Annotated in this window: 108 protein-coding genes and 7 tRNA genes (2 of these 115 running past the window's edge); 43 read left to right on the forward strand and 72 right to left on the reverse strand. The window is 60.4% G+C overall.

Annotated elements, in window-relative coordinates; translation table 11 throughout:
- A protein-coding gene (locus ACST81_RS15320) for a transcriptional regulator (protein ID WP_438748952.1) crosses the window boundary here: on the forward strand, positions 1–87 show its 3' portion. Its footprint begins 210 nt before the window's first position; 87 of the gene's 297 nt are visible here — the last part of the coding sequence; its start codon lies off the left edge, out of view; the stop codon is at positions 85–87.
- Between the two features lie 134 nt (positions 88–221).
- Positions 222–1,331 carry a helix-turn-helix transcriptional regulator gene (locus ACST81_RS15325; protein ID WP_438748954.1) on the forward strand — a complete coding sequence of 370 codons (1,110 nt, stop codon included), beginning with the start codon at positions 222–224 and terminating at the stop codon, positions 1,329–1,331.
- 125 nt (positions 1,332–1,456) lie between these two features.
- Here ACST81_RS15325 and rpoC read toward each other — a convergent pair whose 3' ends face one another.
- The 10 genes from rpoC to ACST81_RS15375 form a co-directional block, all read right to left on the reverse strand.
- Positions 1,457–5,665, reverse strand: a complete 4,209-nt coding sequence (gene rpoC, locus ACST81_RS15330) for a DNA-directed RNA polymerase subunit beta' (RefSeq protein WP_438748955.1) — start codon at positions 5,663–5,665, stop codon at positions 1,457–1,459.
- Positions 5,666–5,854: 189 nt separating this feature from the next.
- Positions 5,855–10,000 carry a DNA-directed RNA polymerase subunit beta gene (gene rpoB, locus ACST81_RS15335; protein WP_438748957.1) on the reverse strand — a complete coding sequence of 1,382 codons (4,146 nt, stop codon included), beginning with the start codon at positions 9,998–10,000 and terminating at the stop codon, positions 5,855–5,857.
- Positions 10,001–10,263: 263 nt separating this feature from the next.
- Positions 10,264–10,641 (reverse strand): 50S ribosomal protein L7/L12, encoded by a 378-nt coding sequence (gene rplL, locus ACST81_RS15340; RefSeq protein ID WP_438748959.1) that lies wholly within the window; start codon positions 10,639–10,641, stop codon positions 10,264–10,266.
- Between the two features lie 58 nt (positions 10,642–10,699).
- Entirely contained in the window at positions 10,700–11,221 is a 522-nt protein-coding gene (gene rplJ / locus ACST81_RS15345) for a 50S ribosomal protein L10 (protein WP_438748960.1), read from the reverse strand.
- A gap of 327 nt (positions 11,222–11,548) precedes the next feature.
- Positions 11,549–12,247: a 50S ribosomal protein L1 gene (gene rplA / locus ACST81_RS15350; RefSeq protein WP_062582613.1), complete on the reverse strand. Its 699-nt coding sequence runs from the start codon at positions 12,245–12,247 to the stop codon at positions 11,549–11,551.
- A 1-nt stretch (position 12,248) separates the two neighbouring features.
- Complete coding sequence (gene rplK, locus ACST81_RS15355) at positions 12,249–12,680, reverse strand: 50S ribosomal protein L11 (protein WP_037103352.1); 432 nt, start codon at positions 12,678–12,680, stop codon at positions 12,249–12,251.
- 256 nt (positions 12,681–12,936) lie between these two features.
- A complete protein-coding gene (gene nusG, locus ACST81_RS15360) occupies positions 12,937–13,467 on the reverse strand; it encodes a transcription termination/antitermination protein NusG (RefSeq protein ID WP_062582625.1) in 531 nt (176 codons plus the stop codon).
- 16 nt (positions 13,468–13,483) lie between these two features.
- Positions 13,484–13,684 (reverse strand): preprotein translocase subunit SecE, encoded by a 201-nt coding sequence (secE, locus tag ACST81_RS15365; RefSeq protein ID WP_438748963.1) that lies wholly within the window; start codon positions 13,682–13,684, stop codon positions 13,484–13,486.
- 197 nt (positions 13,685–13,881) lie between these two features.
- A tRNA-Trp gene (locus tag ACST81_RS15370) sits at positions 13,882–13,957 on the reverse strand.
- Positions 13,958–14,110: 153 nt separating this feature from the next.
- Positions 14,111–15,004 carry an NAD-dependent epimerase/dehydratase family protein gene (locus tag ACST81_RS15375; protein ID WP_438748964.1) on the reverse strand — a complete coding sequence of 298 codons (894 nt, stop codon included), beginning with the start codon at positions 15,002–15,004 and terminating at the stop codon, positions 14,111–14,113.
- 164 nt (positions 15,005–15,168) lie between these two features.
- Here ACST81_RS15375 and ACST81_RS15380 point away from each other — a divergent pair, with 164 nt between their 5' ends.
- Positions 15,169–15,975, forward strand: a complete 807-nt coding sequence (locus ACST81_RS15380) for a hypothetical protein (RefSeq protein ID WP_438748966.1) — start codon at positions 15,169–15,171, stop codon at positions 15,973–15,975.
- A 32-nt stretch (positions 15,976–16,007) separates the two neighbouring features.
- Here ACST81_RS15380 and ACST81_RS15385 read toward each other — a convergent pair whose 3' ends face one another.
- The 4 genes from ACST81_RS15385 to ACST81_RS15400 all read right to left on the reverse strand — a co-directional run bounded on the left by ACST81_RS15385 (position 16,008) and on the right by ACST81_RS15400 (position 18,710).
- Entirely contained in the window at positions 16,008–16,691 is a 684-nt protein-coding gene (locus ACST81_RS15385) for a glycosyltransferase (protein ID WP_438748967.1), read from the reverse strand.
- A 406-nt stretch (positions 16,692–17,097) separates the two neighbouring features.
- A complete protein-coding gene (tuf, locus tag ACST81_RS15390) occupies positions 17,098–18,273 on the reverse strand; it encodes an elongation factor Tu (RefSeq protein WP_062576534.1) in 1,176 nt (391 codons plus the stop codon).
- Between the two features lie 254 nt (positions 18,274–18,527).
- Positions 18,528–18,601: transfer RNA gene (locus tag ACST81_RS15395), tRNA-Gly, on the reverse strand.
- Positions 18,602–18,625: 24 nt separating this feature from the next.
- A tRNA-Tyr gene (locus ACST81_RS15400) sits at positions 18,626–18,710 on the reverse strand.
- Between the two features lie 216 nt (positions 18,711–18,926).
- Between ACST81_RS15400 and rlmB the strand changes: the two genes are divergently transcribed.
- Positions 18,927–19,808, forward strand: coding sequence for a 23S rRNA (guanosine(2251)-2'-O)-methyltransferase RlmB (rlmB, locus tag ACST81_RS15405; protein ID WP_438748968.1), 882 nt, complete (start codon positions 18,927–18,929; stop codon positions 19,806–19,808).
- Positions 19,809–19,816: 8 nt separating this feature from the next.
- Here rlmB and ACST81_RS15410 read toward each other — a convergent pair whose 3' ends face one another.
- The 3 genes from ACST81_RS15410 to ACST81_RS15420 form a co-directional block, all read right to left on the reverse strand.
- Positions 19,817–20,095: a hypothetical protein gene (locus ACST81_RS15410; protein ID WP_438748969.1), complete on the reverse strand. Its 279-nt coding sequence runs from the start codon at positions 20,093–20,095 to the stop codon at positions 19,817–19,819.
- Between the two features lie 48 nt (positions 20,096–20,143).
- Positions 20,144–20,884 carry a hypothetical protein gene (locus ACST81_RS15415; RefSeq protein ID WP_438748970.1) on the reverse strand — a complete coding sequence of 247 codons (741 nt, stop codon included), beginning with the start codon at positions 20,882–20,884 and terminating at the stop codon, positions 20,144–20,146.
- 331 nt (positions 20,885–21,215) lie between these two features.
- The gene (locus ACST81_RS15420; protein ID WP_438748972.1) at positions 21,216–21,842 is read right to left on the reverse strand and encodes an FMN-dependent NADH-azoreductase; all 627 of its coding nucleotides are present in this window, start codon (positions 21,840–21,842) and stop codon (positions 21,216–21,218) included.
- Positions 21,843–21,986: 144 nt separating this feature from the next.
- Here ACST81_RS15420 and ACST81_RS15425 point away from each other — a divergent pair, with 144 nt between their 5' ends.
- The 3 genes from ACST81_RS15425 to ACST81_RS15435 all read left to right on the forward strand — a co-directional run bounded on the left by ACST81_RS15425 (position 21,987) and on the right by ACST81_RS15435 (position 23,959).
- On the forward strand, positions 21,987–22,931 hold the full coding sequence (locus tag ACST81_RS15425) for a LysR family transcriptional regulator (protein ID WP_438748973.1): 945 nt from the start codon (positions 21,987–21,989) through the stop codon (positions 22,929–22,931).
- Between the two features lie 134 nt (positions 22,932–23,065).
- Positions 23,066–23,791 carry a YoaK family protein gene (locus ACST81_RS15430; protein ID WP_438748976.1) on the forward strand — a complete coding sequence of 242 codons (726 nt, stop codon included), beginning with the start codon at positions 23,066–23,068 and terminating at the stop codon, positions 23,789–23,791.
- A 92-nt stretch (positions 23,792–23,883) separates the two neighbouring features.
- A tRNA-Thr gene (locus ACST81_RS15435) sits at positions 23,884–23,959 on the forward strand.
- Positions 23,960–23,982: 23 nt separating this feature from the next.
- Here ACST81_RS15435 and ACST81_RS15440 read toward each other — a convergent pair.
- On the reverse strand, positions 23,983–24,186 hold the full coding sequence (locus ACST81_RS15440) for a hypothetical protein (RefSeq protein WP_438748979.1): 204 nt from the start codon (positions 24,184–24,186) through the stop codon (positions 23,983–23,985).
- A gap of 325 nt (positions 24,187–24,511) precedes the next feature.
- Here ACST81_RS15440 and ACST81_RS15445 point away from each other — a divergent pair, with 325 nt between their 5' ends.
- Both ACST81_RS15445 and ACST81_RS15450 read left to right on the forward strand, forming a co-directional pair.
- The gene (locus tag ACST81_RS15445) at positions 24,512–25,285 is read left to right on the forward strand and encodes an NAD kinase (protein WP_438748981.1); all 774 of its coding nucleotides are present in this window, start codon (positions 24,512–24,514) and stop codon (positions 25,283–25,285) included.
- 113 nt (positions 25,286–25,398) lie between these two features.
- Positions 25,399–25,965 carry a hypothetical protein gene (locus tag ACST81_RS15450; protein WP_438748982.1) on the forward strand — a complete coding sequence of 189 codons (567 nt, stop codon included), beginning with the start codon at positions 25,399–25,401 and terminating at the stop codon, positions 25,963–25,965.
- 75 nt (positions 25,966–26,040) lie between these two features.
- On the opposite strand, the gene prfB is transcribed toward ACST81_RS15450, so the two are convergent.
- The 3 genes from prfB to ACST81_RS15465 form a co-directional block, all read right to left on the reverse strand.
- Positions 26,041–27,172, reverse strand: a protein-coding gene (gene prfB, locus ACST81_RS15455) for a peptide chain release factor 2 (RefSeq protein WP_438748983.1) whose coding sequence is annotated in 2 segments (ribosomal slippage) — positions 26,041–27,102 and positions 27,104–27,172 — 1,131 coding nt in all. Because the reading frame shifts where the segments join, the coding sequence is not laid out codon by codon here.
- Positions 27,173–27,372: 200 nt separating this feature from the next.
- Positions 27,373–29,826 carry a penicillin-binding protein 1A gene (locus ACST81_RS15460; protein ID WP_438748986.1) on the reverse strand — a complete coding sequence of 818 codons (2,454 nt, stop codon included), beginning with the start codon at positions 29,824–29,826 and terminating at the stop codon, positions 27,373–27,375.
- Between the two features lie 376 nt (positions 29,827–30,202).
- Entirely contained in the window at positions 30,203–31,432 is a 1,230-nt protein-coding gene (locus ACST81_RS15465; protein WP_438748988.1) for an N-acetylmuramoyl-L-alanine amidase, read from the reverse strand.
- A gap of 750 nt (positions 31,433–32,182) precedes the next feature.
- Here ACST81_RS15465 and ACST81_RS15470 point away from each other — a divergent pair.
- Together ACST81_RS15470 and ACST81_RS15475 are read left to right on the forward strand one after the other, a co-directional pair.
- The gene (locus tag ACST81_RS15470; RefSeq protein ID WP_438748990.1) at positions 32,183–35,071 is read left to right on the forward strand and encodes an Rne/Rng family ribonuclease; all 2,889 of its coding nucleotides are present in this window, start codon (positions 32,183–32,185) and stop codon (positions 35,069–35,071) included.
- Between the two features lie 161 nt (positions 35,072–35,232).
- Positions 35,233–35,442, forward strand: coding sequence for a hypothetical protein (locus ACST81_RS15475; protein WP_438748992.1), 210 nt, complete (start codon positions 35,233–35,235; stop codon positions 35,440–35,442).
- 137 nt (positions 35,443–35,579) lie between these two features.
- On the opposite strand, the gene ACST81_RS15480 is transcribed toward ACST81_RS15475, so the two are convergent.
- Positions 35,580–36,692, reverse strand: coding sequence for a pyridoxal phosphate-dependent aminotransferase (locus ACST81_RS15480; protein WP_438753595.1), 1,113 nt, complete (start codon positions 36,690–36,692; stop codon positions 35,580–35,582).
- A gap of 263 nt (positions 36,693–36,955) precedes the next feature.
- On the opposite strand from ACST81_RS15480, the gene ACST81_RS15485 reads away from it, so the two are divergent.
- The 5 genes from ACST81_RS15485 to aat all read left to right on the forward strand — a co-directional run bounded on the left by ACST81_RS15485 (position 36,956) and on the right by aat (position 40,761).
- Positions 36,956–37,723: a DsbA family protein gene (locus tag ACST81_RS15485; protein ID WP_438748994.1), complete on the forward strand. Its 768-nt coding sequence runs from the start codon at positions 36,956–36,958 to the stop codon at positions 37,721–37,723.
- Between the two features lie 121 nt (positions 37,724–37,844).
- On the forward strand, positions 37,845–38,291 hold the full coding sequence (gene aroQ, locus ACST81_RS15490) for a type II 3-dehydroquinate dehydratase (RefSeq protein ID WP_438748996.1): 447 nt from the start codon (positions 37,845–37,847) through the stop codon (positions 38,289–38,291).
- Between the two features lie 23 nt (positions 38,292–38,314).
- The gene (accB, locus tag ACST81_RS15495) at positions 38,315–38,782 is read left to right on the forward strand and encodes an acetyl-CoA carboxylase biotin carboxyl carrier protein (protein WP_438748998.1); all 468 of its coding nucleotides are present in this window, start codon (positions 38,315–38,317) and stop codon (positions 38,780–38,782) included.
- 9 nt (positions 38,783–38,791) lie between these two features.
- Entirely contained in the window at positions 38,792–40,138 is a 1,347-nt protein-coding gene (gene accC / locus ACST81_RS15500; protein WP_438749000.1) for an acetyl-CoA carboxylase biotin carboxylase subunit, read from the forward strand.
- A gap of 8 nt (positions 40,139–40,146) precedes the next feature.
- Complete coding sequence (gene aat, locus ACST81_RS15505; RefSeq protein ID WP_438749002.1) at positions 40,147–40,761, forward strand: leucyl/phenylalanyl-tRNA--protein transferase; 615 nt, start codon at positions 40,147–40,149, stop codon at positions 40,759–40,761.
- An 18-nt stretch (positions 40,762–40,779) separates the two neighbouring features.
- Here aat and ACST81_RS15510 read toward each other — a convergent pair whose 3' ends face one another.
- The 4 genes from ACST81_RS15510 to gatB form a co-directional block, all read right to left on the reverse strand.
- Positions 40,780–41,223 (reverse strand): DUF2155 domain-containing protein, encoded by a 444-nt coding sequence (locus tag ACST81_RS15510; protein ID WP_438749004.1) that lies wholly within the window; start codon positions 41,221–41,223, stop codon positions 40,780–40,782.
- Between the two features lie 127 nt (positions 41,224–41,350).
- Positions 41,351–41,749 (reverse strand): NADH:ubiquinone oxidoreductase subunit NDUFA12, encoded by a 399-nt coding sequence (locus ACST81_RS15515; RefSeq protein WP_438753597.1) that lies wholly within the window; start codon positions 41,747–41,749, stop codon positions 41,351–41,353.
- A 156-nt stretch (positions 41,750–41,905) separates the two neighbouring features.
- Positions 41,906–42,391 carry a GNAT family N-acetyltransferase gene (locus ACST81_RS15520; RefSeq protein ID WP_438749006.1) on the reverse strand — a complete coding sequence of 162 codons (486 nt, stop codon included), beginning with the start codon at positions 42,389–42,391 and terminating at the stop codon, positions 41,906–41,908.
- A gap of 62 nt (positions 42,392–42,453) precedes the next feature.
- Complete coding sequence (gatB, locus tag ACST81_RS15525) at positions 42,454–43,956, reverse strand: Asp-tRNA(Asn)/Glu-tRNA(Gln) amidotransferase subunit GatB (RefSeq protein WP_438749008.1); 1,503 nt, start codon at positions 43,954–43,956, stop codon at positions 42,454–42,456.
- Between the two features lie 148 nt (positions 43,957–44,104).
- On the opposite strand from gatB, the gene ACST81_RS15530 reads away from it, so the two are divergent.
- The 4 genes from ACST81_RS15530 (at position 44,105) to ACST81_RS15545 (ending at position 46,365) form a co-directional block, all read left to right on the forward strand.
- The gene (locus ACST81_RS15530; RefSeq protein ID WP_438749010.1) at positions 44,105–44,407 is read left to right on the forward strand and encodes a DUF1294 domain-containing protein; all 303 of its coding nucleotides are present in this window, start codon (positions 44,105–44,107) and stop codon (positions 44,405–44,407) included.
- A gap of 65 nt (positions 44,408–44,472) precedes the next feature.
- Positions 44,473–44,925: an Rrf2 family transcriptional regulator gene (locus tag ACST81_RS15535; protein WP_438749012.1), complete on the forward strand. Its 453-nt coding sequence runs from the start codon at positions 44,473–44,475 to the stop codon at positions 44,923–44,925.
- A gap of 82 nt (positions 44,926–45,007) precedes the next feature.
- On the forward strand, positions 45,008–45,916 hold the full coding sequence (locus ACST81_RS15540) for an NAD(P)/FAD-dependent oxidoreductase (RefSeq protein ID WP_438749015.1): 909 nt from the start codon (positions 45,008–45,010) through the stop codon (positions 45,914–45,916).
- 194 nt (positions 45,917–46,110) lie between these two features.
- Positions 46,111–46,365, forward strand: coding sequence for a YjhX family toxin (locus ACST81_RS15545; RefSeq protein ID WP_438749016.1), 255 nt, complete (start codon positions 46,111–46,113; stop codon positions 46,363–46,365).
- 90 nt (positions 46,366–46,455) lie between these two features.
- Here the strand turns inward: ACST81_RS15545 and ACST81_RS15550 are convergent, their stop codons facing one another.
- The 4 genes from ACST81_RS15550 to ACST81_RS15565 form a co-directional block, all read right to left on the reverse strand.
- The gene (locus ACST81_RS15550; protein WP_438749018.1) at positions 46,456–46,965 is read right to left on the reverse strand and encodes a GNAT family N-acetyltransferase; all 510 of its coding nucleotides are present in this window, start codon (positions 46,963–46,965) and stop codon (positions 46,456–46,458) included.
- Positions 46,966–47,031: 66 nt separating this feature from the next.
- Positions 47,032–48,513, reverse strand: coding sequence for an Asp-tRNA(Asn)/Glu-tRNA(Gln) amidotransferase subunit GatA (gatA, locus tag ACST81_RS15555; RefSeq protein ID WP_438749020.1), 1,482 nt, complete (start codon positions 48,511–48,513; stop codon positions 47,032–47,034).
- Between the two features lie 45 nt (positions 48,514–48,558).
- Positions 48,559–48,846: an Asp-tRNA(Asn)/Glu-tRNA(Gln) amidotransferase subunit GatC gene (gene gatC / locus ACST81_RS15560; protein WP_438749022.1), complete on the reverse strand. Its 288-nt coding sequence runs from the start codon at positions 48,844–48,846 to the stop codon at positions 48,559–48,561.
- 103 nt (positions 48,847–48,949) lie between these two features.
- Entirely contained in the window at positions 48,950–49,654 is a 705-nt protein-coding gene (locus tag ACST81_RS15565; RefSeq protein WP_438749024.1) for a metal-dependent hydrolase, read from the reverse strand.
- A gap of 83 nt (positions 49,655–49,737) precedes the next feature.
- Between ACST81_RS15565 and ACST81_RS15570 the strand changes: the two genes are divergently transcribed.
- Both ACST81_RS15570 and ruvX read left to right on the forward strand, forming a co-directional pair.
- Complete coding sequence (locus tag ACST81_RS15570) at positions 49,738–50,040, forward strand: alkylphosphonate utilization protein (protein WP_438749026.1); 303 nt, start codon at positions 49,738–49,740, stop codon at positions 50,038–50,040.
- A gap of 7 nt (positions 50,041–50,047) precedes the next feature.
- Positions 50,048–50,542: a Holliday junction resolvase RuvX gene (gene ruvX, locus ACST81_RS15575; protein ID WP_438749028.1), complete on the forward strand. Its 495-nt coding sequence runs from the start codon at positions 50,048–50,050 to the stop codon at positions 50,540–50,542.
- Here ruvX and ACST81_RS15580 read toward each other — a convergent pair.
- Positions 50,479–50,823: a DUF6105 family protein gene (locus ACST81_RS15580; RefSeq protein ID WP_438749031.1), complete on the reverse strand. Its 345-nt coding sequence runs from the start codon at positions 50,821–50,823 to the stop codon at positions 50,479–50,481. The genes ruvX and ACST81_RS15580 overlap by 64 nt on opposite strands.
- Positions 50,820–50,963 carry a hypothetical protein gene (locus tag ACST81_RS15585; RefSeq protein WP_438749033.1) on the reverse strand — a complete coding sequence of 48 codons (144 nt, stop codon included), beginning with the start codon at positions 50,961–50,963 and terminating at the stop codon, positions 50,820–50,822. Before ACST81_RS15585 ends, ACST81_RS15580 begins: the two co-directional genes overlap by 4 nt.
- Before the next feature lie 182 nt (positions 50,964–51,145).
- Between ACST81_RS15585 and ACST81_RS15590 the strand changes: the two genes are divergently transcribed.
- Positions 51,146–52,081 carry an AEC family transporter gene (locus ACST81_RS15590; RefSeq protein WP_438749034.1) on the forward strand — a complete coding sequence of 312 codons (936 nt, stop codon included), beginning with the start codon at positions 51,146–51,148 and terminating at the stop codon, positions 52,079–52,081.
- Here the strand turns inward: ACST81_RS15590 and ACST81_RS15595 are convergent.
- Positions 52,063–53,712, reverse strand: a complete 1,650-nt coding sequence (locus ACST81_RS15595; protein ID WP_438749036.1) for an acyl-CoA dehydrogenase family protein — start codon at positions 53,710–53,712, stop codon at positions 52,063–52,065. The genes ACST81_RS15590 and ACST81_RS15595 overlap by 19 nt on opposite strands.
- A gap of 201 nt (positions 53,713–53,913) precedes the next feature.
- Here ACST81_RS15595 and ACST81_RS15600 point away from each other — a divergent pair, with 201 nt between their 5' ends.
- The 4 genes from ACST81_RS15600 (at position 53,914) to dprA (ending at position 58,070) form a co-directional block, all read left to right on the forward strand.
- Positions 53,914–54,855, forward strand: a complete 942-nt coding sequence (locus tag ACST81_RS15600) for an aspartate carbamoyltransferase catalytic subunit (protein WP_037121922.1) — start codon at positions 53,914–53,916, stop codon at positions 54,853–54,855.
- Positions 54,852–56,135 carry a dihydroorotase gene (locus ACST81_RS15605; protein WP_438749038.1) on the forward strand — a complete coding sequence of 428 codons (1,284 nt, stop codon included), beginning with the start codon at positions 54,852–54,854 and terminating at the stop codon, positions 56,133–56,135. Before ACST81_RS15600 ends, ACST81_RS15605 begins: the two co-directional genes overlap by 4 nt.
- Before the next feature lie 171 nt (positions 56,136–56,306).
- Positions 56,307–56,912, forward strand: a complete 606-nt coding sequence (plsY, locus tag ACST81_RS15610) for a glycerol-3-phosphate 1-O-acyltransferase PlsY (protein ID WP_438753599.1) — start codon at positions 56,307–56,309, stop codon at positions 56,910–56,912.
- A gap of 6 nt (positions 56,913–56,918) precedes the next feature.
- Positions 56,919–58,070, forward strand: coding sequence for a DNA-processing protein DprA (gene dprA, locus ACST81_RS15615; RefSeq protein ID WP_438749040.1), 1,152 nt, complete (start codon positions 56,919–56,921; stop codon positions 58,068–58,070).
- On the opposite strand, the gene ACST81_RS15620 is transcribed toward dprA, so the two are convergent.
- Complete coding sequence (locus tag ACST81_RS15620) at positions 57,999–58,547, reverse strand: hypothetical protein (RefSeq protein ID WP_438749042.1); 549 nt, start codon at positions 58,545–58,547, stop codon at positions 57,999–58,001. The genes dprA and ACST81_RS15620 overlap by 72 nt on opposite strands.
- A 57-nt stretch (positions 58,548–58,604) precedes the next feature.
- Here ACST81_RS15620 and topA point away from each other — a divergent pair, with 57 nt between their 5' ends.
- From topA to rpmG, 6 genes are all read left to right on the forward strand, one after another.
- Positions 58,605–61,295 (forward strand): type I DNA topoisomerase, encoded by a 2,691-nt coding sequence (gene topA / locus ACST81_RS15625; RefSeq protein WP_438749044.1) that lies wholly within the window; start codon positions 58,605–58,607, stop codon positions 61,293–61,295.
- Positions 61,296–61,297: 2 nt separating this feature from the next.
- The gene (rnr, locus tag ACST81_RS15630) at positions 61,298–63,661 is read left to right on the forward strand and encodes a ribonuclease R (RefSeq protein WP_438749046.1); all 2,364 of its coding nucleotides are present in this window, start codon (positions 61,298–61,300) and stop codon (positions 63,659–63,661) included.
- A 44-nt stretch (positions 63,662–63,705) separates the two neighbouring features.
- Positions 63,706–64,167, forward strand: coding sequence for a DUF983 domain-containing protein (locus tag ACST81_RS15635; protein WP_438749048.1), 462 nt, complete (start codon positions 63,706–63,708; stop codon positions 64,165–64,167).
- Positions 64,168–64,175: 8 nt separating this feature from the next.
- Positions 64,176–64,880, forward strand: a complete 705-nt coding sequence (locus ACST81_RS15640; protein ID WP_438753601.1) for an NUDIX hydrolase — start codon at positions 64,176–64,178, stop codon at positions 64,878–64,880.
- 13 nt (positions 64,881–64,893) lie between these two features.
- On the forward strand, positions 64,894–66,078 hold the full coding sequence (locus ACST81_RS15645) for an MFS transporter (RefSeq protein ID WP_438749050.1): 1,185 nt from the start codon (positions 64,894–64,896) through the stop codon (positions 66,076–66,078).
- A gap of 93 nt (positions 66,079–66,171) precedes the next feature.
- The gene (gene rpmG, locus ACST81_RS15650; RefSeq protein ID WP_060502112.1) at positions 66,172–66,339 is read left to right on the forward strand and encodes a 50S ribosomal protein L33; all 168 of its coding nucleotides are present in this window, start codon (positions 66,172–66,174) and stop codon (positions 66,337–66,339) included.
- A gap of 701 nt (positions 66,340–67,040) precedes the next feature.
- Here rpmG and ACST81_RS15655 read toward each other — a convergent pair.
- Positions 67,041–68,408: a PleD family two-component system response regulator gene (locus ACST81_RS15655; RefSeq protein ID WP_438749052.1), complete on the reverse strand. Its 1,368-nt coding sequence runs from the start codon at positions 68,406–68,408 to the stop codon at positions 67,041–67,043.
- Positions 68,409–68,517: 109 nt separating this feature from the next.
- Positions 68,518–68,889 carry a response regulator gene (locus ACST81_RS15660; protein ID WP_003547430.1) on the reverse strand — a complete coding sequence of 124 codons (372 nt, stop codon included), beginning with the start codon at positions 68,887–68,889 and terminating at the stop codon, positions 68,518–68,520.
- A 166-nt stretch (positions 68,890–69,055) separates the two neighbouring features.
- On the opposite strand from ACST81_RS15660, the gene ACST81_RS15665 reads away from it, so the two are divergent.
- The 4 genes from ACST81_RS15665 (at position 69,056) to ACST81_RS15680 (ending at position 72,793) form a co-directional block, all read left to right on the forward strand.
- Positions 69,056–69,328, forward strand: a complete 273-nt coding sequence (locus tag ACST81_RS15665; RefSeq protein WP_438749055.1) for a DUF3572 domain-containing protein — start codon at positions 69,056–69,058, stop codon at positions 69,326–69,328.
- 2 nt (positions 69,329–69,330) lie between these two features.
- Positions 69,331–69,972, forward strand: coding sequence for a hypothetical protein (locus ACST81_RS15670; RefSeq protein WP_438749056.1), 642 nt, complete (start codon positions 69,331–69,333; stop codon positions 69,970–69,972).
- A 143-nt stretch (positions 69,973–70,115) separates the two neighbouring features.
- Positions 70,116–71,405 carry a DNA polymerase IV gene (locus ACST81_RS15675; RefSeq protein WP_438749058.1) on the forward strand — a complete coding sequence of 430 codons (1,290 nt, stop codon included), beginning with the start codon at positions 70,116–70,118 and terminating at the stop codon, positions 71,403–71,405.
- A gap of 164 nt (positions 71,406–71,569) precedes the next feature.
- The gene (locus ACST81_RS15680; protein ID WP_438753603.1) at positions 71,570–72,793 is read left to right on the forward strand and encodes a L,D-transpeptidase family protein; all 1,224 of its coding nucleotides are present in this window, start codon (positions 71,570–71,572) and stop codon (positions 72,791–72,793) included.
- 19 nt (positions 72,794–72,812) lie between these two features.
- Here the strand turns inward: ACST81_RS15680 and dnaE are convergent, their stop codons facing one another.
- On the reverse strand, positions 72,813–76,319 hold the full coding sequence (gene dnaE, locus ACST81_RS15685; RefSeq protein ID WP_438749060.1) for a DNA polymerase III subunit alpha: 3,507 nt from the start codon (positions 76,317–76,319) through the stop codon (positions 72,813–72,815).
- 458 nt (positions 76,320–76,777) lie between these two features.
- Here dnaE and ACST81_RS15690 point away from each other — a divergent pair, with 458 nt between their 5' ends.
- Complete coding sequence (locus tag ACST81_RS15690) at positions 76,778–77,356, forward strand: hypothetical protein (RefSeq protein ID WP_438749062.1); 579 nt, start codon at positions 76,778–76,780, stop codon at positions 77,354–77,356.
- 19 nt (positions 77,357–77,375) lie between these two features.
- Here ACST81_RS15690 and ACST81_RS15695 read toward each other — a convergent pair whose 3' ends face one another.
- The 25 genes from ACST81_RS15695 to ACST81_RS15815 form a co-directional block, all read right to left on the reverse strand.
- Entirely contained in the window at positions 77,376–78,059 is a 684-nt protein-coding gene (locus ACST81_RS15695; RefSeq protein ID WP_438749064.1) for an ABC transporter ATP-binding protein, read from the reverse strand.
- 18 nt (positions 78,060–78,077) lie between these two features.
- The gene (locus ACST81_RS15700; protein ID WP_438749066.1) at positions 78,078–79,385 is read right to left on the reverse strand and encodes a lipoprotein-releasing ABC transporter permease subunit; all 1,308 of its coding nucleotides are present in this window, start codon (positions 79,383–79,385) and stop codon (positions 78,078–78,080) included.
- 11 nt (positions 79,386–79,396) lie between these two features.
- A complete protein-coding gene (gene proS / locus ACST81_RS15705; RefSeq protein WP_438749067.1) occupies positions 79,397–80,725 on the reverse strand; it encodes a proline--tRNA ligase in 1,329 nt (442 codons plus the stop codon).
- A gap of 697 nt (positions 80,726–81,422) precedes the next feature.
- Positions 81,423–81,692, reverse strand: coding sequence for a DUF1467 family protein (locus ACST81_RS15710; protein ID WP_438749069.1), 270 nt, complete (start codon positions 81,690–81,692; stop codon positions 81,423–81,425).
- 94 nt (positions 81,693–81,786) lie between these two features.
- Positions 81,787–82,191, reverse strand: coding sequence for a methylmalonyl-CoA epimerase (gene mce, locus ACST81_RS15715; RefSeq protein ID WP_438749071.1), 405 nt, complete (start codon positions 82,189–82,191; stop codon positions 81,787–81,789).
- A 56-nt stretch (positions 82,192–82,247) separates the two neighbouring features.
- Complete coding sequence (locus ACST81_RS15720) at positions 82,248–83,915, reverse strand: ribonuclease J (protein WP_438749073.1); 1,668 nt, start codon at positions 83,913–83,915, stop codon at positions 82,248–82,250.
- A 17-nt stretch (positions 83,916–83,932) separates the two neighbouring features.
- A complete protein-coding gene (locus ACST81_RS15725) occupies positions 83,933–84,700 on the reverse strand; it encodes a biotin--[acetyl-CoA-carboxylase] ligase (RefSeq protein ID WP_438749075.1) in 768 nt (255 codons plus the stop codon).
- Positions 84,697–86,136 carry an NADH-quinone oxidoreductase subunit NuoN gene (gene nuoN, locus ACST81_RS15730; protein WP_438749076.1) on the reverse strand — a complete coding sequence of 480 codons (1,440 nt, stop codon included), beginning with the start codon at positions 86,134–86,136 and terminating at the stop codon, positions 84,697–84,699. The genes ACST81_RS15725 and nuoN overlap by 4 nt, the downstream gene beginning before the upstream one ends.
- Positions 86,137–86,154: 18 nt before the next feature.
- Positions 86,155–87,666 (reverse strand): NADH-quinone oxidoreductase subunit M, encoded by a 1,512-nt coding sequence (locus tag ACST81_RS15735; RefSeq protein WP_438749077.1) that lies wholly within the window; start codon positions 87,664–87,666, stop codon positions 86,155–86,157.
- Positions 87,666–89,663: an NADH-quinone oxidoreductase subunit L gene (gene nuoL, locus ACST81_RS15740; RefSeq protein ID WP_438749079.1), complete on the reverse strand. Its 1,998-nt coding sequence runs from the start codon at positions 89,661–89,663 to the stop codon at positions 87,666–87,668. Before nuoL ends, ACST81_RS15735 begins: the two co-directional genes overlap by 1 nt.
- Positions 89,664–89,670: 7 nt before the next feature.
- Positions 89,671–89,979, reverse strand: coding sequence for an NADH-quinone oxidoreductase subunit NuoK (gene nuoK / locus ACST81_RS15745; protein ID WP_209601116.1), 309 nt, complete (start codon positions 89,977–89,979; stop codon positions 89,671–89,673).
- 26 nt (positions 89,980–90,005) lie between these two features.
- The gene (locus ACST81_RS15750) at positions 90,006–90,620 is read right to left on the reverse strand and encodes an NADH-quinone oxidoreductase subunit J (protein ID WP_438749081.1); all 615 of its coding nucleotides are present in this window, start codon (positions 90,618–90,620) and stop codon (positions 90,006–90,008) included.
- Between the two features lie 137 nt (positions 90,621–90,757).
- Positions 90,758–91,249 carry an NADH-quinone oxidoreductase subunit NuoI gene (gene nuoI, locus ACST81_RS15755; RefSeq protein ID WP_325462653.1) on the reverse strand — a complete coding sequence of 164 codons (492 nt, stop codon included), beginning with the start codon at positions 91,247–91,249 and terminating at the stop codon, positions 90,758–90,760.
- A gap of 64 nt (positions 91,250–91,313) precedes the next feature.
- A complete protein-coding gene (nuoH, locus tag ACST81_RS15760) occupies positions 91,314–92,357 on the reverse strand; it encodes an NADH-quinone oxidoreductase subunit NuoH (protein WP_438749082.1) in 1,044 nt (347 codons plus the stop codon).
- A 21-nt stretch (positions 92,358–92,378) separates the two neighbouring features.
- On the reverse strand, positions 92,379–94,460 hold the full coding sequence (gene nuoG / locus ACST81_RS15765) for an NADH-quinone oxidoreductase subunit NuoG (protein WP_438749084.1): 2,082 nt from the start codon (positions 94,458–94,460) through the stop codon (positions 92,379–92,381).
- A 109-nt stretch (positions 94,461–94,569) separates the two neighbouring features.
- Positions 94,570–95,166: an NADH:ubiquinone oxidoreductase gene (locus tag ACST81_RS15770; protein WP_438749086.1), complete on the reverse strand. Its 597-nt coding sequence runs from the start codon at positions 95,164–95,166 to the stop codon at positions 94,570–94,572.
- Positions 95,167–95,174: 8 nt separating this feature from the next.
- Positions 95,175–96,479 (reverse strand): NADH-quinone oxidoreductase subunit NuoF, encoded by a 1,305-nt coding sequence (nuoF, locus tag ACST81_RS15775; RefSeq protein ID WP_438749087.1) that lies wholly within the window; start codon positions 96,477–96,479, stop codon positions 95,175–95,177.
- A gap of 3 nt (positions 96,480–96,482) precedes the next feature.
- Positions 96,483–96,737: a hypothetical protein gene (locus ACST81_RS15780; protein WP_438749088.1), complete on the reverse strand. Its 255-nt coding sequence runs from the start codon at positions 96,735–96,737 to the stop codon at positions 96,483–96,485.
- Between the two features lie 9 nt (positions 96,738–96,746).
- Positions 96,747–97,910 carry an NADH-quinone oxidoreductase subunit E gene (locus ACST81_RS15785; RefSeq protein WP_438749089.1) on the reverse strand — a complete coding sequence of 388 codons (1,164 nt, stop codon included), beginning with the start codon at positions 97,908–97,910 and terminating at the stop codon, positions 96,747–96,749.
- 15 nt (positions 97,911–97,925) lie between these two features.
- A complete protein-coding gene (locus ACST81_RS15790; RefSeq protein ID WP_438749090.1) occupies positions 97,926–98,192 on the reverse strand; it encodes a hypothetical protein in 267 nt (88 codons plus the stop codon).
- Positions 98,192–99,382, reverse strand: coding sequence for an NADH-quinone oxidoreductase subunit D (locus ACST81_RS15795; RefSeq protein WP_438749091.1), 1,191 nt, complete (start codon positions 99,380–99,382; stop codon positions 98,192–98,194). Before ACST81_RS15795 ends, ACST81_RS15790 begins: the two co-directional genes overlap by 1 nt.
- A 55-nt stretch (positions 99,383–99,437) precedes the next feature.
- Positions 99,438–99,827 (reverse strand): four helix bundle protein, encoded by a 390-nt coding sequence (locus ACST81_RS15800; RefSeq protein ID WP_438753605.1) that lies wholly within the window; start codon positions 99,825–99,827, stop codon positions 99,438–99,440.
- Between the two features lie 42 nt (positions 99,828–99,869).
- The gene (locus ACST81_RS15805) at positions 99,870–100,472 is read right to left on the reverse strand and encodes an NADH-quinone oxidoreductase subunit C (protein WP_438749093.1); all 603 of its coding nucleotides are present in this window, start codon (positions 100,470–100,472) and stop codon (positions 99,870–99,872) included.
- Positions 100,473–100,490: 18 nt separating this feature from the next.
- On the reverse strand, positions 100,491–101,069 hold the full coding sequence (locus tag ACST81_RS15810) for a NuoB/complex I 20 kDa subunit family protein (protein WP_438749094.1): 579 nt from the start codon (positions 101,067–101,069) through the stop codon (positions 100,491–100,493).
- Complete coding sequence (locus tag ACST81_RS15815; protein WP_056331826.1) at positions 101,060–101,425, reverse strand: NADH-quinone oxidoreductase subunit A; 366 nt, start codon at positions 101,423–101,425, stop codon at positions 101,060–101,062. The genes ACST81_RS15810 and ACST81_RS15815 overlap by 10 nt, the downstream gene beginning before the upstream one ends.
- 443 nt (positions 101,426–101,868) lie before the next feature.
- Between ACST81_RS15815 and ACST81_RS15820 the strand changes: the two genes are divergently transcribed.
- Together ACST81_RS15820 and ACST81_RS15825 are read left to right on the forward strand one after the other, a co-directional pair.
- On the forward strand, positions 101,869–102,132 hold the full coding sequence (locus ACST81_RS15820; protein ID WP_438749096.1) for a DUF982 domain-containing protein: 264 nt from the start codon (positions 101,869–101,871) through the stop codon (positions 102,130–102,132).
- 36 nt (positions 102,133–102,168) lie between these two features.
- Positions 102,169–102,585 (forward strand): hypothetical protein, encoded by a 417-nt coding sequence (locus ACST81_RS15825; protein ID WP_438749098.1) that lies wholly within the window; start codon positions 102,169–102,171, stop codon positions 102,583–102,585.
- Positions 102,586–102,730: 145 nt separating this feature from the next.
- Here ACST81_RS15825 and ACST81_RS15830 read toward each other — a convergent pair.
- Positions 102,731–102,807: transfer RNA gene (locus ACST81_RS15830), tRNA-Asp, on the reverse strand.
- A 48-nt stretch (positions 102,808–102,855) separates the two neighbouring features.
- Positions 102,856–102,932, reverse strand: a tRNA-Asp gene (locus ACST81_RS15835).
- A 403-nt stretch (positions 102,933–103,335) separates the two neighbouring features.
- On the opposite strand from ACST81_RS15835, the gene ACST81_RS15840 reads away from it, so the two are divergent.
- Positions 103,336–103,411 (forward strand) — tRNA-Val (locus ACST81_RS15840).
- A 212-nt stretch (positions 103,412–103,623) separates the two neighbouring features.
- On the opposite strand, the gene ACST81_RS15845 is transcribed toward ACST81_RS15840, so the two are convergent.
- The 5 genes from ACST81_RS15845 to ACST81_RS15865 form a co-directional block, all read right to left on the reverse strand.
- A complete protein-coding gene (locus ACST81_RS15845; RefSeq protein WP_438749100.1) occupies positions 103,624–106,392 on the reverse strand; it encodes a glycoside hydrolase family 2 protein in 2,769 nt (922 codons plus the stop codon).
- Between the two features lie 117 nt (positions 106,393–106,509).
- Positions 106,510–107,838 (reverse strand): extracellular solute-binding protein, encoded by a 1,329-nt coding sequence (locus ACST81_RS15850; RefSeq protein WP_438749102.1) that lies wholly within the window; start codon positions 107,836–107,838, stop codon positions 106,510–106,512.
- Positions 107,839–107,899: 61 nt separating this feature from the next.
- Positions 107,900–108,745: a carbohydrate ABC transporter permease gene (locus ACST81_RS15855; RefSeq protein WP_438749103.1), complete on the reverse strand. Its 846-nt coding sequence runs from the start codon at positions 108,743–108,745 to the stop codon at positions 107,900–107,902.
- Positions 108,745–109,635, reverse strand: a complete 891-nt coding sequence (locus ACST81_RS15860; RefSeq protein ID WP_438749105.1) for a carbohydrate ABC transporter permease — start codon at positions 109,633–109,635, stop codon at positions 108,745–108,747. The genes ACST81_RS15855 and ACST81_RS15860 overlap by 1 nt, the downstream gene beginning before the upstream one ends.
- A complete protein-coding gene (locus ACST81_RS15865; RefSeq protein ID WP_438749107.1) occupies positions 109,632–110,729 on the reverse strand; it encodes an ABC transporter ATP-binding protein in 1,098 nt (365 codons plus the stop codon). The genes ACST81_RS15860 and ACST81_RS15865 overlap by 4 nt, the downstream gene beginning before the upstream one ends.
- 131 nt (positions 110,730–110,860) lie before the next feature.
- Here ACST81_RS15865 and ACST81_RS15870 point away from each other — a divergent pair, with 131 nt between their 5' ends.
- Entirely contained in the window at positions 110,861–111,886 is a 1,026-nt protein-coding gene (locus ACST81_RS15870) for a LacI family DNA-binding transcriptional regulator (RefSeq protein WP_438749109.1), read from the forward strand.
- Positions 111,887–112,012: 126 nt separating this feature from the next.
- Positions 112,013–112,267: a hypothetical protein gene (locus ACST81_RS15875; protein ID WP_438749111.1), complete on the forward strand. Its 255-nt coding sequence runs from the start codon at positions 112,013–112,015 to the stop codon at positions 112,265–112,267.
- 42 nt (positions 112,268–112,309) lie between these two features.
- On the opposite strand, the gene ACST81_RS15880 is transcribed toward ACST81_RS15875, so the two are convergent.
- The 3 genes from ACST81_RS15880 to ACST81_RS15890 all read right to left on the reverse strand — a co-directional run.
- On the reverse strand, positions 112,310–112,687 hold the full coding sequence (locus tag ACST81_RS15880; protein WP_438753606.1) for a CAP-Gly domain protein: 378 nt from the start codon (positions 112,685–112,687) through the stop codon (positions 112,310–112,312).
- A gap of 118 nt (positions 112,688–112,805) precedes the next feature.
- Positions 112,806–113,204 carry a (R)-mandelonitrile lyase gene (locus ACST81_RS15885; protein WP_438749113.1) on the reverse strand — a complete coding sequence of 133 codons (399 nt, stop codon included), beginning with the start codon at positions 113,202–113,204 and terminating at the stop codon, positions 112,806–112,808.
- Positions 113,205–113,336: 132 nt separating this feature from the next.
- A protein-coding gene (locus ACST81_RS15890) for an AAA family ATPase (RefSeq protein ID WP_438749115.1) crosses the window boundary here: on the reverse strand, positions 113,337–114,321 show its end. 2,486 nt of this gene lie beyond the right edge of the window; the window shows 985 of its 3,471 coding nt (coding positions 2,487–3,471); its start codon lies off the right edge, out of view; its stop codon occupies positions 113,337–113,339.

A 114,321-nucleotide genomic window follows, 5' to 3' on the forward strand; every position in this document is an offset into this window, starting at 1 on the left:
CTGACGGACGCGCCCGACGAAGAACCGCATGCATCCGCCTACCAGGGTGCTCTCACCGGCGAAGTGGCGATTATCCGTTTCTCGTGACGAACCAGAATTGCGGCCGTTCTTTCCTCTCGGCGAACCGATAACGGCCGCAAACCGCGGTATTTGCGTTTGCGTCGGAGACGCTTCATCATAGTCCAGTAGCCTCAGGCGTTTTAATGCGATCGTGAAATACAATGGAAACAGTCCAGTCCGACATCATCGGCAAAATTTATGAAGCTGCTGTGTTTCCAGATAGATGGCCGGGCGTTATCTCGCATATCGGCAAGCATTGCGACCTATGGGGTGGCGCCATCACCTGGGACGGAACCGGTGATCGCACATGGATCGCGACGGATAACTTCCAGGAATTGTTTGTCGAATTCGCGGCTCAAGGCTGGGCGCAGGACAATACGCGATTGGACCGGGCCAATCGTGAAGGCCAGTTTTCCTTTGTGCATGACTACGAAATCTTCTCGAAGGAAGAACGGGATCGCATGCCGGTCTACCGGGAATTCCTTCACCCACGCGGCTTTGGACACGGTATAGCAACACAGATCAGCGGCCCGGAGAATCTCAATATCAGCGTCTGCTTCGAGCGCCAGCTGGTCCACGGCGAGATCAACTCCGAGGTGACCGGCTTTCTCAATGGTTTGAGACCGCACATCGCCCGCAGCCTCGTGCTGTCGGCTCAGCTGGAACAGCAGAAGGCTGACATGATGGTCGCCGGGCTCGACGCCATTGGAGCGCCTGCCGCCGTTGTTCAGCACAATGGACGTGTTCTGTCGGCGAACACGAAATTCGAGGCGGCACAGCGGCGCATTTCGATCGTTGCGCGGGACCGCATTTTCGTGAGTGACGAAGGCGCGAACCGACTTCTCCGTGATTCCCTTTCCAAAATCCACGCTGACCAGGTTGGCTCGATTCCCCTTCCCGCGACAGAAATCGATCCCGCCTGCATCGTGCACATCATACCGCTACGCGGAAACGCGCTGGATTTCTCCTCGAACGGTGTCGCCATCCTGCTGATCGCTCATCCTACCGATGTCAACGACGGAGACCTGCGGGTTTTGAAAGGCCTTTATGATCTGACGAAGGGCGAAGCGAGGATTGCCATCGAGATTCAGAAAGGCTTTGCCTTACCCGAAATCGCTGAACGGATGGGGGTTTCCTACCATACGGTGCGCAGCGTGGCGCGCACCATTTATGCCAAGACAGGTAGCTCCGGCCAGAGCGACCTCGTCCGCCGCCTGTCCGCATTCTCACGCTATGCGATATCACCCTTTCAGTCAGGCTCTCCAACCTGATCAATCCTGCCGCCGCTCGGTGGCCGACAGGCATATCTAAAATACAAAAAGCCGCCCGGATCGCTCCGGGCGGCTTTTCAAATGGTGCCGGAAGGACGGTGAACCGCCCTCCCCAGCCTTCGGCTTTATTCGGCCGCGGCTTCTTCCTTGGCCAGATCAGCAAGCATCGGCGTTGCGATGTCCGCACCCGTACCCTTGCGGCGCTCTTCGAGGATCATCTCGTCGCGCGCGGTGGCGATACGGCGGATCTGGGTCATGGTGCCGCCGGTACCGGCCGGGATCAGGCGGCCGACGATGACGTTTTCCTTCAGCCCCTGCAGACCGTCGGTCTTGCCGGCGATCGCAGCTTCCGTCAGCACCTTGGTCGTTTCCTGGAAGGACGCGGCCGAGATGAAGGACGGCGTCTGCAGCGACGCCTTGGTGATGCCGAGCAGGACCGGATCGCCGTAGGCCGGCTTCTTGCCCTGTTCGATCAGCTGGTCGTTGACATCTTCCAGCTCGATGCGGTCGACGCTGTCGCCAACGATATAGGTACTGTCACCGGCATCGGTCACTTCCACCTTTTGCAGCATCTGGCGAACGATCACCTCGATGTGCTTGTCGTTGATCACAACGCCCTGCAGACGGTAGACTTCCTGGATTTCGTTCACGAGGTAGGAAGCGAGTGCTTCCACGCCCTTGATCGCCAGGATGTCATGCGGTGCCGGGTTACCGTCGAGGATGTAGTCACCCTTTTCGATATAGTCGCCGTCCTGAAGATGGAAGGGCTTGCCCTTCGGGATCAGGTATTCGACCGGCTCGACACCGTCTTCCGCAGGCTCGATCAGCACGCGGCGCTTGTTCTTGTAGTCGCGGCCGAAGCGGATCGTACCATCGATTTCGGCGATGATCGCGTGATCCTTCGGACGGCGCGCTTCGAAGAGTTCGGCAACGCGCGGCAGACCACCGGTGATGTCCTTCGTCTTGGCGCTTTCCAGCGGCGAACGTGCAAGTACGTCACCCTGGCTGACCTTGGTGCCCGGCTCGACCGACAGGATGGCGTCGACCGAAAGCATGAAGCGGGCGTCACCACCACGCGACAGCTTCATCACTGCGCCGTTCTTGTCCTTGATGACGATGGCCGGCTTCAGGTCGATACCGCGCGGCGTCGAACGCCAATCGATAACCTGACGCTTGGTGATGCCGGTTGCTTCGTCGGTCGCTTCCAGAACGGAGATACCGTCGACGATATCCTCGAAATGAACCGTGCCTTCGACTTCGGTCATCATCGGGCGCGTGTAAGGATCCCATTCGGCCAGACGCTGGCCGCGCTTCACCTTGTCGCCGTCATCGACATAGATTTTCGAACCGTAGGCGACGCGCTGCGAGGAGCGCTCGACACCGCGCTCATCGAGGATCTGGACCGCCATGTTGCGGCCCATGGCAACGAGAATGTTGTCCGAGTTGCGCAGCATGTTGCGGTTCTTGATCTGAACCGTACCCTCGTACGATGCTTCCAGGAACGACTGGTCGACCACGTTTGCCGTACCACCAAGGTGGAACGTACGCATGGTCAGCTGCGTGCCCGGCTCGCCGATCGACTGGGCGGCGATGACGCCGACCGCTTCACCCATGTTGACAGGGGTACCGCGGGCAAGGTCGCGACCGTAGCAGACGCCGCAGACACCGGTCTGGATTTCGCAGGTCAGGGCCGAACGGATGCGGATCGACTGGATGCCGGCCTTCTCGATCTCGACGACATCGGCTTCAAGGATCATGCGGCCGGCATCGACGATGCGCTCGCCGGTGACCGGGTGATCGATGTTGTCGAGTGCCGTACGACCGAGAACGCGGGCGCCGATGGAGGCAACGACCTGACCGGCATCGACGATGGCGGTCATGGTGAGGCCGGTTTCGGTACCGCAATCGACGGAATTGACGATGCAATCCTGCGCGACGTCGACGAGACGGCGTGTCAGGTAACCGGAGTTCGCGGTCTTCAGAGCGGTGTCTGCGAGACCCTTACGGGCACCGTGGGTCGAGTTGAAGTACTCGTTAACGGTCAGACCTTCCTTGAAGTTCGAGATGATCGGCGTCTCGATGATTTCGCCCGACGGCTTGGCCATGAGGCCGCGCATGCCACCCAACTGGCGCATCTGGTTCGGAGAACCGCGGGCACCCGAGTGCGACATCATGTAGATGGCGTTCATCGGCTTCTGGCGACCGGTCTTGTCGTCGAACTCGACGGCCTTGATGCGGGCCATCATGTCTTCGGCGACCTTCTCGGTGGCCTTGCCCCAGGCATCGACGACCTTGTTGTACTTTTCGCCCTGGGTGATCAGGCCGTCATTGTACTGCTGCTCGTATTCCTTGACCAGATTTTCGGTATCGCCGACGATCTTGGCCTTGGTGACCGGAATGACCATGTCGTCCTTGCCGAAAGAAATGCCGGCGCGGCAGGCATGGGCAAAGCCGAGCTGCATGATGCGGTCGCAGAAGATGACCGTGTCCTTCTGGCCGCAATGACGGTAGACCGTGTCGATCATCTTGGAGATGTTCTTCTTGGTCAGTTCCTGGTTGCAGACGTCGAACGGCACGTTGACGTTCTTCGGCAGGAGTTCGCCGATGAGCATACGGCCAGGCGTCGTCTCATAGATCTTCGAAACGGGCTTGCCTTCGGCATCGATGGTTTTGAAGCGGCCACGAATCTTGGCGTGCAGCGTCACCGACTTGGTTTCAAGCGCGTGATGCAGTTCGCCGAGATCGGAGAAGGCCATGCCTTCGCCCGGCTCGTTCTGGTTCATGATCGAGAGATAGTAGAGACCGAGAACCATGTCCTGCGACGGAACGATGATCGGTGCGCCGTTTGCCGGATGCAGGATGTTGTTGGTCGACATCATCAGCACGCGGGCTTCCAGCTGGGCTTCCAGCGAGAGCGGCACGTGAACAGCCATCTGGTCACCGTCGAAGTCAGCGTTGAAGGCGGTGCAGACGAGCGGATGCAGTTGGATGGCCTTGCCTTCGACCAGGGTCGGTTCGAAGGCCTGGATGCCCAGGCGGTGCAGCGTCGGCGCGCGGTTCAGGAGAACCGGATGCTCGCGGATGACCTCGTCGAGGATATCCCAGACTTCCGGCTTTTCCTTTTCAACCAGCTTCTTGGCCTGCTTGACGGTCGAGGAATAACCCTTGGCGTCTAGGCGGGCGTAGATGAACGGCTTGAACAGTTCGAGCGCCATCTTCTTCGGCAGGCCGCACTGGTGCAGTTTCAGTTCCGGACCGGTCACGATGACCGAACGGCCGGAATAGTCGACGCGCTTGCCGAGCAGGTTCTGGCGGAAGCGGCCCTGCTTGCCCTTGAGCATGTCGGACAGCGACTTCAGCGGACGCTTGTTGGCACCGGTGATGACGCGGCCACGGCGACCGTTGTCGAACAGCGCGTCCACGGATTCCTGCAGCATGCGCTTTTCGTTGCGGATGATGATGCCCGGAGCGCGCAGTTCGATCAGGCGCTTCAGACGGTTGTTACGGTTGATGACGCGACGATAGAGATCGTTCAGGTCGGACGTCGCGAAACGGCCGCCATCGAGCGGGACCAGCGGGCGCAGGTCCGGCGGGATGACCGGAACGACCTTCATGATCATCCATTCCGGACGGTTGCCGGATTCCATGAAGTTCTCGACGATCTTCAGGCGCTTCATCAGCTTTTTCTGCTTCAGTTCCGACGTGGTGTCCGCCAGATCCGAGCGCAGGTCACCTGCGATCTTGTCGAGATTCATCGATGCCAGCATCTCGTAGATGGCTTCAGCACCGATCATCGCCGTGAACTGATCTTCGCCGAACTCGTCGACGGCGATCATGTATTCTTCTTCCGAGAGAAGCTGGTTTTCCTTGAGGGACGTCAGGCCCGGCTCGGTGACGATGTAGTTTTCGAAATACAGGACGCGCTCGATATCCTTCAGCGTCATGTCGAGCAGCGTCGCGATGCGGCTCGGCAGGGACTTCAGGAACCAGATATGGGCAACCGGGGCGGCGAGCTCGATATGGCCCATGCGCTCACGGCGAACGCGCGACAGCGTCACTTCGACGCCGCACTTTTCGCAGATGATACCCTTGTACTTCATGCGCTTGTACTTGCCGCACAGGCATTCGTAATCCTTGATCGGGCCAAAGATGCGCGCGCAGAACAGACCGTCGCGCTCCGGCTTGAAGGTACGGTAGTTGATGGTTTCCGGCTTCTTGATCTCGCCGTAGGACCAGGAGAGAATCTTCTCCGGCGACGCAATCGAAATCCGGATGGAATCGAAGGTCTGCGCAGGCACCTGCGGATTGAAAAGGTTCATGACCTCTTGGTTCATGCCTATCTCCTTTATGGGCTATCGCCCTGAGCTTGGCAGAAAGCGCGGCAAATCCCGGGCGCCGGCTTCTGCACGAAACGGATAAAACCGCATGAAATGCGGCCGCATTTCCTACCCCGTCCCATCAACGCGAGATTGGGGTGGAAACGGTGCGCGCCGCTCTGGAAAGCGGCACGCACCCTGATGTTTTTACTCGGCCGCGTCCGGCAGTTGCTGGTTTGCCGCATTGAGTTCGTCGAGCTTGGAATTCTCCAATTCGACGCTGAGACCCAGAGAGCGCATTTCCTTGACGAGAACGTTGAAGCTTTCCGGAATACCCGCCTCGAACGTGTCGTCGCCACGGACGATCGCTTCGTAGACCTTGGTACGGCCGGCCACGTCGTCGGACTTCACCGTCAGCATTTCCTGCAGGGTGTAGGCGGCGCCGTAGGCTTCGAGCGCCCAGACTTCCATTTCCCCGAAACGCTGACCGCCGAACTGCGCCTTACCACCGAGCGGCTGCTGGGTGACAAGCGAGTAAGGACCGATCGAACGAGCATGGATCTTGTCGTCGACAAGGTGGTTCAGCTTCAGCATGTAGATGTAGCCGACGGTTACCTGACGGTCGAACTGATCGCCGGTACGGCCATCATAGAGCGTCGACTGACCGGTGACCTTCAAGCCTGCCTGTTCCAGCATCTCGTTGACGTCGGCTTCGACAGCACCGTCGAAGACCGGCGTTGCGATCGACACGCCGCGGCGGGTCTGCTCGGCCAGACGGACGATCGATTCGTCGTCGTACTGCTTGATCGGCTCGCCCTTCGGACCGGACCCGATGACGCTGTCGATGGTATCGCGCAGCGGCTGGATGTCGGCACCTGCCTTGTAGGCATCGAGCATCGCCCCAATCTTCTTGCCCATGCCGGCACAGGCCCAACCCAGATGGGTTTCAAGGATCTGGCCGACGTTCATGCGCGAAGGCACGCCGAGCGGGTTCAAGACGACGTCAACATGCGTACCGTCTTCCAGGAACGGCATGTCCTCGATCGGCACGATGCGGGAAACCACACCCTTGTTGCCGTGACGGCCGGCCATCTTGTCGCCTGGCTGGATCTTGCGCTTCACAGCGACGAAGACCTTGACCATCTTCATGACGCCCGGAGGCATTTCGTCGCCGCGCTGGACCTTTTCGACCTTGTCCATGAAGCGATGCTCGAGCAGCGACTTCGACTCGTCGTACTGGCCACGCAGAGCTTCGACTTCGCCCTGAGCCTTCTCGTCTTCAACCGCGAACATCCACCACTGCGAGCGGGGATATTCGGAGATGACGGCGTTCGAAAGCTCGGTGCCCTTCTTGAAGCCCTTCGGACCGGCGACGGCGACGTGGCCGCGCAGCATGTCGAGGAGACGCGCATAGACGTTGCGATCGAGGATCGCCTGTTCGTCGTCGCGGTCCTTGGCCAGACGCTCGATCTCTTCCCGCTCGATCGCCATGGCGCGCTCGTCTTTTTCAACGCCGTGGCGATTAAAGACGCGGACTTCGACGATCGTGCCGAAAGTGCCCGGAGGCATGCGCATGGAGGTGTCACGGACGTCGGACGCCTTTTCACCGAAGATGGCGCGCAGAAGCTTTTCTTCCGGCGTCATCGGGCTTTCGCCCTTCGGGGTGATCTTGCCGACGAGAATGTCGCCAGGAGCGACTTCCGCACCGATATAGACGATACCGGCTTCGTCGAGATTCTTCAGCGCTTCTTCCGAAACGTTCGGAATGTCGCGCGTGATTTCTTCCGGACCAAGCTTGGTGTCACGCGCCATCACTTCGAATTCCTCGATGTGGATGGAGGTGAACACGTCGTCGCGAACGATCCGCTCGGAAAGCAGGATCGAGTCCTCGTAGTTGTAGCCATTCCACGGCATGAACGCGACGAGCGCGTTGCGGCCGAGGGCCAGGTCGCCGAGGTCGGTCGACGGACCGTCCGCGATGATGTCGCCCTTGTTCAGGATGTCACCGACGGTGACCAGCGGGCGCTGGTTGACGCAGGTGTTCTGGTTGGAACGCTGGAACTTCTGCAGGCGGTAGATATCGACGCCGGACTTGCCGGCTTCGAGGTCTTCGGTCGCACGGATAACGATACGCGTTGCGTCGACCTGGTCGACCACGCCGGCGCGACGAGCACCGATGGCAGCACCGGAATCGCGAGCAACAACCGGCTCCATGCCGGTGCCGACGAACGGGGCTTCGGCACGCAGCAGCGGCACGGCCTGACGCTGCATGTTGGAGCCCATGAGCGCGCGGTTGGCGTCATCGTTTTCAAGGAACGGGATGAGCGCCGCCGCGACAGACACGAGCTGCTTCGGCGAAACGTCCATCAGGTTCACGATGTCGCGCGGTGCGAGCATGACGTCGCCAGCATGACGGCAGACAACGAACTCTTCGACGAACGACTGGTCGGCGTTCAGTTCGGAGTTGGCCTGGGCCACGTGGTACTTGGCTTCTTCCATCGCCGAGAGATAGACGACGTCCTTCGTCACCTTGCCGTCGACGATCTTGCGGTACGGCGATTCAATGAAGCCGTACTTGTTGACGCGGGCGAAGGTTGCAAGCGAGTTGATCAGACCGATGTTCGGGCCTTCCGGCGTTTCGATCGGGCAGATACGGCCATAGTGGGTCGGATGAACGTCGCGGACTTCGAAGCCTGCGCGTTCGCGCGTCAGACCACCCGGGCCCAGAGCCGAGAGACGGCGCTTGTGGGTGATTTCCGACAGCGGATTGACCTGGTCCATGAACTGCGACAGCTGCGAGGAACCGAAGAACTCGCGAACGGCGGCAGCAGCCGGCTTGGCGTTGATCAGGTCCTGCGGCATGACGGTGTCGATCTCGATCGACGACATGCGTTCCTTGATCGCACGCTCCATGCGCAGCAGGCCGAGACGATACTGGTTTTCCATCAGTTCGCCGACGGAGCGGACACGACGGTTGCCGAGGTTGTCGATATCGTCGATTTCGCCCTTGCCGTCGCGCAGGTCGACCAGCATCTTGACCACGGCCAGAATGTCTTCCTTGCGCAGGATGCGGACGGTGTCGGCGGCGTCGAGATCGAGGCGCATGTTCATCTTCACACGGCCGACGGCGGAGAGGTCGTAACGCTCCGCATCGAAGAACAGCGTGTTGAACATGGCTTCGGCCGAATCCATGGTCGGCGGCTCACCCGGACGCATGACGCGGTAGATATCAAACAGAGCATCCTGACGGTTCTCGTTCTTGTCCACCGCCAGCGTGTTGCGGATGTAGGCACCGACATTGATATGGTCGATGTCGAGGACCGGGATCTCGTCAAAGCCGGCACCGAGGATGACGCCGAGCGTCTTCTCGTCGATTTCGTCACCGGCTTCGAGGAAGATTTCGCCCGTTGCCATGTTGACGAGATCTTCGGCGAGGAAGTTGCCGTAGAGATCGTCGTCGGAAGCCTTGATCGCCTTGAGGCCCTTTTCCGAAAGGGTCTTCAAGAGACGCGGCGTCAGCTTCTTGCCGGATTCGACCACGACTTCGCCGGTGTCGGCATCGATCAGGTCGGAAAGCGCCTTCTGGCCCTTCAGCCGGTCAGGCTGGAACGGAATCCGCCAACCCTTCCCGTCGCGCTGATAATCGGACTTGGTGTAGAAGGTCTCGAGGATTTCCTCGCCGTCCATGCCAAGCGCCATGAGCAGCGACGTAACCGGAATCTTGCGGCGACGGTCGATACGCGCGTGGACAACGTCCTTGGCATCGAATTCGATGTCGAGCCAGGAACCGCGATACGGGATGACGCGGGCAGCAAACAGCAGCTTGCCCGAGGAATGGCTCTTGCCCTTGTCATGGTCGAAGAACACGCCCGGCGAACGGTGCATCTGGGAGACGATGACGCGCTCGGTACCGTTGACGATGAACGTACCATTGTTGGTCATGAGCGGCATGTCGCCCATGTAGACGTTCTGTTCCTTGATGTCCTTGATGGACTTCGCACCCGTATCCTCGTCGATATCGAACACGATGAGGCGCAGCGTCACCTTGAGCGGCGCTGCGTAGGTCAGGTCGCGCTGACGGCATTCCTCGACGTCGAACTTCGGCTGTTCGAATTCGTAGGAGACGAACTCGAGCATCGAAGCGCCGGAGAAATCCGTGATCGGGAAAACGGACTTGAAAACGGACTGAAGCCCCTCGTCCGGACGACCGCCCTGCGGCTCGTCGACCATGAGGAACTGGTCGTAGGATGCCTTCTGAACCTCGATGAGGTTCGGCATTTCCGCGACTTCTGGAATTTTACCGAAAAACTTGCGTACGCGCCTGCGACCGTTAAACGAAAGGGTCTGAGCCATCGTCGCTCCTTTAAAAATTGCACCCGGGCCTGCAACAGACGGTGACCGCTGGCCAGTCGGCTCCGTCAATCAATGGATCACTCAATCTCGTCTACCCCCAAAACGCTGAGCCGGATTGCTGTGGCGTTCCTGGTTCGAGACCATCCTCTTGAGAACCCATTACCCAAAAGCCGTTTTCAGGTGGCTTTTGGGTAATACGTTCAGAAAGCGTTTAAAGAGAGGCGGCCATTTTCACGGCCGCCCCTCCTTTAAAGGAGGCAGGATTACTTGACGTCAACCTTGGCGCCAGCGTCTTCCAGCTTCTTCTTGAGGTCAGCGGCTTCAGCCTTGGAAACGGCTTCCTTGACAGCCTTCGGAGCGGCTTCAACGAGGTCCTTGGCTTCCTTGAGGCCGAGGCCGGTGATAGCGCGAACTTCCTTGATGACGTTGATCTTGTTAGCGCCGGCGTCAGCCAGGATAACGTCGAACTCGGTCTTTTCTTCTTCAGCCGGGCCAGCAGCAGCAGCGCCGCCAGCAGCAGCGACTGCTACCGGAGCAGCAGCGGAAACGCCCCACTTTTCTTCGAGAAGCTTCGACAGTTCTGCAGCTTCCAGAACGGTCAGCGAGGACAGGTCGTCTACGATCTTTGCGAGATCAGCCATTTTACAGTTCCTTTTGTTCGGTTCGAACTTGGTTAGATATAAACAACGAAAAACCGCCTTATGCGGCTTCTTCGTCCTTCTTGGCATAGGCTGCAAACACGCGGGCAAGCTGGCTTGCCGGTGCTGCTACAACGCCTGCGATGCGGGTAGCCGGAGTCTGGATCATGCCCAGCAGCTTCGCGCGCAGTTCGTCAAGCGAAGGCAGGGTCGCAAGCGACTTGACTGCATCCGCGTTGAGCGTCGTTGAACCCATGGCGCCACCGAGAACAACGATCTTGTCGTTGGTCTTGGCGAAATCCATGAGAACCTTAGGAGCCGTGATCGGGTCGGCGCTGAATGCTACCAGCGTCTGTCCCTTGAAGAGATTGGACATCCCTTCCGACTCTGTACCCTGAAGGGCGATCTTGGCCAGGCGGTTCTTCGCGACTTTGACGGTGCCGCCAGCAGCGCGCATCTTTGAACGGAAGTCGTTCATCTGTGCGACTGTGACACCAGCATAGTGGGCCACGACAACCGAACCGGCGCCCTTGAAGGCATCGTTCAGCTCCGTGACGAATTCGCGTTTTTCCGCTCTTTCCACTGCCTATCTCCAGTTGACGGGACTACAAACGCAGTCCCATCGGGTTTGCCTTTGCCGCGAGAGATCAGAAGTGATCCCAAGCAACGCTCGAGGATCCTGTCCCCTGCGCGTCCCCTTTCGGGTGCGACACAAGGCAAGCCGAGGTTCGAACCGAATTTCCACGCTTTCGCGCGTCAAATGAAATTCGGGACTCACCCGTCTCATGCAGGCTGAAGTGATTAAGGGATAACCACCTGCAATCTCGGACAGGAGTTCCGGGTTTGATCCCGGAATTTCCGGCCCAAAAGGGCCGGAAATTTGTGACCGGACCGAAGTCCGATGAATGATTTAGGCGACGGCGACCGTCGACGGCTCGATCTTGACGCCCGGACCCATGGTCGAGGAGATCGCGACGCGCTTGACGTAGTTGCCCTTGGCGCCAGCCGGCTTTGCCTTGATGACCGCATCGGCGAAAGCGCGGATATTTTCTTCAAGAGCAGAAGCGGTGAACGAGGCCTTGCCGATACCGGCATGGACGATACCAGCCTTTTCGACGCGGAACTCGACAGCACCACCCTTCGATGCCTTGACGGCACCGGCGACGTCCATGGTGACCGTTCCGACCTTCGGGTTCGGCATCATGCCACGTGGGCCGAGAACCTTACCGAGACGGCCGACGAGCGGCATCATGTCCGGGGTCGCGATGCAACGATCGAAATCGATCTTGCCGCCCTGGACGATCTCGACGAGATCTTCAGCGCCGACGATATCCGCGCCGGCAGCCTTGGCTTCGTCAGCCTTGGCGCCACGTGCGAACACGGCGACGCGAACGTCGCGGCCGGTGCCGTTCGGCAGGTTGACAACACCACGGACCATCTGGTCGGCGTGACGCGGGTCAACACCCAGGTTCATCGCGACTTCGATGGTTTCGTCGAACTTGGCGATGGCACGAGCCTTCACGAGAGCGATCGCTTCCGGCAGGGCAACGAGCTTCGTCGGATCGATGCCTTCGCGGGTCTTCTGTACACGCTTTGCAAGCTTTGCCATGTTACGCCACCACTTCCAGACCCATGGCGCGGGCGGAGCCCTCGATCATGGTCATTGCGCCTTCGATATCGGCTGCGTTCAGATCCTTCATCTTGGCTTCGGCGATCGACTTGATCTGAGCCTTGGTGAGCTTGCCTGCTGCCGCGCCCTTGCCCGGGGTCTTCGAACCCGAGGTGAGCTTTGCTTCCTTCTTCAGGAAGTAGCTGACCGGCGGCTGCTTCATGACGAAGGTGAAAGACTTGTCCTGGTAGTAGGTGATGACGACCGGGATCGGCATGCCCTTTTCCATTTCCTGCGTAGCCGCGTTGAACGACTTGCAGAATTCCATGATGTTAATACCACGCTGACCAAGCGCCGGGCCGATCGGCGGGGACGGGTTTGCCGATCCTGCCTTGACCTGAAGCTTGAGCTGGCCTGCAACTTTCTTAGCCATATCTCTCTGCCTTTATGGTTTTCCAGGTCCACTTTCCGCATGAGCGGTCGGAACCGGAAATGTTCCGGCCGGTTTCCCGGCCCTTCGTGCCACACCCGAAAAGCGCGGCGGCTGCGGTTGCGTGGTACGGATCAAGGTCCGGCTAAGACCATCATCCTTCCACGCGGGGTGCGGGGTGCCCCGCTTGACCGGATCGAAATCCGGAAACAAAAGAATGCCGCGCAGCCAGAAGATCTAGCGCTGCGACACCCTGAAATCAGACTTTTTCGACCTGAGCATATTCAAGGTCTACCGGCGTGGCGCGGCCGAAGATCGAAACCTCGACCTTGAGGCGCGAACGCTCTTCGTCCACGTCCTGGACGATACCGTTGAACGACGCGAACGGACCGTCGGAAACGCGAACCTGCTCGCCGATCTCGAACGAGATCGAAGGCTTCGGACGATCGACACCATCCTGAACCTGACCGAGAATGCGCTCAGCCTCGAAATCAGGGATCGGAACCGGCTTGTTGTCGGAACCGAGGAAACCGGTGACCTTCGGCGTGTTCTTGATAAGGTGATAGGCTTCATCCGTCAGGTTGGCCCGCACCAGCACATAGCCGGGGAAAAACTTGCGCTCTGCATCGACCTTGCGGCCGCGACGAACCTCAACAACCTTCTCGGTCGGAACGAGAATCTTTTCAAACAGGTGCTCAAGCCCTTTCTGGCGAGCCTTGTTCTCGATGTCCTCGGCGACCTTCTTCTCGAAATTCGAGTAGGCGTGAACGATGTACCAACGCGCTGCCATATTCATCCTCAATCGTTCAAACGCCAGCGTTCAGGACCAGGCCAATCAGCCAGCCCATCAGTTGGTCCGCAGCAAAAAAGAACGCAGCCGCAAAGAAGACCATGACGAAAACCATCAACGTCGAGATCATCGTCTCGCGCCGGGTCGGCCATGTCACTTTCGCCGTCTCAGCGCGTACCTGCTGCAGAAACGTAAATGGATTTGTCTTGGATGCCATTGAATGCTCACGCCTTAACGGCCCGTAAAGCTGACGATCAGCCCCACGCGCCGCGTGTCTGTTTGAACCCTACATAAAGACCGATTCTCGAAATCACAAGAGGTCAACGGTCCTTTTTGCGAAATTAGCCAGAAGGAACCAGCCCTTCCATGTGTAGCCCGCCCGATCACCGCAGCATATTTCTACGCGGTTTCGAATGGCAGGGGCAGCAGGGCTCGAACCTGCGACCTGCGGTTTTGGAGACCGCCGCTCTACCAACTGAGCTATACCCCTAGACCTGCTGCGCCAGCGTTTGAAAAGCCGAGCGCTGCAAGAAGTCTGCGGCTTATTATTCAAGTTGCCGCAGGATGACAAGCGTCTTGGCCCGAAAAAATGAAAAGAATCCGGCGATGTCAGCACTCTTTTCGAGAGCTTAGTTCCGCTCGATCATCCCTTCACGTATTTCCGCCAGTCGTGCTCCTCCTTGAAGCCGAGCACCTCGCGAATCTTGCGGTTCGACAACAAGCCATCGAATTCGCCGATTTCGCGGGTGAACGGGACATTCGGGAAATAGCGGGCGGCGAGCTCGCGCGACGGCGTGTTGGCCGAGACGGTATCGTTGGCGGCGTTGAAGACCTCGTAACCGAGCCCATCCTTTTCGATGCAGAGCTTGACGATCTGGCCGAGGTCGCGGGCGTCGATATAACTCCAGGCGATTCGCTTGCGGATATCCGGATTGGCGAAATAGGCCGGGAAGCGGTCATATTCATGCGGCTCGATCACATTGCCGATGCGCAACGCATAGATGTCAAAGCCGGAGCGCTCTGCAAAGGCCCGCGCCGTCTTCTCATTGACCACCTTGGAGAGGCCATAGCTGTCCATCGGATTGACGTCGTAGTCCTCCTCCAGCGGAAACTGGTGGAAATCACGATGGCCTTCGGCGAAGCAGACGCCGTAGGTGGTTTCGCTCGAGGCGACGATGATCTTGCGGATGCCCATCTTCACCGCCGCTTCGATGACGTTATAGGTCCCCATCGTGTTGATGCGGAACGTCTCGTTGTCGGGCTTGATCAGGATGCGCGGCACGGCGGCGAAATGCACGACTGCATCGAAGGGCCGCGGGCCCTGCCCGCCTTCCATGTCGGGAAAGTCGCGGTGCATGGACATGACGTTGAACATCTGGCCGCTGTCGGTGATATCGGCGATCAGGTTGGTGACGCCCGGACTGTCGAGTGGCACAAGATCGACATTGTGAACCTCGTAGCCGGCCTCCACGAGATAGGGCACCGCGTGACGCCCCGCCTTGCCCGCGCCGCCCGTGAACAGAATTCGCTTGCCCATGACCATCCTCCATCTTTGCCGCATCGCCATGCGGTCTCCTCGCCCATCGATATGCCCTGCCCTCCCGATAGCCGCAATAGCATTTCTGACGAACAAGGGATGACGGCGGTGCTTGCGTCCTCTATGCGGTACATATACCGACAACACATTGGACGACCGAGAACATGTCACTGCAAGCCGAAGATTTCGAGACGCTTCTTTCCGGATACGAGATGGTGGCGCTGATCGCCAACAGCGAGAGCGTCGATATCGATGCGATCACGCAGTCTCTTCCGGAAAAAACCCTCTATGTCTTCTTCACCGGTTGCGCCAAGGTTCTGAACACGCCGTTCGAGAAGGATGCCATGCTCTGCCACCGCCTTGTTGCCGGCGGGGAACGGTTCCTGAAATCGCAAAAGCACTTCGACAAGGCCTACAGCCTGTTTGCCAACGGCCTCAAGGCGGAAGTCGGCGTCCTCGCCGAACGCGGGGTTCCCAGCGACACGCCGCCACTCACCGCGCCGCGACAAAGCGCCCTGGTGCCCTACACCCTGGATTTCGACCATACGTTCGGGCCGCTGTATCCGGTCGGCCGGATGCCGACCACCGGTTTTGCCATCGCCGTCTGGCTGGTCGAGAAAATGCCGCATGCCAATGTCTGCCTGTGTGGTTTCACGGGTGTCGCGGGCCTCCAGTTCGCAATGTATACGGAACATGACTGGACATTCGAGCAGATCATGCTGCAGCTCTTCGTCAAGAACGGGCGGATCCGCCGCTTCGAGGACAATCTGAGCGAGCCGACAGGCATGTTCGCCCGCATTCATGACCGCTTTCCTGAATTCAGCGAGGGAACGATCGCGCTGGTGGCGACCAACGTGCTTGCCAATCGCTTCACCGGCATGGAGCGCCAGGTGGCCAAGCTCTGGTCGAAGACCAAGATTCAGCGCAAGATCGGCGGCTTCTTGAAGCGCTTCAAGACCTTCGGCCACTGAGGTCTTCCTCAGCGGCCGTCAGGCGATCATATTTAACGCTGAGCGACGGAGAGAACGCGCTCGCGGGCCGCGAACCATTCCTCGGCATAGTCGTCGTTCTTGTATTCTTCGAAATACGGACCGCCATCGGTGAAATGCACGAGGTCGGCCGCTTCGTTGTAGTCGTATTCGTTGACCAGCCAGTTCCAGGTCTGCGGCAACGCGCCGATCATGTCCTCGGATTCCAGCCACTTGAACTGGTGAAGCTGCAGCCCCGTCGCCGTATTGACGAAATCCGGCGTCAGCGCCTTGCATTTCGCGTTGTTGAACAGGATGACGCTCGACCAGTTCTTCTTCTCGTATTTGGTCTGGGTCTGGCCGAGGAACTTTGTCTCGACCTTCGGCGTGTAGTCGTGCTTGACGCACATGGCGGCATAGCGGTCGTCGCGCAATTCCCACAGCTTGGCGATATCCGTGCGCATCAGCATGTCGCAATCGGCAAACAGGCTCCAGCCCTCGTAATTGCTCAGATACGGAACAAGGAAGCGCGAGAAGGAAAATTCGGTGGACTGCAGTTGGTTGCGTTCACGCGTGAAAACGCCGCCGAGATTGTTCAGGTAGATTGGCAGGAACTCCACCGGGATCGAGCTCTTTTCAAGAATGCTCTGGCAAAAGACATGATAGGCCACGACTTCCTTGCTGTCGAAACCGATGTAAACCCGTGCTTTATCAGCCATTTCCCCTCCTATAGAATAACCCGATGCATCCCCTGCATCCGTAACAACAACTCGAATATATCGCTTAAGTTCCGCTCCCGTGAACGGGAATGTAGACTCGGCGCAAGACTAAACGCCGCACCGGCCGACCGCAATCTCCTGCAAGCCATGTTTCGCCGTACACGGGCCGATTGAACGGAAACCTGACTTTCTCCACATCTTTGTGACGATCGCCCAAAACGTAAAGGCCCCGCCGTTTCCGGCGAGGCCTTCAAAAGGATCAGCGAACCGTAACCGGATCGCCTAACGTCGAGATTACTCGACGATCGAAGCGACGATGCCGGCGCCGCGTGCAAATCGCGCTTGCGCGCCATTTGCACATTTCCCGCTGCCGTCGGCAGCTTTCGGCATCGTCAGATCGTCGAGATTACTCGACGATCGAAGCGACGATGCCGGCGCCGACGGTGCGGCCGCCTTCGCGGATCGCGAAGCGCAGCTTTTCTTCCATCGCGATCGGTACGATCAGCTCGACCGAAACCGTGACGTTATCGCCAGGCATGACCATTTCCGTGCCTTCCGGCAGCGACACGATGCCGGTCACGTCCGTCGTGCGGAAGTAGAACTGCGGACGGTAGTTGGTGAAGAACGGCGTATGACGGCCACCTTCTTCCTTCGTCAGGATGTAGGCTTCGGCCATGAACTTCTTGTGCGGCTTGACCGAACCCGGCTTGCACAGGATCTGGCCACGCTCGACGCCGTCACGGGTGACGCCGCGGATCAGCGCGCCGATGTTGTCGCCGGCCTGACCCTGGTCGAGAAGCTTGCGGAACATTTCAACGCCGGTAACGGTGGTCTTGGTGGTGGCGCGGATGCCGACGATCTCGACTTCTTCACCGACCTTGACGATGCCACGCTCGACGCGGCCGGTCACGACCGTACCACGACCCGAGATCGAGAACACGTCTTCGATCGGCAGCAGGAACGGCAGGTTGATCGGACGCTCAGGTGTCGGGATATAGGCGTCGACGGCAGCCATCAGCTCGCGGATCGCGTCTTCGCCGATCTTCTTGTCCGAATCTTCAAGAGCAGCCAGAGCCGAACCCTTGACGATCGGGATATCGTCGCCCGGGAAGTCGTAGGACGACAGAAGTTCGCGCACTTCCAGTTCGACGAGCTCGAGCAGCTCGGCGTCGTCAACCTGGTCGACCTTGTTCAAAAACACGACGATCGCCGGAACGCCGACCTGACGGGCGAGCAGGATGTGCTCGCGGGTCTGCGGCATCGGGCCGTCGGCAGCCGAGCAAACCAGGATCGCGCCGTCCATCTGGGCGGCACCGGTGATCATGTTCTTGACATAGTCGGCGTGGCCGGGGCAGTCGACATGGGCGTAGTGACGGGCAGCCGTCTCATATTCGACGTGTGCCGTCGAGATGGTGATGCCGCGGGCCTTTTCTTCCGGAGCGGCGTCGATCTGGTCATACGCCTTGAACTCGCCGAAATACTTCGTGATCGCCGCCGTCAGCGACGTCTTGCCATGGTCAACGTGGCCGATCGTGCCGATGTTGACGTGCGGCTTGTTGCGCTCAAATTTGCTCTTTGCCATGGGGTCAAGTTTCCTGTGATCAATGAGAATGCACCATACCGGCGGCGCCGGTTTGGGGAGGCGTTTAAGGGTTTCGGAAGAATTGCGCAAGACTTAATTGTTTTGCGCGCTTCGAGACCTTTGGCCTCGGGATACGCCATATATGGGAAGGACCGAATCCGATCCCAATGGCAGGAGAAAGCAATCCGGAAAGCGACGCAAATCAACGATTTGCCACGACATATTAAAGCAATGAATGATATTCGGGGTGCTTTTGGAGCGGGTAGCGGGAATCGAACCCGCGTATTCAGCTTGGAAGGCTGCTGCTCTACCATTGAGCTATACCCGCGGGGTCATGATCCGTGCAACAGAATGGTGGAGGGAGTTGGATTTGAACCAACGTAGGCTGAGCCAACGGATTTACAGTCCGTCCCCTTTAACCACTCGGGCATCCCTCCATTATTCTGTCGGGATCAAGCGACCAAGTCTCAGATCGAAGCGCCGTGTGCCGGGGCAAGTCAGCCCTTCAATCTGCGCCGGGTATATGACGGGCCAGTCTCATCCTGTCAACACGGCTCTCCAGAAAAATTTGGGAAATTCGCGATAAAGATGGACGGCACCCGATTTCGCGAAAAACGGTTCCACGCGCGCCCCATCCCCAGTATAAGACGCGCATGAGCAAAGATAATCCCGGCGACAAGAGCCCCAAAGACACCCATTACGCAACTCTCCGGCGCGCCCACCGCGACGCCAAGCGCGAGCGCGGCGAAATCCCGACACCCGTGCCGGACAAGCGCCGCAAGACGGCTGCCGCGGACTGGAAGGCACCGCAGCTCGCGCCTGATCAGGTCCTGCTTTATGGCATCCACACGGTGCGCGCCGCTCTCGACAATCCCGACCGCAAGATCACCAAGCTTTCCGTCACGCAGAACGCATTGGTGCGGCTTGAAATCGGCGCTGTCGATACGCTCGGCTTTCCCGTCGAGATCGTCACGCCGCAGGATCTGGACAAGATTCTCGGACCCGACGCGATCCACCAGGGGGTCATGCTGGAAACGGCGCCCCTGCCCGTTCGCCGCCTGTCGGCGCTGCAGGACAGCCCGCTCGTCCTGGTGCTCGACCAGGTGACCGACCCGCACAATGTCGGCGCCATCATGCGCTCGGCCGTCGCCTTCAATGCCGGCGCGCTGATCACGACGCAGCGCCACAGCCCGACCGAATCCGGCGTCATGGCGAAATCTGCCTCCGGTGCCCTTGAGATGATCCCCTATATCCAGATCACCAATCTCGCCGATGCGCTCGACGAGTTGCACAAGCTCGGCTTCGTTTCGATCGGGCTTGATTCGGAAGGACCGGCGACGCTGGAGGAGACGCTGTCGGGCCAGAAGATCGCCCTCGTGCTCGGCGCCGAGGGCAAGGGATTGCGGCAGAAGACCCGCCAGACCGTCACGGCACTGGCGCGCCTCGACATGCCCGGCGCGATCAAGTCGCTGAACGTCTCCAACGCGGCTGCGATCGCGATGTATGCCGCGCGCGGCTATCTGGCCAAATCCTGACGGGCATATCAGCGAATCGCGGAAATCACTCTGAGAGACATTCGGGCTTCGGGACAGCCATCCCGGAGCCTGCGCCAGGTGGTAACGTTAAGCGCCATCTCGCAGCGCGCCAGATAGACATCGTCGCCGACACGGATGCAGGTCGTCTGGCCGAGTTCGGCCTTGGTGCCATCGCGTTTGCGGCAGGTGCAGCGGGCGTCAGGCGGCGCGGCAGTGGACACGCCGGCGGACAGTCCGGCAAGAGCCAGAGCCAGCGTAGCCATCAGGGTTGCCCGAACGCTTTTCATCAGCGAAGTATAATATGGAAAGCCCCGGCCTCCAACCGGGCAACGGAATCAGGACGGCAAGAGGCAGCGCGTCGCTCCATCCCTCGGCGTGATCGTCACTGCATTCGCCGCCCAGCGCAGCGCCACCGGATATTCGATCACGCTCGGCAGCGCCTTGATCGCGTCGGCATAATCCGGTGTGCGCTTCATCTCGGCCTCGTAGACATCCCTGCAGTCCGGAACGCGGCTGACATCGAGCCCGATCTCCTCGCCGATTCGTCTCGCACAGTCGTCCGTGTCCGCATAGAGCGAGCAGGATGTCGTCAGGTTGCGGACAAACTGCAGCGACAGACCGTGTTCATCGCCTTCGATTGCCGAGAGGCTGTCGATCGCCATCGCAGTGTCGAAAAGTCGCGTAGCGGTCCCGGAGTCATAAACCACGAAGGACAGACCGCCGTTCCAGCCATCGGCCGCTTGGAAGAAGACGTAGGATGCGGAAACTCCGAGGAAATATCCGGCGATGTCATCGCGGATCACTTGTTCGCCGGCACCATCCCGCTCGCATGGCGCGTCCGCCGCCTGCAAGACCAGCTTTTCCGCGCCGACTTCACCGAGATCCACCTGCTTGACCATGAAATCGGTGTAGCGACTGCAGGTGACCTTCGGTTCGGCGGAGGGATTTTGCGGATCGGCAGCGAGTTTAATCGTCTCGGTGGCAACCGGCTTGTCGAACGGATCGACGGGGGCGGCGAGCGCGGACGACGACAGAAGCGCCAGCGCAATCCCGATAGAAACGTAGCCATGCCGCATGATGATCCCTCCCCGTTTTCGAAGAGAAACTATCGAATGCCGCGCCTGAATCAACGGCCTTTCGAACAATCCTGCATGCAACAGGAAAGCCGGACACGATGTGCCCAGCTCAGACTGCTGACAACCTCACAAGCCGATTGTTTGAGAATGCGGTAACCGCACACTCCCTCATCCTCGCCTTGTGGCGGGGATCCAGCGACCCGACGTCCGTCGGGTCAAAAGGCTCTTTCAGCCCAAGGACTTGGGCTGACTGGATTCCTGTGACGAGCACAGGATGACGAAGAGGATGGTGGCTTCATACCTTCCACATTACCGACGATATACCGGCTGATCAGGCGGCGATATCGAAATGGCCGCGATCGGCGATGGTCTTTTCGGCGGCGCTGATCGCCGCGTCCTTCGAATCGGGGCTGATCGCCAGGCCCTCGGCGCGGACGAACTCGACATCGGTGATGCCGATGAAGCCGAATACAGTGCTCAGATAGGTTTCCTGATGATCCATGGCGCTGATCGGAGAGGCGCCGGAATAATGGCCGCCACGGGTCGAGGCGACAATCACCTTCTTGCCCTTGGCAAGACCTTCGACACCATTTGCGGTGTAGCGGAAGGTCGTGCCGGCAACGAGGATTCGGTCGATCCAGGTCTTCAGCTGGCTCGGAATGGTGAAATTGTACATCGGCGCACCGACGACGATGACATCGGCGGCGAGGAATTCGTTGAGCGATGCGCGGGCGGCGTCGAGTTCGGCAATAAGCGTAGCATCGAGGCCTTCCGGATTGGCGGAAGCGTTCATCAGGTGCGAGCCGTTGAGGTGGGCGAGCGGATCGGCGGCGAGATCCCGGTAGGTAACGCTGTCGCCCGGACGCTCCGCCTTGATACGCGCGACGATCGATGCCGTCAGGCGGCGCGACACGGAATGATCGCCGAGAATACCGGAGTCGATATGGAGAATTTTCATCTTGCACCTTCGAGTGAAATTGCGTGGTGTTTGGGTGCTTCAGATATGAATTTAAAACAATCGATCGATAAGCGGGCTCTTTTTCGACACGCCGTTTCCTGATAGAAACGATGATGACCTGTTATTGATGGAACGAGGTGTGAAATGCAGGACCTGAACGATCTCGCGCTGTTTGCCGCTGTCGTCAAACACAAGGGTTTTTCCTCCGCCGCGCGCGTCCTCAACATTCCGAAATCGAAGCTCAGCAAGCATGTCGCCCGGCTGGAGCAACAACTTGACGTCCGGCTGCTCGAGCGCTCGACCCGCAAGCTGCGCGTTACCGAAATCGGCCAGGCCTTCTATGAGCGCTGCGAAACCATTCTGTCCGGCATCCAGGCGGCCGAGGCCGTGGTCGCCGCCGCCAAGAGCGAACCGGTCGGCGTCGTGCGACTTTCCTGCCCGATCGGCTTCACGCCGATGGTCGGTCATCTCGTTCCGATGTTCCACCGTCTCTATCCGGGCGTACGATTGCTCATCACCGCCACCAATCGGCGGATCGATCTGGTCGAGGAACGCATCGATGTTGCTTTGCGCGCCCGCGACCAGTTGGACACCGACAACAATCTCATCGTGCGCAAGCTGGGCGAAGCCCGGCAGTATCTGGCGGCAAGCCCAGCCCTGATGGCGCGGCTCGGCAATGTGACCATCGACACGCTCGGCAAGATGCCGACACTGTCGATGAACGAGCAGCACCTGACCGATAGCTGGCAGTTGAATCACATGGACGGAACAAGGCGCGAGATTTCGCACCAGCCGGTGATCGGCTGTGGCGATTTCGGCATTCTTGAGCGGGCCGCGATCGAAGGCATCGGCATTGCGCTTCTGCCCAACCACCTGTGCCTTCGCGGCTTCCGCACCGGCGTGCTGGCGCCGGTCCTGCCGGAATGGTCCTCGAACAGCACGATCGCCCATCTGGTCTTCACCTCGCGCCACGGCATGCTGCCCTCGGTGCGCGCACTGATCGACTTCCTTGCCGACAACCTGCCCGGAGCGATGACACGCTGCAACGAAATCGATCCCGCGCCCGCCATGCTGGACGCGGCGGAATAGATATAGCCTCGCCAAATAAAGTGTGCAGCAACTCAATGGCGTCGTCATGATACGCAGCCTGTTTGTCATGCGGCGCGATATGATCGGCCGCGCTCGACACCGAATCACCGCTGGCGAGCGCGAGGGGCGCGATCATGACACGGGAACGACGGCGGCGAATCATCCGGACGCGGCGAACCGCGATCGGGATGTCCCTTGTCGTGACGATCTCGTTTCTGGCCGGCATGACCGATGCCGCGGGCCTTCTCGTCGCCGGCAGCTTCGTCTCCTTCATGAGCGGCAACACGACGCGCGCCGCCGTTTCGCTGGCTGACGGAGAAATGTCCTATGCCGCCGTGCTGTTCGGTGCGCTCGCCATCTTCGTTGCCGGCAATGCACTGGGGATCATCATCGCCCACAACGCCGCCCGCCGCGCCTTTCGCGTGTTGACCGCCGTCACGCTTGCGTTGACCTGTGCCGCAGCCATCACGGATCCTGCCTTCGTCACTTTGCGCTTCTATGCACTGGTGCTGGCCATGGGACTGGTCAATACCGCTGTCGAGCATATCGAAGGCCTGCCGATCGGGCTGACCTACGTGACCGGAGCGCTCTCCCGCTTCGGCCGGGGCATCGGCCACTGGGTGGTCGGCAACCCGCGCCGCGACTGGATCATCCAGATTGCCCCCTGGATCGGCATGGCCACCGGCGGCATTTGCGGTGCCTTTCTCGAACGAATGCTGGGCGCCGGTGTCCTCTGGCTGATCTGTGTCCTCGCCGCCGTCCTCGCGGTCCTCGCCTTCCTGATACCGCCCCGTTTGCAGAAAAGACTCGCGCAGCATCCGCAACTCCCGGCCAAACCTCGCAAGCACCCAACGTCCTGATTCGTTTCACAAGCAAAGGGATGCGAAAGTGATGAAATTCGCATTTCCCCTTTACATGGCCCGAGAATATGCTAACTCCCTGCCGCATAGCTGCCCTTATAGCTCAGTTGGTAGAGCACCTGATTTGTAATCAGGGGGTCCCGGGTTCGAGTCCTGGTGGGGGCACCATTTTCATTTTCCTTTTGCTGACTTCATTCCCCCGCGCCGCCAAGGCCCTGGGGTCCGTCAAGCTTGTTGACCTTCTCTTCAAGTGACCGGACCGCTTCCATCGTCACGGCCATGGCCGACATCAGGGTTGCGGTATCGTCATCCTGCTTTGTCTGGGAGATTTTTTCTGCCCGGGCGTGCAGTTTATCGCTGATCATGTTCAGTTGGCTGATGGTATCGTTGTTCATTGGTTCCTCACAAAGCTACATTTTTCCTCAAGGCAACGCGTCGGGGCGCGGGTTCGTTCCGGAAACTCTGAGGCCAGGCTGTTGAACCCGTCGCCGGCTTCATTAGCCCCACGGACCCACAAATCCATAAACCGCTGTCGAATCAGACGCCTGCGCCAATCATTGCCAGGTGGACGACCATTCTTTTCCTTCCACACGCCGATCTTTTATGCATGATACCGGTGGTTTTGCTGGCTGCGGCGAATGTCGTCGCGCACCCCGCCTGACCGGTATTTTTCCGGGTCTTTTCCAGTCGGACCCAACCTATTCAAAGCACAGGCATTTCATGGCGCGCACATTCAAAACCATCGCTTTTGCCGCTTCCGCAACGGAGGAAGCGCAGAAGGCCGCGGAGGAATTGATCGCGCTTTACGGCCAGGAAGATCCCGAGCATGCCGATGTCATCGTGGCGCTCGGCGGAGACGGCTTCATGCTGCAGACGCTGCACAAGACGATGAATTCCGGCAAGCTCGTCTATGGCATGAACCGTGGCTCGATCGGCTTCCTGATGAACCGCTACAGCACCGAAAACCTGCATGAGCGGCTGGTCGAGGCCGTTGAGAATACCTTCCGGCCGCTGGAAATGCAGACCATCGATACCGATGGCAACCGGTTCAAGGCGCTGGCGATCAACGAGGTCTATCTCTTCCGCCAATCGTACCAGGCGGCCAAGCTCAAGGTCGTCGTCGATGGCCGGGTGCGGCTGGAAGAACTGATCTGCGATGGCGTGCTGCTGTCGACGCCGGCCGGCTCGACCGCCTACAATCTCTCCGCCCACGGCCCGATCCTGCCGCTGGAAGCGCCGCTGCTGGCGCTCACGCCGGTCAGTCCCTTCCGCCCCCGGCGCTGGCGCGGCGCGCTGCTTCCCAACAAGGTCACCGTCGATATCGCCATCCTTGAGCCCGACAAGCGGCCGGTCAACGCGGTGGCGGATCATATCGAGGTCAAATCGGTGGTGACGGTGCGCATCGCCGAGTCGGAGAATATAACGGCCCATATCCTGTCGGATCCCGACTATTCCTGGTCGGACCGTATTCTGGCTGAACAATTCTCGAATTAGCACAGTCTGAAAGAGGCCGAAAAGCAGGGCCTTGAAACAGAATCGGTTTCGACCGAAAATCGGTAAACAGCTGGGGAAGCCTCAGCGTGTCAACGGGAATCAAAGGCGAAACGATGTTGCAGAAAGAACGTTCGCGCGCACATCGAAGCCTCCGATGGCTTGGCGGCCCTTCGCTCGCCCTCGCCGGCTTGCTGTTCGCTAGTGCCCTGCCCTCCGTATCCTTTGCCGAAGAACCGACCCTGATACCCGACAACATCATCTTCGTGACCAGCACCGGATATTGGGAGGAAAGCGGCAATCCGCTGAGCGTTCTGGATCCGGAAGCCGGCAAGACTGCTGACAAGCAGCAGCCCGGGGCCACTGCGGCTCCCACCCAGCGCGGCTACTACAAGCTGATTGCGGTTCGCCAGCCGGAGGGAAACACACACATATTCCTGCAGCAGATCGCGCTCGACGCCACCGGCCCCAGGATGATTTCATCGGCCGAGCTCGACGAATTTTCCGCCATGAAAGTCTACGTCACCGATATCAGGCCGGAAACATCAAGCGGCATCGTCCGCCAGCCGGGGCTGTTCGCCACCGTCTACCTGAAGACCGATCCGACCGCGACGGAGCCGGAAACCTGGACCGTGCTGATCGACGATATCGGCGACATCAAGGTTGAGCGCGAGACGAACTGACCGAGAGAGAAACAGACAACAAAAAAGCCGGATGCGCAGGCATCCGGCTTTTTCTGTGTTTGCTTGCAGCCGAGTTCAGGACAGGTCGTCGACCACGGCATCGCTGCCGCCGTTGACGCGGTGCGCCAGCGCGGCTTCCATGAACTGATTGAGGTCGCCATCCAGAACATCGTCCGGCGCGGTGCTGGAGACGCCGGTGCGCAGGTCCTTGACTAACTGATAAGGCTGCATCACGTAGGAACGGATCTGGTGGCCCCAGCCGATGTCGCTCTTGGACGCGGCTTCGGCATTGGCGGCATCTTCGCGCTTCTTCAGTTCCGCTTCGTAGAGACGGGCACGCAGCATGTCCCAGGCCTTGGCCCGGTTCTTGTGCTGTGAGCGTTCCTGCTGGCACTGCACGACGATACCGGACGGCATATGGGTGATGCGGACGGCCGAGTCGGTCGTGTTGACGTGCTGGCCGCCGGCGCCCGACGAACGATAGGTATCGATGCGGCAATCGCTCTCGTTGATGTCGATCTGGATCGAGTCGTCGATGACCGGATAGACCCAGATGGACGAGAACGATGTGTGGCGACGCGCATTGCTGTCGAACGGCGAAATGCGCACCAGACGATGCACGCCCGATTCGGTCTTCAGCCAGCCATAGGCATTGTGTCCCTTGACGAGAAGTGTCGCCGACTTGATGCCGGCTTCTTCCCCGTCATGGACTTCCATCAGTTCCACCTTGTAGCCCTGGCGTTCGGACCAGCGGGTATACATGCGCAGGAGGATGTTCGCCCAGTCCTGGCTCTCGGTGCCACCGGCACCGGAATGGACTTCCAAATAGGTGTCGTTGCCGTCGGCTTCGCCGGACAGCATGGCCTCCACCTGGCGGCGGGCCGCTTCCGTGTTGAGGGTACGCAGCGTCTCTTCCGCATCCTTGATGATGTCGGCATCGCCTTCTTCCTCGCCCAGTTCGATGAGGTCGATGGCATCCTGCATCTGCTGCTCGAAGGAACGAACGCCGTTGACGCCATCATCGAGTTGCTGGCGCTCACGCATCAGCTTCTGCGCCTCGGTGGCATCGTTCCAGAGATTCGGATCTTCCGCCTTGTTGTTCAACCAGTCCAGTCGTCTTACCGCCTGGTCCCAGTCAAAGATGCCTCCTCAGCAGGCTTATCGCCTGCTTGATTTCGTCGACAATATTCTCGATTTCGGTCCGCATGGTCCTGCTTCTTGATCCCAAGCGTATCGCGACCTTTCAGATTCGCTCCACGCTTTTGCTTCTTGTTTTATTCGCATGTCGTTGGCGCAAAACCGCTGCACAATTTTGCGCGACATGCTCAAGGGTGAATGTGCGCCGTGAATAGCGACGCCCGCCGCTGATGTAAAGCGGCGGGCGTCGCGAAAACGGACTGGAGTGACTTAGAACAGACCACCACCGCCATTGGTGATGGCTTCGTTTGCCTGCGGCGAAGCCTTCAGGATTTCTTCCGGCGGGATATATTGATCCATGCCGCCGATGACCGAAAATGTGTCGGCCGGGCCGGTGCCGGGTTTGAAGGCCTCGATAATCGTGTCCGGATCGCCTTCGACCGCCGCCATGCCGGTCTTGCGGTTGACGGGGACCAGGCTCATGCCTTCCGGAACAACGAACTTGACCGGGCGCGTGCCCTGCATCGCCGCCTGCATGAAGTCGTTGAATACCGGTGCCGCAAGGCCACCGCCGGTCGCGCCACGACCAAGCGGTGCCGGATTGTCGAAGCCGAGATAGAGGCCAGCGACCATGTCCGGCGTATAACCGACGAACCAGGCGTCCTTTTCGTCGTTGGTCGTTCCGGTCTTGCCGGCGACAGGACGATCGAGCTTGATCTTGCCGGCGGCTGTGCCGCGTTTCACGACACCTTCCATCATGGACGTGATCTGATACGCCGTCATCGGATCGAGCACCTGCTCACGATTGTCGGTCAGGACCGGCTCTTCCTGGTCCTGCCAGTCGGCGACATTGCAGCTATCGCAGGTACGCTCCTCGTGACGGAAGATCGTCTTGCCGTAGCGATCCTGGATGCGGTCGATCATCGACGGCTTGATCTGCTTGCCGCCGTTCGCGAGCACGGCATAGGCCGAAACCATGCGCAGAACCGTCGTTTCGCCTGAACCAAGCGACATGGCCAGGACCGGCAGCATCTTGTCGTAGATGCCGAAGCGTTCGGCATATTCAGCGACCAGGTTCATGCCCATGTCGTTGGCCAGACGAACCGTCATCAGGTTTCGCGATTTTTCGATGCCGAGACGCAACGTCGAGGGACCGGCCGAGCCGCCGCCGTAGTTTTCCGGACGCCAGACTTGGCCGCCGGTGACGAGTTCGAACGGCGCGTCCAAAATGACGGAGGCCGGGGTGTAACCGTTGTCCAGCGCGGCGGCATAAACGAACGGCTTGAACGAGGAACCCGGCTGGCGCATGGCCTGCGTCGCGCGATTGAATTCAGATTGGCCATAGGAGAAGCCGCCCGCCATGGCGAGCACGCGGCCGGTCTGCGGGTCCATGGCGACGAGACCACCCTGCACTTTCGGCGGCTGGCGCAGGCGATATTCGCCGGCTTCGTCGGTTTCCTCGACATAGACGACATCGCCCGGACCGACGACGCCTTCCGGCGACTTGGTCGACTTGCGATCCGGAGAGGACGAACGGAACGCCCACTGCATGTTCTTGGCGGAGATATTGCCCTTCACGCGGTCCTTGCCGATCTTGCCGGAACCGTCCTTGGCCGGCTGGATGCCGATTTCAGCGCCCTTATCATCCACGGAGAGGACAACGGCCAGCTTCCATTCCGGAACGTCGGAGAGGGCTTCGAGCTTGCCGAGCGGCTCACCCCAGTCCCCGCCGATCTCGATCGTCTTCAGCGCGCCATGGAAACCGCGGCGCTCGTCATAGCTGACCAGCGCGTTCTGCAGCGCCCTGCGCGCTTCCACCTGCAACCTGGGGTCCAGCGAGGTGCGCACCGAAAGGCCGCCTTCGTAAAGCGCGTTGTCACCGTAGCGCTGGATGATCTGGCGGCGCACTTCCTCGGCGAAATAGTCGGAAGCAAACAGATGCGAACCGCCGCGTCGCACGGTCACGCCGAGCGGTTGCTTCTTGGCTTCTTCGCCATCTGCCTTGGTGACGTAACCGTTCTCGACCATGCGGTCGATGACCCAATTGCGGCGTTCAAGCGCTGCTTCAACCTTGCGGAAGGGATGATAATTGGCCGGCCCCTTGGGGAGAGCGGCGAGATAGGCGGTTTCGGCGATCGTCAGTTCGGTGACCGATTTGTCGAAATAGGTCAGCGCCGCGCCGGCAATGCCGTAGGAGTTCAGGCCGAAGAAAATCTCGTTGAGGTAGAGTTCGAGAATGCGGTCCTTGCTGTAGGCCTGCTCGATGCGGAACGACAGGATCGCTTCCTTGACCTTGCGGTCGATGGTCTGGTCCGACGACAGAAGGAAGTTCTTGGCGACCTGCTGGGTGATCGTCGAGGCGCCGACCGGACGGCGGCCGGATCCAAAATTCTGCAGGTTGACGAAAATGGCGCGTCCCAGACCGGTGATATCGACGCCGGGATGCTGGTAGAAATTCTTGTCTTCGGCCGAGATGAAGGCAGCCTTGACGCGATCCGGAATGGCCTGGATCGGCAGATAGAGGCGCCGTTCGCGGGCATATTCGGCCATCAGTTCGCCATTGCCGGCGTGAACGCGCGTCGTTACCGGCGGCGCATAGCTGTTCAGCACCTCATAGTCCGGCAAGTCCTTGGTGACATGTCCGAGATAAATGGCCGCCGCCGCCGCCACGCCGAGCACCAGAAAAGCCCCAATGCCGAAGAAATATCCAATCAGTCTGATCATCAGCCAGATACCGGTACCTTGTTGTCGTTCTGTGCGGGATTGCCTCGTTCGTCGGCCTAACCCGCACCATGCCCGATTGCAATCACGCCAAACAAATTAACATCGCGAAAGGAACTGCGGCCCGTTAACCGGTCACACCCGCCCGCTTTTCGCATGTCCAGACCGCCCCTCTCAAACCGGGCATGTCCTGGGCCGTGCATTTCAAGCTTCCGGATAGCGACCGGATTGTGAGCAAAATAGGGCTCGTGGCGCATTAAACATATGCCATCCCCTTGAAAAGGATATCGCTGTTACTTCCGCGACACAAATCACAAGAAACGTTATTGCCCTTGAAAATCACCAGCTGATGACAGGAAACCGGATGATAAAGCCCGGCTCAACCACCATTTGTCACGGAGCCGGCGCGATAGCTCCGCACGGCGGCGGTCAAACGACTTGCCAGTTTCTTGCGCCAGACGGGATCGACCAGCAATTTTTCATCCTGCTTGTTCGACAGGAAGCCCATTTCAAGCAGAATCGACGGCACGTCCGGCGCCTGCAGAACCCGGAAACCGGCATGACGATGCGGGTTGTTGATTAGATTGATCTGCCCTTCGAACGAAGACACGACCGAGCGCGCGAGATTGACCGAGAAGGCCTGGGTTTCACGTCGCGTCAGATCGATCAGAATGTCGGCTACCTCCGCCGGCTCACTCTGAAGGGCGACGCCGGCGATCTCGTCCGACAGGTTTTCGCGCTCGGCGAGGTTGGCCGCGAGATGGTCGGATGCCTTGTCAGAAATGGTATAGACGGTCGCGCCACGGATATCGCGCTGCTTCAACGTATCCGCATGCAAGGAAATGAACAGGTTTGCGCTACGCTGTCGAGCGATCTGCACCCGCTGCGGCAAGGACAGGAATTCATCCTTTTCGCGGGTCAGGAAGGCATTGATCCCCGGCTCCTTGTTGAGTTCCGCGACCAGTTCACTGGCAAAGGCAAGCGTCACGCTTTTTTCTTCCATCTTGGTCTCGGTGCCGATCGCGCCGGTATCGATCCCGCCATGTCCGGCATCGACGGCGACAACAAAGGCGCCGGGATCCTGCTCGACCACACGGCCGGTTTTTGCGGCGGCGACGCTGCCCGTCCATTTCTGGTCCTCGATAAGAGCATCGAAGCGCTCGCCGGTGACCTTTTCCGCGTCGAGCACCAGACGAAACCCCCTGCCATCCTCATCGGCCATAACGTCGGCGACGGTGACCGCGACCGGATTTTTTGCCGTCAGCACCACGCGGGAACTTCCCGCGCCCATGGCGCCGTAACGGATTTTGGTGAAGAGGCCCCTCGCTTTCAGGTCCTCGGGCTTCAGGCCGAACGAGGTTTCCGGCAGATCGACGATGACCCGGGTTGGATTGGCGACGTAGTGGACGAAAAAGACAGGCTTGCGGTCGAAGTCGATCACCACGCGGGTGCGGGCGTCATCGCCGGCGACGCGGGCGCCGAAGGCAAGCAGCGGAGCGTCGTCGGCACCGGCCATGGATATCGAACTCACGGACGCCGAGCAGAAGATCAACAGCCCGAGCACGCATCGCCATATCGTTGCAGACAGGATCAAAACCGCTTTCCTCATCGCCAACGCGTCACCAGGCTTTCCGGCCTTCGCATCATTGAATATCGCAGGGCATCGTTGGAACACCCCCTCGCCGGCCGGTTGCAGCCATATGCATCCATGCCGCAATATGGTTAACCGAACCTTGCCAACCCCAACGGGGACTGTTGCCGAAGGCCGAAACTCCGCTTCCCGGCACGACATACCCCGACCAGCGAATCAATCAATATTATGGCCGTTCCGGCTTTTCCCTTGCCATTGTGACATAGAAAACATAAAAGCTTCACAGGGAGAAAGTGTTGACGGGATAGAATCGACGACCGGCAGCCAACGGGTTTTCTCAGCCCCGGCGCCAGAGCGTGATCGAGACGGCTAAAACCGCTTCAAAGAAGATCATGTCTCGGACAAGCAGTCGCGCTTCATCCGCCGTCGCCCCACTTTTTCCTTGCATGCAGAATCGTGAAATTCCGGCGGTGGCCGGATCGCTTATGGTGACGATCACCGAAAGCCCGTGACCGGGCACATTCATCGGGCCTTAAGGGCCTAGTACATTGGCATTCTTGTTTGGTCATCGACGTTGTCTCAGCAGTATCGGTCAGAAGTAAACAGGCCCCGGAACACACTGTTTCCGGCTGCCGTCTGGCTGTTGGACCGTCTCCTCGACCCTGCAGGAACATTCACATCCGGCGAAACACCTGATCTGCAAGGAAAGTCTCCTCCGGGACTCGACCTTCCTGCGGCTTCACGGGTGCGCCGAGGAGCACCACTTACATGGCAGAGAAAATGCTTATCGACGCGTCTCACGCTGAAGAGACGCGCGTCGTTGTCGTACGCGGAAACCGCATAGAAGAATTCGACTTCGAATCCGAACACAAGAAGCAAATCCGCGGCAACATCTATCTCGCGAAAGTCACGCGCGTCGAGCCGTCGTTGCAGGCGGCTTTCGTCGATTACGGCGGCAACCGCCACGGCTTCCTGGCCTTCGCGGAAATCCATCCGGACTATTACCAGATCCCGCTGGCCGACCGTCAGGCCCTGCTGAGGCAGGAAGCCGAGGAAGCCCGCCGCGACGATGACATCGAGCATGTCGAAACGGGCACCGATCTTGGCCCCGACAGCGAAGAAGAGACTGCGGAAGCCCCGGCGGACAACATCACTGAAGTCGTCGAGGCTGCCGCTGATACGGTCGAAACGATCGAAACAGCGGAGCCCGTCGCCGAGGTCGAAGAAAAGCCGAAGACCAAGCCAAAGCGCCCGCGTCGGACCAAAAAGGCCGCTGCGGAGGCAGGGGCCACCGTTGCGGAAGCGTCCGAGGCCGATGGCGAAGAAGGCACCGGCGGCGAAATGGCCGCAATGGTCGATACCGACAGCATCTCGGAAGAAGCCCGCGGCGGCCGGCGCAACGATGATGACGATGATGATGACGACGGTCATCACGAGGAAAAGGAAGTCATCGAATCCGTCGGCGCCGAAGACGCGATGGAGGAAGTTCCGGATCGCCAGGTCAACCGCCGTCCGCGCAAGCAGTACCGCATCCAGGAAGTCATCAAGCGCCGGCAGATTCTGCTGGTGCAGGTGGCCAAGGAAGAGCGCGGCAACAAGGGCGCCGCTCTCACCACCTATCTGTCGCTCGCCGGCCGCTATTCGGTCCTGATGCCGAACACGGCGCGTGGCGGCGGCATTTCCCGCAAGATCACCAACCTGCCGGACCGCAAGCGTCTGAAGGAAATCGCCCGCGCGCTCGACGTGCCGCAGGGCATGGGCGTCATCCTGCGCACTGCCGGTGCCAACCGCACCAAGGTCGAGGTCAAGCGTGACTTCGAATACCTGATGCGCCTGTGGGAAAACGTCCGCACGCTGACGCTCTCCTCGACCGCGCCATGCCTCGTCTATGAAGAGGGATCGCTGATCAAGCGCTCGATCCGCGACCTCTACAACAAGGATATCAGCGAGATCATCGTCGCCGGCGAGGAAGGCTACAAGGAAGCCAAGGGCTTCATGAAGATGCTGATGCCGAGCCACGCCAAGGTGGTTCAGCCCTATCGCGACGTGCATCCGATCTTCTCGCGCTCAGGCATCGAAGCCCAGCTCGACCGCATGTTGGTGCCGCAGGTAACGCTGAAGTCCGGCGGGTACATCATCATCAACCAGACCGAAGCGCTGGTGGCGATCGACGTCAACTCCGGCCGTTCGACCCGCGAGCACTCGATCGAGGACACCGCGCTCCAGACCAATCTGGAAGCCGCCGAGGAAGTTGCCCGCCAGCTGCGCCTGCGCGACCTTGCCGGTCTCGTGGTTGTCGACTTCATCGACATGGAAGAAAAGCGCAACAATCGCTCGGTCGAAAAGCGCTTGAAGGATCATCTGAAGAACGACCGCGCCCGCATCCAGGTCGGCCGCATCTCGCATTTCGGCCTGCTCGAAATGTCGCGCCAGCGTATCCGTGCATCCGTTCTCGAATCGACCATGCAGGTCTGCTCGCATTGCAACGGCACGGGCCATGTTCGCTCGCAGTCCTCTGTCGCCCTGCACGTGCTACGCGGCGTCGAGGAATATCTGCTGAAGAACACCACGCACAATATCGCCGTGCGCACCACGCCGGATATCGCGCTCTACCTGCTGAACCACAAGCGCGGCACGATCGTCGATTATGAAGAGCGTTTCGGCGTTCAGATCATCATCGAGGCGGACGCCCATGTCGGCGCGCAGCATTTCGCCATCGATCGCGGCGAAGCGGTCGAAAATCCTGTCAAGATCGACCAGATCATCCACTTCGAACCCGAAATCGATGAAGACGATGACATCGTCATCGAAGAGGACATCGAGGACGATGAAGATGTCGTGGCCGAAGCCAAGCCAGAGCGTACGGAACGCGCGGAGCGCAGCGAACGTGCACCGGGTGAGCAGAGCGACGACCAGGGCAATCGCAAGCGCAAGCGCCGTCGTCGGCGTCGCGGTGGCCGCACCAATGGCGATCAGGCCAATGAGGCCGGTGTTCGCGCCGACGATGCATCCGATGAGGATGGCGACGAGGATGAGGGCGATGATACCGCCGTTCAGTCCGGTATCGACGACACATCAGATGCAGGCCTGAGCGAAGAAGAACGCCAGAAGCGCAAGCGCCGCCGTCGTGGCAAGCGTGGTGGTCGCCGCAACCGTCCCGAGGAATCCGAGGGCGAGAACCTGGCTGCTGACGGCGAAACGGTCGATGGTGATGAAGCGCGGAACGAGCCCGAAACATCGGAAGTTGTTGCCGAAGAAGCGACAGCGCCGGTCGTGACGGCGGAAGAGGTTGTGGAAGCTCCGGCCGTCGTCGAGGAAGACGCAAAGCCCGCCGCCAAGCCGAAGCGCAGCCGCAAGAAGGCCGTTGCCGCGGTCGAGGAAGCCGCCGTCGCCGAAGCGCCCGCCGCCACCGTCGATGCTGACGCCCAGGCTGCCGTGGAAGCGACACCGGAAGCAGTTGCCGTTGTCGAGGAACCCGTAGTCGAAGACGCCGCAGCCTCGCTTGAGGAAACCAGGCCGGTCCGCGCCAACCGCGATCTCGATACGATCGCCAGCGAACCGGTCGTCAAGTCCTCCACCCCGAAGGATGTGGATGGTGACGGCGACGCACCGAAGCCCAAGAAGGGCGGCTGGTGGCAGAAGCGCGGCTTCTTCTGAGCCAAGCCTGACTGCTGAACGACAAAACCGGTCAAGAAATTGGCCGGTTTTTTTCATTTGGGCGGTTGTTTCGCGCGTAACAGAGCGGGATCCATGCTTGTGGCAAACTGCTTGCGACTGGATGGGATAGGCTTGTTCGGTCTCAACCGCAGGAGACAATCATGCGTCGTCTTATTGTCGCCGCAGCCCTTGCCACCATCGCGCTGACGTCCTTTTCCAACGCCTCCCAGGCCACGGAGCGCCAGCACTATAACGACTATTATTACAAGAGCTATGACACGGCCTATGAGCCGGTCTGCGTCACCCGCAAGGTCCGCTCGACAGACGACTGGGGCAATCCGGTCGTCAAGAAGGTCCGCGTCTGTCGCTGACCGATCGCCTCGGATGAAACTGCAAACACTGCGCGTCCGCCGGGCGCGCATTCGTCGCGTGCCCCGTTCACGATCTGATTCAAGTGCGTCAGAGTTCGATTCCGGAAAATCCCTCAAGAGATTGAAAGACTGGCAGATTATGCCAGCCAGCGGGCGATGCGATCCATCGCCTCGATCATGTCGGCCTCCGCACCCGCATAGGAAAACCGCATGGCGCGATATCCTTCTACAGGATCGAAATCGAGCCCCGGCGTTGCCGCGACGTTGATCTCCGCCAGCATCTTGCGGGCAAAATCCATGCTGTCATTGGTAAACCGGCTGACATCGGCATAGGCGTAGAAGGCGCCGTCCATCGGCGAAGCGATGGAAAAGCCGATCTCCGGCAGGCGCTTCAACAGCAGGTCCCGATTGGCGCCATAGGACGCCTTGTAGACATCAAGCTCGGCCTCGCAGCCGAGCGCTGCTTCCGCGGCGATCTGCGACAATTCCGGCGGCGAGATGTAAAGGCTCTGGGCGATGCGCTCGAACGCCCGGACATGTGTTTCCGGCAGGATCATCCAACCGATCCGCCAGCCGGTCATGCAATAATATTTGGAGAAGGAATTGATGATGACGGCCTCGTCGGTGACGCTGAGCGCCGTGGTCTCTTCGCCGGCGAAGGTCAGGCCGTGATAGATCTCGTCGGAAATGAACGCGATGTCGCGGTCACGGCAATAATCGGCGAGAACCTTGAGGCCGGCGCGGCCGGTCACCGTGCCCGTCGGGTTGGCGGGGCTTGCCAGGAGCACGCCGTCAATCGCCCTGCCCGCCTGTCTGGCGGCCGCATCGAGACCTTCCGGCGTCAGGGTGAAGCCGTTTTCAGCCCCCGCCTCCACCTCGATCACCGTCAGGCCGAGGGCGGCAAGGATGTTGCGATAGGCGGGATAACCGGGGCGCGCGATCGCGACGCAATCGCCGGGATCGAACAGCGCCAGGAAAGCCAGGTTGAAGCCGGCGGAGGATCCAGTCGTCACGGCGACGCGTTGCGGATCGATATCGACACCGTAACGGCTGCGATAGTGACGGGCAATGGCAGCACGGAGCGACGAAGTTCCCAAGGCGTCGGTATAACCGAGCCGGCCGTGGCCGAGCGCCATACGCGCCGCTTCGAGCGCCGCCGTGGGCGCCGGGTGGCTCGGCTGGCCAACCGCCATCGAAATCACTGGATAACCAGCTTCACGTCGCTTGGTGGCCTCGGCCAGAACGTCCATGGCATGGAAGGGTTCAACGGAACTGCGGGCGGAAAGCGGCTTCAACAGCACATCCTCAATGTTTTCGACGTGATTTAGGCATGTGCCTCATCGCAAAGAGCTTCACAAGTGCGCGAGCGCCGCACTTCCGCCGATTTTGCAGTTTCGTTTGGCGCCGCGCCGCCCTATGCTGACGCGAAAATTCTGTTGTCTTTCAAACAAGCTGTTGACCGGCCCTAAACCTTGAACGACAGACACGCACTGAAAGAGACAACGAGGACTCCATGGCATTCAACGCTCGAAAGATCATCGCCACGACGCTCATCCTGCTTTCGGCGGGCACCGTGCTTCCACAGGCGTCCTATGCCTTGGACGACACGCAGAAACAGGAGATCGGCGATTTCATCAAGGAATACCTCGTCGCAAACCCGGAGATCCTGCTGGAAGCGCAAAAAGCGCTGAAACAGAAGCAGGCCGATGAACAGGTGGCGCAGGCGCAGGCGGCGATCACCAAGAACGACAAGGACATCTTCCAGTCGCCCTATGACGTGACGCTCGGCAACCCCAATGGCGACGTCACCATCGTCGAGTTCTACGACTACAATTGCGGCTATTGCAAACGCGCCCTCTCCGACATGGAAACCATCCTCGAAAACGACAAGAACGTCCGTTTCGTGCTGAAGGAACTGCCGATTCTGGGTCCCGATTCGATGGCCGCGCACAAGGTGAGCACTGCGTTGCGCGCCATCGCGCCGGAAAAATATGGCGAGTTCCACCGCATCCTTCTGGGCGGCGAGGATCGCGCCAACGAGGAAACGGCGATGGCGGTCGCGACCAAGCTCGGCGTTTCTGAAGCCGATCTGCGCAAGAAAATGGCCGAGAATACGCAGGATGATGCCGTCAAGCTCGTCTATACGCTCGCCAACGATCTCGGCATCACCGGCACGCCATCCTATATCGTCGGCAAGGAAGCCGTCTACGGTGCCGTCGGCGCCGAGGAGATCGAAACCAAGGTCACCAATGTCCGCGCCTGCGGAAAGACCGTTTGCTGAGCCGATCTTTGGCGCGGCGATACCCCATCGCTTGTGGACAAATCCCGCGGGGAGCCAAAGGGCTTTTCCTTGGCAGGCCGCCGGTCTATAGGTAACGCTCGATTATCGGACCAGATCCCTTATGCCATCGACAATTTTCGTGCTGAACGGCCCCAACCTCAACGCGCTCGGCAAGCGCGAACCTGGTATTTACGGCGGCCGGACACTGGCCGATATCGAGGCGATGTGCATCGAGCATGGCAAGTCGTTGGGTCTCGACATTGTCTGCCGGCAGAGCAACCATGAAGGCGATCTTGTCGACTGGTTCCATGAAGCCGGCGAAGTGGCGGCCGGTATTGCCGTCAACGCCGGCGCCTACACCCATACCTCGATTGCCCTGCACGACGCCGCCAAGGCGATTGGCATTCCTGTCGTCGAACTGCATCTTTCCAACGTCCATGCGCGCGAGGAATTCCGGCACAAATCGATGCTTGCCCCGGCCGCCAAGGGCGTTATCTGCGGTTTCGGCGCCGACAGTTACATTCTCGCGCTCAATGCGCTAAAGACACTCACCCAAATCACGAAATAAAAAGAACACAGAGGCTCAAACCCATGGCTGACAAGAAACCCGCGATCGACCAGTCGCTGATCCGCGATCTCGCCAATATTCTCAACGAGACCGACCTCACCGAAATCGAGGTGGAGCAGGACGACCTGCGCATTCGCGTTTCGCGCGCCGGTACGCCGCACTATGTGTCGGCTCCGGTACCCGCCATGGCGGCACCGGTCCAGGTTGCCTCCGCTGGCGTCGCGGTCGCCGCAGCACCCGCAGAAGCCCGATCGTCGAAGAATGCGGTCACCGCCCCGATGGTCGGCACGGCCTACCTGTCGCCGGCACCAGGCTCGCGTCCCTTCATCGAGGTCGGCGCGGTGGTCAAGGAAGGCCAGACCATTCTGATCATCGAAGCGATGAAGACGATGAACCAGATTCCGGCGCCGCGCTCCGGCAAGGTCACCGAAATCTTCGTTGAAGACGGCGCGCCGGTCGAATACGGCGAAGCGCTCGTCATCATCGAATAGGCCGCACACATGATTTCCAAGGTCCTCATTGCCAATCGCGGCGAAATCGCCCTCCGGGTCCTGCGCGCCTGCAAGGAACTGGGTATCGCAACTGTCGCGGTTCACTCGACCGCCGACGCCAACGCGATGCACGTGCGTCTTGCCGACGAAAGTGTGTGCATCGGCCCGCCGCCGTCGCGCGACAGCTATCTGAACATTCACCAGATCGTCGCGGCCTGCGAGATCACTGGCGCGGACGCCGTCCATCCGGGTTACGGCTTCCTGTCGGAAAATGCCAAGTTCGCCGATATTCTCGATGCCCATGGTATCACCTTCATCGGCCCGACCGCCGATCACATCCGCATCATGGGCGACAAGATAACCGCCAAGGAAACCGCCAAGGCGCTCGGCATTCCCGTCGTTCCCGGTTCCGCCGGTGAAGTGAAGCCCGAAAATGCGCTGGAAATCGCCCGCGAGATCGGCTTCCCGGTCCTGATCAAGGCAACGGCCGGCGGTGGCGGACGCGGCATGAAGGTGGCAAGGACCGAGGACGAACTGTCCGAGGCCGTTTCCACCGCCCGTTCCGAGGCGCTGGCCGCGTTCGGCAACGATGCCGTCTACATGGAAAAATACCTCGGCAAGCCGCGCCATATCGAAATCCAGGTCGTCGGCGACGGCGAAGGCAATGCGATCCATCTGGGCGAACGCGACTGCTCGCTGCAGCGCCGCCACCAGAAGGTCTGGGAAGAAGCCAATTCGCCGGCACTCAACGTCGAGCAGCGGATGAAGATCGGCGAAATCTGCGCCGATGCCATGCGCAAGCTGAAATACCGCGGCGCCGGCACGATCGAGTTCCTTTACGAAAACGGCGAATTCTTCTTCATCGAGATGAACACACGCCTGCAGGTCGAGCATCCGATTACCGAAGCCATCACCGGCATCGACCTCGTGCACGAGCAGATCCGCGTCGCGTCCGGCGGTGGTCTCTCGGTGACGCAGGACGAGATCGTCTTTTCCGGCCATGCCATTGAATGCCGCATCAATGCCGAGGATCCACGCACCTTCGTACCCTCGCCCGGCACGATCACGACATTCCACACGCCGGGCGGCCTCGGCGTTCGCGTCGATTCCGGCGCCTATCAGGGCTACAAGATCCCGCCCTATTACGACAGCCTGATCGGCAAGCTGATCGTGCACGGACGCACCCGCGTCGAATGCATGATGCGCCTGCGCCGCGTGCTGGACGAATTCGTCATCGACGGTATCAAGACGACATTGCCGCTGTTCCAGGACCTGATCAACAATCAGGACATCGCCAACGGCGACTATGATATCCATTGGCTGGAAAACTATCTGGCCCAGTCGGCCGGCGAATGAGGCTTTAAATGAAGGGCACCCGCAGCAGGCAACCGGACATTACGCCGGATTTGCTGCTGCGGGCCTATTCCATCGGGCTTTTCCCGATGGCAGATAGCGCTGACGATCCTGAGATTTTCTGGGTCGAGCCCGAATTGCGCGGCATCATCCCGCTCGACGATTTCCATGTTTCCAAAAGCCTGGCGAAAACAATCCGCCGCGCGCCGTTCGACATTCGCTACGACACCGCTTTCGAGGCTGTGATGGAGGGCTGCGCCGCCCCTGCTCCGGACCGGCCGACCACCTGGATCAATAACAGGATCCGCTCGCTTTACACGGCGCTGCATGGCATGGGCCACGCCCATTCGGTCGAAGCCTGGGACGGCGGCGAACTGGTCGGCGGGCTCTACGGCGTGTCGCTCGGCGCGGCCTTCTTCGGCGAGAGCATGTTTTCGCGCCGGACCGACGCCTCGAAAATCTGCCTGGTACATCTGGTCGATCGCCTGCGCCGGCACGGATTCAAGCTGCTCGACACACAATTCACCACCGAGCATTTGAAAAGCTTCGGCGCCATCGATGTACCCAAGGCCCGCTACGCGAAGATGCTTGAGCGCGCGATTGCTTCGCCGCATCTGACGTTCTGAAATCCGGAAATATTCCGGCTACTGCTTGGCCGCATCATCCGGCGGCGGGAGGTCGGATTTCGCCTTGCAGCTGTTCAGCCAGACGTCATAGACGGGATGCTCGACGGCATTCAGACCAGGGCTGTCGGCAAACATCCAGCCGGTGAAGATGCGGCGGATCTTGCGGTCCAGCGTGATCTCATCGACTTCAACGAATGTATCCGTCTTCGGCGCCTCGGTGTCGTCACGGCTGTAGCAGACGCGCGGTGTGACCTGAAGGGCACCGAACTGGACGGTTTCACCGATATAGACATCGAAGGTGGTGATGCGTCCGGTGATCTTGTCGATACCGGAGAAGACGGCCACGGGGTTGTTGATACGGGCGGCCTCGGCCGTGGAAAGAGAGGATGTGCCGGCAATCGCGAATGCGGCAGCTGCGGCGAAAAAACGGCGCATCTGAATTCGCTGACCTGAAACTACCATGAACACCCGTCTCCCGCGCGATACCCGGCCTAACCACCGGATATCAGGCGCTAAACATCAAATGTGGCCGAGGCATGATGCCAACGGAGCAATCAACAAATTCAGCAAGGACCTGTTTTCAATCAGCTTAGGAACGCGGCGTCCAGGCGTCGTAGTCGCCCGTCACACGCGGACGCTCACCCGTATTGTTGATCGAGCCCGGGGGGCGATAGGCTTCAGAAGATCCCGTTCCGTTAGCCCGGTGCGGCTTCTGCCACTCGCGCGGCTTGTAGTTCTCGTCGGCCGGCGAAACGTCCGTGCGGTGATGCATCCAGCCATGCCAGCCGGGAGGAATGGCGGAGGCATCGGCATAGCCGTTGTAGATCACCCAGCGGCGCGTGCGGCCCTCTGAATCCTTGCCGCCCTGATAATAGACATTGCCGGCCTCGTCCGAACCGACGCGCGCGCCGAAGCGCCAGGTATGAAAGCGCGTTCCAATTGTCTGTCCGTTCCACCAGGTAAATATCTGCAGCAGAGACTTCATGATTGCCGTCCTTGACCGCGCCGTTCGATGACGGGCGGATATACACCGTTTCTGTCCCGCTTATGCCGCGCAGGCTGTCGATTGTCCAGTGATTCCGTTGCGCTGCAGCTATTTCAACCGGACCTTGAAGCCGGGATGAGACGGCCGAAGCCATGTTGCTCAGTCGAGTGTCTTTTCCATCGCAATCGTCGGGATACCCCAGGTCGCAGCCCCTGTTCCTGCCAGGACGAAGCCATGCGCCTCGTAGAAAGCGATTGCTTTCGCATTGTTTTCCTCGACCTCGACCCGCATCGTGCCGGCATAGGGAAAACAGGTCTCGAGCTCGGCGAAAATATCGCGGGCGATGCCCTGCCGCTGGAATTGCGGCAGGACGTAGAGTTGATGCAGGACCGCCGTCTCGTGCAGCGTCTCGGACATGGAGGCAAAGCCCATTCCGCCGATCGTCTTGCCATCATCGGCAACCAAAAACTCGCCGTTCTTGCGCTGAAGATTGGCCTTCAGCGCCGCAACCGAATGCCATTTGGCCGTCATCTCATCAATCTTTTCGGCATCGTACAACGGATCATAGGTCGCGTGCGCGGTCTCGCCGAGAAGCGCCGAGACTTTCGCCAGATCGCGCTCCGTGGCCGTGCGGACGAAGAACATTTTTTGTGCCTTTCAATCGCAATTCCGGATGGAAAACCGCGTAACACTTTTCCTGGAATTGCTTAGTCCTCGATGCCGAGCTTGGCCTTGACCAGCGCCTGCACGGCCTGCGGGTTGGCCTTGCCGCCGGTCGATTTCATCACCTGGCCGACGAACCAGCCGGCGAGCGACGGCTTGGCCTTGACCTTTTCGACCTGATCCGGATTGGCGGCGATGATCTCGTCCACGGCCTTTTCGATGGCGCCGGTATCGGTCACCTGCTTCATGCCGCGGCTCTCGACCAGCTCGGCCGGGTCTCCGCCCTCGGTCCAGACGATCTCGAACAGGTCCTTGGCGATCTTGCCGGAGATCACCTCGGACTTGATGAGATCGAGGATGGCGCCGAGTTGGGCGGGCGAAACCGGAGTCTCTTCAATGGCTTTGCCGGCTTTGTTCAAGGCACCGAGCAGGTCGTTGATGACCCAGTTGGCGGCGATCTTGCCGTCGCGGCCGGCAGCCACCGCCTCGTAATAATCGGCGATCGCCTTTTCCGACACGAGCACGGAGGCGTCATAGACCGACAGTCCGAGTTCGCGCACGAACCGCGCCTTCTTGTCGTCGGGGAGTTCAGGCAGATCCGCCTTCAGCGCCTCGACGAAGGCGTCGTCGAATTCCAGCGGCAAAAGATCGGGATCCGGGAAATAGCGATAGTCATGCGCGTCTTCCTTGGAGCGCATCGATCGGGTCTCGCCCTTGTTCGGATCGAACAGGCGCGTTTCCTGGTCGATCGTACCGCCCTCTTCCAGGATCGCGATCTGCCGGCGGGCTTCATATTCGATCGCTTGGCCGATGAAGCGGATCGAATTGACGTTCTTGATCTCGCAACGCGTGCCGAAATCGGCGCCGGGCTTGCGCACGGAGACGTTGACGTCGGCGCGCATCGAGCCTTCATCCATGTTGCCGTCGCAGGTGCCGAGATAGCGCACGATCGAGCGCAGCTTGGTCATATAGGCCTTGGCTTCGTCGGACGAGCGCATGTCCGGCTTGGAGACGATCTCCATCAGCGCCACGCCCGAGCGGTTCAGATCGACATAGGACATGGTCGGGCTCTGGTCGTGCATCGACTTGCCGGCATCCTGCTCCAGGTGCAGCCGCTCGATACCGATCTCGACATCCTCGAACTGCCCCTGACGGTCTGGACCGACGGAGATGACGATCTGGCCCTCTCCGACGATCGGATCCTTGAACTGCGAAATCTGGTAGCCCTGCGGCAGGTCGGGATAGAAATAATTCTTGCGGTCGAAGATCGAGCGCTTGTTGATCTGCGCCTTCAGGCCGAGACCGGTGCGCACCGCTTGCCGGACGCATTCCTCGTTGATCACGGGCAGCATGCCGGGCATGGCCGCATCGACCAGCGACACGTTGGAATTCGGCGCATTGCCGAAGGTCGTCGATGCGCCGGAAAACAACTTCGAATTGCTCAGCACCTGCGCATGGACTTCCATGCCGATGATCACTTCCCAATCGCCTGTGGTGCCGGGAATATAGCGTTTCGGTTCGGAGATGCGGACGTCGACGAGGGTCATGGAATGCTCTTCTGTAAGCTCGAATTCGTGGTTCTCTCGGTAGAACAATTGGCTGGGGCGTGCAAGGCTTGTCGCGCCCGCGATGCACGCAAACAGGCTTGAGTGCCGTGTTTGCGGTCCGTTCAGACCTACCGGCTATTATACCGGCATGACAACCGCCCTGACCATTGTCGCGATCATTCTACTGATCAACATCGTCACCTTCTGCGTCTTCTGGTGGGACAAGGATGCTGCTCGGGCGGGCGATTGGCGGGTGCCGGAAAGCCGGCTGCTCGGCCTTGCCCTGATCGGTGGCAGCCTGGGCGCGGTTGCGGCGCAGAAAATCCTGCGCCACAAGACGCGGAAGGAACCGTTCCGTACCCAACTTTTGCTTATCGTCGCCCTTCATGCCATCGGACTTCTGGGCTGGCTGTCGGCGCCTCTCTGGCTTTCTTACGCCCTCGCCCGATAGGCCCCGTCTACAGCAAAAATCGATTGCGGTTGACATGCCGCAAGATTCGTAACTATTATTATTACATGAAAAGAAACAGCCGACTTTCCGCGGTGCTGCACGCGCTGCTGCACATGGCCGAACGCGAGCGTCCGATGACCTCGGATGAACTCGCGGTCTGCCTCAGCACCAATCCCGTCGTGGTCCGGCGCACCATGGCCGGGCTGCGTGAAGCTGGTCTCGTCGCCTCCGGCCGAGGCCATGGCGGCGGCTGGACGCTGGCGCGTGCGCTCAAGGACGTGACGATGCGTGACATCTACGCAGCCCTTGGCGAGCCCATGCTGTTCCAGATGGGCAATGTCAGCGAAAGTCCCGGCTGCCTCGTCGAACAGGCCGTCAACCACGCCCTGGACGACGCTTTCCGCGATGCCGAAGCCATGCTGATCGCCCGCCTCGGCGAAGTGACGCTGGCAGCGCTTGCCGACGACTTCAAGCGACGCTTTGCCGAACACCGAGCCGCGCTCAAACCGCACGGCTGACCAACGAAACACCTCTCGCTCTCGCCTCTCCGGCTTCCTCGTGTGGAAGCCGGCCGGCCAAGCCATGACAAAAGGAAAGATCATGCAACAGGATGCCATCATCATCGGCGGCGGCTTCGCCGGCCTGTCCGCCGCCTATATCCTGGCCCGCGCGCGCCGCCATGTTACGATCATCGACAGCGGCACGCCGCGCAATCGCTTTGCAGCACGTGCCCATGGCGTGCTCGGCCACGACGGAAAATCCGGCGCCGAAATCCTCGCCGAGGCGCGGGCGCAGTTGGCTGCCTATCCCACCGTGACCTTCATCGAGGGTGAGGCTGACTCCGCGGAAGGCGTCATCGACGATTTTGCCGTTCGTATTGAAGGTCATGGCAGCATCGCAACCCGGCGCGTCCTGCTCGCGAGCGGGGTCGAAGATCGCTTGCCTGATATTCCGGGCCTTCGCGAGCGCTGGGGCAAGACGGTGCTGCATTGCCCCTATTGCCATGGTTACGAAATCGGCGGCGGTCCGATCGGCGTCATCGCCACCCAGCCAATGTCATCCCACCAGGCAGTCGTGGTGGCCGACTGGGGCGATGTCACGCTCTTCACCAACGGCATGTCGGAACCGGACGTAGCAACGCTCGACCTGCTGGCACGACGCGGGGTGACCTTGCAGCCGGGTGCGGTCGTCTCGGTTGACGGGGCGCTGGACGGTCCGGCGCAGGTACGTCTTTCCAACGGCAGAAGCATCGCGGTGAAGGCCCTGTTCATCACACCCGACCTGCATATACGCGGCAGTCTGGCACACAATCTCGGCTGCACGCTGGAAGACTCCCCGGCTGGGAAGATCATCGCAACCAACGCCATGAAGGCGACCAGCACCGCCGGCGTTTTCGCGGCCGGAGATAATGCCCGTGCTTTCGGAAACATCACGCTGTCCTCCGCCGACGGCGTCATGGCCGGGCTCGGCGTCCATCAGTCACTGATGTTCCCGGCCACGCATTCTTGACGACGGGGCTATTCCTGCCTTAGAACTCGGCCGTCCTTTGGAGTTTTTATGTTTACTTCGTCTGAGATTGCCTGAGGGCCCTGCCCGCAAATCTGCTTTGCGCGCACGGGCCGGAAAACGAAGCCCTGACGTTCGACAGAACGCCAGAACCGTTTTCATGCGTTCTTCGGAACGCTTTTCGGATCTCACCATCAATGGACATTTCACGCGACGAACAGCGTATTCTTCACCTCATGGCTCAAGGCGGCCGCATCGAAGTCATTCGGGCGGGCAATGCCATCAACCAGGCACAATGCTTCACGCGAGACGGCTGGCTCTATCCCGATTTCGGGCTGGAGCTCTTCCGCAAGCTCAAACGCAAGAAGGCCATCGCCTCTTCCGGTGGCAGGCCTTACCGCATCACGCAGCGCGGCCTCGTCCTAGTCCGCTCGCAACTGAACAATCGGTAGACATGGGCCGGCGGGCGCAGCAAGCGCCTGCCGATTCTTTGCAATCGGGATGACTGCTGAGGCCGGTCCAACTCTCCAAACAAGCGGTTCTCAGAACCACTCTTGCCCCTTATGGAACACAGGCTCCTCCAGAATCTTGGTCATGCCGATCGATTCCACGTCGCGGTCGAGTTTCGGCGCATAGGCGGTCGAGAGCGAGCTTACGGAATATCCATGCTTGCGAAAGAAGCCGATCGCCTGGCTGTTCTGGGCATGCGTCTTGACCATGGCCGCCTCGAAGCCTTCTTCCTTGATCGCACGTTCGAGGTCGGCCAGCAGCAGCGAGCCCAACCCGCTACGCTGCAGGGCGGGCGCGATCCAGAGATCGGAAATGCTGCCGTCATTGTCTTCGCGCGCCGCCCAGCCGGCGACAACGCCGCCGGTCTCTATGAGACTGACGGCAAACCATTGGGATCGGAGGAAGGAGAGAAACGAAAGCTCGGCGATCCGCCGCATGGCCCCGGCATCGGCGAGACCGGAAACGGCCCGCTCCCAGGCATCGAGCCCCACGGCCGTCAGGGCAAGAATTTCATTTTCACGCGCGACGCGAACCGTGATCATGCGGTGGACCCCTTCCACCGCGAATAGAGCATCGGCGCTGCCGTTTGGCCAGCAGCGCCGATCAGATTACCACCATTTTGCGGGGGAGAACTTGCCGGCTGCCTGTTCGATGACGTGGGCCGTCTTGAAAAGCGTTTCTTCCTCGAACGGCTTGCCGATCAATTGCAGGCCGAGCGGCAGACCCTTGTGGTCGAGACCCGCGGGTACGGCGATGCCCGGCAGGCCGGCCATGTTGACCGTCACCGTGAAGATGTCGTTCAGGTACATCTTGACCGGATCGGACGCCAGGTCCTCGTCGGCGATGCCGAAGGCGGACGACGGCGTGGCCGGCGTTAGGATCGCATCGACACCCGCATGGAAAGCGAGTTCGAAATCGCGCTTGATCAGCGTGCGGACCTTCTGCGCCTGCAGGTAATAAGCATCGTAATAGCCGGCCGACAGAACATAGGTGCCGATCATGATACGGCGCTTGACCTCGGTGCCGAAGCCGGCGGCGCGGGTCTTCTCATACATGTCGGCAATGTCCTTGCCATCGACGCGCAGACCGTAGCGGACGCCGTCATAGCGGGCAAGGTTGGACGAGGCTTCGGCCGGAGCGACGATATAATAGGCCGGCAGCGCATATTTGGTGTGCGGCAGGCTGATATCGACGATCTCGGCACCGGCATCCTTCAGCCAGGCGATGCCCTGTTGCCAGAGGGTTTCGATCTCTTCCGGCATGCCATCGACGCGATATTCCTTCGGAATGCCGATCTTCATGCCCTTCAACGACTGGCCGAGCGAGGCTTCGTAATCCGGCACGGGTAGATCGACGGAGGTCGTGTCCTTGGCATCGACGGATGCCATCGATTTCAGCAGGATAGCCGCGTCGCGCACGTCGCGGGCGATCGGGCCGGCCTGGTCGAGCGAGGATGCAAACGCGACGATGCCCCAGCGTGAGCAACGGCCATAGGTCGGCTTGATGCCGACGGTGCCGGTGAAGGCGGCCGGCTGGCGAATCGAACCGCCGGTATCGGTGGCGGTGGCGCCGGCGCAAAGGAAGGCGGCAACGGCTGCGGCCGAACCGCCGGACGAGCCGCCCGGAACGAGATCGAGGTTGGAGCCCTTGGCGCGCCAGGGGTTCTTCACCGGACCGTAATAGGAACTCTCGTTCGACGAGCCCATGGCGAATTCGTCCATGTTCAGCTTGCCGAGCATGACCGCGCCGTCGTTCCAGAGGTTCTGGGTCACGGTCGATTCGTATTTCGGCTTGAAGCCGTCGAGAATGTGGCTGCAGGCCTGGGTGTGGATGCTCTCGGTGCCGAACAGGTCCTTGATCCCGAGCGGAATGCCCTCGAGCGCACCGGCCTTGCCGGCGGCGATGCGGGCGTCGGAAGCTTTGGCCATGTCACGCGCCTTGTCCGGCGTCGTAACGACATAGGCGTTGAGCGCGCCATTGGCCGCGTCGATCGCGCCGATATAGGCTTCCGTCAGTTCGACGGCGGTGATGTCCTTGGCGCTAAGCTTGGTGCGCGCTTCAGCAATGGTCAGGCGGGTCAGGTCGGTCATGGCAGGCTTTCAAAAATCAGGTGCGTTCGGGCGGCGCGGCAAGGTTTATTCGACAACCTTCGGGACGAGGAAGAAATTCCGGTCCTCGTTCGGCGCATTGGCAACGATATCGTCCGCCTTGTTTCCATCGGTGACGGCATCGGTGCGCTTCTTCATCGCCATCGGCGTAACCGACGTCATCGGCTCGACGCCTTCGACATTCACTTCCGACAGTTGCTCGACGAAACCGAGAATGCCATTCAACTCGCCGGTCATGCGCTGCGCATCCTCTTCGGTGACGGCAATGCGGGCAAGACGCGCGACGCGCTTCACGGTGGCGAGGTCAACTGACATGGATAGTCTCCGAGTACGAAATTTCCTACCCGCTATAATGACCAAGCCCCGGGCACGCAACGGGGGAATCGCCGCGTCGCGTGCTGCTCGGGCATTTCGGCGGCTATAGCGAGACAATACCGCCGGCGGCAGGGGTCTCCACTTTCGTCGCGGCACCGTCCATGGCGGCGACGAACAGTTCCGGCGTCTGGTCGATAATGCCGAACGAGCCGTAATGGCAGGGGAGCACGGAGCCGAACTTGAAGAAGCGCTGGCAGGCGAGCGCCGCCACGGCACCGCCCATGGTGAAACGGTCACCGATCGGCACGAGGCCGATGTCCGGCTGGTGTAGTTCCTGGATCAACGCCATGTCGGAGAAGATGTCGGTATCGCCCATATGATAGAGCGTCGGCTCATCCTCGAAATGCAGAACGAGGCCGTTGGCATTGCCGAGCGAATGCGACACGCCGTCCTCGGTCAGTTGCGCCGAGGAATGGAGCGCATTGACGAAGGTGGTGGAGAAGCCGTCGAGATGAATGGTGCCGCCGGTATTGCCCATCTCCAGCGCCTGAACACCTTTCGAGCCGAGCCAAGCGGCAAGATCGGCATTGGCAACCACCGTAGCGCCGGTTTCCTTCGCCAGCGCGATCGTATCGCCGACATGGTCTCCGTGGCCATGCGTCAGCAGGATATGCGTGATGCCAGAGGCTGCGTCCTTGGCGGAAAGCCCGCTGAATCCCGGATTGCCGGTGAAGAACGGGTCGATGAGGATATTCGCCTTGGCAATATCGAGGCGGAAGGCGGAATGGCCGAGCCATGTGATCTTCATTGTGCACTCCTTTGGATTCTTGGGGAAGAGTATGACATAGGTCGATATACGCGAATGACATCGAGTGTGAATTGGAAATGACGATGACAAGTGCCGATGACGAATATGTATATGACGAGGCCACCGGTGAATGGCGCCCGGCGTCCGAAATGGCTTCGGCCGCGGCCGACGCAGCGATCGTGCGTGACGCCGCCGGCAACCAGCTTGCCGATGGCGACTCGGTGACGCTGATCAAGGATCTCAAGGTCAAGGGCACTGGGGTGACCTTGAAGCAGGGAACCGTGATCAAGTCGATTCGGCTGACCGACAACATGGACGAGATCGACTGCCGTCACGAGAGCATCAAGGGTCTCGTGCTGCGCACCGAATTCGTCCGCAAGCGCTGAGGCTGGGATGGCGACCCTTACGATTGAAGAACTGTCTGCTGCGCTTGCCCCCGGCCAGGCCGTCTGCGGGCTGGATCTCGGCACCAAGACGATCGGTATTTCCGTCTCTGATCTCGGCCGGCGTTTTGCAACACCACGGGATGTGATCAGGCGTGTGAAGTTCGGGCCTGATTCCGAGGCGCTGCTGGCTGTGGCCAACAAGGAAAAGATCGCCGCCTTCATCATCGGCCTGCCGATCAACATGGACGGATCGGCGGGTCCACGCGCGCAGGCGACCCGCGCATTCGTGCACAACATGGCCCAGAAGACCGATCTGCCCTTCGTCTACTGGGACGAACGGCTGTCGACGGTCGCGGCGGAACGGGTGCTGATCGAGATGGACGTCTCGCGCAAGAAGCGGGCCGACCGGATCGATTCGGCCGCCGCCTCCTTCATCCTTCAGGGCGCGCTCGACAGATTGGCATCGCTCGCGAAGGGCGCCGCGGCCGGCTCCGAAGGCTGATCGGCCGGGAACCGCCGCCGGTACCAGGCGCGGATTTCGCGGCGCTTGCGAAACGCGATGATCGCAAAGACGATCAGGCTGTCGAAGGCGATGGCGCGGGCGACCAACGGCGGAATGCTTTCCGGCGGCATGCCGAGCACATGGCCGTAGATTGCGAAGACGAGGTCATGCGCCTGGCGTGTCAGCATGAAGATGCCAAAATTCATGTCGTAGTAGGAAAGACCATACCAACTGGTGAGAAGCAGGACAGGGCAGGCCCAGAGAATGAGGAACCACTTCATGCCGCTCTCCCCTCGCCGATGAAGCCACGCTTGAACAGCGCCGACAGCCAATCCAGGGCAAGCAGGCCGACCAGAATGACCGCCGGGACCGCCAGGTCGAGCGTCAGCGTTGCAAAAAACATCATCATGATGATCGTCAAGCCAGTTCTCACCGAACCTGCCTCATGCTGGATATCGTTAATATTCTCGTCGGGTTTCACTCTTGCCCGTTAACCCTGCCTTCGCAACGTAAACCATTTGTTAAGGTTAATTTCCGGACGCGTGGTTGCCGACCTGTGGACAAGGGGCTATCGGTGAGCCCACCCTCTTCAGGCTTTTCCCCATGACAGTCATCTTCGAAAGCATTCTGCCGGTCTTCCTGCTCGTCTCGCTGGGCGTCTGGCTGAAGCGGTCGCCGCTGATCAACATCACGCTGTGGGACGGGCTGGAGCAGCTTGGCTACTACGTCCTCTTCCCTGCCCTCCTGTTTTCGACTCTGGCGACCGCCGATTTCGCCGGCATGAAGACGGATGCAACGGCCATTGCGACGATCGGCAGCATTTCCATGATGTCGGCAGCATTGCTGCTGCTATGGCCCTTTCTGCGCGCACGCCACATTTCATCGTCCGCTTTCACCTCCGTCTTCCAGACCTCGACGCGCTGGAACGGTTTCATGGCGCTTGCCATCGCGCAGAAACTCTACGGGCCGCTCGGCCTCAGCCTGACGGCTCTGGTGATGACGCTGCTGATCATTCCGATCAATCTCTACAATATCGGCGTGCTCATCGGCTTCAACGGCGGCCCCAAGGGCATGCGCGTCTTCGTCTTCAAGATCGCGACCAACCCGCTGATCGTCGCCTCCGTGTTGGGCATCCTGTTCAATTATTTCGGCGTCGCGGTCTACGGTCCTGTGCTGAATGCGGTGGAAATGCTGGCCAGCGCCTCGCTCAGCCTCGGCCTTGTCATGGTCGGAGCGGGATTGAAGGTTTCCGACGCACTGAAGCCGAGCCTGGTGGCCCTTCTCGCCGTCTTCCTGAAGCTGATCATCATGCCGGTCTTCATGGTCGGCGCCAGCTATCTGCTCGGCATTCGCGGCGATGCGCTGCTGGTGATCGCGCTCGGCGCCAGCGTGCCGACCGCGATGAACGGCTATATTCTCGCCAAGCAGATGGGTGGCGATGCGCCACTCTACGCAGCCGTCGCCACCATTCAGACCGCTTTGTCGTTCTTCACCATTCCGCTGGTGCTGATCGTGACCGGCTATATCGCGGCCGGATAGAGCAGATCGACGATATAGGCGGAGTCAAAGCGCGAATCCAGCATGCCGTAGGTCGAGCGCCAGCCGGCGGCAAGCCGTGATTCGAGGAAGGCATCGGCGACGCGCCCTGCCCCGAGCCTGTAGAGTTCGGCGGCGGCGGCGGCCAACGCCAGTTGCTCGACCAGCATGCGGGCAGCACCTTCGTCGCGCTCGCAGAGCGACATGGCGGCGCGCAGGACATCGACGGTCTTCTTTCCGGCCGGTCCGAGATCGCGGCTAATCACCTGGAACAGCAATTCGAACAAATCCTTGCCGCGCGTCAAAACCCGCAGCACATCAAGCGCCATGACGTTGCCGGAGCCTTCCCAGATCGCGTTGACCGGGGCTTCGCGGTAATGCCGGGCGATCGGGCGCTCCTCGACATAGCCGCTGCCGCCGATGCATTCCATTGCCTCATAGATCAGCGCGGGCGCGATCTTGCAGCTCCAGTATTTGGCGACCGGGGTCATGATGCGGGCATAGGCGGCATCCTCGGCGCTGTCGCGTGCCTTGTCGAAGGCTTCGGCAAGACGGAAGGACAAGGCGCTTGCAGCCGCCACATCCAGCGCCATGTCGGCGAGAACGCGCGTCATCATTGGCTGGGCGACGAGCGGCTTGCCGGAAACCTTGCGGCCGCGCACATGATGAACCGCCTCGGCGAGCGAGGCGCGCATCATGCCGGCGGAGGCCAGCGCGCAGTCAAGCCGCGTCAGCGTCACCATGTCGAGAATGGTGCGGATGCCGGCATCCGGCGTTCCCAGCAGAAAACCGAACGTCTCGGAAAACTCGACTTCCGACGAAGCGTTAGAGCGATTGCCGATCTTGTCCTTCAGCCGCTGGAAGCGCAGACCATTCGCCGACCCGTCCTCGAGTAGGCGCGGAACGAGGAAGCAACCGAGACCGTCGCGCGTCTGCGCCAGCATGACGAAGGCGTCGCTCATCGGCGCCGACATGAACCATTTGTGGCCTGTCAACCGGTAGATGCCTTCGCCCACCCGCTCGGCGGTCGAGGTATTTGCGCGCACATCCGTGCCGCCCTGCTTTTCCGTCATGCCCATGCCGATGGTGACGGCGGACTTCTGCATCCAGGGTTTGTTGGACGAATCGTACTTGCGCGACAGTATCTTCGGCGCCCATTCCTTCTGGACTGCCGACGACGTGGAGATCGCAGCGACGGACGCGCTGGTCATGGTCAGCGGGCAGAGATGGCCGGCCTCCAGCTGCGCCGTCAGATAGAAGCGGAGCGCGCGCGCCTTGTGCGACCGGCCGCGCTCGTCGGCAATGTTTTCCCAGGCCGAGGAATGCAGTCCCGAGGTCATCGAGCGGCGCATCAGCGCGTGCCAGGCGGGATGGAAGTCGACGACATCGAGGCGTTCGCCGCGCGGTCCATGGGTGCGCAGCTTCGGCAAGCCTTCGTTTGCCATGCGCGCCAGATCCTGCGCTTCCGGCGAGGTGACGTAGCGGCCGATCGATTCGAAGTCGTCACGCAGCGGTCTGGGCATTGAGGCGGCAACATCGACCAGCAATGGATCGGAGCGGAACGCATTGATCCCCGACCAGGGTTTCGGCTGGTTCAGATCGGCGAGTTTCTGTTCGGTTCGGTTCAGAGTCATGTCGCGTTTCTAGCTCAAGTCCGGATGCTTAGGAACAGCATCGGGATGGGATAAACGCCGCTTGCCGCAACAATTTGCCGGGGATGCCAAAACTGCCAGAAAAGCATGGGGATGCACCCGGTTTGCACCCCCTCAGCCTTGCCGGTTTACCGCACAGTCATTATAGACCCACGCAACTTCTAAAAAATGAGGCGGCTCCCCATGGATTTCTTTCCGCATCGCCACCTGCTGGGCATCAAGGGCCTGACGGAACAAGACATCACGCTGCTGCTCGACCGGGCAGACGAAGCCGTCAAGATTTCCCGGCAGAGAGAAAAGAAGACATCGACGCTGCGCGGCCTGACGCAGATCAACCTGTTCTTCGAAGCCTCGACCCGCACGCAATCCTCCTTCGAACTGGCCGGCAAGCGGCTGGGCGCCGACGTCATGAATATGTCGGTCAGCAATTCGTCGGTGAAGAAGGGCGAAACACTGATCGATACGGCGATGACGCTGAACGCCATGCATCCCGACGTGCTGGTGGTCCGGCATTCGTCCGCCGGCGCTGCCGCCCTGCTCGCGCAGAAGGTGTCCTGCTCCGTGGTCAATGCCGGCGATGGCCAGCATGAGCATCCGACCCAGGCGCTGCTCGACGCGCTGACCATCCGCCGCGCCAAGGGCAAGCTGTCGCGCATCATCGTCGCCATCTGCGGTGACGTGCTGCACTCGCGCGTCGCCCGCTCCAACATCCTGCTTCTCAACCAGATGGGTGCGCGCGTCCGCGTCGTCGCTCCCGCCACGCTCCTGCCCTCCGGCATCGCCGACATGGGCGCCGAGGTCTATCACTCGATGGAGGAAGGCCTGAAGGATGCCGACGTTGTGATGATGCTGCGCCTGCAGCGCGAACGCATGGCCGGCTCCTTCGTGCCGTCGGTGCGCGAGTATTTCCGCTATTACGGCCTTGATGCCGAAAAGCTGAAGGCGGCGAAGGACGACGCGCTCGTCATGCATCCCGGCCCGATGAACCGCGGCGTCGAGATCGCCTCTGAAATCGCCGATGGCCCGCAGAGCGTCATCGAGCAACAAGTTGAGATGGGGGTCGCCGTGCGCATGGCGGTGATGGAAACACTTCTTCTTTCGCAGAACCAGGGGCCGCGCGCATGACCAACTCCCTCGTCCTGAAAAACCTGCGCATCATCGACCCCTCGCGCAATCTCGATGAAACCGGCGATATCATCGTCGAAAACGGCGTCATCACCGCCGCCGGCAAGGACGCGCAGGGTGCGCCGGCCGGTGCCGAGATCCGCGATTGCAATGGCCTCATCGCCGTGCCCGGCCTTGTCGATGCGCGTGTCTTTGTCGGCGAACCCGGCGGCGAATATCGCGAGACGATCGAATCCGCCTCGCGCGCGGCCGCTGCCGGCGGCGTCACCTCGATCATCACCATGCCCGACACCGATCCGGTGATCGACGACATCGCGCTGGTCGAGTTCGTCCAGAAGACCGCCCGTGACAAGGCGCTGGTCAATGTCTATCCGGCAGCGGCACTGACCAAGCATCTCGGCGGCGAGGAAATGACCGAGTTCGGCCTGCTGCGGGAAGCCGGCGCCGTCTGCTTCACCAATGGCCGCCAGCCGGTCCACGATACGCTGATGTTGCGCCGGGCGATGACCTATGCGCGCGAATTCGGCGCGGTGATCTCGCTCGAAACCCGTGACAAGTATCTCGGCGCCGGTGGGGTCATGAACGAGGGCCTGCTGGCAAGCTGGCTCGGCCTTTCAGGCGTACCACGCGAAGCCGAGATCATCCCGCTGGAGCGCGACCTGCGCATCGCCGGCCTGACCAAGGCCGCCTATCACGCAGCAAAAATCTCGCTGCCGGAATCGGCCGAGGCCATCGCCACGGCCCGCAAGCGCGGCGCCAATGTTACCTGCGGCATCTCGATCAACCATCTGACGCTGAACGAAAACGACATCGGCGAATACCGTACCTTCTTCAAGCTGTCGCCGCCGCTGCGCGGCGAGGACGATCGCGTGGCGATGGTCGAGGCGCTGGCGAATGGTACGATCGATATCATCGTCTCCTCGCACGATCCGCAGGACGTCGATACCAAGCGTCTGCCCTTCGCCGATGCCGCTGACGGTGCAATCGGGCTGGAAACGCTTCTGCCGGCAGCCCTTCGGCTGTATCACAGCGGCGGCGTGCCGCTGATGCGCCTGATTGATGCGCTGTCCACCCGTCCGGCACAGATCTTCGGCCTCGATGCCGGCACGCTGAAGCCCGGCGCCAAGGCGGACATTACGCTGATCGACCTTGAGGAGCCCTGGCTGTTCGGCAAGGATTCGATCGTGTCGCGCTCGAAAAACACGCCGTTCGAAAATGCCCGCTTTACCGGCCGGGCCGTTCAAACCTATGTTGCGGGAAAACTGGTTCATTCGATTTGATGGAGCGCACCGCTCGCCCCTCATCCGGCCTGTCGGCCACCTTCTCCCCGTGAACGGGGAGAAGGGACAAGCGGCAAATTCCGTCGTCCCCTCGCCCCGCTTGCGGGGAGAGGGCTAGGGTGAGGGGCAAACGTCCGTTCGGACGGAATTGGGAGGCAGCACGTGTCCGAAATATTTTCCTGGCAGTTCGATGCCGTATCGACGGCCATCGCGGCGATCTTCGGCTATCTGCTCGGCACCATTCCCTTCGGCCTCCTCCTCACCCGCATGGCCGGACTGGGTGATGTCCGCAAGATCGGCTCCGGCAATATCGGCGCGACTAATGTGCTGCGGACCGGCAACAGGAAGCTTGCCGCCGCGACGCTGCTGCTTGACGCGCTGAAAGGCACGGCTGCAGCGTTCGTCGCCTCCTATTGGGGGATTGAGGCTGGCATCGCCGCCGGTTGCGCAGCCTTTCTCGGTCATCTCTTCCCCGTCTGGCTCGGGTTCAAGGGCGGCAAGGGCATTGCCACCTATATCGGCGTCCTGCTTGGCCTTGCCCCGCTGATTGTTCTCGTCTTCGCCGCCATCTGGCTCGGCATGGCCAAGCTCACCCGTTATTCCTCGCTCTCGGCACTGGTTGCAACCGTCGTCGTTCCGGTTGTACTGTTGGCGACGGGTTATGGGAAAATCGGCATTCTGTTCGTTGTGATGAGCATCATCACCTGGATCAAGCACAAGGCGAACATCCAGCGGCTTCTGGCCGGGACCGAGGGCCGGATCGGGGAAAAGGGATAAGACCGAATGTCGAACGGCAGCGCGGGACGAAACGGGATTGCGCTGACGGAGAGACAGAGAATTGCCTGGCTGAGGCTGATCCGCAGCGACAATGTCGGGCCGGCGACTTTCCGTGATCTGATCAATCATTTCGGTTCGGCCGAAACCGCGCTGGAGATGCTGCCGGAACTTTCGCGGCGCGGCGGCTCCACCCGTGCGATCCGTGTCGCCTCGGTGGCCGAAGCGGAAAAGGAACTGGCGATCGCGCATCGGCTGGGTGCCCGCTTCCTCGGCATCGGCGAGCCCGACTATCCGCCTGCTTTGCGCCAGATCGATGGCGCGCCGCCATTGCTTGCGGTCAAAGGCAATCCCGCCATCGGCACCATCCCTTCCCTCGGCATCGTCGGATCCCGCAACGCATCGATCAGCGGCACCAAGTTTGCCGCGATGATGGCGCGCGATGTCGGGCGTGCCGGTTATTCCATTATCTCGGGCCTGGCGCGCGGCATCGATACGGCGGCGCACCGCGCCAGCCTCGACACGGGAACGATCGCCGCGCTTGCCGGCGGCCTCGACCAGCCTTACCCGCCGGAAAATGTCGGCCTGCTCGACGAGGTCACCGCCGGTAATGGCCTCGCTATCAGCGAAATGCCGTTCGGCTGGGAGCCGCGCGCCCGTGACTTCCCCCGCCGCAACCGGCTGATCGCCGGCGTCAGCCTCGGGCTTCTCGTCGTGGAAGCCGCTTCACGCTCCGGTTCGCTGATCACCGCACGGTATGCCGGTGATTTCGGCCGGCTTGTCTTTGCAGTGCCGGGGTCGCCGCTTGACCCGCGCTGTCATGGGACGAATGGGCTCTTGAAGGACGGGGCGATCGTCACGACCGAGGCACAGGATATTCTCCAGGCGCTCGCGCCACTCAGCCGCATCGATCTCTTCACGCCGCCACGGGCGGAAGAACCGGGAGAACATGATCCCGGCCCAATGGCCCCACCGCCGGATGAGAACGATCGCGGCCGGATCACCGATGCGCTCGGCCCGACGCCCGTCGAGATCGATGACATCATCCGCCACACCGGGCTTTCGGCATCAGCCGTCTATCTCGTCCTGTTAGAACTTGATCTTGCCGGTCGGCTTCATCGGCATCCCGGCGGCCTGGTTTCCCTCAGCATTGGCGAATGACAACAGCCGCTTGCCGGACAGGATGTCGCCAGCCTCGACGAAGGCCATCTCGATCAGGTAGCAGAGCATATCGGCGCCTTCATTGCTGGCGACGCCGCGAAGCTCCCCGAGCATCTGCCGGATATAGGCGACCTTTTCATGCGCCTGCGTTTCCTTTTTTCCGGCCCCGCTTGAATTCGGAATCATCGGTTTTCCCTGTTGTGCATTCAACTTCACCCATCGGCAGGCCATCATGTGCGAGCGAAACCCAATACGACGCTCTTGCTGTGTCAGCCCGCTCCCCACCCAGCCGGATCGTTGTTCCGGCCTCGTTCTCATCGGGATCGAGTACACTTCAAGAACGATAACGCATTTATCTTTAATTGCAATAAAAACGTAATCTCTTATAGGTTGTATTGCGTTGTATGGGCTTATTTTCCGCCCGGCACTTGACCGCAGACGAATCCCTGTCCATGTCGGGGCATCGATATTTCCCAATGTGCCGCCCTTCCCCGGCCTGGCACAGCTTTGAACGGTTGCGTTGAGAATATGACCATGAATGTCGTCGTCGTGGAATCGCCTGCAAAGGCGAAGACCATCAACAAGTATCTGGGACCCGGCTACAAGGTTCTCGCCTCGTTCGGACACGTGCGCGACCTGCCAGCCAAGGATGGATCGGTCCTGCCGGACGACGACTTCGCCATGCTCTGGGAGGTGGACACCGCGTCGGCCAAGCGCATGAAGGATATCGGCGACGCCCTGAAATCCTCCGACGGGCTCATTCTCGCGACCGACCCGGATCGCGAGGGAGAAGCGATTTCGTGGCACGTGCTCGATCTCTTAAGAAAGAAGAAGCTGATCGGCGACAAGCCGGTCAGCCGCGTCGTCTTCAACGCCATCACCAAGAAGGCCGTGCTCGATGCCATGGCTAATCCGCGCGATATAGACGTGCCGCTGGTCGACGCCTATCTGGCGCGCCGCGCGCTCGACTATCTCGTCGGCTTCAATCTGTCGCCGGTGCTGTGGCGCAAGCTGCCCGGTGCCCGCTCCGCAGGTCGTGTGCAGTCGGTCGCCCTGCGCCTCGTCTGCGATCGCGAAGCCGAGATCGAGCGGTTCGTCTCGGAAGAATACTGGAACCTGTCAGCGCTCCTGAAGACACCGCGTGGCGACGAGTTCGAAGCAAGGCTGGTTTCGGCCGATGGAAAGCGGCTGCAGCCACGCGCCGTGACCAATGGCGAAGACGCCGGCAAGCTGAAAGCGTTGCTCGAAGGCGCAAGCTATGTGGTCGACAGCATTGAAGCCAAGCCCGTCAAGCGCAACCCGTCGCCGCCGTTTACGACGTCGACACTGCAGCAGGCCGCGTCCTCGAAGCTCGGATTCTCCGCCTCACGTACCATGCAGGTTGCACAGAAGCTTTACGAAGGCGTGGATCTTGGCGGCGAAACCGTCGGCCTGATCACTTATATGCGTACAGATGGCGTGCAGATGGCGCCTGAAGCCATCGATGCCGCCCGCAGTGCGATCGGTGATCAGTTCGGCGCTCGATACGTGCCCGACAAGGCCCGCCTCTATTCCACCAAGGCGAAGAACGCCCAGGAAGCGCACGAAGCCGTGCGGCCGACGGATTTCAACCGGACGCCTGACCAGGTAAAGCGCTTCCTCGACGCCGACCAGTTGCGTCTTTACGACCTGATCTGGAAGCGCGGCATCGCCAGCCAGATGGCGTCGGCCGAGATCGAACGCACGACCGCCGAGATCACCGCCGACAACAAGGGCGAAAAGGCCGGCCTGCGCGCCGTCGGTTCGGTCATCCGGTTCGACGGCTTCATCGCAGCCTATACCGACCAGAAGGAGGATGGCGAGCAGAGCGACGATGGCGACGAGGATGGCCGTCTGCCGGAGATCAATGCGCGCGAAAACCTCGCCAAGCAGAAGATCAATTCGACCCAGCATTTCACCGAACCACCGCCGCGCTATTCGGAAGCCTCGCTGATCAAGAAGATGGAAGAGCTCGGCATCGGCCGCCCTTCCACCTATGCCGCAACGCTGAAGACTCTGAGCGACCGCGAATATGTCGTCACCGACAAGCGCAAGCTCATCCCTGAAGCCAAGGGCCGTTTGGTCACGGCCTTCCTCGAAAGCTTCTTCGCACGTTATGTCGAGTATGATTTCACGGCATCGCTGGAAGAAAAGCTTGACCAGATTTCCGCTGGTGAACTGAACTACAAGGACGTGCTGCGCGATTTCTGGAAGGATTTCTTCGCCCAGATCGAAGACACCAAGGAACTGCGTGTTACCAACGTGCTCGACGCGCTGAACGAGGAACTGGCACCGCTGGTCTTCCCGAAGCGCGAGGACGGCAGCGATCCGCGTACCTGCCAGGTTTGCGGCACCGGCAAACTGTCGTTGAAGCTCGGCCGCAACGGCGCCTTCATCGGCTGCTCCAACTATCCGGAATGCAAATATACCCGTCCATTTGGCGCTGAGGCCGTGAATGGCGAGGCAAGCGCCAGCAACGAGCCGCTGTCGCTCGGCAAGGACCCGCACACGAACGAGGAAATCACCCTGCGCTCCGGCCGGTTCGGCCCCTATGTCCAGCGTGGCGACGGTAAGGAAGCCAAGCGCTCCAGCCTGCCCAAGGGATGGACGCCTGCCAGCATCGACCATGAAAAGGCGCTCGCCCTGCTTTCCCTGCCACGTGATATCGGCGCCCATCCGGAATCCGGCAAGATGATCTCGTCCGGCCTCGGCCGCTATGGACCATTCATCCTGCATGATGGAAAATATGCCAATGTCGAGAGCATCGAGGACGTATTTTCGATCGGCCTCAACCGTGCCGTCTCGGTGCTCGCCGACAAGGCAGCCAAGGGACCGGGCGGACGCGGTGCAACCGCTGCAGCGCTGAAAGAGGTCGGCGATCATCCGGACGGTGGCGCAATCACCGTGCGCGACGGCAAGTATGGTCCCTATGTCAACTGGGGCAAGGTCAACGCCACCTTGCCGAAGGGCAAGGATCCGTCCAGCGTGACGCTCGAAGAGTCACTCGTGCTGATTACTGAACGCATCGCCAAGGCCGGTCTCAAGCCGGCCAAGGGCAAGGCGACGAAGGCGGCCAAGCCGAAGGCTGAGAAGGCCGAGGGCGCGACCAAGGCTGCAAAACCGAAGGCGGCCGCGAAGCCGAAGGCCGCCGCGAAACCGAAAGCGGCCGCCAAGCCAAAGGCGGCAGCCAAAGCCAAGAAGGCCTGAACGTGACCAGAATCCCACGCGATCGAACCGAACGGCCCGGCAAACCCGCAGTCCGGATCGGACGCGCGGGCAAGAAGGCCGTGCTGCCGGCAGATGATGTCGTGATTATTCACGGTGCGGTGCCGCCGCGCGATGTCCTGATGCGCTTCATCTCGGAACATCCGGAAAAGGCATCCAAGCGCGAAATCTACAAGGCGTTCGGCCTGAAGGGGGAAGCGCGCACGGAGCTCAAAGCGCTGCTGCGGGAAATGGAGCAGGACGGGCTTCTGGAAAAGAAGCGCAATTCCCTAGTGCGCCCCGGTGCCCTGCCCCCGGTCACGGTGCTCGATATCACCACTCGCGACAAGGACGGCGAACTGATCGGCCGGCCAGCCGAATGGCCGGAGGATGAAGGCGTGGCGCCCGCCGTCCTGATCCGCCAGTCGAGCATCGGCAAGTCCAAGGGCAAGACACCCGTCGGCGGCATCGGCGATCGGGTTCTGGCCAAAATCTTCCCGGCGAAGGATCGCGGTGGCCCGGCCTATACGGCCCGTATCGTCAAGGTGCTGGACCGCAAGCGCAACAACAACGCCGCGATGGGTGTCTTCCGCGCCATGCCGGATGGCGGCGGCCGCATCATGCCGATCGAAAAGCGCGGCGAGGAAATGCAGGTCGACGCAGAGCATCAGGGCACGGCGAAGGACGGCGATCTGGTCGAGGTCGAAATCATTCGTGCCGGCCGGTTCGGCCTGCCGCGCGCCCAGGTGAAATCCGTTGTCGGCTCCGTCGCCACGGAAAAGGCGATCTCGATGATCGCGATTTACGCGCATGGCATTCCCTATATCTTTCCCGAAAACGTCTTGAAGGAAGCGGAGGCCGCAGGACCTGCGACGATGTCACATCGGGAGGACTGGCGTTCGCTGCCGTTGATCACGATCGACCCCGCCGACGCCAAGGACCACGACGACGCCGTCCATGCGGAGTCGGATCCATCCCCCGACAATCCCGGCGGCGTCATCGTCACCGTGGCAATCGCCGATGTCTCCTGGTATGTCCGGCCGAAATCGGCGCTCGACCATGAAGCGTTGAAGCGCGGCAATTCCGTCTATTTCCCGGATCGCGTCGTGCCGATGCTGCCCGAGCGGATTTCCAACGAACTCTGCTCGCTGAAGCAGGGCGTTGATCGTCCGGCGCTCGCCGTGCGCATGCGTTTCTCCAAGGAAGGCCGCAAGGCAGGTCACACTTTCCATCGCATCATGATGAAGAGTGCGGCAAAACTCTCCTACAATCAGGCGCAGACGGCAATCGACGGCAATCCGGACGACCAGACCGGCCCGCTGCTGGAACCGATCCTGAAGCCGCTTTGGGACGCCTACGCCATCTTGACGCGCGGGCGCGACCGGCGCCAGCCGCTCGAACTCAACATGCCTGAGCGCAAGATTGTGCTGAAGCCTGACGGCACTGTCGATCGCGTCTTCGTGCCGGATCGCCTTGATGCCCACAAGCTGATCGAGGAGATGATGATCCAGGCCAATGTGGCGGCGGCCGAGACGCTGGAGATCAAGAAGCAGCCACTGGTCTACCGCGTTCACGATGCGCCGTCGCTTGCCAAGCAGGAGACCCTGCGCGAATTCCTGGCGACGCTGGATCTGTCGCTGGTCAAGGGCGGCAACCTGCGCTCCAACCATTTCAACGGCATTCTGTCGAAGGCTGTCGACCAGCCCTACGAGACGATGGTCAACGAGATGGTGCTGCGCTCGCAGAGCCAGGCGATCTACAGCCCCGAAAATATCGGCCATTTCGGCCTCAACCTGATGAAATACGCCCATTTCACCTCACCCATCCGTCGTTACGCCGACTTGATCGTGCATCGCGCGCTGGTCGGGACGCTGGGGCTCGGCGAAGGCGGCATCACGCCGGCGGAAGAGGCAGCGCTCAACGACATTTCCGCCGAGATTTCCACCTTCGAGCGCCGCGCGATGGCGGCCGAACGCGACACCGTCGACCGGCTGATCGCCCATCACCTGAGCGGCCGCGTCAACGAGGAATTCGATGGCCGCATCTCCGGCGTCACCAAGGCGGGACTTTTTGTCACCCTTCCCTCCTATGGCGCCGACGGTTTCGTGCCTATATCTACGCTGGGCCGTGACTACTTCATCTATGACGAGGCCCATCAGGCACTCTCGGGCGAAAAGACCGGTCTCGGTTATCGCCTGGGCGATCAGATCAGGGTCAAGCTCGTGGAGGCCGTACCTCTGGCTGGTGCGCTCCGCTTCGAGATGATCAGCGAAGGACGCAAGATGCCGACGGCGACGCGCTCCTTCCACAAGTCCGGTCGCCGGGATCGCAAGATGCCGGGAACGCGACCGTCGCGCGGCAGGCGCTAGAGGACACGGGGCCTGCCTCGCGTCTACAGAATGAGGATTTGGCTATGCAGGCAACCGGCGGAAATCCGGAGACGATTCACTTCGAGCAGACCGAACGGGTTGAACGACCCGTCTGGCGCTCTATCAAGCGCGGGCTTCTCAACACATGCCCCGCCTGCGGCAGCGGTCGTCTTTTCGGCCGCTTCCTAAAGGCCGTACCCGCCTGTGCCTCCTGCGGCGAACGGCTTGACCGGCACGCCGCCGACGATTTCCCGCCCTATATCGTCGTGACAATCATGGGTCATATCGTGCTGGCCGGCTTCATGGCGACGGAGATGATCCTGCCGCTCTCCAACTGGGGACATCTGGCCATCTGGGTGCCCATCACCATTCTTGGTTCGCTGGCCCTGTTGCAACCCGTGAAAGGGGGCGTCATCGGCCTGCAATGGGCACTGAGGATGCACGGCTTCGGCGACCATGAAGACAAGCCGGCGGATATCCTGCCGGACAGGGATCCTGCTGCGTGACCGCTGCCATGCAGGTCCAGGCCCGCGCACCCATTCCTGGCACCGAGAAACCCAACCGTTCGCCACGACCGCGGGACGCCGCGTCGATCATGCTGCTCGACCGTTTCAATGACGGCGTGCGCGTACTGATGGGCAGACGCAACAAGGCGCATGTGTTCATGCCCGACCTGCACGTCTTTCCGGGCGGTCGGCGCGATGCGACCGACCATCGCCTTTCATGGGAGGGCGACATCCATCCGGCGGTCCTCGACCGACTGCGCGCCGCCTATGGCCAGAACGCCACGCAGAGCCGCCTGCGCGCGCTTGCGCTTGCCGCGATCAGGGAGCTTCACGAGGAAGCAAGCATTGCCATCGGCAGCCCGCAAGCCGACGGAAACACAGCGTTACCTTTTCTTCCCGATCTTACAAACTTGCGCTATATGGCACGAGCAATAACGCCGCCGGGGCATCCGCGCCGGTTCGATACCCATTTCTTTGCCGTGTTCACGGATGAAGCGGGCATCGAGCCGACGGATATCCGCGACAGCCGGGAACTCGAGGATTTGAGATGGATCGATGTCAATGATACTTCGACCGTGACCATGCCGGATATCACCGGAATCATTCTCGGTGACCTGAGGGCGAGCCTTCAGGCTGACGCGTCCTTGCCCTTCGGAAGGCCGGTGCCGTTCTACTACACCCGTCATGGACGGTTCGTCCGCGACCTTCTCTGAGGAATTTTGCCGCATGTCCCAGCCGCCGTCCGGCACGTCAGAGCCGGTTGAGGAAATTCACTGGCCGTCCCTGATCGCCGCCGTCGCCGCGATCACGGCCGTGGGTATAGCGATCGGCCTTGGCCTGCCGCTGCTCAGCATCATCATGGAGAAGCGGGGCATTTCCTCCACGCTGATCGGCCTCAATTCGGCGATGGCCGGGCTTGCCTCCATGGCGGCCGCAGCCGTCACGGCAAAGACCGCCCATCGATTCGGTGTCGCAACGACCATGCTCTGGGCGGTCCTGTTTGCAGCCATCAGCGCGCTCGGCTTCTACTATATCCAGAATTTCTGGTTGTGGTTTCCGCTGCGTGTCGTGTTCCACGGTGCCATTACCGTGCTCTTCGTGCTCTCCGAGTTCTGGATCAATGCGACGGCTCCGCCAAAACGTCGAGGGCTGGTGCTCGGTATCTACGGCACGGTGCTGTCGCTCGGCTTTGCCACCGGCCCCCTGCTCTTTTCCATTCTCGGCAGCGACGGCGTTCTGCCATTCGCTTTCGGTGCCACCGTCATCCTGCTCGCAGCCATTCCGATCTTCCTCGCCCGCAATGAAAGCCCGGTTCTGGACGAGAAGCCGGAACTGCATTTCATGCGCTATGTCTTCCTCGTTCCGACCGCGACAGCCGCGGTGTTCATTTTCGGCGCAGTCGAATCGGGTGGACTGTCCCTCTTTCCGATCTATGGCACGCGCAGCGGCTTTACCGAATCGCAGGCGGCGCTGCTTTTGACCGTTATGGGCATCGGCAATGTCATCTTCCAAATCCCGCTCGGCATGCTGTCGGACCGGATGAAGGATCGCCGCAATCTGCTCGCCATGATGACCGTCGTCGGGCTGATCGGCGCGCTGTGCCTGCCATTGATGCAGGGCAACTGGTGGCTGATGGCGATCGTGCTGCTCTTCTGGGGCGGTAGCGTCTCCGGCCTTTATACGGTCGGCCTTAGCCATCTGGGCTCGCGCCTCACAGGCGCAGACCTTGCCGCCGCCAACGCGGCTTTCATCTTCTCCTATGCGGTCGGAACGGTGGCAGGCCCGCAGGCCATCGGTGCTGCCATGGACATTGCCGGCAATGACGGTTTTGCCTGGGCGATTGCCGGCTTCTTCGGGCTTTATGTGGCCCTTTCGGTGGTCAGGATCGTTTTCAACCCAAAACGGACTTGACTTTTCGGGCGCGATTTGTAGTTTCGCGCCAAGTTTGCCGGGACGCTTTCACGGACGTCCGCGGCTTTGTTTTTTTATAAAGGCAGGACGACCATGGCGAAAGCTGCAAAAATCAAGATCAAGCTGCTGTCGACGGCCGACACAGGTACCTTCTACGTCACGACGAAGAACAGCCGCACCAAGACCGACAAGATGTCATTCACCAAGTACGACCCGGTGGTACGCAAGCACGTCGAATTCAAGGAAACCAAGATCAAGTAAGATCTGGTTCCGATTGGAATTTGAAAGGCGCCGGCTGAAAAGCTCGGCGCCTTTTTCATGCGTGGATGGAGGCGAAGGCCGATCAATTTTTTGAAGCCCAGAATCAAAAAACGTCGCCCCCTCGCAGGGACGACGTTTCAATGGGCGTCGGCTGACCGAAACCGCGGCACGAGGAACCGCATTGGTAACAAGTCAGCCGACAAACCCCACAACCCAGGAGATGCGGCGGACCTGAGCATCGTGGGGTAAATCGCGGGAGTTGAATTCTCCCTTACGGATGAGAATTGACCGAAAATAAAAAAAAATCAATGAATTCTTAACCAGCACGCATGCGAAGGCGGAGACATGGTTAATTTCACCATTGTCTTATACACCGTCGATGCTGATTTCGGCCGGCGCAGCCTCCCATATCACCGTTCCAAAAGTCATATGATTGTTCTGCAGAAATATCAAACAGAACGTAAGAAAACCGCGACACACCCGATTTTATTTTTTATGCAGTTGATTTCATTGTACTATTTTGAAAGCTATCAGCATGCTCGAAAGGTCGATTTGTATCAAGGAAACTCAGCGAATCTTACTTTTACAAGCTCTTTTATCCACACACTCCCTATGCGTGCATAAAATTCGCGTTGCGTGAATCAGATCCGGCTTTCCTGTGGAAAACTGAGAGACGACGGGCGCGGCTGTACCGAACCGGCTCAGGCGGCTGCGGCAACCACCTGATTCCTGCCGTTATTCTTAGCCTGATACAATGCCGTGTCGGCACGCTTCAGTAGTGCCTCGGGCGTATCGCCGTTGGGATTGAGCGTGGCAAGCCCTAGGGAAGCGGTAATCGACAGCGCCGTGTCCGAGTTCGGAAGTGCGAAGGGCCGGTCCTCGACAATGGTGCGAAGGCGCTCGGCAATCGCGGCAGCCGCATCCGCCGGCGTATCCGGCATGACGACGACAAACTCCTCGCCGCCGAACCGGCAGGCAAGATCGGCGCCGCGCACGGTCGAGCGGACGCGGTGGGCGAAGTCGCGCAGGACCTCGTCGCCGGCGTCGTGCCCATGGGTATCGTTCACGCTCTTGAAGCGATCGATATCGGTGATGCAGATCGACAGCGGCCGGCCGCGCGCCACGGCGCGATCGATGAGCAGCTTCAGATGATTGTCGAGGTAGCGACGGTTGTGCAGGCCCGTCAGGCCGTCGGTGACAGCGAGTTCGATGGTCTGCTTGACGCTGGCGCGCAGACGGTCGTTGCAATGCTTGCGGCGGATCTGCGTCAGGCTGCGGGCAACCAACTCATTGGGATCAATCGGCCGCATCAGATAGTCGGTGACGCCCAGATCAAGCGCCCGCACGATCATGTCGTCATGGCCCTGCTCGGCAATAATCAGCAACGGAATGTAGCGCGTGCGCTCCAGCGAGCGGAGTTGCGAGCAGAGACGCAAGGGATCGTAGTCGTCAAAATTCGAATTGACGATGACCAGGTCGAAGCTGTTTTCGGCTGCCTCGAACAAGGCTGCCTGCGGATCAGACATGGCGGTCACGTCGGCGATCGGCTTCAGGGCGCGCGTGATGCGCTCCTGCGAACTGCCGCGACCGTCGACCAGCAGGACATTGCCGAATTCGTCCGGGCGGTCGCTCAAGGCGAGATCCTGCAGACCGACGCTGTGGGCGGTCTCGGAGCGCAGGCGCAGTTCGTCGCTGACATTCTTCAGCCGCACCAGGCTTTTCACGCGCGACATCAGTTGCATGTCGTTGACGGGCTTGGTGAGGAAATCGTCGGCGCCGGCCTTCAGGCCCCTCACCCGGTCGGACGGTTGATCGAGTGCGGTCACCATGACGACGGGAATATGCGCGGTGCGCGGGTTCGCCTTCAGGCGCTCGCAGACCTCGAAGCCGTCGATGCCCGGCATCATGATATCGAGAAGGATCAGGTCGAGCGGCTGCCTCTCGCAGATCGCCAGCGCCTCGTAACCGTCGGCAGCAGTCAGCACGTCGAAATACTCCGCCACCAGCCGGGCTTCGAGCAGCTTCACATTGGCCGGTATGTCGTCGACGACAAGAATACGCGCGGTCATGCAATCTATCCTGCCAAAACGCACATGAGACGGGAAGCGGGTTCAGCTTTCACGATCGCCCATGCACAAACGTTGTTTCCAGGCGGTGAAAAACCGCCTCGGCGACACGTCACGCGTCGCCCAGATATGTCTTTATCGTTTCAATAAACTTCGGAACGGAGATCGGTTTGGAGACATAGGCCTCGCAGCCGCCCTGCCGAATCCGCTCTTCATCCCCCTTCATCGCGAACGCCGTGACGGCGATCACCGGAATGACATGCAATTCATCGTCTTCCTTCAGCCATTTGGTCACCTCGAGCCCGGAGACCTCCGGAAGCTGGATGTCCATCAGGATCAGGTCCGGCCGGTGTTTACGCGCAAGATCAAGGGCTTCCATACCGTTGCGGGTCTGGATGGTGGTGTAACCGGACGCCTCGATCAGGTCACGAAAGAGCTTCATGTTCAGCTCGTTGTCTTCAACAATCATCACCTGCTTGGGCATTTCGTTCCCTTGTCTACGGTTCCGGCTTGCAAGCCAACCGCTTCCCTATAAGTTGCGCGCGGATGCTTTCACCGGCTGCCGGAAACCTGAGGCTAAAGCTATTTGGTTGAAAAACAGGTAATATTCAGCGAAAAAATCGCTACGATGCGACAAGGATGAAACAGGCGTGACCCCGGCGGAAGAAACAGCAATCTCAATCCTCGCATGGCTCGCCAACGAACCGGAACTGCTCGAGCGCTTCCTGGCGCTGACCGGCACCGATGTCTCGTCCCTGCGCAACGCCGCCGCCGATCCCAACTTTCTCGCCGGTGTCGTCGATTTCCTGATGGGACACGAACCGACTCTGCTCGCCTTCTGCGAGACGACCGGCGTAAAGCCCGAAGCCGTGGTGCGCGCCCATATGATGTTGTCCGGCCCCGACGATTCCGGGGACTTCTGATCGTGAGCGACACGCTCGATTTCGGCCATATCAGCCTGATCGCCCGCCCCCTGATCGTCTGCGACATCGACGAAGTGGTGCTGGAATTCCTCACCCCCCTGCGCAACTTCCTCAATTCGTCCGGCCACGACCTTCTGCCGCGCTCCTTCAAGCTGCATGGCAATATCGTCGCGATCGAGAACGGCGAGCCGGTCAGCGAGACGCAGACCCGCACGTTTCTCGAGGAATTCTTCAGGCAGCAAGATCAGTGGCAGACACCGGCGGACCAAGTTGTCGAGACGCTGGCGGACCTTGCCAAGAACGCCGACATCGTTTTCCTGACCGCCATGGCGCCGCGCCATGCCGCCATGCGACGCGCTCTGCTCGACCGGCACGGGCTGCATTATCCGCTGTTGGCGAGCGAGGAGCCGAAGGGACCGATCATCCAGCGTCTGCACGACGCCCGCGACGTGCCGCTGATCTTCATCGACGACATCCTGCGCAATCTTCAGTCGGTGCGCGCCTGCGCGCCGGATTGCCTGTTGATCAACCTGATGGCCAATGCGGAATTCCGGGCCATGGCCCCGCCGCCCGGCGACGGCATCATGACAGCGGAAGGCTGGGCGCAGACGGCGGAAATCATCCGTAGGCATCTGTTGCGTTAGCGTCTGGCCTGCCGTCATCTGATATGTGGATATCTTGTTCAAGCGAACCTTTCCCGGGACAGCGCGCGAGATTGAGGATCACACGCCTTGAGACTCGGCATGTTACGAGGTAGCGTGAAAATGTTCAACTTTTGTTCCGATCGATGCAAACAGACGCGCAGCACCATCCGGGCTTTTGCAGGGGTTGCCTGAAGGGGCAGCCGGCCGATATCCGCCGTTGTCGCGCCTGCGGCAGCCCGCGCCTGCTCTATCACGACGAACTCTACCAGTTGACCCTTGCCCATATCGACTGCGACGCTTTCTATGCGTCGGTGGAGAAACGCGACAATCCGGAGCTTGCCGACAGGCCTGTCATCATCGGCGGCGGCAAGCGTGGTGTCGTTTCCACGGCCTGCTATATAGCCCGTATCCACGGCGTGCGCTCGGCCATGCCGATGTTCAAGGCGCTGGAAGCCTGTCCGCAGGCCATCGTCATCAAGCCGGACATGGAGAAATATGTGCGCGTCGGTCGGCAGATCCGCACGCTGATGCAGGAACTGACGCCGCTGGTGCAGCCCCTGTCGATCGATGAGGCCTTCCTGGAACTCCAAGGCACCGAGCGCCTGCATCATGATCCCCCGGCCCGCACGCTGGCGAAATTCGCCCGCCGCGTCGAACAGGAGATCGGCATCACGGTTTCCGTGGGTCTGTCCTACTGCAAATTCCTCGCCAAGGTCGCCTCCGACCTGCAGAAACCGCGCGGCTTTTCCGTGATCGGGGTAGCCGAGGCTCAGGACTTCCTGAGGGAACGACCGGTGACGCTGATCTGGGGCGTCGGAAAGGCCTTTGCCGCGACGCTGGAGCGCGATGGCATCCGCACCATAGGCCAACTCCAGACAATGGAGGAAACCGACCTGATGAAGCGCTACGGCACGATGGGCCAGCGCCTCTACCGCCTGTCGCGCGGACAGGACGAACGCGCCGTGGAAATCAATGGCGAGGCGAAGAGCGTGTCGTCTGAAACGACCTTCAACGACGACCTCTGCGACTATGATGATCTCGTCGCCCATCTGCGCCGGCTGAGCGAACAGGTGGCGCACCGCCTGCGCAAGAGCGATATTGCCGGCCAGACTGTGGTATTGAAACTGAAGACGGCCGATTTCAAGATCCGCACGCGTAACCGCCGGCTCGACAGCCCGACCCGGCTTGCCGACCGCATCTTCCGCACCGGCATGCAGTTGCTCGACAAGGAAACCGACGGCACGAAATTCCGCCTGATCGGCATCGGCGTTTCCGACCTGTCCGATCCCGACCTTGCAGATCCGCCGGACCTTGTCGATGAGCAGGCGACCCGGCGGGCGGCGGCAGAGGCCGCGATCAACATGCTTCGCGACAAGTTCGGCAAGGCGACGGTGGAAACCGGCTACACCTTCGGCAAGGGTCGCAGAAAGTAGCCGGCTTCACATTCTCAAGCATGTCGTTTTGGCAAAACCGCTGCACGCTTTTGCGCGACATGCATTCGTGTTCCGTGCGAAACAGCAAAGCTTCGTTAAATCTCGCAGGCTAGGCTCATCTTCAATTTCTGTCTGATGTTTTGCGTCCGGGTGTTCCCATGGTTCTGCGTTTCGCCTTCGGTATCGGCCTTTCCCTTGCGCTTCATGCAAGCACAGCACTTGCTGCCGGCGATCAGGCGCCGCTGCAGATCATCGTTTCCAAGGACCAGCAATCGCTTGTCGTCTATGACGGCAACACGGTCGTGGCGACATCCAACGTCTCCACTGGAAAGGCCGGCCATTCAACGCCAACGGGCATATTCTCAATCCTCGAGAAGCGCCGCTTTCACAAGTCGAACATTTATTCGAACGCGCCGATGCCCTTCATGCAGCGGCTGACATGGTCGGGCATCGCGTTGCATGCCTCGAACCATGTACCGGCCTATCCCGCCTCCCACGGCTGCGTGCGTTTGCCCGACGACTTCGCAAGGCAACTGTTCACGATGACGGGGCGCGGCCTGCATGTGGTGGTCTCCGACCGGCAGTTGACGCCCATCGTGATCTCCGATCCATTCCTGTTCCAGCCGCAGGCGGAGGAGCCGGCCCTGCTCTCGGACGCGACGTTGCGGCCGAGCGTGTCGCAAGTTCACACGCAAACCGTGGAAGTGGCGACCAACGAAACGGACCCGACAAAGACCGCCGCCTTAGAAATCGAGAAGAAGCCACCGATCCGCATCCTGATCACCCATCGCGGCCACCGGGAGGTGACGCTCGACATCCAGCAGTTGCTCAACCAGCTCGGTTATGCCGCAGGCGTTGCCGATGGTTATGCCGGCGCGCAGACGCTGGAAGCCGTCAAGGCATTCCAGACGGCGGAAAAACTCACCATGGACGGCAAGATCACGCCGGCTTTCGTCGAGGCGCTCTACCTGAAGACCGGCAAGGGCAAGCCGCCGAACGGCCAGCTTCTGGTGCGCCGCGATTTCGAGCCGCTGTTCGAAACGCCTGTCGTCATCGACAAGCCGGAAATGGCGCTCGGCACGCATTTCCTGCAGTTCCAGAACATGGATCCGGCAACCGGCAAGGGCGAATGGTTCGGCATGGCGCTGGACAATACCCTGCCCGGCCCGATGAAGAAGCGGCTCGGCATCACGCTTCAGGAGGATGCGATGGCGTTCAACGTGACGCAGCGCGTGCTCGCCCGCATCATCATCCCCGACGATGTCCGCAAGCGCATCGACGGCCTGCTCTCGGAAGGCTCATCGCTGACCATATCCGACATGGGCTTGGGTCAGGAAACCGGCGACGGCACCGATTTCGTCACAATCACCCACACGCCGAAATCCTGACAGCCGCGACTAACCGCGGTTAGACAAGCTCGACGTCGATCACGCCCGGCGCGGTCCTGAGCGCCGCGGCAATTTCCGGCGAGATGCGATATTTCTCGTTGAGCTCGACCTCAATCTCGCGCTGGCCATTGTCCTTGATGACGATGAACGACACCAGGCCATCACCGCGCGTGTTGAGATGCGTTGCGACCGAACGCAACGGGCCACTGTCGCGCACATAGACGCGTAGCGCCTTCTGCATCTGCAACGACCGCTCTTCCAACGATTGCAGCGTCTGGATGCGCAGGCCGATGCCTTCCGGCCGCTCTTCCGCCTGCACCGTCATGACCAGCGATTTGCCGGCCTCCAGCAAATCCCGATACTGGTTCAGCGCTTCTGAAAACAGCACGGCCTCGAACTGGCCGGAGGAATCGGAAAAGGCGATGATGCCCATTTTGTTGCCGGTGCGGGTCTTCCGCTCCTGCTTGGACGTCACCGTGCCGGCAAGGCGCCCTGCTGTCGCCCCCTTCTTCACCGATGCGGCAAAATCGCCGAAGGTCTGGACGCGGATCTTGTTCAGGAGTTCGTTATAGGTATCGAGCGGGTGGGCCGAGAGATAGAAGCCCAGAACCTGGAATTCGCGGTGCAGCTTTTCCGACGCCAGCCAGGGCGAATAGGGCGGCAGGCTGATCCTTTCCGGTCCGGTGGCCGCCCCTGCCCCGAACATGTCGCTCTGGCCGCTGACCTTATTGGCCTGGGCGATCTGGGCAAAGCCGAGAACGCGGTCAAGGCCGCCGACAAGCTCCGCACGATCGAAGCCGAAGCAATCGAAGGCACCGGCGCAGATCAGGCTTTCGAAGACGCGGCGGTTCAGAAGTTTCGGATCGATCCGCAGGCAAAAATCCTCGAGATCGGCAAAGGGCTCGTCGCCGCGCACGGCAACGATGTGATCGACCGCCGCTTCGCCGACGCCCTTGATAGCGGCCAGCGAATAGTAGATGCGGTTCTCGCCGGTCTCGAAGCGGCGGAACGAGGTCTGGACCGATGGCGGAATGATGGAGATGCCGAGCCGCATCGCATCTTGGCGAAAGTCGTTGATCTTGTCGGTGTTCGACATGTCCAGCGTCATCGACGCTGCCAGGAACTCGACCGGGAAATGCGCCTTCAGATAGGCCGTCTGGTAGGAAACGATGGCATAGGCCGCCGCGTGGCTCTTATTGAAGCCGTAGTTCGCGAACTTGGCCAACAGTTCGAAAATGTTGATGGCTTGTGCCTTGGGAACACTGTTCTTGATGGCGCCATCGACAAAGCGTTCGCTTTGCTTGTCCATTTCCGCCTTGATCTTCTTGCCCATGGCGCGGCGCAGCAAGTCGGCTTCGCCAAGCGAGTATCCGGACAGAACCTGGGCGATCTGCATCACCTGTTCCTGGTAGACGATAACCCCCTGGGTTTCCTTTAGCAGGTGATCGATCATCGGATGGATCGACTCGATTTCCTCCTCGCCATGCTTGCGGGCATTGTAGGTCGGAATATTTTCCATCGGGCCTGGGCGATAGAGCGCCACCAGCGCGATGATATCCTCGATACAGTCCGGCCGCATGCCGATCAGCGCCTTGCGCATGCCGGCGCTTTCCACCTGGAACACACCGACCGTGTCGCCCTTGGACAGCATCTCGTAGGTCTTCTGATCATCGAGCGGCAAGGCTTCGAGATTGACCTCGATACCGCGCTTGCGGATGAAATCGACGGCGACCTTGAGAACCGTCAGCGTCTTCAGACCGAGGAAGTCGAACTTGACGAGCCCCGCCTGTTCCACCCACTTCATGTTGAACTGGGTGACCGGCATATCGGAGCGCGGATCGCGGTACATCGGCACCAGTTGCGACAGCGGCCGGTCCCCGATGACAATGCCGGCGGCATGGGTCGAAGCGTGGCGGTAGAGCCCCTCGATCTTCTGGGCGATGTCGAGCAGCCGGCCGATCACCGGCTCCTTGTCGACCTCCTCCTGAAAGCGCGGCTCTTCCTCGATCGCCTTGGAGAGCGGGGTCGGATTGGCGGGGTTGTTCGGCACCAGCTTGCAGATCTTGTCGACCTGGCCATAGGGCATTTCGAGCACGCGGCCGACGTCACGCAACGCGGCGCGTGCCTGCAGCGATCCGAAGGTAATGATCTGCGCCACCTGCTCGCGGCCATACTTGCGCTGGACATAGCGGATCACCTCTTCGCGCCGGTCCTGACAGAAGTCGATGTCGAAGTCGGGCATCGAGACGCGGTCCGGATTGAGGAAGCGTTCGAACAGCAGGGAGAAGCGCAAAGGATCGACGTCGGTGATGGTCAGAGCATAAGCGACCAGCGAGCCCGCCCCCGAGCCACGGCCCGGACCAACCGGAATATCCTGCTGTTTCGCCCATTTGATGAAATCGGCAACGATCAGGAAGTAACCGGGGAATTTCATCTTCTCGATAACGCCGAGTTCGAAATCAAGCCGTTCGCGATAGTCGGTCTCGGTATAGCCACCAGACAGGCCGAGCTTGCTCATGCGCTGCTCCAGGCCTTCGACAGCCTGGCGGCGAAGTTCCAGTTCTTCGGCGCGCTCGGCTTCCTTGGGATCGTCGGACGCACCGGTAAAGCGCGGCAGGATTGGCCCGCGCGTCTTCAAGACGAAGGAGCAGCGCCTGGCGATCTCGATCGTGTTTTCCAGCGCTTCCGGCAGATCGGCAAACAGCGCCGCCATGTCCTTGCGGCTCTTCAGGTAATGATCGGGCGTCAGGCGGAAGCGGCTGTCGTCGGAGACCATGGCATTGTGCGCCACCGCCATCAGCGCATCATGGGCCTCGAATTCCGCTGGCGATGGAAAGAACGGCTCGTTGGTCGCGACGATCGGCAATTCGAGCTTGTAGGCGAGATCGACGACCCGATTTTCATGCCGGCGATCATATTTGCCGTGGCGCTGGATTTCGACATAGAGACGGTCGCCGAACACCTCGGCCAGCGCCTTGAGGCGCGCTTCGGCCACTGCCGGATGGCCCGACTTCAATGGCATATCGATGGGGCCGCCGGACGCGCCGGTGAGCGCGATCAGCCCTTCCGCGCCGTCTTCCTGCAGCCAGGACAGTGCGATGCGCACCGACTGATTGCCCTCGCCGCCGAGATAGGCACGGCTGACGAGATCGACGAGGCGCACATAGCCCGCGTCCGTGGCGGCGATCAAAACGATCGACGGAAGCTTGGCCAGATGCTGTGCATGGCCACGCTTCTCCGCCTCGCCCTCATCGCCCATGTCGATCGACAACTGGCAGCCGATCAGCGGCTGCAGGCCGTCATCCATGCATTTCTGCGAGAATTCGAGCGCTGCGAACAGATTGTTGGTGTCGGCGATGCCGATCGCCGGCTGGCCGTCCGCCACTGCCTTGCCGATGATCTTCTTGACCGGCAGGGCGCCTTCGAGCAGAGAAAAGGCCGAATGGACGCGAAGATGGACGAATTGCGGGGAAGCACCACCTGAGGCGCCGCTATCCCGCTGCTTGTCGTTGACCGCATCCGCCATGGCATACCTCGATTCCCGTGAAGGCCCGAGGATATCCTGTTTCCGTTCGCCGATGTCCAGAATTCATCCGGCCCGGGGCCGCTTTTTCAACCACCGGATGGATTGTCCACAGGCCCGGGTCACGTGCCAGTCGCCAGTCCGAAAAGCCGGAAGAAGATTCGACGGTCTGAAAACAAGATCACATGCCCATCATGATGATGGAAAAGCTGGCGATGAACATTGCGACGGAGGTGAACGCTGCGAGGTCACGAATAAAGTCGGTCATTGCGGGGCTCCTTTTTCGTTATGTTCTTTTAATGTTCTATTTATGTTCACGCGTCAAGCAGCAAATTCGGATCGACGGATGGACGGCTGCGGGATGGTAAACAATTTCCCTCTCCGCCTTGAGGCCGGTAAACCGTCTGGACGGCGACAAACCGGCTGGCTAGTCTGCGCCGATCACAAAGGGGAGATTACGAATGAAGATGTCGCTGGCCGTCCTGACGGCGCTGTTTGGACTGAGCGCACAGGTGGTATCGGCTGCGGACGCAATTGACCCGGAACGTATCCTTTCAGCCGCCACGGGCGACTGGGACAAGGACGGCAATGTGGACCTCGCCATGCTGGTCGCGCCCGACGCCGACAGCGACGAGGACAATGCCGTCTACATCTACCTCAATGACGGCGATACCGGCGCGCTGACGCTGAAGACGATTGCGCCTAACAAGATCTGGGGACACCTGGCGATGGCCGGACAGGTGCCTTCGATCACTGCCCTGCCCAACGGCTCGATCCTGATCACTTCGCACAACGATGCGGTGGGGCGCGACCGCTGGGAACAGAAGCTGACCGTTGCTTATCGCAACTTCGACTTCGTCGTTGCCGGTTATACCTATACGTCTTACGACACGCTCGATCCCGACAATATGTCGGACTGCGATTTCAATGTCCTCACCGGCAAGGGAAAGAGCAATGGCCGCTCTGTGGCGGTCACCGGCAGGCTGGTCTTCCTCAAGGACTGGAACGACGACGTGGGACAGACGGCCTGCCAGAAATAGCAGGAGCTGTTCAAACTGGTTAGAGTTCGACGACCTTGCCGTCCTCGATCGTGACGCGGCGGTCCATACGCGCGGCAAGATCGTAATTGTGCGTGGCGATCATGGCCGCGAGGCCGGATTGGCGCACCAGGGCTTCCAGCGCCTCGAAGACGTAGCCGGCCGTTTCCGGATCGAGATTGCCGGTCGGCTCGTCGGCCAAAAGAACCAGCGGTGCATTGGCGACGGCGCGGGCGATGGCGACGCGTTGCTGCTCGCCGCCGGAGAGCTCGGAGGGGCGATGTTCGGCCCGGTGGCCGATGCGCATGTAATCGAGCAGGGCTGCGGCCCGTTCGCGCGCCTCGGCCTTGGCGAGGCCAGCGATCAGCTGCGGCATCATGATGTTCTCGACCGCGGTGAATTCCGGCAGCAGATGGTGGAACTGGTAGACGAAGCCGATGTCGTTGCGACGGATCGACGTACGCTGCTGGTCGCTGAGTTCGCCGCAGGACTGGCCGTTGATCAGCACTTCACCGCCATCCGGACGCTCAAGCAAGCCCGCCAGATGGAGAAGCGTCGACTTGCCGGTGCCGGAGGGCGCGACGAGTGCAACGGTCTGGCCGCCATGGAGGGAAAAGTTCGCCCCTTTCAGAATCGTCAGGGTCTCGTCACCCTGGCTGTAATGCCGTTCGACGCCGGTAAGCTGCAGTGCCACGCGCGCATTCATCGTGTCGGTAATCCTTAGTTATTCGTAGCGCAGAGCCTGAACCGGATCGAGGCGCGAGGCGCGCCAGGCCGGAAAGATCGTGGCGAGGAAGGAAAGGCCGATGGCCATGGCGACCACGGAAATGGTTTCGCCCGGGTTCATGTCGGCCGGAAGCTGGCTGAGAAAATAGAGTTCCGGGTTGAAGAGCGTTTCACCCGAGAGCCAGGAGAAAAACTGGCGGATGGATTCGATGTTCAGGCAGACAATGACACCGAGAAGCACGCCGGCAAAGGTTCCGACGATGCCGATCGCGGCCCCCGTCATGAAGAAGATACGCATGATCGCACCCGATGTCGCGCCCATGGTGCGCAGGATGGCGATGTCGCTGCCCTTGTCCTTTACCAGCATGATCAGGCCGGAAACGATGTTGAGCGCCGCCACCAGCACGATCAGGGTGAGGATCATGAACATGACGTTGCGTTCGACCGCAAGTGCCGAGAAGAAGGTCTTGTTTCGGTCGCGCCAGTCGCTGATCAGCACCTGACGACCAGCGGCGTCTTCCACTGGCTGGCGCAGGTCATCGACCAGGTCCGGATTGGTGACGAACAGTTCAATCGACTGGGCGATGCCGGGCGCGTTGAAATAGAGCTGCGCTTCCTCGAGCGGCATGAAAATGATCGAGGCGTCATATTCCGACATGCCGAGCTCGAACGTGCCCGAAACCGTGTAGGATTTGACCCGCGGATTGACGCCCATCGGGGTGATGTCGCCTTCCGGAGAAACCAGGGTAATCGTGCCGCCGGCAGTGATGCCAAGCTGATCCGCCATGCGCTTGCCGATCAAAACACCAGTTCCAGACGCATAACCGACCATGTCGCCGGCGGTAATGTGGTCCGAGATCGCCTTCATCTTGGTCAGGTCTTCGGCACGCACGCCACGCACCAAAGCCCCCGTTCCGGCGCCGCTCGGACCGGAGGCCAGCGTCTGGCCCTCGATCATCGGGATCGCCATGGTGACGCCGGTGACGCCGGAAAACTTCGTCGCGAGGTCGGCATAATTGTCGAGCGGGCCGTCGAGCGGCTGGACGATCATATGGCCGTTGATGCCGAGGATGCGCGAGATCAGTTCCGTGCGAAAGCCGTTCATGACGGCCATGACGATGATCAGCGTCGCGACGCCGAGCATGATGCCGATGAAGGAAAAGCCGGCGATCACCGAAATGAACGCCTCCTTGCGGCGCGAGCGCAGGTAGCGCCAGGCCACCATGCGTTCAAATGTCGAGAATGCACGGCTCGACGGCGACTGGGATGTCGCCGTCTTTTCCTGCTCTAGCGTCGCGGCGCTCATTTATTGGTCCCTTATTTCGCGGCGGTCAGCTTGTTGATGGCAGCCTCGATGGTCAATGTTTCGCGGGCGCCCGTCTTGCGGTCCTTGAGTTCGACCTCGCCATTGGCGACGGAGCGCGGGCCGGCAATGATCTGCACCGGCACGCCGATCAGGTCGGCCTGCGCGAACTTGGCACCGGCACGGTCGTCCGTGTCGTCATAGAGGGTATCGAGACCAGCCTTGTTGAGCGCGGCATAGATGGTTTCGCAGGCCGCGTCGCAGGCGGCAGCACCGGACTTCATGTTGATGACCACAGCATCGAACGGCGCCACGGAAGCCGGCCAGATGATGCCGTTCTCGTCATGCGAGGCCTCGATGATGGCCGGCACCAGACGGGTCGGGCCGATGCCGTAGGAGCCCATATGCACCGTGTGCTCCTTGCCATCGGGACCCTGCACCTTGCCGCCCATCGGCTCGGAATATTTCGTGCCGAAATAGAAGATGTGACCGACTTCGATGCCGCGAGCCGAAAGACGCTCACCTTCGGGAATGGCGTTGAAGGCTGCCTCGTCATGCATTTCCGACGTAGCGGCATAGAGAGACGTCCACATGTCGAAGACGCTTTCCAGGCCCGTCACGCTGTCGAAATCCGTATCAACGGCCGGAATGTCAAAATCGACGAAATCCTTGTGGCAGAAGACCTCGGACTCGCCGGTGTCGGCGAGAATGATGAATTCATGGCTGTGGTTGCCGCCGATCGGGCCGGTATCGGCCCGCATCGGAATGGCGCGCAGGCCGAGGCGATCGAAGGTGCGCAGATAGGCCACGAACATCTTGTTGTAGGAGTGGATGGCCCCCTCCTTCGTCAGGTCGAAGGAATAGGCGTCCTTCATCAGAAATTCGCGCGAGCGCATCGTGCCGAAGCGCGGACGGATCTCGTCGCGGAATTTCAGCTGGATATGATAGAGGTTCAGCGGCAGGTCCTTGTAGGACTTGACGTAGGACCGGAAGATATCGGTGACCATTTCCTCGTTGGTCGGGCCGTAGAGCATCGGGCGGTCCTGCCGGTCCTTGATGCGCAGCATTTCCTTGCCATAGGCCTCGTAGCGCCCGCTTTCCTGCCAGAGTTCGGCCGATTGCAGCGTCGGCATCAAAAGCTCGATGGCGCCGGCGCGGTTCTGTTCCTCGCGGATGATCGCGTTGACCTTGTCGAGAACGCGCTTGCCGAGCGGCAGCCAGCTGTAGATGCCGGCGGACTGCTGCCGCACCATGCCGGCGCGCAGCATCAGCCGATGCGAGACAATCTCCGCTTCCTTGGGATTTTCCTTCAGAATGGGCATGAAAAAGCGGGACAGACGCATGAATGGGTTCCAGAACTGAGAAGCACTTCGCACTATCGTTGGAATCGGGCGAAATAACGTTGAGCTTGCAGACCAGTCACGCTTGCTATCGGCGCGAACCGGACACTGCCGTTTGACTGTATGCCGCGATGATCCGGCCAGTTGATTCCGAAAGAAGGACGTACCGCGCTCACGCGTTCTAAACGCTTCGAGGCAGGAAGAAAACCCGTGATCTTCGCGGTCCCCAGACCTTACGGCAGCGGACTTCTCAAGGTGGGAAAGGGAGCGCGATCTGCGTCAAAAAGGCACGGTAGTAACAGGATTTCGCTGGAAGTTGTCAATGGAAAAATTTTGCCGAACTGTAGCAAAAATGCAAAAAAATCAGATGACAACGCATAATGTTTGAGCTAGTTTTGGCTCACAAAAGAGGCAGGGAGATTAAATTCTTGTCGATTTCGCGGTCAAGTCTTGGGAGGATAAGATCTTAGGCGCGTTTATACGCAGCCACCGGAAACGGATAAGGATCACGCGATACTTTAGAGAACAAGGCTTTTAGCCTTGTTTTTTTTTGACATTTTTCCGGCAAATCACGTGCAGGACCATCCCGCACTCCTTAATCGTGTCAAATATGTGGCACGTACATCACCGCTGGAACCTGACTTCGCGTCATTCGTCGCTATCACATCAATGGGCGTCGCAAACGAAACACTGATCTTGATCAATAGAATTTCGGAGCAAAGTGCGGGATAGCATCAATGCCGTAGCCCAAGCGGACGGAAACGATGTACCAGGCCAAATGGATGATCGCCGCCAGCACCGATGTCGCCAGGAAAATCTTCAGGGGCCGGAAGCGCGCGGGTGCGCTTTCCACGCTGCCGGGCACCACCTCGTTCTCCTCGGCCTGCGTCCTCAGACCGATCGGCAGGACAATGAACAGCGACAGCCACCAGATGATGAAATAGATCGCGAAGACGGAAAAAAACGGCATCTTGTTTTCTCGTGATGAAGGCTGAGCGAACAGTTCTTCGGTAAGATGAGACCTTATAGACCTTTCACGCGCGTCGAACAAACGCGCCTATCTGTCACACCTGTTCCAGTTCGATCAGCGTTCCGAAGAAATCCTTCGGATGCAGGAAAAGCACCGGCTTGCCATGGGCGCCGATCTTCGGCTCACCGCTGCCGAGCACCCTCCCCCCGGCTGCGATCAAGCTGTCGCGCGCCGTCAGGATGTCGGCAACCTCGTAGCAGATATGGTGCATGCCGCCGGACGGGTTCTTGACGAGAAAGGCCGCGATCGGCGAGTCTTCACCGAGAGGCTCCAGCAGTTCGACCTTGGTGTTGTCGAGCGTGACGAACACGACCCGCACGCCATGCTCCGGCAATGCGTCGGGCTCCGTTACCGACGCGCCGAGCATCGAACGATAACGGTCAGCCGCCGCATCGAGATCCGGCACGGCAAGAGCGATGTGATTGACACGTCCGAGCATGGATTGCCTTTCGCGCTGTCGTTTCCTGGACACCCACCTAGCAGATATCGGCGCTATCAAAGCCTGTTGACGAACACCGTGACGACCGGCTTCTTGCCCCAGACCTCGTTGGCGGTGCTGCGGATGGCACGACGCACGGCTTCCGTTACCATCGCCAGATCCTTGCGCTTGCCGCGCGGAATGCTTTCGACGGCGCCGAGCACGGCGTCATAGAGCGTGTCGTTCATATCCTCGCCCTCGTCGTCGAACTCCGGCAAGCCGATCGGAACAACGATCGGGTCGGCGGCGAAATCGTAACGGTCATCGAGAACCACGTTGACGGAGACATGGCCGGCGAAGGAGAGCTTGCGGCGTTCGCCGATGCCCATCTCGTCGAAATCGCCGATCAGGCCGCCGTCCTTGTAGATGCGGCCGTGCGGCGCTTCGCCGATGACAGTCGCGGGACCAGGCGCCAGCCGCAGGATATCGCCGTTGCGCACCTTTGGAACGGTCTTGATGCCGGACTGAAGGCCGAGTTCCGCTTGCGCGGTCAGGTGAGCCGCCTCCCCATGCACAGGCACAAGCATCTGCGGCCGCGTCCAGGCATACATCTGCTGCAGTTCGTTACGACGGGGATGGCCGGAAACGTGAACCAGCGCCTCGCTGTCGGTGACGATATGAATACCCTGCTCGACCAGACCGTTCTTGATGTCGTTGATCGCCTTTTCGTTACCCGGAATGGCGCGCGAGGAGAAGACGACAGTATCGCCGGCCGTCAACGCGACATTGCGCATTTCGTCACGGGAAATCTTGGCAAGGGCCGCGCGAGATTCCCCCTGGCTGCCGGTCAGGATCACGACGACCTTGTCGCGCGGGATATAACCAAACTCGTCTTCCGCGATGAACGGGTTCAGGCCTTCCATCAGGCCGACGTCGCGCGCGACGTCGCAGACGCGCTTCATGGAACTACCGAGAAGAAGGACCTCACGACCGGCGGCAGCAGAAGCCTTGGCGATCGAGCGGATACGTCCGACATTGGACGAGAAGGTGGTGATCGCCACACGTCCCTCGGCTTCCTCGATGATCTTGGTAAGGCTGGCGGACACTTCCTCTTCAGAAGGCGAGACGCCGTCGCGCATCGAATTGGTGCTGTCGCACATCAGCGCCAGCACGCCCTCGTCGCCAATGGCGCGGAAGCGGGCTTCGTCGGTGAACGGCCCGAGCGACGGCGCATGGTCGATCTTCCAGTCGCCCGTGTGGACGACATTGCCGAGCGGCGTGCGGATGACCAGCGACATTGGCTCGGGGATCGAATGGTTGACGCCGACCGCTTCGATCTCGAACGGACCGACATTGATGCGGTCGCCTTCCTTGAAGATCGTGATCGGCACTTCGGCGCGGCTGCGCTCATAGCTGCGCTTGGCTTCCAGCATGCCGGCGGTGAACGGCGATGCATAAACCGGCACGTTGAGGCCGGGCCACAGATCGGCGAGCGCCCCGTAGTGATCTTCGTGGGCATGGGTGATGATGATGCCCTTCAGGTTCTTGCGCTCTTCCGCCAGGAACCGGATGTCGGGAAGCACCAGATCGACGCCGGGCAGATCGAGCCCCGGAAAGGTCACGCCGCAATCGACCATGATCCACTGGCGGTGGGACGGTGCGCCATAGCCGTACAGGGCCAGGTTCATACCGATTTCCCCAACCCCGCCCAGCGGCAGGAAGACGAGTTCGTCTTGTTTGCTCATTGAAAGATTGCGCCTTTTTATCCGAAAAATACATCGCCAGCGGCGATACGTTGAACCACGCCTGCCCCGAGATCGAGCAGCAGTCGGCCTTCTTCATCTATGCCTTCGAACCGGCCGGAAAGCGAGCGGTCCGGCAGGTTGACCGTAATCTTTTGTCCGATACCGCCAGCGGCGGACCGCCATTGGGCAATGATCTCGGCAATGCCTTCGCCACGGTTCCAGACCTGCAGGGCGTCCGCCATGCTGACGAACAGACGGGCAAACAGGTCATCGGGCGAAACGGATGCCCCCTGCGCATGCAAACTCGTCACAGGATATAGTCCATGGTCTGGTGTCAAAGCCACATTGATGCCGATACCGATGACAAGAGCGTGATGGCCATTCGGCAGGCCTTCGCCCTCCAGCAGGATACCGCAGCACTTCTTGCCTTCAATCAGAATATCGTTCGGCCATTTGATCATGACCGGCTCCGAACCCGGCGGCATGACCGACTGGATGGCATTCTGCACCGCAACGGCAACGGCGAGCGGCAGCGAATGCAGCTTTTCCATCGGCGCCGGATCGATCAGCAGCAGCGACGCGTAGAGATTGCCGGCTTCCGACGTCCAGGACCTGCCCCGACGTCCCCGACCGGCAATCTGCCTTGTCGCCGTGACCCAGTGCAAACCCGGATCGCCGGCGCGGGCACGGTTCAGGCATTCCGTGTTCGTCGATCCAACATCACCAAGCACGGTGTGTCTGAAGTCATCGAGCCCGATCCTGCCGATCCGGTTTCCTCCGGTCAAAAGAACGTCCGGGCAGCGACTTCCGCCGCGGTACCGATCCAGCCGCCGACCAGGACATAGGCCAGCACGAACAGGCCGGAAAGACCGTAGACCAACCGGAGAACACCGGACGGACGGGCGAATTCGCCCTTCGGATCATCGAACCACATCAGCTTGACAACACGCAGGTAGTAGTAGGCGCCAACGACGGAAGCCAGAACACCGATGATCGCCAACGCGTAGAGATGCGCCTCGATCGCCGCCATGAACACGAAATACTTGGCGAAGAAGCCTGCGAGCGGTGGGATGCCGGCCAGCGAGAACATCATCACCGTCAGCACGGTTGCCATCAGCGGATTGGTCTGCGACAGGCCGGCGAGATCGTCGACATTCTCGACGTAATTTCCGTCCTTGCGCTTCATCGCCATGATGCAGGCAAAGGTGCCGAGCGTCATGACCATATAGACCAGCATGTAGATGAGAACGCCGCGAATGCCGGCCATCGAACCCGCCGAGATGCCCACCAGCGCGTAGCCCATGTGGCCAATCGAAGAGTACGCCATCAGTCGCTTGATGTTGGTCTGGCCGATGGCGGCGAAGGAACCGAGCAGCATCGAGGCGATCGAGATGAACACGATGACTTGCTGCCAGTCGTGCATGATCGGCTGGAACGGCGTGATCACCAGGCGGATCAGCATGGCCATGGCAGCGACCTTCGGCCCGGCTGCGAAGAAAGCGGTGACCGGCGTCGGAGCACCTTCATAGACATCAGGCGTCCACATGTGGAACGGCACAGCCGAGATCTTGAACGCCACGCCGGCGAGAATGAAGACCAGTCCGAAGACGAGACCGAGCGAACGGGTTTCCGCCGACAGGGCCGCGGCGATGCCTTCGAAGCCGGTATGGCCGGTGAAGCCGTAGACCAGCGACATGCCGTAGAGCAGCATGCCCGACGACAGGGCGCCGAGCACGAAATATTTCAGGCCGGCTTCCGTCGAACGGAGATTGTCACGGTGCATCGCAGCGACGACATAGAGCGCCAGCGACTGCAGTTCGAGCGCCAGATAGACCGAGATCAGGTCGTTAGCCGAAATCATCAGCAGCATGCCGAGTGTCGCCAGAACGATCAGGACCGGAAACTCGAAACGGTTGATACCGGCGGACCGCGCCTCCCCCGCCGACATGATCAGCGCGACGATCGAGCCGATCAGCGTCAGGGTCTTCATGAACCGGCCGAAGGCATCCGACAGGAAGGCACCGTTATAGGCTTGGCCATCGCCGGTCTGCCAGACGAACGCTCCGGCAACGGCGAGCAGGATAACGGCCAGGCCTGTGACCATCCCGGACGATTTCTCGCTCGAGAACACACCGATCATCAACAGCAACAGGGCGCCGACCGCAAGAATGAGTTCCGGCGTCGACAGGTGCAGGCTTGCGAGGAATGTATCAGCAGTCATTTCAATCCCGTCCCGTCGTCATTCCGCCGAAAGCGCAACATCATGCGCTGCCTGCACGGCCGCAGTGTAATTGTTTACCAGTACGTCCACCGAAGCAGCCGTCGCATCGAATACCGGAGCCGGATAGACGCCGAAGAAGATGGTGAGCACGATCAGTGGATAGAGCAGAGCCTTTTCACGCCCTGAAAGATCGAGCAGTGACTTCAGGCTGTCCTTGTCCAGTGAGCCGAAAATGATCCGGCGGTAAAGCCAGAGAGCATAACAGGCCGACAGGATAACGCCGGTCGTCGCGAAGAATGCAACCCATGTATTGGCACGGAAAGCGCCGAGCAGCACGGTGATTTCACCGACGAAGCCCGACGTACCGGGAAGACCGACATTGGCCATCGTGAAGATCATGAAGGCGACCGCGTATTTCGGCATGTTGTTGACGAGACCGCCATAGGCGCTGATCTCGCGGGTATGGGTGCGGTCATAAACCACGCCGACGCAAAGGAAGAGCGCGCCGGACACAAGGCCGTGCGACAGCATCTGGAAGATGGCGCCCTGGACCCCTTGCGTATTGGCCGCGAATATCCCCATCGTCACGTAACCCATATGGGCGACCGAGGAATAGGCGATCAGTTTCTTGATGTCGGACTGCATCATCGCCACCAGCGAGGTATAGATGATCGCAACGACCGAGAGCGTGAAGACGAAAGGCGCGAAATAGTCCGACGCCAACGGAAACATCGGCAGCGAGAAGCGCAGGAAACCGTACCCGCCAAGCTTCAGGAGAACACCCGCCAGGATGACCGAGCCTGCCGTCGGGGCTTGAACGTGCGCATCCGGAAGCCAGGTATGGACCGGCCACATCGGCATCTTCACCGCGAAGGAGGCGAAGAAGGCCAGCCAGAGCCATGTCTGCATCTGGCGCGGGAACTGATAGGCCAGCAGTTCGGCGATATCCGTCGTTCCGGCCTGCCAGTACATTGCCATGATGGCGAGCAGCATCAGCACCGAGCCGAGCAACGTGTAAAGGAAGAACTTGTAGGACGCGTAGACGCGGTCCTTGCCGCCCCAGACGCCGATGATGATGAACATCGGAATGAGGCCGGCTTCGAAGAACACGTAGAACAGCACGATGTCGAGCGACACGAAGACGCCGATCATGAACACTTCCAGGAGAAGGAAGGCGATCATGTAAGACTTCAGGCGCTTTTCCACCGTGATCCAGCTGGCGAGAACGCAGAAAGGCATGAGGAAGGCCGACAGCACGACGAACAGCACCGAAATACCGTCGACGCCGAGATGGTAGGAAATGCCGGTGCCGAGCCAGGCATGCTTCTCGACCATCTGGAAGCCGGGGTTCGACTTGTCGAAATTCCACCAGATCCACGCCGAGACGATGAACGTCACGATCGTGGTCAAAAGCGAGATATTGAGGATGTTGCGGCGCCCGGAAACGCTGTCTTCCCGCGTGAGCAGCAGAAGAACAACGCCGACGAGCGGCAGGAAGGTGACCGCGGAAAGAATAGGCCAATCGGTCATCAGAAGGAACTCCCGAGCATCATCCAGGTAACAAGCGCCGCGATGCCGATCAGCATCACGAAGGCGTAGTGATAGAGGTAACCGGTCTGCAGGCGAACGACACGGTCGGTCACGTCCATGACGCGTGCGGCAATGCCGTTCGGGCCGTAGCCGTCGATGACGCGTCCGTCACCTTCCTTCCAGAGGAAGGTACCGATGCGCTTGGCCGGGCGAACGAACAGGAAGTCGTAGAGCTCGTCGAAGTACCACTTGTTCAGCAGGAACTGATAGAGGCCACGATGCTGTTCCGCCAGATATTTTGGCGTTTCGGGCGAACGGATGTACATGTACCAGGCCGTGACGAAGCCGAGGATCATGGCGATGAACGGGCTCAACGCAACCAGGGCCGGAACATGATGGAAGTGCTCCAAGATCTCGTTTTCCGGTCCGGTGAACAGCGCACCCTGCCAGAACTCGGCATAGTGATGGCCGAAGAAATCGCCTTCGAATACCATGCCGGCGGCGATCGCGCCGACGCCGAGAATGAACAGCGGCACCAGCATGACCATCGGCGATTCATGGACGTGATGCATGACGTCATGGGAAGCGCGCGGCTTGCCGTAGAAGGTCATGAAGATCAGGCGCCAGGAATAGAAGCTGGTGAAGCAGGCGGCGATGACGAGCAGCGTGAAGGCAAAACCCGCGACCGGCGAATGCGCCGCATAGGCGGACTCGATGATGATATCCTTCGAGATGAACCCCGCGAGACCGATACCAGAGAACGGGATACCGACGCCGGTGATGGCCAGCGTGCCGATCATCATCATCAGGAACGTCCATTTGATGTGCTTGCGCAGGCCGCCCATGTAGCGCATGTCCTGTTCGCCATCGACGGCATGGATGACCGAGCCGGCGCAAAGGAACAGCAGAGCCTTGAAGAAGGCATGCGTGAACAGGTGGAAGATACCGGCGCCATAGGCACCGACACCGAGCGCGACGAACATGTAGCCGAGCTGCGAACAGGTCGAATAGGCGATGACGCGCTTGATGTCGTTCTGGACAAGACCGACCGTCGCCGCGAAGAAGGCGGTGATCGCACCAACAACGGTCACGACCATCAGCGCCGTATGCGACAGTTCGAACAGCGGCGACATGCGGGCGACGAGGAAGACGCCGGCGGTGACCATGGTCGCGGCATGGATGAGCGCCGAGACGGGCGTCGGGCCTTCCATGGCGTCCGGCAGCCAGGTGTGCAGCAGGAACTGCGCCGACTTGCCCATCGCGCCCATGAACAGCAGCAGGCAGATGGCGGTAATCGCATGTGCCTTGTCGAGATGCATGCCGAACAGATTGATGACAGCTTCGCCACCTTCGGCAGCGCCTTCAGCCGGCAGGTAGCTCGAGGCAGCGGCGAAGATCGTTTCAAAACTGATCGAACCGAACAGCACGAACACACCGAAGATGCCGAGCGCGAAACCAAAGTCGCCAACGCGGTTGACGATGAACGCCTTCATGGCCGCGGCCGAGGCAGACGGCTTCTTGTACCAGAAGCCGATCAGCAGATAGGAGGCAAGACCGACGCCTTCCCAGCCGAAGAACATCTGCAGCAGGTTGTCGGAGGTGATCAGCATCAGCATGGCGAATGTGAACAGCGACAGATAGGCAAAGAAGCGCGGCCGATGCGGGTCGTGGTGCATATAGCCGATCGAATAGATGTGAACCAGGCACGACACCGTGTTGACGACGACGAACATCACTGCCGTCAGCGTGTCGACGCGGAAGGCCCATTCGGCGTCGAAGCTGCCGGACTGGATCCAGCGCATCACGGTGACCTTGACCATCTCCGTTTCGCCAAGCGCGATGTTGAAGAAGACGATCCAGGACAGGACCGCGACAATGATCATGAAACCGCTGGTGACGTATTCCGAAGCCTTGGCGCCGATCGAGGTACCGAACAGGCCCGCGATCAGGAAGCCGATCAGCGGCAGGAAAACGACAGCTTGAATAATCGTATTCATAGCCCGATCAGCCCTTCATCATGTTGACGTCTTCCACGGCGATGGAGCCGCGGTTGCGGTAGAAGACGACGAGAATTGCAAGACCGATGGCAGCTTCCGCAGCCGCGACGGTCAGAATGAACAGCGCGAACACCTGGCCGGTGATGTCGTTCAAGAACGACGAGAAGGCGACCATGTTGATGTTCACCGCGAGCAGGATGAGCTCGATCGACATCAGGATGACGATGACGTTCTTCCGGTTGAGGAAGATGCCGAAGACGCCCAGTGTGAACAGGATGGCGCTGACGGTCAGATAGTGGGAAATACCGATTTCCATGATGATGTTCCTTGACCCCGTCCGTCTTAAAGGCCCTGCCCCGACTTGACCTTGACCACTTCGACAGCGGTTTTCGGCGTCCGGGCAACCTGTTGCGTAATATCCTGGCGCTTGATGTTTTCGCGGTGACGCAGGGTCAGCACGATCGCGCCGATCATGGCGACCAGCAGCACCAGGCCCGCGATCTGGAAGAAGTAGACGTAATGCGTATAGAGCACGTCGCCGAGCGCCGCCGTGTTCGTGCGATCCGCCACGGCCGGGATCGGCATGGAGATCGTCTTGGCGATTTCGGGCGAGAAGCTGCTGCCGCCGATGACGATGACGAGTTCCGCCGCCAGGATGATCCCGATCAGCGCGCCGACCGGCGCGTATTCAAGGACCCCTGCCCTCAACTGCGTGAAGTCGATGTCGAGCATCATCACCACGAAGAGGAAGAGAACGGCGACCGCGCCGATATAGACCACCAGCAGGATCATCGCCAAGAACTCGGCGCCCGTCAGGAGGAACAGGCCGGCCGAATTGAAGAAAGTCAGGATCAGGAACAGCACGGAGTAAACCGGATTGCGCGCAGAAATGACCATGAACGCCGACGCGACCGCGACGAATGAAAAAAGATAGAAAAAAAGAGCCTGCAGACCCATGATCGGTGCCTTTTTCGTCTTCCCCGGGCAGGCATGGCGAGAACCATCCTGTCCACTGGCGTCCCGGAATGTCCGGCCAACGCCTCAATCTCAATGATGTCCGCCTTGGCGGCGGACGCAATCCCGGCGCAGCGGTCTCAGCGGTAAGGCGAGTCCATTGCGATATTGCGGGCGACTTCCTGCTCCCAACGGTCACCGTTCGAGAGCAGCCGGTCCTTGTCGTAGTAAAGCTCTTCGCGCGTCTCGGTGGCGAACTCGAAGTTCGGACCCTCGACGATCGCGTCCACCGGACAGGCTTCCTGGCAGAAACCACAATAGATGCACTTCACCATGTCGATGTCGTATCGGACCGTTCGACGGGTACCGTCGTTGCGGCGCGGGCCGGCTTCGATGGTAATCGCCTGGGCAGGACAGATCGCCTCGCACAGCTTGCAGGCAATGCAGCGTTCCTCGCCGTTTGGATAGCGGCGCAGCGCATGCTCGCCGCGGAAACGCGGGCTGATCGGCCCCTTTTCGAACGGGTAGTTCAGCGTCGCCTTCGGCGCGAAGAAATAGCGCATCGACAGAAAGAAAGCCCCGACGAATTCCTTGAGGAACAGCGAACTGACGGCTTGTGAAAGACTTGCCATCATCAACCTCCAAACATGCCGGCCTGGGAGACGCCGGCGAACGTTGCGAAACGGTGTGCGAACATCAGGCCCACACCACCAGTTTCAGCGTAATTGCAACAATGAAGACCATGGCGAGCGACAGCGGAAGGAAGACCTTCCAGCCGAGACGCATCAGTTGGTCGTAGCGATAGCGCGGCACGAAGGCCTTCACCATGGCGAACATGAAGAACACCATCGATGCCTTGAGCACGAACCAGATGATGCCCGGGACCCAGTTCAGGAACCAGACGTCGACCGGAGGCAGCCAGCCGCCGAGGAACAGGATCGTCGTCAGCGCACACATCAGGCAGATGGCCGCATATTCGCCGAGCATGAACATCATGTAGGGCGTCGAGCCGTATTCGACCATGAAGCCGGCGACCAGTTCCGACTCCGCTTCGACGAGGTCGAAAGGCGGACGGTTGGTCTCGGCCAGTGCCGAAATGAAGAACACGATGAACATCGGGAACAGCGGTAGCCAGTACCAGTCGAGGAACGAGCCCGGCAGGCCCATCATCGTTCCGAGGCCATCACGCTGCGAATTGACGATGTCGGTCAGGTTCAGCGAGCCGACGCAAAGCAGAACGGTGACGATGACGAAGCCGATCGAGACTTCGTAGGACACCATCTGGGCAGCCGAACGAAGGGCCGAGAGGAACGGATATTTCGAGTTCGATGCCCAGCCGCCCATGATGACGCCATAAACTTCCAGTGAAGATATGGCGAGAACATAAAGAATGCCGACATTGATATTGGCCATCACCCAGTTTTCGTTGAGCGGCACGACGGCCCAGGCCGCCAGCGCCAGCGTCACCGAAACCAGCGGCGCCAGCAGGAACAGACCTTTGTTGGCGCCGGCCGGGATGACTGGCTCCTTGAAGACGAACTTCAAAAGATCGGCGAAGGACTGGAAAAGCCCCCATGGGCCTACCACATTCGGTCCACGGCGCAATTGCACCGCCGCCCAGACCTTGCGGTCGGCGAGCAGGATGTAGGCGATGAAAACCAGCAGCGCGACCAGAAGCAGCAGCGACTGGCCAATCATGATGGCCGTTGGCCAGACATAGGTCGAAATGAAAGCGTCCATTGTCGTCTTATTCCTTCGCGCTCATTCCGCCGCAGCTTTGAAATTGTTGCGTGCCAAAGCCGAACATTCGGCCATGACGGCGGATGCGCGTGCTATCGGGTTCGTCAAATAGAAGTCTTTCACCGGAGACGCAAACACCGATTTTGCCATCTCACCGGCTTTTTGTGCGAGTGCGGCAATTTCACCGCTTGCGCCCGGGGCAATCATGTCGACATCGGCGAAATGCGGGTGCGCCGTATAGAGTTTGCCGCGCAATTCACCAAGCGAATCAAACGGCAGCTTCTTTCCGAGCACGTCGGACAGGGCACGAATGATCGCCCAGTCCTCGCGCGCGTCGCCCGGCGCGAAACCGGCGCGATTGCCCATCTGGACGCGGCCTTCGGTGTTGACCCAGGTGCCGGACTTTTCCGTGTAGGTCGCAGCCGGCAGAATGACGTCGGCGCCGTGAGCACCTTCATCACCGTGCGAACCGATATAGACGGTGAAGCCGGCGGTTTTGCCAGAAAAATCCATTTCATCGGCGCCGAGCAGGAACAGAACGTCCGTTCCGGTCAGCATCTCGGCAGCTGTCTTGCTCCCCTCACCCGGCACGAAACCGAGATCGAGGCCACCGACACGCGAGGCGGCGTTATGCAGGACGGCAAAGCCGTTCCAATCGGCCGTGACAGCACCGACAGCGCCGGCGAGCTTTGCAGCCGCAGCCAGAACCGAAGCACCATTGCCGCCGGAGATCGCGCCCTGACCGATGATGATCATCGGACGTTCGGCCTTCTTCAATACACTCAGGAACTTGCCCTTGCCGGCAACCAGTTCGGCCAGCGAGTCGGTGCCGGCGCCGAGATATTCATAGGAATAGCGCAGCTCGGCCTGCTCTCCGATCACCGCGATCGGGAAGTTGGCCATGCGGAAGCGCTTGCGGATACGGGCGTTGAGGACCGAGGCTTCGAAACGCGGGTTCGAGCCGATGATCAGAAGTGCGTCGGCACTTTCGATACCCTGGATCGTCGGGTTGAACAGGTAGCTCGATCGGCCGAGCGACGGATCGAGTGCCGCGCCATCCTGGCGGCAATCGATGTTCTTCGAGCCGAGTGACGAGATCAGTTCCTTGAGCGCATACATTTCCTCGACGGACGCGAGGTCGCCGGCAATCGCACCGATGCGGTCACCGCTGGTCTTGGAAACGGCTGTCTTAATGGCGCCGAATGCCTCATTCCAGCTGGCCGGCTGCAGGCGGCCGTCTTTCTTGACATAGGGGCGATCGAGACGCTGCGTCTTCAGGCCATCCCAGATGAAACGAGTCTTGTCGGAAATCCACTCTTCGTTGATCTCTTCGTTGACGCGCGGCATGACGCGCATGACTTCGCGGCCACGGGTATCGACACGGATGGCCGAGCCGACGGCGTCCATGACGTCGATCGATTCAGTCTTGCCGAGTTCCCACGGACGGGCGTTGAAGGCATAGGGCTTGGAGGTCAGCGCACCGACGGGGCAGAGATCGACGACATTGCCCTGGAGCTCCGAGGTCATGGCCTGCTCGAGATAGGTGGTGATCTCGGCGTCTTCGCCGCGACCGATCAGGCCGAGTTCGGCAATGCCGGCGACTTCGGTGGTGAAGCGGACGCAACGCGTGCAGTGAATGCAGCGGTTCATCACGGTCTTGACCAGCGGGCCGATATACTTGTCTTCGACGGCGCGCTTGTTCTCGTTGTAGCGGGTCGAGTCGACACCGAAGGCCATAGCCTGGTCCTGCAAGTCGCATTCGCCGCCCTGGTCGCAGATCGGGCAGTCCAGCGGATGGTTGATGAGCAGGAATTCCATGACGCCTTCGCGGGCCTTCTTGACCATCGGCGTGGTCGTGAAGACTTCCGGCGCTTCGCCATTCGGGCCGGGACGCAGGTCACGTACGCCCATGGCGCAGGAGGCAGCCGGCTTCGGCGGCCCTCCCTTCACCTCGATCAGACACATGCGGCAGTTGCCGGCAACCGACAGCCGTTCATGGAAACAGAAGCGCGGAACCTCGGCGCCGGCTTCCTCGCACGCTTGAAGCAGCGTGAAATGATCCGGAACCTCGATCTCTTTTCCGTCGACTTTCAGCTTTGCCATCGTAGTCTCAATCCTGTCTTTCGTTCGCCAGCGTCAGCGGCGAACAGATATTATTAGGCACGCCAATCTTTGAACGACACCAGTCTGGCATCGCCCGAAATTCTCATTCTCAGCCCTTCATCAGGACCTTTGCCTGCTCGACCCAGCCGTCCCGCGCGATACGCCCGGAAAAACCCAGCTGCTCATCGAACCGCTGCACATCCTTATCGGTCCACAGCGCGACATCCGCGTAACGCCGCACGCCCATGCCGTTCAGAACCTGCTCCAACTTCGGGCCGATGCCCGAAATTTTCTTCAGGTCGTCGGCCTTCGTCTCGACCATCCGGGCTGCCGCCTTCTGGCGCTTCGGCCTTTCGACCTTTGCCGCAAGCTTGGCTTCCTGCTCGGGCTTACGCACTGGCATTTCCACGGGCACTTGCTTTTCCGTTTCAGCCGCCGCAGCCTTCTGCGCCGTTTCCGCCAAGCCCTGCATTGCCCCCAGCATGAAGCCGGCCACATGGCTGGTCATGCCGATACCGATTGCAGTGGCTGCCGCCATCGCTGCCGCCGGGTGCTGCATCAGCGGATGCAGCGGCACCTTCGGCATATCCTTCAACCACTCGGCCATGCCGAACGGATCGTCGCTGCTGCCGATCCCGGAGACGAAACCGGGACCGGCAGATCCTGCCTCTTTGTCCTTGTCCGTTCCGTGATCGGGCTTGGCCATCTTGATCCCTACTCCGCCGCCTGCAGCACCGCGCCGTGCGAGGTGGAATTGCGGGTGTATTCGTCGATCCGCGCCTCCATCTCCGGACGGAAGTTGCGGATCAGACCCTGGATCGGCCATGCGGCCGCATCGCCGAGCGCGCAGATCGTGTGGCCTTCGACCTGTTTGGTCACATCGAAGAGCATGTCAATCTCGCGCTTCTGGGCGCGGCCCTGAACCATGCGTTCCATGACACGCATCATCCAGCCGGTGCCTTCGCGACATGGCGTGCATTGGCCGCAGCTCTCGTGTTTGTAGAATGCAGCGAGACGCCAGATGGCCTTGATGATATCGGTCGAGCGGTCCATGACGATGATGGCGGCGGTGCCGAATGACGACTTGACGTCGCGCATTCCGTCGAAATCCATCGGCGCATCGATGATGTGCTCCGCCTTGACCACCGGGCAGGAGGAGCCGCCCGGAATGACCGCGAGCAGATTGTCCCAGCCGCCGCGGATGCCGCCGCAATGGCGCTCGATCATCTCGCGGAACGGCGTTCCCATCGCGTCTTCGAACGTGGCGGGGCGATTGACGTGGCCGGAGACCATGAACAGCTTAGTGCCGACATTGTTCGGGCGGCCGATGGCCGAGAACCAGCCGGCGCCACGGCGCAGGATGGTTGGCGCGACCGCGATCGATTCGACGTTGTTGACCGTCGTCGGGCAGCCGTAGAGGCCCATGTTGGCAGGGAAAGGCGGCTTCAGGCGCGGCTGGCCCTTCTTGCCTTCCAGGCTTTCGAGCAGCGCCGTCTCTTCACCACAGATATAGGCGCCGGCGCCGTGATGGACGTAGATGTCCATGTCCCAGCCGTGCTTGTTGTTCACGCCGAGCAGACCGGCATCATAACATTCATCGATCGCCGCCTGCAGCGCCTCGCGCTCGCGGATATATTCGCCGCGAACATAGATATAGGCCACATGCGCGCCCATCGCAAAGCTCGCGATCAGGCAGCCTTCGATGAGCGTATGCGGATCGTGACGCATGATGTCGCGGTCCTTGCAGGTACCGGGCTCGGATTCGTCGGCGTTGACGACGAGGTAATGCGGGCGTCCGTCGCTTTCCTTCGGCATGAAGGACCATTTGAGGCCGGTCGGGAAGCCGGCGCCGCCACGTCCGCGCAGGCCTGAGGCCTTCATCTCGTTGATGATCCAGTCACGGCCTTTTTCGAGGATCTGCTTGGTGCCATCCCAATGGCCACGACTCAGCACGCCCTTCAGCGACTTGTCGTGAATGCCGTAGAGATTGGTAAAGATGCGGTCTTTGTCGTCGAGCATGGTCTATTCCGCCGGTTCTTCAATAATGTCGAGACGTTTCTCGATGCGGGTCAGCCGCTTGTCCATCCGTCCGAGCGACTGGTAGATATTGGATATATCGCCGTGCGCAGCATTCACTTCCGTCGAAAGTCCCCTGATCTGAGCCGACATCGAGGCAAGGCGGTTATCGACCTCGCCAAGTTTGTATTCGATGTTCGTCAGCCGTCCCTGCATCGCTTTCAGGACTTCGTAGATCAGCTCATTGGATACTTCCGTCATATCCTAACCCTATCGCGGCTTCTTGCCGAAGACTTTGATGTATTCGGCTTCGCCGCCTCTCGCCAACGCTTCGGCCTGCTTGACCCAGTCGTCGCGTTCGATGCGGCCCTTGAAATTCAAATAGCCATCGACCCATGCGCGTTCGCTCGTCTTCCAACCTGCGACCTGCGCATAAGTAAAGATGCCGAGTTCGTGCAGAATGCCTTCGATCTTCGGACCGACGCCTGAAATCAACTTGAGGTCATCCGGAGCGGCCGGCTTTTCGATGCCGGCAGGACGATTCTTGTCCTCGAGCGAGGGCTTTAGGGTGGCGGCCGGCTTGCTCATGAGGGCAGCAGGCGTTGCTGCAACGGCCTCTGCCTTCGCGGCATTGCCGCCTTCAGCCCTGGTTTCACCGGCGACCTTGTCGTTGGCGGCGGATTCGGACTTTGCCGTTACCGGCGTCTTCAAGGTCGGATCGGTTTCCGGAGCGTCCGTCTTGGCGCGGCCGGCATTCGAGGGTGGCACGCTGACGGCGGCATCATCGCTGATCTTCTTCGCGCGCGGCGCAGCCGGCTTCTTTTCCGGCGTCAAAAGCGTGGTCAGGCCACCGACGGGGGCGGAGAAGATGCGGTCGATCTGCGGACCCGGCTTGACGTCTGAACCCCTGCCTGCATCGAAACGGTCGATGATGTATTCCAACTGCGGAACCGTCAGGTCTTCATAGGTATCCTTGAAGATCATCACCATCGGCGCGTTGACGCAGGTCCCCTGACATTCCACCTCTTCCCACGACAGGGTGCCGGCTTCGTTCGGCGTCAGCGGGTTGGGATGGATGCGCTTCTTGCAAAGGCTGATCAGGTCTTCCGAGCCACGCAGCATGCAGGGCGTCGTGCCGCACACCTGGACATGGGCACGCGTCCCGACCGGCTTCAGCTGGAACTGGGTGTAGAACGTCGCCACTTCCAGAACGCGGATATAGGGCATGGACAGCATGTCGGCGACGGATTCGATCGCCGCCTTGGTAACCCAGCCATCCTGTTCCTGCGCCCGCATCAACAGCGGAATGACCGCCGATTGCTCGCGGCCCTTCGGATACTTCTTGATCGTGGCCTTGGCCCAGACGGCATTGTCCTTGTTGAAGGCAAAGGCCGCTGGCTGGACATTTTCATCGGCTAGTCGACGAACGGACATTCTTCCGGCACCTTATCAGTTAATCGAACCACACCGCGATTTCGTCAGAGAGACGAATTCGCAGGCATAGGCCGACTGGTCTTTTTGCAAAAATACGATGTAGCGCGTGCCATTTTGCACTGCAGCCTTGATTTCATAACCCCGGGACAGCAACTGTCCCAGGCTGCCGCCGGACGAACCGCCCGCAACATTCGGATCGCCGGACTTCTGCTCGGCATCCTGCGCCAAGGCCGGTCCGCAGATCGCCAGCAATCCCAACAATCCGAAGGCGGCCGCGCGCATCAACGGTCTACCTCGCCGAACACGATATCGAGCGAGCCGAGAATGGCGGACACGTCCGCCAACTGGTGGCCGCGACAGATATAGTCCATGGCCTGCAGATGCGCATAACCCGGGGCGCGGATCTTGCAGCGATACGGCTTGTTGGTGCCGTCGGAAACGAGATAGACGCCAAACTCGCCCTTGGGGGCTTCGACCGCGGCGTACACTTCGCCTTCCGGCACGTGATAGCCCTCGGTGTAGAGCTTGAAGTGATGGATCAGCGCTTCCATCGAGCGTTTCATCTCGCCCCGCTTCGGCGGCACGATCTTGCCGTCCAGCGACGAAATCGGTCCGATCTTGGCATCGCCCAGCAGGCGATTAACGCACTGGCGCATAATCCTGGCCGATTCACGCATCTCGATCATGCGGATCAGATAGCGATCGTAGCAGTCGCCGTTCTTGCCGATCGGAATGTCGAAATCCATGTCGGCGTAACATTCGTAAGGCTGCGACTTGCGCAGATCCCAGGCCGCACCCGATCCACGCACCATGACGCCCGAAAAGCCCCAGGCCCAAGCCTCGTCCAGCGTCACCACGCCGATATCGACATTGCGCTGCTTGAAGATCCGGTTTTCCGTCAGGAGCTCGTCGATATCATCGACGGTCTTCAGGAAGGGGTCGATCCATTTGCCGATGTCTTCCACCAGTTCTTGCGGCAGATCCTGATGCACGCCGCCGGGCCGGAAATAGGCCGCGTGCATGCGCGATCCCGAAGCACGCTCATAAAACACCATCAGTTTTTCGCGTTCTTCAAAACCCCAGAGCGGCGGCGTCAGCGCACCGACGTCCATGGCCTGCGTCGTGACGTTCAAAAGATGCGACAGGATACGGCCGATCTCCGAATAGAGAACGCGGATCAACTGGCCGCGGATCGGGACTTCCGTCTTCGTCAGCTTTTCGACCGCCAGCGCATAGGCATGCTCCTGGTTCATCGGCGCGACATAATCGAGCCGGTCGAAATAGGGCACGGCCTGCAGATAGGTCTTGGTTTCGATCAGCTTTTCGGTACCGCGATGCAGCAGGCCGATATGCGGATCGACGCGCTCGACGATTTCACCGTCGAGTTCGAGGACGAGACGGAGAACCCCGTGCGCCGCCGGATGCTGCGGGCCGAAATTGATATTGAAATTCCGGACGTTATGTTCGTTCATTTGCTACGCGCTCCGCGCTTGCGGTGATTAGTGACCAGTGAGTAGTGATTAGTCATCATCCGCGAACCTGCTCATCGACTTTCTTACGCTGGACAGTCCGGATAAGAGCGCCCAGCATTTTTCCATTCTCATCGCACTGATCCAATAATTCGCTCAAAATAGCAGGCTGTATCAGGCCGACTCTTCCTGCGATGATCAAATGCGTCTCTAATTCCTTCAACGAGCCCTGCGCAATCCTTAGAAATTGGACGAACGAACCTCTGTTCTCTCGTCCATAGCCTTCAGCAATGTTCGCCGCGACCGATGCGCATGCACGCCTGATCTGGCTCGTCAGTCCATACGTCTCTTCCCTTGGAAGGGTTTTCGTCACTTCGTAACAGGCAACCGATATATCGATCGCCAATTGCCAGACCTTCAAATCACGGTAGGAACTGATTTTCCCGATCGTCACCGAAGACCTTTCTAATCACTAACGACTACTCGCCACTCACTGTTTCGCCTTTTCATCACCGGGAAGAACGTATTCCGTTCCTTCCCAGGGCGACATGAAGTCAAAGTTTCGGAATTCCTGCTTCAGCTCCACCGGTTCGTAGACGACCCGCTTGGCTTCGTCGTCATAACGGACCTCGACGAAACCGGTCGTCGGGAAGTCCTTGCGCAGCGGATAACCCTCGAAACCGTAGTCGGTCAGGATGCGGCGCAGATCCGGATGGCCGGTGAAGAGGATGCCGTACATGTCGTAGGCTTCACGCTCGAACCAGTCGGCGCCCGGATAGACGGCACAGGCCGACGGGATCGGCTGATCTTCGCCCGTTGCCACCTTGACACGGATGCGCAGGTTCTGCTTCGGCGACAGAAGGTGGTAAACGACGTCGAAACGCTCGGCGCGCTTGGGCCAGTCCACGCCGCAGATATCGACGAAATTGACGAAGCCACAGCGGGCATCGTCACGCAGGAACGCCAGGAGCTCAATCACGGTGTCGGCGGTCGCGGTCAGCGTCAGCTCGCCGAAATTGACGGCAGAATCGGTGATCAGCGCACCGCGTGTTTCGCGCAGGTAGGTTGAAAGGTCGTTCAGGGCTTCACTCATTGCTCAGGTCCCCTGCCCTTACCGTTCGATCGTGCCGGTGCGGCGGATTTTCTTCTGCAGCAGGAGCACGCCGTAAAGCAGTGCTTCTGCCGTGGGAGGACAGCCCGGCACATAGATATCGACCGGCACGACGCGGTCGCAGCCGCGCACCACCGAATAGGAATAGTGATAGTAGCCACCGCCATTGGCGCAGGAGCCCATCGAAATGACATAACGCGGCTCGGGCATCTGGTCATAGACCTTGCGCAGAGCGGGCGCCATCTTGTTGGTCAGCGTGCCCGCGACGATCATCACGTCGGACTGGCGCGGTGAGGCGCGCGGCGCGAAACCGAAACGCTCGGCATCGTAGCGCGGCATCGACATCTGCATCATCTCGACGGCGCAGCAGGCAAGACCAAAGGTCATCCACATCAGCGAGCCGGTGCGTGCCCAGTTGATCAGCTCGTCGGTCGAGGTGACCAGGAAACCCTTGTCGGCGAGCTCATTGTTGATCTCGCCGAAGAATTTGTCGTTGCTGCCGATCGGCTTGCCGGTCGAGGGATCGATGATCCCCTTCGGCGCCTGGGATACGACGGGCATATTGGTTGCTACTCCCATTCGAGCGCTCCCTTCTTCCATTCATAGATGAAGCCGATGGTCAGCACGCCGAGGAATGCCATCATCGACCAGAAACCGAACCAGCCCATTTCCTTGAACGAAACGGCCCAGGGGAACAGGAACGCCACTTCGAGGTCGAAGATGATGAAGAGAATCGACACGAGATAGAATCGGATGTCGAACTTCATGCGGGCATCGTCGAAGGCGTTGAAGCCGCATTCGTAAGCCGAGAGCTTTTCGTCATCGGGCGCCTTGTAGGCGACGGCGAACGGCGCGATCAAGAGCGCCAGGCCGATAACCAGCGAAATACCGATGAAAATCGCGATCGGGATGTAGGAGCCGAGAAGGTCTGTCATTGTATCCGTCCCTGCCTGCGAGGCGCGCTGGAGAAGCGCAGAAAACAAGGCTCACAGGCCGAAAAATATGTTGCAACGCCACCGTGGTTAGCGCAGGCGGCGCCGCTGTGCAAGTCTTCAGAACCGTTTTCACCCCCATGTATGACAGGAATGAAGACCGGGCAAAATCTAGCATCTCCCGCACCCGGGCGCAAATTGCGGGAAACCGGCGCAAAGGCTGATACTGCCTTGCGCAAGCGGTTGGCCGCCACGCCTGAGGACATATGGTCGCGCCTTCTAAAATCGATTGAAACGCGCGAAGCGAACGAGCGTTTCAGGCCATCATCGCCCACCTCGAGATACCACGCCACTGCATGGCCAGCATCCGCAATTTGCATGGCTCACAGCGCGCAACCGTGGCGCAAGCTTGCTTATGCAATGTGATCCTAATAGAGGGCGAACTCATGGATGACATTGCCTGGCATGAGAGTGTCTTGTTCGAACTGAACGATCGTCAGGACGTCATCACCGTGTCGAGTTCGCTGCAGGCGGCAGATCTGCTCCTCAACAAATGGCCGAAAAAGCGCGGGCCGAGCTACAAGCTCGCAGTCATGACCTGCCTTGATTCCTTTCGGGGAAAACAGCCGCCGGAACTCGTTCGGCAGGACCTGATCGCCGCCGCGATCGAAGCGCACATCTACGTCAAGCCGCAACCAACCCGCACCTGATGGCTTGACGCGTCGCCGACACACAAGAGTGACAGGATGTCCGCGATGACGGGTGAGTCCATGTCCAGCAAACCGTCGTCGCACAGGCCGCAATCGAACGAAGCGAAACGAAGTACGGGTGCCATGAAGAGAATTGCTCACCATCGCCACACCGCCCCCTCGCCACTGCGGCCTGCGGCCACACGAGATATTTTCCATGACGAGATGAACAGCGATTCCAAGGGAATCACGTTCATGCCGATTATGGTCCGGATCTCAGCCTTGCGGTTAGGGGATAGCGATAGCGAACCGCAATTCATGACGGCAATCGACCTGCGCGAATCGCTGATTTTCGCGCTCGGCGCCGACGAGGCCCGTATCGCTTTCGTCTGCCGGCAGGTGGAGGAAACCGGAAGCTGCGAACTCGGGGACGACCAATCCACCTATCGCCTCGAAAAGGTCTTGCACGCCTGACCATATTGCCTCGAAGAATCGTCCGCCGTTCCAGCGAGGGCTACGGTCGGGCTACGTCAGAATCGCAGAGGCGGAAGCCGCACGGACGGCATAATGCGACCGGACAGACACGGTCATATTGGAGACATTTTCCAGGAGAAGAAAATGGCGCGAGTGACGGGGCTCGAACCCGCGACCTCCGGCGTGACAGGCCGGCACTCTAACCGACTGAGCTACACCCGCGCATTTCGGACAGAAGCCCCGGATCCAAGCAAATTGCTGTTCTTGAAATGGCGCGAGTGACGGGGCTCGAACCCGCGACCTCCGGCGTGACAGGCCGGCACTCTAACCAACTGAGCTACACCCGCGCATTTCATTTCAAGTGATCCGGATGCCTGAACATCCGCTCGAACCGGGCTGGCCGTTTCGATGAGCGGCTAACTACGAGGTTCACCTTTGGGTGTCAAGCAGGTTTGCAGACAAAACCGTGACAGTCGGTGAATTGTTTCCACAGGCCTGAAGAACAGAAGGAAAAGTCCTTAGCGTGGACCGGCGACGCCTTCCCTGCAGTCGGCTTTTCAATAGACGCTGACCGATCGCCGACATTGCCAACGCGCCGGCTTTTCCACATTCGATTTCCCGCGCTACCACCGAAGCTGCCGAGGCTTTGCAAAAAAATCAGAAAAATCTGAGTTTCCGCTCTTGCGGTTTTTCACCGATACGCATAGATCACGGCCACCGACGCGGCGGACATTGCTTCTGCTTCGCGAAGGGCGATTAGCTCAGTTGGTAGAGCGCCTCGTTTACACCGAGGATGTCGGCGGTTCGAGTCCGTCATCGCCCACCATTTTCCTTTTTTCCCAGTTATCCTGCCTTCAGCCTTGATGTCTGTATTCTGTCGTATTTCGAGCAAGGTACGGTGCGGGACGCTGCCGTTCGATTGCTTTCAAGTAGAATTCATTTTTTTCACAAGCCCTGAGGCAAGGATGCGGCTATCGGGCGGATGGTGCCGCTCTATAGCCGGTTTCCAATGGGAAGAACGGATCCACGCAGATCAGCTCACTGGCGCTTTGCCAGCGCCAGCAAACCGTCGTAGAGGGCTGTTGCCAGCGGATCAGCGTCGGGCGCCTGCTGGTTCAGCCGGAAGGTCGTCGCCACCAGCTTGCCGCGGCCAAGCCGCTTTTCGATGATGAAGGCGGCGGGCTTGTGGACCCAGCCGATGACGACGCCGGCATGGACGCGCCCCTGGAATTCCCATGGTCGGAAACCGCTCATCACCTGCAACGGCACGACATCGGTGAAGGACAGGTCGAACAGCGGACCGCCGGGCACATGGGCGAACACGCCATCGCGCCTCAGCCAGGAGAAATTGCCGACCCAATCGCCGCGCCAGATCGACTTGTGGCGGTTGACCAGATTGTAGCCGGGAAAGCTGAAATAGGGGCCTGAAACCATGCCGCCGTCTCCAGGGTCGATCTCGATCGACATCGGACCATCGCGCGGGGCCAGATCGTCGCGCAGGCGGCCCGGCTCCTTGGCGACAATCTGCAGGATGCGTTCGCCCGAATGGATCGCCTCGACGCGCTCGGCATCGAGATCATGGGTCACGAACACATCGGCCTCGCCGCGCGAGACGCTGACATGGCCGAGCGCCGTCAGCCGTTCGGAAAGGCTGTCATCGTCGGAGGCGAAGCGGATCGGCGCCAGGGCATCGCGCTTGCCATAGACGGCGATGTTCTCCGAATTGCGCGACAGCACCGTGCCATCCGGCGCGACGAGGCTGAAGCTCGCTTTGCGGACTTCGGACGCCGAGGCAGGTCCAGCGACCGGAGCAATCCTAGTGTCATGAACCTGCATCGGCGTGACAGACGGCAGCGCGACCTCACCCTTATCCGCGCCGAACTCCCAGATTAGCCGGCTGCCTTCGGGTAGCGTCTCGCCGCCGGTCGAGACTTTGATATCGAACATAACCTCGTCGCCGCCATGGACCGCATGACGAGAAGCGCCCGGTGCGATCACGATATCGGAATTGACCGCCGGCAGCGCCTGCGCGAAGGGGCGCGGGTTGCGCGCCATGTCCATCAGGCCGTTGCCTTCCCAATGCACGTCGGTGAACTCGGTGATAACGTACCCACCGATCGGGGCGTGGCTGCGGATGACCTCGAGTTCATATTTGAGATTCATGTACTGGTACCACTGCACCTGCTCGATGAATTGGCCGACCGTGCCGAAGACCTGACCGAGGCCGAGCTCACCGAAACGCGCCTCGATGCCCTGCGGCAGCGCCGTGCCATCGGCCCAGGTCGCGCCATAGGGCATCCACCATGGGTCGCGGCCTGTCTCGTCGCGCAGGCGGGACGGATCTGGCAGGCCCCAGACGCCGAATTCGGAGAGAATCAGCGGTTCCTTGCGGGTGCGGACGGCTTCCTTTTCGGTCGAGAAGGTCCAGTCCGCATTTCCGGCGAATTCCCGGCAGAGCGTGTCCCACTCCTCGCGCCGATCCACCGCCGTGCGGTAGAAGTGATAGTCGTTGATATCGGTCTTGACGTGAACATTGGGGAAGCAGGCGGAGTTGTCGACGACGAGACGCAACGGGTCTTCCGCGCGCAGCCAGTCGACCATGTCGGAAATCCACTGGCGCTGCTCGGCCGATTCGCGCAACCGGGTGCCCCAGTCCTCGTTGATCAGCGTCCAGATGACGATCGAGGGATGATTGCGGTCGCGGGCGAGAATGCCTTCCATCGTCGTGCGCAGCCGCTGGGCGGAAGCCGGCGTGAAGGTCTCGATATTGGGGATTTCGGTCCAGATCAGCATGCCCAGACGATCTGCCACCTCATAGTAGCGTGGGTCCGGCACCTTGATATGGATACGAAGGCAGTTGAGGCCCATGGCCTTGCCCTTGCGCAACTGGTCTTCGAGCAGATCGAGCGAAGGCGGCGCGCCAAAACCGTCGGGATAATAATCCTGGTCGAGCGCGGCGCGCAGATAGAGCGGCGCGCCATTGAGATGCAGGAAGCCATCCTTTGCCTCGAAGCGGCGGAACCCGAAAGCCTCCTGCCGCCCGTCGATCTCCCGGCCATCGGCGACCAGTGTCGTGCGGATCGTGTAGAGGTTCGGGCTGTCCGGGGACCAGGGCTGGACGGCATCGAGCTGGATTGAATGATCGAGGGCAGTGCCATCGACCGGCACCGTGCCGGAAAAGACGGATGCATTGTCCTGATCGGTAATATCGATTCGCAGCACGCCGGTGACATCTGTCGCGAAGCCGGCCTTGATTTCCAGCCGACCCTCGGGCCAGATCGGGTCGAGGCGCAGGGAGACGATGTGCCTTGGATCGCGCGCCTCAAGCCTCACAGATTGCCAGATGCCGCCTTGCGGGCCGTACCAGCTTTGCTTGCCGTGCGGGATTTCGGCGAAATCGGTGCCGTGCTCATTGCGATGCGCATCCGGCAGGATGGCCACGACCTCGACCGTGTTGTCGGCCTTCAGCAGACCAGCGGGAATGACGAATTCGAAAGGAAGATAACCGCCCTCGTGACGGCCGATCTCCGTGCCATTGATCGAAACGATGGCGAGATCGCTGACCGCGCCGAAGCAGATGGCGATTTCCCAGTCACTCCAGCCGGTCGGCAGCGCGAAAGTCCGGCGATAGGTCGCGGATCCGAAGCTGACGGCCAGATCCTCGAAGCAGGATTGCCAGTGTGCCGGCACTTTTGCTTCGCGCCATTCGCCATCGCTTTCGTGACGGAACTGCCAGAGGCCATCGAGAGAGTGCAGCGCACGAAGCGGCGTGCTGGATGTGGCTGACGTGCGGGAATGCGCATTCATCGGATCGTCCTTGGATCGGTTCGTATGGATAAATTGGGCAATATTCCAGGGTCCGGGATACGCGCGCAAAGCGCGTATCCCGGTGGGAGGCCAGCCCCGAGGGGCTGGGTGGAGGTCTTAGCGATTACGACGCAGGATGCGCTCGACGCCGGCCTGCATGGCATCGACAGCGGTCTGCGGATCGGTGCCGGTCAGCCACATGGCGTTGAGATCGGTGGTCATCGCGTTATAGACGGCGCGCTGGTTCTGGATCTGCGGCAGCGCGGTGGCGTTCTTGGTCGTATCGGCAAATTCCGCGCGGTGCGGCAGAGCCTTGAACTCTTCCGAATTCAGGACCGACTGGCGAACCGACAGGTGACCGGTTCGCGACCACTGGAAATTGTTGTCGTTGAGGAACTTCAGGAAGGCGAGTGCAGCCTCGGTCTTTTCGGCAGTACGACCGTCATCCTTCGGGATCACCCACATATGGCTGTCGGCCCAGACAGCGGGCTTCGCATAGATCTGCGGCACGTTGGCGACGCGGTAGTCCTTGAGCGCCACCTTGCCGCTCTTGGCTTGGGTATCGTAATTGTCGACACCCCAGGTGCCGTTGATCAGGATGCCGGTTTCGCCGTTGAGGAAGGCTTGCTCGGAGCCGGGATAATCGAGCGCCGAATTGGCAAGGCCTTCCGAATAGATCGACGAGATCAGCTTGGCGGCGTTCAGGCCTTCCGGCGTGCTGATGCTGGCGGTCTTGCCATCGGCGGCGAGAACGTCGACGCCCTGCTGCCAGGTCAACGTGTCGAAGACGCGAACCATCATACCTTCGGAGCTCTGCGATTCCGAGCCGATGTAATATTTTCCGGTCGTTTCCTTGAACTTCTTGCCCTGTTCGAGCAGTTCTTCCGGCGACTTCGGCAGGATGAGCGAGCCATCGGCGTTGACGAGGCCGGCCTTCTTCATCAGGTCCATGTTGACATGGAACAGCAAGGCGTGGAGGTCGTAGGGAAGTGCGTAGACTTCATCCTTCGCCGATGCGTTCTTCAGCGCGGCAGGCACGAAATCGTCGGTCTTGACGCTGATATCGGCAAGCGGCTTGGTCAGCGGCGTCAGGAGATCACGATCGGAGAAATTCGGCATGACCGAGGCGTGCATGACGGCGACGTCGGGGATATTGCCGGTGGAATAGGTCGCGGTCAGCAGGTCGTAGTAAGCGCCCCAATCGACCGTCTGGGTGACGACCTTGGCGCCGATCGTGTTTTCGGCATTGAACTTGTTGGTCAGCGCCGTGATGATGCCGCACTCACCATTGGCCTTGGCCATGTCCGCCACATCGCCGAATTCGGTCTTGCAGTCACCGAAGAAGCGGAAGAACGAGATATCGACGGCGTGGGCGGAGCCTCCCCAGAGCGTGGTCATCAGGGCCGTGGCGAGCGCCAGGCGTTGCAACGTTTTCGTCTTGTGCATCATATCCTCCTTGTCGATGCGGGTATTCTCATGCCGTCCCGGCTTGCGCCCGGGGCGTCGTCTACTTGCCGGCGCTCATGGCGACACCCGCCACGATGAAGCGCTGGAAGATCAGGAAGAGAAGAACGATGGGCAGGCTGGCAAAGACCGCCGATGCCATGACCGCGCCCAACCCTTCGGAGAAGGCGAAATTGCTCTGGATCGAGGCAAGCCCCACCGTAACCGTGTACATGTCGGCCTTGGTGGCCGAGACCAGCGGCCAGAGAAAGTCGTTCCATGCGAAGATGAAGGTGAAGAGGCCGAGCGTCGTCAGCGCCGGAACCGACAGCGGCAGCATGATCTTCAGGAAGATCGTCAGCCGCGAGGCATGGTCGATGGCAGCGGCTTCCTCCAGTTCCTTCGGAACGCTGCGGAAGAACTGCATCATCAGGAACACGCCGATCGGCACTGCCACGCGTGGCATGACCAGCGCGAAATGCGTGTTGTGCAGCCCCCAGCCGGACACCATCGTGTGCAGCGGAATGAACACCGCCTGCTCGGGCACCATCAGGCCGGCGACCATCAGCACAAACATCGTTTTCTTGAAGGGAAACTCCAGCCGGGCAAACGCGTAGCCGGCCATGGACGAAACGACGAGCACGAGGCAGGTCATCGTCATCGAGACGATCAGGCTGTGCATCAGCCAGCGCGGCACGGTATCAAGCTTCAACAAACCGATATAATTGTCGAGCGTGAACGGCACCGGCAGGAAACCCGCCGTCGAGCGCATCAGCTCGGCATTCGGCTTCAGCGACATGGCAACCACCCAGATGACGGGCAGAAGCCAGAGGATCGCGAAGGCGACGGTTGCCCCGAGGATCAGGAGGTCGGTGACGCGGCGCAGGCCGCTTGTGCGGGCGCTTACCATCACTCCTCTCCCTTCCGGCCGAGCCAGAGTTGCAGCATGGTGAAGCCGAGCATCAGGATGAAGAGGCCGAAAGACATGGCCGTGGCGTAGCCGACCTGCCAGTCCCGGAAGCTCGTTTCATAGATGTACTGGACCAGCGTGCGCGTCCGGTTGGCCGGCCCGCCCTGCGTCATCAGGTGTGCCTGCCCAAAAATCTGGAACTGGCCGACAATCTGCAGCACCAGCACCAGAAGCACCGTGTGGCGGATCGAGGGTAGCGTGATGCGCCGCAGCACCGTGAACCGGCCGGCATGATCGAGCTCCGCCGCCTCATAGAGTTCACCCGGGATTTGGCTGAGCGCCGCCAGAAACAGCGCCATCGGCAGGCCGACACCCCACCAGAGGGTGGTGAGCGCGATCGACGGCATGGCGAGCGTCGGATGACCGAGGAAATTGATCGGTTTCACGCCGATGAAATTGAAGAACGGAACCAGCAGGCCATTGTCGGCCGATAGCACCATCGACCAGATCAACGTGACCACCGACACTGAAAACACGCTCGACATGAAGAAGACGGACCGCAGCACGCCTTTCAGCCGCCCCTGCCCGAAGACCGCAAGCGCCAGGACCAGAGCCAAGGCCGTCATGGTCGGCACGGTCATGGCCACGAAGGTCAGCGTATTGCCGACTGCCTTCCAGAAGATCGTGTCGGTCCAGAGATCCTCGTAGTTCAAGAAGCCGATATATTCCCGGTAACTGCCGGCAAGTTCCCAGTCATGCAGACTGATCCACAGTCCCTTGAAGAAGGGATAGCCGAGAAAGGTCAGGTAAACGATGCCGAAGGGGGCGAGGAAGAGATAAGCGGCAAGCGCGTCGCGCCTGCGGGCGGCGATCAGGCTATTGACGCTCATGCCCCGCCTCCCGAATGCAGGGTGATCGACAGCTTTTCCGCGTTGAAGACATGGCGCGTGCCGTTGCCGATCGCAAAGCGGCCGACCGATCCGATCGCAGGCGCCGTGCCACCGCGCAGTTCCGAGACAATGGATGTTCCATCGGCGAGCGTGGCGTAGACCAGTTGCATGGAGCCCAGTTGTTCGACAACATCGACGGTGCCGCTCAGCGCGCCCTCGTCGGCCGGCGACAGGATTTCAGGTCTTAGGCCGAGGGTCACCTTGTCGCCAGCTTTTGCGGAACCGGTCCGCACTTTCGCGGTCATCCTTGCGTCACCCGGGCAGACCAACTCAACTACCTCGCCATCGACGGTCGCTACCGTCGCCGGGATCAGGTTGATGCGCGGCGCACCCAAGAAGCCCGCGACGAACGCGTTGACCGGGCGCTCGTAAAGCTCGATCGGCGCTCCGACCTGCTCGATCTGCCCTGCCCTGAGCACGACGATCCGGTCGGCCATGGTCATGGCCTCCGTCTGGTCGTGGGTTACATAGATCATGGTGGCGCCGAGCCGGTGATGCAGCTTGGCGATCTCGGTGCGCATCGAAACGCGCAGCGCCGCGTCGAGATTGGAGAGCGGCTCGTCGAACAGGAAGACATCGGGCTCACGCATGATGGCGCGGCCGATGGCGACGCGCTGGCGCTGGCCGCCGGACAGAGCACGCGGCTTTCGGTCGAGATAGGGTTCCAGCTGCAGGATCGCAGCGGCCTTGTCGATCCGCGCGGTGATTTCGGCCTTGGGCGTACCGATATTCTTCAGGCCGAAAGCCATGTTTTCGCGCGCAGTCATGTGCGGGTAGAGCGCGTAGTTCTGGAAGACCATGGCGACGCCGCGGTCGCGGGCGGCCATTTCGTTGACCCGGCTGACGCCGATCAGCACGTCGCCGCCGGTAATGCCTTCGAAGCCCGCGATCATCCGCAACAGCGTGGACTTGCCGCAGCCGGACGGCCCGACGAAGACGACAAACTCGCCGTCATTGATGGTGAGCGACACGTCACGAATGACATTCACGGCACCATAGTTCTTGGACACTCCTGCGAGCGATACCCCTGCCATGCACTCCTCCCAAAGTGATTAGTTATATATTACTTGTTATAACTAAAATTATTAGCACGCAAGCCCTGATCGGGGCTTTTGCGTTCGCAAAACTTCGTGCTAATCGAAAATCAGTCTTCCGAGGGGTTCGCGTGTTCAAGAAGCCGACCATGTCCGACATCGCCACTGCCTGCGGCGTCTCACAGGCAACAGTGTCGCTTGTGCTCAACAATGCGCCGGGGACACGCATATCGGCGGCCACACGCGAGGCTGTTGTGAATGCCGCGGCGAAAATGGGTTACAGCACGCCGGCACGCCATATCGACCGGCGGCCGCTTCTCGCCATGATCATCAACGAGGTGACGAGCTCTCCGCATGTCGCCGGCCTGATTGACGGTGCGGCGGAAGCGGCGAATGAGCTCGGTTACCTTCTGTCGGTGATGCCCACGGCGGCGGACGAGGAAGCGGAACAGTCCGCACTGGAAAGCCTTGCGACATTATCGGTCGCCGGCGTGATCTACGCGCGATTGATCACACAGCAGGTAACCCCGCCGCCGCTGCTCGGCGATCGGCCCACCGTGCTCTTAAACTGTTATGCCGTCGATAAACCCTTGCCCAGCGTCGTGCCGGGAGATTTGTCGGCAGTCATGAACGCGACGCTGTCACTAATCGAAGCCGGTCACACGCGCATCGCTTATATCGGCGGCGAAGATACCGTCGAGGCTTCGCGCGATCGTCTCAAGGGTTACCGGCGGGCGCTGACCATGCGCGACATTCCAGTTGACAACCATCTCGTCATCAGGGGACGTTGGACGATCCAAGGCGGCTACGCCGCCTTCAAGCGTCTCCAGGCGCTGGAAGACCCTCCGACGGCGATCTGCTGTTTCTGCGATCGCATTGCCATGGGGGTTTACGAAGCGGCAAAGGAAGCAGGCCTGAAAATTCCGCAGGACCTGTCTGTTATCGGTTTCGACAACGAATCCTATTCCGGCGACATGCTGCCGCCACTGACGACCATGCAGCTTCCGCATGCCGACATGGCCCGCTACGCCGTCGAAAAGCTGGCTGAAATCATCGCGGCACCGCGCGCGCGCCACGAAAGCCACAAGATGAAACTGGAATGCGAAATGATCGTGCGCCAGTCGGTCGGGCCGTTGAAACAGCGAAATTCGCAATAGTCTGCCGCGTGCATTTCGAGAGTCGTGTTGACAGTTGCCTCACCCTCTTGCCATTCGGCCGCCACATCGCCATGTGATGCCAGCAAAATCGCGCGCCCGCTCAGCGGCCGAAACAGGGGACCTCAGATGAGATTTGCACTTTTGGCCATAAGCTTCGCCTTCGGTCTGTCCGCCTGTTCCATACCCGAGATCGAAGCCATTCCGGGCAGCATCACCTACAAGGGCCAGCCGAAGACCAAGCTGACCAAGGCGCCGGTCGGCAGCACCTTTCATCATCGGCTGAACGATGAGTATGGCCGCCCCGCCGAGGAAACCTACATCATCGAACCCGACCGGACCCTGAGGCTGGTTCGACGCGAGCAGATCATCGACCCGAAGTGAGTAGCGATCGCGCGGACGCGCTGTCCCGCATCTGGCGTTTCCTCAGACGTCTTCCTTTTCGCGAACCGGCGCCTTGCGCTTCGGCTCTTCCGGCGACTCGGGCATATAGGGCTTCTCGCCCTTCGGTGTCGGCACCAGCAGGTTTTTCAGAGCCGATAGCCGGTCTTTCAGCAGCGGCCGAAAGCGCGTGGCGCGATAGGGCATGTCGGCTGCGCCATAACCTTCCGGGCCGTCATCATTTCCACGGTGAATTTCCGCAAGCTTCACGCCGATGAACTCGCCGTCGATATAATGCTTGTAGGGACCGACCCAGCGGATCGTGTAGATCTGGCCCTTGCGGATGCCCTGATCGATCGAGACATGCTTGAACTTGTCATCGATGCAGACGACCTTCTGTCCCACATGAAAATTGTACATCAGCCAAACCTCTAAGCAGCAGTCCCGAAGCCGTCGGGACCGGCAAATCCGATGTCACCAGATAGCGGTCTTGCCCCGCCTATTGCAACGGGGAACATCGCCGCCACGTTTTCCGATACGCCTACTGTCCCTGATACTGCCCGTCCGTCACCTGCTCCAGCCAATCGACCGCTTTTCCGTCGAGCGCTTCCTGGATGGCGATATGGGTCATGGCGGTGGTTGGCATCGCACCGTGCCAATGCTTTTCGCCCGGCGGAAACCAGACGACATCGCCGGCGCGGATTTCGCGAATCGGCCCGCCCCAGCTCTGCGCCAGCCCGCTACCGGCGGTGACGATCAAGGTCTGTCCCAACGGATGAGTATGCCAAGCCGTCCGCGCGCCCGGCTCGAACGTGACGGAAGCACTGCGGATGCGGGCCGGATCCGGGGCATCGAAGAGGGTATCCAGACGAACGGTGCCGGTGAAATAATCGGCGGGCGGGCGAACCGACGGGCGAGACCCGCAAGCTTTGATCTCCATGGTTTTGGCTCCTTGGCATGGGCGCTCGGTTGCTGACGCAACAGCACGTTCTAAAAAGGCAACATAGCGTAACTCCAGCGAAAGTCTCGCTGAAGACGACTTGCCCACGCACCGCGCCGTCCAGCGCGGCGGTCAAAGCGTATGGATCGTCACGTCCGGACAGGCCTTGCGGGCGATGTCGCAGAGATGCTGGTGATGGGTCAGGTAGATCACCTGCCCCACCTTCGCCATGTCCGCCATCAGAGAGAAGGCGTGCCCTGCGCGCCCATCGTCGAATGTCTCCATGATGTCGTCGGCGATGAAGGGCAGCGATTCCCGCGTGGCGGCGATTTCGTGGTAGCCGGCCATGCGCAGCGCCAGATAAAGCTGGAAGCGCGTGCCCTTGGAGAGGTCGCGCGCCAGCTTCGAGCCGCCGGCGGCCGCATTGGCGATCAAAAACTCCTCGCCCTTCTCCGCCTGCGTCGCCAGCCCGTTATATTCGCCGCCGCTGATGACGCTGAACGCCGTCGATGCCCGGCGCATCATGGCGCTGCGGTGGCGCTCGCGATAGAGCCGAAGCGCCGTTTCGCCGGCGAGAATGCCCATGCGCAGCCGCAGATATGCCGTCGCCCGCTCCTCGATTTCGGCCAGCACCGTGCGGCGCTTCTCGTCGATATGGGCGGCCGCATCACCGCCGCCGACCGCGGCGAGCGATTTCTCCGCGTCGCGTCGCTCACCGTTGAGCTCATCCACCTCCTTGTCCGCCTGCTCCAGCCGCGTTTGCAACGTCGCCATCTCCAGCCTCAGGCCATCCGCATCAACGGCGCTCAACAGCATTTCCGCCTCGTCGGCCCGACCGACGCCAAGGCGGGCGGCAAGATCCGCCTCCGTTTCGGCAATGCGCTCCCGCAGCCGTTCGCGCGCCTTTGCCGTCTCCAGATGCGAGGAGACTTCCATCAGAGTGGCACAATCGAACAGGTCGAGCATTCCGCGCTTCTGCGCGTCATGGCGCGCGCGCGTTTCCGTCAGGGTCCGGCTTTCCGACAGACGCGCCTCGTTCTCCTGCGACAGGCGCAGGAACAGAGCCTCTTGCCGTTCGGCCTCGGCGAAACGCTCGCGGATCGTCTGAAACGTCGCC

Source organism: Pararhizobium sp. O133 (assembly GCF_051669845.1).
Lineage (GTDB): Bacteria > Pseudomonadota > Alphaproteobacteria > Rhizobiales > Rhizobiaceae > Pararhizobium.

Bases quoted from the DNA above. Each gene is read 5' to 3' on its own strand.
- ACST81_RS15325 (WP_438748954.1), top strand. From the start codon at position 222: ATGGAAACAGTCCAGTCCGACATCATCGGCAAAATTTATGAAGCTGCT.
- rpoC (WP_438748955.1), bottom strand. From the start codon at position 5,665: ATGAACCAAGAGGTCATGAACCTTTTCAATCCGCAGGTGCCTGCGCAG.
- rpoB (WP_438748957.1), bottom strand. From the start codon at position 10,000: ATGGCTCAGACCCTTTCGTTTAACGGTCGCAGGCGCGTACGCAAGTTT.
- rplL (WP_438748959.1), bottom strand. From the start codon at position 10,641: ATGGCTGATCTCGCAAAGATCGTAGACGACCTGTCCTCGCTGACCGTT.
- rplA (WP_062582613.1), bottom strand. From the start codon at position 12,247: ATGGCAAAGCTTGCAAAGCGTGTACAGAAGACCCGCGAAGGCATCGAT.
- rplK (WP_037103352.1), bottom strand. From the start codon at position 12,680: ATGGCTAAGAAAGTTGCAGGCCAGCTCAAGCTTCAGGTCAAGGCAGGA.
- nusG (WP_062582625.1), bottom strand. From the start codon at position 13,467: ATGGCAGCGCGTTGGTACATCGTTCACGCCTACTCGAATTTCGAGAAG.
- secE (WP_438748963.1), bottom strand. From the start codon at position 13,684: ATGGCATCCAAGACAAATCCATTTACGTTTCTGCAGCAGGTACGCGCT.
- ACST81_RS15375 (WP_438748964.1), bottom strand. From the start codon at position 15,004: ATGGGCAAGCGAATTCTGTTCACGGGCGGCGCGGGCAAGGCGGGGCGT.
- ACST81_RS15380 (WP_438748966.1), top strand. From the start codon at position 15,169: ATGTCACTGCAAGCCGAAGATTTCGAGACGCTTCTTTCCGGATACGAG.
- ACST81_RS15385 (WP_438748967.1), bottom strand. From the start codon at position 16,691: ATGGCTGATAAAGCACGGGTTTACATCGGTTTCGACAGCAAGGAAGTC.
- tuf (WP_062576534.1), bottom strand. From the start codon at position 18,273: ATGGCAAAGAGCAAATTTGAGCGCAACAAGCCGCACGTCAACATCGGC.
- rlmB (WP_438748968.1), top strand. From the start codon at position 18,927: ATGAGCAAAGATAATCCCGGCGACAAGAGCCCCAAAGACACCCATTAC.
- ACST81_RS15410 (WP_438748969.1), bottom strand. From the start codon at position 20,095: ATGAAAAGCGTTCGGGCAACCCTGATGGCTACGCTGGCTCTGGCTCTT.
- ACST81_RS15415 (WP_438748970.1), bottom strand. From the start codon at position 20,884: ATGCGGCATGGCTACGTTTCTATCGGGATTGCGCTGGCGCTTCTGTCG.
- ACST81_RS15420 (WP_438748972.1), bottom strand. From the start codon at position 21,842: ATGAAAATTCTCCATATCGACTCCGGTATTCTCGGCGATCATTCCGTG.
- ACST81_RS15425 (WP_438748973.1), top strand. From the start codon at position 21,987: ATGCAGGACCTGAACGATCTCGCGCTGTTTGCCGCTGTCGTCAAACAC.
- ACST81_RS15430 (WP_438748976.1), top strand. From the start codon at position 23,066: ATGACACGGGAACGACGGCGGCGAATCATCCGGACGCGGCGAACCGCG.
- ACST81_RS15440 (WP_438748979.1), bottom strand. From the start codon at position 24,186: ATGAACAACGATACCATCAGCCAACTGAACATGATCAGCGATAAACTG.
- ACST81_RS15445 (WP_438748981.1), top strand. From the start codon at position 24,512: ATGGCGCGCACATTCAAAACCATCGCTTTTGCCGCTTCCGCAACGGAG.
- ACST81_RS15450 (WP_438748982.1), top strand. From the start codon at position 25,399: ATGTTGCAGAAAGAACGTTCGCGCGCACATCGAAGCCTCCGATGGCTT.
- ACST81_RS15460 (WP_438748986.1), bottom strand. From the start codon at position 29,826: ATGATCAGACTGATTGGATATTTCTTCGGCATTGGGGCTTTTCTGGTG.
- ACST81_RS15465 (WP_438748988.1), bottom strand. From the start codon at position 31,432: ATGAGGAAAGCGGTTTTGATCCTGTCTGCAACGATATGGCGATGCGTG.
- ACST81_RS15470 (WP_438748990.1), top strand. From the start codon at position 32,183: ATGGCAGAGAAAATGCTTATCGACGCGTCTCACGCTGAAGAGACGCGC.
- ACST81_RS15475 (WP_438748992.1), top strand. From the start codon at position 35,233: ATGCGTCGTCTTATTGTCGCCGCAGCCCTTGCCACCATCGCGCTGACG.
- ACST81_RS15480 (WP_438753595.1), bottom strand. From the start codon at position 36,692: ATGGACGTTCTGGCCGAGGCCACCAAGCGACGTGAAGCTGGTTATCCA.
- ACST81_RS15485 (WP_438748994.1), top strand. From the start codon at position 36,956: ATGGCATTCAACGCTCGAAAGATCATCGCCACGACGCTCATCCTGCTT.
- aroQ (WP_438748996.1), top strand. From the start codon at position 37,845: ATGCCATCGACAATTTTCGTGCTGAACGGCCCCAACCTCAACGCGCTC.
- accB (WP_438748998.1), top strand. From the start codon at position 38,315: ATGGCTGACAAGAAACCCGCGATCGACCAGTCGCTGATCCGCGATCTC.
- accC (WP_438749000.1), top strand. From the start codon at position 38,792: ATGATTTCCAAGGTCCTCATTGCCAATCGCGGCGAAATCGCCCTCCGG.
- aat (WP_438749002.1), top strand. From the start codon at position 40,147: ATGAAGGGCACCCGCAGCAGGCAACCGGACATTACGCCGGATTTGCTG.
- ACST81_RS15510 (WP_438749004.1), bottom strand. From the start codon at position 41,223: ATGGTAGTTTCAGGTCAGCGAATTCAGATGCGCCGTTTTTTCGCCGCA.
- ACST81_RS15520 (WP_438749006.1), bottom strand. From the start codon at position 42,391: ATGTTCTTCGTCCGCACGGCCACGGAGCGCGATCTGGCGAAAGTCTCG.
- gatB (WP_438749008.1), bottom strand. From the start codon at position 43,956: ATGACCCTCGTCGACGTCCGCATCTCCGAACCGAAACGCTATATTCCC.
- ACST81_RS15530 (WP_438749010.1), top strand. From the start codon at position 44,105: ATGACAACCGCCCTGACCATTGTCGCGATCATTCTACTGATCAACATC.
- ACST81_RS15535 (WP_438749012.1), top strand. From the start codon at position 44,473: ATGAAAAGAAACAGCCGACTTTCCGCGGTGCTGCACGCGCTGCTGCAC.
- ACST81_RS15540 (WP_438749015.1), top strand. From the start codon at position 45,008: ATGCAACAGGATGCCATCATCATCGGCGGCGGCTTCGCCGGCCTGTCC.
- ACST81_RS15545 (WP_438749016.1), top strand. From the start codon at position 46,111: ATGGACATTTCACGCGACGAACAGCGTATTCTTCACCTCATGGCTCAA.
- ACST81_RS15550 (WP_438749018.1), bottom strand. From the start codon at position 46,965: ATGATCACGGTTCGCGTCGCGCGTGAAAATGAAATTCTTGCCCTGACG.
- gatA (WP_438749020.1), bottom strand. From the start codon at position 48,513: ATGACCGACCTGACCCGCCTGACCATTGCTGAAGCGCGCACCAAGCTT.
- gatC (WP_438749022.1), bottom strand. From the start codon at position 48,846: ATGTCAGTTGACCTCGCCACCGTGAAGCGCGTCGCGCGTCTTGCCCGC.
- ACST81_RS15565 (WP_438749024.1), bottom strand. From the start codon at position 49,654: ATGAAGATCACATGGCTCGGCCATTCCGCCTTCCGCCTCGATATTGCC.
- ACST81_RS15570 (WP_438749026.1), top strand. From the start codon at position 49,738: ATGACAAGTGCCGATGACGAATATGTATATGACGAGGCCACCGGTGAA.
- ruvX (WP_438749028.1), top strand. From the start codon at position 50,048: ATGGCGACCCTTACGATTGAAGAACTGTCTGCTGCGCTTGCCCCCGGC.
- ACST81_RS15580 (WP_438749031.1), bottom strand. From the start codon at position 50,823: ATGAAGTGGTTCCTCATTCTCTGGGCCTGCCCTGTCCTGCTTCTCACC.
- ACST81_RS15590 (WP_438749034.1), top strand. From the start codon at position 51,146: ATGACAGTCATCTTCGAAAGCATTCTGCCGGTCTTCCTGCTCGTCTCG.
- ACST81_RS15595 (WP_438749036.1), bottom strand. From the start codon at position 53,712: ATGACTCTGAACCGAACCGAACAGAAACTCGCCGATCTGAACCAGCCG.
- ACST81_RS15600 (WP_037121922.1), top strand. From the start codon at position 53,914: ATGGATTTCTTTCCGCATCGCCACCTGCTGGGCATCAAGGGCCTGACG.
- ACST81_RS15605 (WP_438749038.1), top strand. From the start codon at position 54,852: ATGACCAACTCCCTCGTCCTGAAAAACCTGCGCATCATCGACCCCTCG.
- dprA (WP_438749040.1), top strand. From the start codon at position 56,919: ATGTCGAACGGCAGCGCGGGACGAAACGGGATTGCGCTGACGGAGAGA.
- topA (WP_438749044.1), top strand. From the start codon at position 58,605: ATGAATGTCGTCGTCGTGGAATCGCCTGCAAAGGCGAAGACCATCAAC.
- ACST81_RS15635 (WP_438749048.1), top strand. From the start codon at position 63,706: ATGCAGGCAACCGGCGGAAATCCGGAGACGATTCACTTCGAGCAGACC.
- ACST81_RS15640 (WP_438753601.1), top strand. From the start codon at position 64,176: ATGCAGGTCCAGGCCCGCGCACCCATTCCTGGCACCGAGAAACCCAAC.
- ACST81_RS15645 (WP_438749050.1), top strand. From the start codon at position 64,894: ATGTCCCAGCCGCCGTCCGGCACGTCAGAGCCGGTTGAGGAAATTCAC.
- rpmG (WP_060502112.1), top strand. From the start codon at position 66,172: ATGGCGAAAGCTGCAAAAATCAAGATCAAGCTGCTGTCGACGGCCGAC.
- ACST81_RS15655 (WP_438749052.1), bottom strand. From the start codon at position 68,408: ATGACCGCGCGTATTCTTGTCGTCGACGACATACCGGCCAATGTGAAG.
- ACST81_RS15660 (WP_003547430.1), bottom strand. From the start codon at position 68,889: ATGCCCAAGCAGGTGATGATTGTTGAAGACAACGAGCTGAACATGAAG.
- ACST81_RS15675 (WP_438749058.1), top strand. From the start codon at position 70,116: ATGCAAACAGACGCGCAGCACCATCCGGGCTTTTGCAGGGGTTGCCTG.
- dnaE (WP_438749060.1), bottom strand. From the start codon at position 76,319: ATGGCGGATGCGGTCAACGACAAGCAGCGGGATAGCGGCGCCTCAGGT.
- ACST81_RS15690 (WP_438749062.1), top strand. From the start codon at position 76,778: ATGAAGATGTCGCTGGCCGTCCTGACGGCGCTGTTTGGACTGAGCGCA.
- ACST81_RS15695 (WP_438749064.1), bottom strand. From the start codon at position 78,059: ATGAATGCGCGCGTGGCACTGCAGCTTACCGGCGTCGAACGGCATTAC.
- ACST81_RS15700 (WP_438749066.1), bottom strand. From the start codon at position 79,385: ATGAGCGCCGCGACGCTAGAGCAGGAAAAGACGGCGACATCCCAGTCG.
- proS (WP_438749067.1), bottom strand. From the start codon at position 80,725: ATGCGTCTGTCCCGCTTTTTCATGCCCATTCTGAAGGAAAATCCCAAG.
- ACST81_RS15710 (WP_438749069.1), bottom strand. From the start codon at position 81,692: ATGCCGTTTTTTTCCGTCTTCGCGATCTATTTCATCATCTGGTGGCTG.
- mce (WP_438749071.1), bottom strand. From the start codon at position 82,191: ATGCTCGGACGTGTCAATCACATCGCTCTTGCCGTGCCGGATCTCGAT.
- ACST81_RS15720 (WP_438749073.1), bottom strand. From the start codon at position 83,915: ATGAGCAAACAAGACGAACTCGTCTTCCTGCCGCTGGGCGGGGTTGGG.
- nuoN (WP_438749076.1), bottom strand. From the start codon at position 86,136: ATGACTGCTGATACATTCCTCGCAAGCCTGCACCTGTCGACGCCGGAA.
- ACST81_RS15735 (WP_438749077.1), bottom strand. From the start codon at position 87,666: ATGACCGATTGGCCTATTCTTTCCGCGGTCACCTTCCTGCCGCTCGTC.
- nuoL (WP_438749079.1), bottom strand. From the start codon at position 89,663: ATGAATACGATTATTCAAGCTGTCGTTTTCCTGCCGCTGATCGGCTTC.
- nuoK (WP_209601116.1), bottom strand. From the start codon at position 89,979: ATGGAAATCGGTATTTCCCACTATCTGACCGTCAGCGCCATCCTGTTC.
- ACST81_RS15750 (WP_438749081.1), bottom strand. From the start codon at position 90,620: ATGGGTCTGCAGGCTCTTTTTTTCTATCTTTTTTCATTCGTCGCGGTC.
- nuoI (WP_325462653.1), bottom strand. From the start codon at position 91,249: ATGGCAAGTCTTTCACAAGCCGTCAGTTCGCTGTTCCTCAAGGAATTC.
- nuoH (WP_438749082.1), bottom strand. From the start codon at position 92,357: ATGGACGCTTTCATTTCGACCTATGTCTGGCCAACGGCCATCATGATT.
- nuoG (WP_438749084.1), bottom strand. From the start codon at position 94,460: ATGGCAAAGCTGAAAGTCGACGGAAAAGAGATCGAGGTTCCGGATCAT.
- ACST81_RS15770 (WP_438749086.1), bottom strand. From the start codon at position 95,166: ATGGCCAAGCCCGATCACGGAACGGACAAGGACAAAGAGGCAGGATCT.
- nuoF (WP_438749087.1), bottom strand. From the start codon at position 96,479: ATGCTCGACGACAAAGACCGCATCTTTACCAATCTCTACGGCATTCAC.
- ACST81_RS15780 (WP_438749088.1), bottom strand. From the start codon at position 96,737: ATGACGGAAGTATCCAATGAGCTGATCTACGAAGTCCTGAAAGCGATG.
- ACST81_RS15785 (WP_438749089.1), bottom strand. From the start codon at position 97,910: ATGTCCGTTCGTCGACTAGCCGATGAAAATGTCCAGCCAGCGGCCTTT.
- ACST81_RS15790 (WP_438749090.1), bottom strand. From the start codon at position 98,192: ATGCGCGCGGCCGCCTTCGGATTGTTGGGATTGCTGGCGATCTGCGGA.
- ACST81_RS15795 (WP_438749091.1), bottom strand. From the start codon at position 99,382: ATGAACGAACATAACGTCCGGAATTTCAATATCAATTTCGGCCCGCAG.
- ACST81_RS15805 (WP_438749093.1), bottom strand. From the start codon at position 100,472: ATGAGTGAAGCCCTGAACGACCTTTCAACCTACCTGCGCGAAACACGC.
- ACST81_RS15810 (WP_438749094.1), bottom strand. From the start codon at position 101,069: ATGGGAGTAGCAACCAATATGCCCGTCGTATCCCAGGCGCCGAAGGGG.
- ACST81_RS15815 (WP_056331826.1), bottom strand. From the start codon at position 101,425: ATGACAGACCTTCTCGGCTCCTACATCCCGATCGCGATTTTCATCGGT.
- ACST81_RS15820 (WP_438749096.1), top strand. From the start codon at position 101,869: ATGGATGACATTGCCTGGCATGAGAGTGTCTTGTTCGAACTGAACGAT.
- ACST81_RS15825 (WP_438749098.1), top strand. From the start codon at position 102,169: ATGTCCGCGATGACGGGTGAGTCCATGTCCAGCAAACCGTCGTCGCAC.
- ACST81_RS15845 (WP_438749100.1), bottom strand. From the start codon at position 106,392: ATGAATGCGCATTCCCGCACGTCAGCCACATCCAGCACGCCGCTTCGT.
- ACST81_RS15850 (WP_438749102.1), bottom strand. From the start codon at position 107,838: ATGCACAAGACGAAAACGTTGCAACGCCTGGCGCTCGCCACGGCCCTG.
- ACST81_RS15855 (WP_438749103.1), bottom strand. From the start codon at position 108,745: ATGGTAAGCGCCCGCACAAGCGGCCTGCGCCGCGTCACCGACCTCCTG.
- ACST81_RS15860 (WP_438749105.1), bottom strand. From the start codon at position 109,635: ATGAGCGTCAATAGCCTGATCGCCGCCCGCAGGCGCGACGCGCTTGCC.
- ACST81_RS15865 (WP_438749107.1), bottom strand. From the start codon at position 110,729: ATGGCAGGGGTATCGCTCGCAGGAGTGTCCAAGAACTATGGTGCCGTG.
- ACST81_RS15875 (WP_438749111.1), top strand. From the start codon at position 112,013: ATGAGATTTGCACTTTTGGCCATAAGCTTCGCCTTCGGTCTGTCCGCC.
- ACST81_RS15885 (WP_438749113.1), bottom strand. From the start codon at position 113,204: ATGGAGATCAAAGCTTGCGGGTCTCGCCCGTCGGTTCGCCCGCCCGCC.